This is a genomic window from Streptomyces sp. HNM0645 (assembly GCF_030056615.1).
GTDB classification, from domain to species: domain Bacteria; phylum Actinomycetota; class Actinomycetes; order Streptomycetales; family Streptomycetaceae; genus Streptomyces; species Streptomyces marianii.
Genome location: NZ_JASHLT010000013.1, coordinates 57,672 through 143,014 on the forward strand (window position 1 = coordinate 57,672; position 85,343 = coordinate 143,014).

Annotated in this window: 74 protein-coding genes, 1 tRNA gene and 2 pseudogenes (1 of these 77 only partly in view); 33 read left to right on the forward strand and 44 right to left on the reverse strand. The window is 70.1% G+C overall.

From position 1 onward, the window contains the following. Both murJ and QMZ92_RS10495 read right to left on the reverse strand, forming a co-directional pair. Positions 1-449, reverse strand: the beginning of a protein-coding gene (gene murJ, locus QMZ92_RS10490; RefSeq protein ID WP_283296974.1) for a murein biosynthesis integral membrane protein MurJ. The gene continues 1,765 nt to the left of window position 1, outside the view; the window shows 449 of its 2,214 coding nt (coding positions 1-449); its start codon is at positions 447-449; its stop codon lies beyond the left edge, outside the window. A 43-nt stretch (positions 450-492) separates the two neighbouring features. Continuing rightward, positions 493-2,817, reverse strand: coding sequence for a DUF6049 family protein (locus QMZ92_RS10495; protein ID WP_283296975.1), 2,325 nt, complete (start codon positions 2,815-2,817; stop codon positions 493-495). Positions 2,818-2,998: 181 nt separating this feature from the next. Between QMZ92_RS10495 and QMZ92_RS10500 the strand changes: the two genes are divergently transcribed. Next, the gene (locus tag QMZ92_RS10500) at positions 2,999-4,465 is read left to right on the forward strand and encodes a CCA tRNA nucleotidyltransferase (protein ID WP_283296976.1); all 1,467 of its coding nucleotides are present in this window, start codon (positions 2,999-3,001) and stop codon (positions 4,463-4,465) included. Between the two features lie 98 nt (positions 4,466-4,563). Here QMZ92_RS10500 and QMZ92_RS10505 read toward each other — a convergent pair whose 3' ends face one another. The 3 genes from QMZ92_RS10505 to QMZ92_RS10515 form a co-directional block, all read right to left on the reverse strand. Next, the gene (locus tag QMZ92_RS10505; protein ID WP_283296977.1) at positions 4,564-5,832 is read right to left on the reverse strand and encodes an MFS transporter; all 1,269 of its coding nucleotides are present in this window, start codon (positions 5,830-5,832) and stop codon (positions 4,564-4,566) included. Positions 5,833-5,929: 97 nt separating this feature from the next. Next, complete coding sequence (locus tag QMZ92_RS10510; protein WP_269729470.1) at positions 5,930-7,012, reverse strand: inositol-3-phosphate synthase; 1,083 nt, start codon at positions 7,010-7,012, stop codon at positions 5,930-5,932. Between the two features lie 52 nt (positions 7,013-7,064). After that, positions 7,065-7,784: a PadR family transcriptional regulator gene (locus tag QMZ92_RS10515; protein WP_138054213.1), complete on the reverse strand. Its 720-nt coding sequence runs from the start codon at positions 7,782-7,784 to the stop codon at positions 7,065-7,067. 361 nt (positions 7,785-8,145) lie between these two features. Between QMZ92_RS10515 and QMZ92_RS10520 the strand changes: the two genes are divergently transcribed. Next, positions 8,146-10,872 (forward strand): transglycosylase domain-containing protein, encoded by a 2,727-nt coding sequence (locus tag QMZ92_RS10520; RefSeq protein WP_283296978.1) that lies wholly within the window; start codon positions 8,146-8,148, stop codon positions 10,870-10,872. A 137-nt stretch (positions 10,873-11,009) separates the two neighbouring features. Then, entirely contained in the window at positions 11,010-12,503 is a 1,494-nt protein-coding gene (locus QMZ92_RS10525; protein ID WP_283296979.1) for a glycosyltransferase family 87 protein, read from the forward strand. 67 nt (positions 12,504-12,570) lie between these two features. Here QMZ92_RS10525 and QMZ92_RS10530 read toward each other — a convergent pair whose 3' ends face one another. The 3 genes from QMZ92_RS10530 to QMZ92_RS10540 form a co-directional block, all read right to left on the reverse strand. Next, positions 12,571-13,602 (reverse strand): alanine racemase, encoded by a 1,032-nt coding sequence (locus QMZ92_RS10530; protein WP_283296980.1) that lies wholly within the window; start codon positions 13,600-13,602, stop codon positions 12,571-12,573. A gap of 64 nt (positions 13,603-13,666) precedes the next feature. After that, on the reverse strand, positions 13,667-14,785 hold the full coding sequence (locus QMZ92_RS10535; RefSeq protein WP_283296981.1) for a lipid II:glycine glycyltransferase FemX: 1,119 nt from the start codon (positions 14,783-14,785) through the stop codon (positions 13,667-13,669). A gap of 105 nt (positions 14,786-14,890) precedes the next feature. Continuing rightward, positions 14,891-15,205, reverse strand: coding sequence for a hypothetical protein (locus tag QMZ92_RS10540; protein WP_283296982.1), 315 nt, complete (start codon positions 15,203-15,205; stop codon positions 14,891-14,893). A gap of 297 nt (positions 15,206-15,502) precedes the next feature. On the opposite strand from QMZ92_RS10540, the gene rpsF reads away from it, so the two are divergent. The 4 genes from rpsF (at position 15,503) to rplI (ending at position 17,221) form a co-directional block, all read left to right on the forward strand. Further along, positions 15,503-15,793, forward strand: a complete 291-nt coding sequence (gene rpsF, locus QMZ92_RS10545) for a 30S ribosomal protein S6 (protein ID WP_004950685.1) — start codon at positions 15,503-15,505, stop codon at positions 15,791-15,793. Between the two features lie 73 nt (positions 15,794-15,866). Beyond that, entirely contained in the window at positions 15,867-16,448 is a 582-nt protein-coding gene (locus tag QMZ92_RS10550; RefSeq protein ID WP_283296983.1) for a single-stranded DNA-binding protein, read from the forward strand. 71 nt (positions 16,449-16,519) lie between these two features. Next, complete coding sequence (gene rpsR, locus QMZ92_RS10555) at positions 16,520-16,756, forward strand: 30S ribosomal protein S18 (protein WP_003949403.1); 237 nt, start codon at positions 16,520-16,522, stop codon at positions 16,754-16,756. 18 nt (positions 16,757-16,774) lie between these two features. Then, complete coding sequence (gene rplI / locus QMZ92_RS10560; RefSeq protein WP_138054220.1) at positions 16,775-17,221, forward strand: 50S ribosomal protein L9; 447 nt, start codon at positions 16,775-16,777, stop codon at positions 17,219-17,221. Between the two features lie 169 nt (positions 17,222-17,390). Here rplI and QMZ92_RS10565 read toward each other — a convergent pair whose 3' ends face one another. Beyond that, a complete protein-coding gene (locus tag QMZ92_RS10565; RefSeq protein ID WP_283296984.1) occupies positions 17,391-18,728 on the reverse strand; it encodes an MATE family efflux transporter in 1,338 nt (445 codons plus the stop codon). Positions 18,729-19,152: 424 nt separating this feature from the next. Here QMZ92_RS10565 and dnaB point away from each other — a divergent pair, with 424 nt between their 5' ends. The 3 genes from dnaB (at position 19,153) to QMZ92_RS10580 (ending at position 22,673) form a co-directional block, all read left to right on the forward strand. Then, complete coding sequence (dnaB, locus tag QMZ92_RS10570; RefSeq protein ID WP_283296985.1) at positions 19,153-20,640, forward strand: replicative DNA helicase; 1,488 nt, start codon at positions 19,153-19,155, stop codon at positions 20,638-20,640. Positions 20,641-20,816: 176 nt separating this feature from the next. Then, on the forward strand, positions 20,817-20,966 hold the full coding sequence (locus tag QMZ92_RS10575) for a hypothetical protein (protein ID WP_283296986.1): 150 nt from the start codon (positions 20,817-20,819) through the stop codon (positions 20,964-20,966). A gap of 324 nt (positions 20,967-21,290) precedes the next feature. Then, positions 21,291-22,673, forward strand: a complete 1,383-nt coding sequence (locus QMZ92_RS10580; protein WP_283296987.1) for a serine hydrolase domain-containing protein — start codon at positions 21,291-21,293, stop codon at positions 22,671-22,673. 259 nt (positions 22,674-22,932) lie between these two features. Here the strand turns inward: QMZ92_RS10580 and QMZ92_RS10585 are convergent, their stop codons facing one another. Next, positions 22,933-23,385, reverse strand: coding sequence for a GNAT family N-acetyltransferase (locus tag QMZ92_RS10585; protein WP_283296988.1), 453 nt, complete (start codon positions 23,383-23,385; stop codon positions 22,933-22,935). 44 nt (positions 23,386-23,429) lie between these two features. Continuing rightward, positions 23,430-23,921 carry a MarR family winged helix-turn-helix transcriptional regulator gene (locus QMZ92_RS10590; RefSeq protein WP_283296989.1) on the reverse strand — a complete coding sequence of 164 codons (492 nt, stop codon included), beginning with the start codon at positions 23,919-23,921 and terminating at the stop codon, positions 23,430-23,432. 174 nt (positions 23,922-24,095) lie between these two features. Between QMZ92_RS10590 and QMZ92_RS10595 the strand changes: the two are divergent. Further along, a pseudogene (locus tag QMZ92_RS10595) lies at positions 24,096-24,851 on the forward strand (MFS transporter); the annotation flags it as partial. Between the two features lie 80 nt (positions 24,852-24,931). Here QMZ92_RS10595 and QMZ92_RS10600 read toward each other — a convergent pair. Continuing rightward, positions 24,932-25,786 (reverse strand): GNAT family N-acetyltransferase, encoded by an 855-nt coding sequence (locus tag QMZ92_RS10600; RefSeq protein WP_283297036.1) that lies wholly within the window; start codon positions 25,784-25,786, stop codon positions 24,932-24,934. Positions 25,787-26,729: 943 nt separating this feature from the next. Between QMZ92_RS10600 and QMZ92_RS10605 the strand changes: the two genes are divergently transcribed. Next, positions 26,730-28,451 carry a globin domain-containing protein gene (locus QMZ92_RS10605; RefSeq protein WP_502962030.1) on the forward strand — a complete coding sequence of 574 codons (1,722 nt, stop codon included), beginning with the start codon at positions 26,730-26,732 and terminating at the stop codon, positions 28,449-28,451. Between the two features lie 77 nt (positions 28,452-28,528). Here QMZ92_RS10605 and QMZ92_RS10610 read toward each other — a convergent pair whose 3' ends face one another. The 5 genes from QMZ92_RS10610 to QMZ92_RS10630 form a co-directional block, all read right to left on the reverse strand. Then, positions 28,529-29,008, reverse strand: a complete 480-nt coding sequence (locus tag QMZ92_RS10610; protein WP_138054229.1) for an NUDIX domain-containing protein — start codon at positions 29,006-29,008, stop codon at positions 28,529-28,531. A 62-nt stretch (positions 29,009-29,070) separates the two neighbouring features. Beyond that, positions 29,071-29,967 (reverse strand): LysR family transcriptional regulator, encoded by an 897-nt coding sequence (locus QMZ92_RS10615; RefSeq protein ID WP_283296991.1) that lies wholly within the window; start codon positions 29,965-29,967, stop codon positions 29,071-29,073. 283 nt (positions 29,968-30,250) lie between these two features. After that, positions 30,251-31,375 (reverse strand): cystathionine gamma-lyase, encoded by a 1,125-nt coding sequence (locus QMZ92_RS10620; protein WP_283296992.1) that lies wholly within the window; start codon positions 31,373-31,375, stop codon positions 30,251-30,253. Beyond that, positions 31,372-31,860 (reverse strand): low molecular weight protein-tyrosine-phosphatase, encoded by a 489-nt coding sequence (locus tag QMZ92_RS10625; RefSeq protein WP_283296993.1) that lies wholly within the window; start codon positions 31,858-31,860, stop codon positions 31,372-31,374. Before QMZ92_RS10625 ends, QMZ92_RS10620 begins: the two co-directional genes overlap by 4 nt. Before the next feature lie 7 nt (positions 31,861-31,867). Beyond that, positions 31,868-32,248: a phage holin family protein gene (locus QMZ92_RS10630; protein ID WP_138054233.1), complete on the reverse strand. Its 381-nt coding sequence runs from the start codon at positions 32,246-32,248 to the stop codon at positions 31,868-31,870. Positions 32,249-32,299: 51 nt separating this feature from the next. Between QMZ92_RS10630 and QMZ92_RS10635 the strand changes: the two genes are divergently transcribed. The 4 genes from QMZ92_RS10635 (at position 32,300) to QMZ92_RS10650 (ending at position 34,661) form a co-directional block, all read left to right on the forward strand. Then, positions 32,300-32,617, forward strand: a complete 318-nt coding sequence (locus tag QMZ92_RS10635; RefSeq protein ID WP_283296994.1) for a cupin domain-containing protein — start codon at positions 32,300-32,302, stop codon at positions 32,615-32,617. Between the two features lie 130 nt (positions 32,618-32,747). Next, on the forward strand, positions 32,748-32,960 hold the full coding sequence (locus QMZ92_RS10640) for a DUF5326 family protein (RefSeq protein ID WP_283296995.1): 213 nt from the start codon (positions 32,748-32,750) through the stop codon (positions 32,958-32,960). Between the two features lie 415 nt (positions 32,961-33,375). Next, positions 33,376-34,113, forward strand: coding sequence for an IclR family transcriptional regulator (locus QMZ92_RS10645; protein ID WP_283297037.1), 738 nt, complete (start codon positions 33,376-33,378; stop codon positions 34,111-34,113). A 113-nt stretch (positions 34,114-34,226) separates the two neighbouring features. Next, on the forward strand, positions 34,227-34,661 hold the full coding sequence (locus QMZ92_RS10650; protein WP_283296996.1) for an SsgA family sporulation/cell division regulator: 435 nt from the start codon (positions 34,227-34,229) through the stop codon (positions 34,659-34,661). Between the two features lie 65 nt (positions 34,662-34,726). On the opposite strand, the gene QMZ92_RS10655 is transcribed toward QMZ92_RS10650, so the two are convergent. Then, positions 34,727-36,082: a YibE/F family protein gene (locus tag QMZ92_RS10655; protein ID WP_283296997.1), complete on the reverse strand. Its 1,356-nt coding sequence runs from the start codon at positions 36,080-36,082 to the stop codon at positions 34,727-34,729. A gap of 198 nt (positions 36,083-36,280) precedes the next feature. Here QMZ92_RS10655 and thiC point away from each other — a divergent pair, with 198 nt between their 5' ends. Beyond that, entirely contained in the window at positions 36,281-38,068 is a 1,788-nt protein-coding gene (thiC, locus tag QMZ92_RS10660) for a phosphomethylpyrimidine synthase ThiC (protein ID WP_283296998.1), read from the forward strand. Between the two features lie 145 nt (positions 38,069-38,213). On the opposite strand, the gene QMZ92_RS10665 is transcribed toward thiC, so the two are convergent. The 3 genes from QMZ92_RS10665 to QMZ92_RS10675 all read right to left on the reverse strand — a co-directional run bounded on the left by QMZ92_RS10665 (position 38,214) and on the right by QMZ92_RS10675 (position 41,720). After that, positions 38,214-39,041, reverse strand: coding sequence for a hypothetical protein (locus QMZ92_RS10665; protein WP_283296999.1), 828 nt, complete (start codon positions 39,039-39,041; stop codon positions 38,214-38,216). Between the two features lie 148 nt (positions 39,042-39,189). Next, positions 39,190-40,449 carry a metallophosphoesterase gene (locus QMZ92_RS10670; RefSeq protein ID WP_502962031.1) on the reverse strand — a complete coding sequence of 420 codons (1,260 nt, stop codon included), beginning with the start codon at positions 40,447-40,449 and terminating at the stop codon, positions 39,190-39,192. A 158-nt stretch (positions 40,450-40,607) separates the two neighbouring features. Further along, entirely contained in the window at positions 40,608-41,720 is a 1,113-nt protein-coding gene (locus QMZ92_RS10675; RefSeq protein ID WP_283297001.1) for a LacI family DNA-binding transcriptional regulator, read from the reverse strand. Between the two features lie 386 nt (positions 41,721-42,106). Between QMZ92_RS10675 and hisC the strand changes: the two genes are divergently transcribed. The 5 genes from hisC (at position 42,107) to QMZ92_RS10700 (ending at position 51,106) form a co-directional block, all read left to right on the forward strand. Next, a complete protein-coding gene (gene hisC / locus QMZ92_RS10680) occupies positions 42,107-43,186 on the forward strand; it encodes a histidinol-phosphate transaminase (RefSeq protein WP_283297002.1) in 1,080 nt (359 codons plus the stop codon). Positions 43,187-43,496: 310 nt separating this feature from the next. Further along, positions 43,497-45,002: a cytochrome ubiquinol oxidase subunit I gene (locus QMZ92_RS10685; protein ID WP_283297003.1), complete on the forward strand. Its 1,506-nt coding sequence runs from the start codon at positions 43,497-43,499 to the stop codon at positions 45,000-45,002. A gap of 23 nt (positions 45,003-45,025) precedes the next feature. Then, complete coding sequence (gene cydB / locus QMZ92_RS10690; protein WP_283297004.1) at positions 45,026-46,027, forward strand: cytochrome d ubiquinol oxidase subunit II; 1,002 nt, start codon at positions 45,026-45,028, stop codon at positions 46,025-46,027. 51 nt (positions 46,028-46,078) lie between these two features. After that, positions 46,079-49,702: a thiol reductant ABC exporter subunit CydD gene (gene cydD / locus QMZ92_RS10695; RefSeq protein ID WP_283297005.1), complete on the forward strand. Its 3,624-nt coding sequence runs from the start codon at positions 46,079-46,081 to the stop codon at positions 49,700-49,702. A 351-nt stretch (positions 49,703-50,053) separates the two neighbouring features. Beyond that, positions 50,054-51,106 (forward strand): M23 family metallopeptidase, encoded by a 1,053-nt coding sequence (locus QMZ92_RS10700; RefSeq protein WP_283297006.1) that lies wholly within the window; start codon positions 50,054-50,056, stop codon positions 51,104-51,106. Between the two features lie 44 nt (positions 51,107-51,150). Here QMZ92_RS10700 and QMZ92_RS10705 read toward each other — a convergent pair whose 3' ends face one another. The 6 genes from QMZ92_RS10705 to QMZ92_RS10730 form a co-directional block, all read right to left on the reverse strand. Continuing rightward, the gene (locus QMZ92_RS10705) at positions 51,151-52,020 is read right to left on the reverse strand and encodes an HAD hydrolase family protein (RefSeq protein ID WP_283297007.1); all 870 of its coding nucleotides are present in this window, start codon (positions 52,018-52,020) and stop codon (positions 51,151-51,153) included. Between the two features lie 104 nt (positions 52,021-52,124). Further along, entirely contained in the window at positions 52,125-53,069 is a 945-nt protein-coding gene (locus QMZ92_RS10710) for an LLM class flavin-dependent oxidoreductase (protein ID WP_502962032.1), read from the reverse strand. Positions 53,070-53,122: 53 nt separating this feature from the next. After that, on the reverse strand, positions 53,123-53,665 hold the full coding sequence (locus QMZ92_RS10715) for an RNA 2'-phosphotransferase (RefSeq protein WP_283297009.1): 543 nt from the start codon (positions 53,663-53,665) through the stop codon (positions 53,123-53,125). A 138-nt stretch (positions 53,666-53,803) separates the two neighbouring features. Further along, positions 53,804-54,745: a MerR family transcriptional regulator gene (locus QMZ92_RS10720; RefSeq protein WP_283297010.1), complete on the reverse strand. Its 942-nt coding sequence runs from the start codon at positions 54,743-54,745 to the stop codon at positions 53,804-53,806. Positions 54,746-54,861: 116 nt separating this feature from the next. Next, on the reverse strand, positions 54,862-56,646 hold the full coding sequence (locus QMZ92_RS10725; RefSeq protein ID WP_283297011.1) for an SDR family oxidoreductase: 1,785 nt from the start codon (positions 56,644-56,646) through the stop codon (positions 54,862-54,864). Continuing rightward, on the reverse strand, positions 56,643-57,491 hold the full coding sequence (locus tag QMZ92_RS10730) for a M24 family metallopeptidase (RefSeq protein WP_283297012.1): 849 nt from the start codon (positions 57,489-57,491) through the stop codon (positions 56,643-56,645). The genes QMZ92_RS10725 and QMZ92_RS10730 overlap by 4 nt, the downstream gene beginning before the upstream one ends. 261 nt (positions 57,492-57,752) lie before the next feature. Here QMZ92_RS10730 and QMZ92_RS10735 point away from each other — a divergent pair, with 261 nt between their 5' ends. The 6 genes from QMZ92_RS10735 (at position 57,753) to QMZ92_RS10760 (ending at position 62,187) form a co-directional block, all read left to right on the forward strand. Further along, positions 57,753-58,718 carry an ABC transporter ATP-binding protein gene (locus tag QMZ92_RS10735; RefSeq protein WP_283297038.1) on the forward strand — a complete coding sequence of 322 codons (966 nt, stop codon included), beginning with the start codon at positions 57,753-57,755 and terminating at the stop codon, positions 58,716-58,718. Then, positions 58,715-59,626 (forward strand): ABC transporter permease, encoded by a 912-nt coding sequence (locus QMZ92_RS10740; RefSeq protein ID WP_283297013.1) that lies wholly within the window; start codon positions 58,715-58,717, stop codon positions 59,624-59,626. Before QMZ92_RS10735 ends, QMZ92_RS10740 begins: the two co-directional genes overlap by 4 nt. 2 nt (positions 59,627-59,628) lie before the next feature. Beyond that, positions 59,629-60,540, forward strand: coding sequence for an ABC transporter ATP-binding protein (locus tag QMZ92_RS10745; RefSeq protein WP_283297014.1), 912 nt, complete (start codon positions 59,629-59,631; stop codon positions 60,538-60,540). A gap of 14 nt (positions 60,541-60,554) precedes the next feature. Further along, entirely contained in the window at positions 60,555-61,274 is a 720-nt protein-coding gene (locus QMZ92_RS10750) for an ABC transporter permease subunit (protein ID WP_283297015.1), read from the forward strand. A gap of 352 nt (positions 61,275-61,626) precedes the next feature. Beyond that, positions 61,627-61,833 carry an SGM_3592 family protein gene (locus tag QMZ92_RS10755; protein WP_283297016.1) on the forward strand — a complete coding sequence of 69 codons (207 nt, stop codon included), beginning with the start codon at positions 61,627-61,629 and terminating at the stop codon, positions 61,831-61,833. A 265-nt stretch (positions 61,834-62,098) separates the two neighbouring features. Beyond that, a tRNA-Ser gene (locus QMZ92_RS10760) sits at positions 62,099-62,187 on the forward strand. Between the two features lie 270 nt (positions 62,188-62,457). Here the strand turns inward: QMZ92_RS10760 and QMZ92_RS10765 are convergent. The 10 genes and pseudogenes from QMZ92_RS10765 to QMZ92_RS36315 all read right to left on the reverse strand — a co-directional run. Further along, complete coding sequence (locus tag QMZ92_RS10765; protein WP_283297017.1) at positions 62,458-63,261, reverse strand: HAD family hydrolase; 804 nt, start codon at positions 63,259-63,261, stop codon at positions 62,458-62,460. Continuing rightward, positions 63,258-64,535 carry a serine--tRNA ligase gene (gene serS, locus QMZ92_RS10770; RefSeq protein WP_283297018.1) on the reverse strand — a complete coding sequence of 426 codons (1,278 nt, stop codon included), beginning with the start codon at positions 64,533-64,535 and terminating at the stop codon, positions 63,258-63,260. Before serS ends, QMZ92_RS10765 begins: the two co-directional genes overlap by 4 nt. 571 nt (positions 64,536-65,106) lie before the next feature. Beyond that, entirely contained in the window at positions 65,107-66,048 is a 942-nt protein-coding gene (gene pheA / locus QMZ92_RS10775) for a prephenate dehydratase (protein WP_283297019.1), read from the reverse strand. Between the two features lie 40 nt (positions 66,049-66,088). After that, positions 66,089-67,339: an iron uptake transporter deferrochelatase/peroxidase subunit gene (efeB, locus tag QMZ92_RS10780; protein WP_283297020.1), complete on the reverse strand. Its 1,251-nt coding sequence runs from the start codon at positions 67,337-67,339 to the stop codon at positions 66,089-66,091. 33 nt (positions 67,340-67,372) lie between these two features. Continuing rightward, positions 67,373-69,427, reverse strand: coding sequence for a copper resistance CopC/CopD family protein (locus tag QMZ92_RS10785; protein WP_283297021.1), 2,055 nt, complete (start codon positions 69,425-69,427; stop codon positions 67,373-67,375). Between the two features lie 46 nt (positions 69,428-69,473). After that, a complete protein-coding gene (locus tag QMZ92_RS10790; RefSeq protein WP_283297022.1) occupies positions 69,474-69,923 on the reverse strand; it encodes a copper chaperone PCu(A)C in 450 nt (149 codons plus the stop codon). Next, a complete protein-coding gene (locus QMZ92_RS10795) occupies positions 69,920-70,582 on the reverse strand; it encodes an SCO family protein (protein ID WP_283297023.1) in 663 nt (220 codons plus the stop codon). Before QMZ92_RS10795 ends, QMZ92_RS10790 begins: the two co-directional genes overlap by 4 nt. A 36-nt stretch (positions 70,583-70,618) precedes the next feature. Continuing rightward, entirely contained in the window at positions 70,619-71,365 is a 747-nt protein-coding gene (locus QMZ92_RS10800; RefSeq protein WP_502962033.1) for a YcnI family copper-binding membrane protein, read from the reverse strand. Between the two features lie 102 nt (positions 71,366-71,467). Continuing rightward, the gene (locus QMZ92_RS36000) at positions 71,468-71,986 is read right to left on the reverse strand and encodes a hypothetical protein (RefSeq protein WP_349307717.1); all 519 of its coding nucleotides are present in this window, start codon (positions 71,984-71,986) and stop codon (positions 71,468-71,470) included. 56 nt (positions 71,987-72,042) lie between these two features. Then, a pseudogene (locus QMZ92_RS36315) lies at positions 72,043-72,495 on the reverse strand (hypothetical protein); the annotation flags it as partial. A gap of 212 nt (positions 72,496-72,707) precedes the next feature. Here QMZ92_RS36315 and QMZ92_RS10810 point away from each other — a divergent pair. Next, the gene (locus tag QMZ92_RS10810; RefSeq protein ID WP_283297025.1) at positions 72,708-73,151 is read left to right on the forward strand and encodes an ATP-binding protein; all 444 of its coding nucleotides are present in this window, start codon (positions 72,708-72,710) and stop codon (positions 73,149-73,151) included. A 73-nt stretch (positions 73,152-73,224) separates the two neighbouring features. Here the strand turns inward: QMZ92_RS10810 and QMZ92_RS10815 are convergent, their stop codons facing one another. Both QMZ92_RS10815 and QMZ92_RS10820 read right to left on the reverse strand, forming a co-directional pair. Next, a complete protein-coding gene (locus tag QMZ92_RS10815) occupies positions 73,225-74,715 on the reverse strand; it encodes an aminopeptidase P family protein (RefSeq protein ID WP_283297026.1) in 1,491 nt (496 codons plus the stop codon). A gap of 104 nt (positions 74,716-74,819) precedes the next feature. Next, positions 74,820-76,331, reverse strand: coding sequence for a PP2C family protein-serine/threonine phosphatase (locus tag QMZ92_RS10820; protein WP_283297039.1), 1,512 nt, complete (start codon positions 76,329-76,331; stop codon positions 74,820-74,822). Positions 76,332-76,783: 452 nt separating this feature from the next. Here QMZ92_RS10820 and QMZ92_RS10825 point away from each other — a divergent pair, with 452 nt between their 5' ends. Together QMZ92_RS10825 and QMZ92_RS10830 are read left to right on the forward strand one after the other, a co-directional pair. Then, positions 76,784-77,494 carry a bifunctional DNA primase/polymerase gene (locus QMZ92_RS10825; protein ID WP_283297027.1) on the forward strand — a complete coding sequence of 237 codons (711 nt, stop codon included), beginning with the start codon at positions 76,784-76,786 and terminating at the stop codon, positions 77,492-77,494. A gap of 158 nt (positions 77,495-77,652) precedes the next feature. Then, complete coding sequence (locus QMZ92_RS10830; RefSeq protein ID WP_283297028.1) at positions 77,653-78,207, forward strand: hypothetical protein; 555 nt, start codon at positions 77,653-77,655, stop codon at positions 78,205-78,207. Between the two features lie 283 nt (positions 78,208-78,490). On the opposite strand, the gene QMZ92_RS10835 is transcribed toward QMZ92_RS10830, so the two are convergent. The 3 genes from QMZ92_RS10835 to QMZ92_RS10845 all read right to left on the reverse strand — a co-directional run bounded on the left by QMZ92_RS10835 (position 78,491) and on the right by QMZ92_RS10845 (position 81,185). Beyond that, positions 78,491-79,462 carry a DUF5926 family protein gene (locus QMZ92_RS10835; RefSeq protein WP_283297029.1) on the reverse strand — a complete coding sequence of 324 codons (972 nt, stop codon included), beginning with the start codon at positions 79,460-79,462 and terminating at the stop codon, positions 78,491-78,493. A 223-nt stretch (positions 79,463-79,685) separates the two neighbouring features. Continuing rightward, positions 79,686-80,288 (reverse strand): ATP-binding protein, encoded by a 603-nt coding sequence (locus QMZ92_RS10840; protein ID WP_283297030.1) that lies wholly within the window; start codon positions 80,286-80,288, stop codon positions 79,686-79,688. A 105-nt stretch (positions 80,289-80,393) separates the two neighbouring features. Further along, positions 80,394-81,185: a glycerophosphodiester phosphodiesterase gene (locus QMZ92_RS10845; protein ID WP_283297031.1), complete on the reverse strand. Its 792-nt coding sequence runs from the start codon at positions 81,183-81,185 to the stop codon at positions 80,394-80,396. 267 nt (positions 81,186-81,452) lie between these two features. Between QMZ92_RS10845 and QMZ92_RS10850 the strand changes: the two genes are divergently transcribed. Further along, entirely contained in the window at positions 81,453-82,862 is a 1,410-nt protein-coding gene (locus QMZ92_RS10850) for a S1C family serine protease (RefSeq protein WP_283297032.1), read from the forward strand. A 137-nt stretch (positions 82,863-82,999) separates the two neighbouring features. Here QMZ92_RS10850 and QMZ92_RS10855 read toward each other — a convergent pair whose 3' ends face one another. Continuing rightward, positions 83,000-84,322: an alcohol dehydrogenase catalytic domain-containing protein gene (locus QMZ92_RS10855; RefSeq protein ID WP_283297033.1), complete on the reverse strand. Its 1,323-nt coding sequence runs from the start codon at positions 84,320-84,322 to the stop codon at positions 83,000-83,002. A 203-nt stretch (positions 84,323-84,525) separates the two neighbouring features. Here QMZ92_RS10855 and QMZ92_RS10860 point away from each other — a divergent pair, with 203 nt between their 5' ends. Continuing rightward, the gene (locus QMZ92_RS10860) at positions 84,526-84,717 is read left to right on the forward strand and encodes a hypothetical protein (RefSeq protein ID WP_026165024.1); all 192 of its coding nucleotides are present in this window, start codon (positions 84,526-84,528) and stop codon (positions 84,715-84,717) included. 432 nt (positions 84,718-85,149) lie between these two features. Here the strand turns inward: QMZ92_RS10860 and QMZ92_RS10865 are convergent. Beyond that, on the reverse strand, positions 85,150-85,343 hold a 194-nt coding region (locus QMZ92_RS10865), incomplete at its 5' end, for a transposase (protein ID WP_502962034.1).

Sequence of the window (85,343 nt, forward strand, 5' to 3'; positions counted from 1 at the left end):
CCGGCCCTGGTCACCAGGTCGTCCACACCGGTGAACTGCACGGTCCGCGCATCGTCCCCATAGGGCAGATGACGGGACGGGCCGTCCGGCTCGGGCGGCGGGGTCTGGGCCCAGATCCGGGGGTCGGGAGCGTGCTGCTGAGCCGGAGGTTGCTGGTACAGCGGCTGAGACTGCTGAACGCTGCCCGGCGGTGGTGGGGGGTGCGCGGCACGGTCGTAGAGCGCCTCCGACACGGGATCCTGGGCTGAGAGATCACGGGACCGGTACGGATCGTGGTCGTACGCGTCCTGGATGTACGGGTCGTCGGGCGCCTCGCCGGCCTGCGGCGGCACCTGGGCCGTCGATGGCTGCTCCGCCTGCTGAGGGCCGTGCGAGGGGTACGGAGCGCCCGAGGAGGGCGCGGTGCCGTCCGCGCCCTGCCCGCGGTCACCGTCGTACGGCGCGTTCATGGTTACCCCACCTCATCGTCCGGCCCGCTGGCCACGACATCGCTCAACGGTCCACCTTCTCACCCGCACCCGACGGGTCGGCGTTTTCCGGTCCGGTGTCCGGTGTCGGGTCACTCGGCTGCGCCGGAGTGACGGGCACCGCGCTGTAGTGGGCCTCATCAGCCGCTTCGCCTGTGGTGGCAGCTTCCCGGGCCGCTGCCCGCTTGCGCTGGGTGTACATCCTGACGCCTGCGAGGACGAGCAGGAGCACACCGCCGGCAATGACAAGCATCACGGTCGGAGTGATCTCGGAAGCCTTGACCGTGAAGGTCATCGGTCCGCCGTACAGCTTGCCGTCCTCGGTGTACAGCTGGGCCGTGACCTGGACCGGACCGTTGGCGTTGGCGGCCGCCGTGAACTTCACCGACTGGCTGTGCCCGCCGTTGATCTTGATGGGCTGTTCGGCGACCACACTGCCGTCGTCGAGCTTGAGCCGGGTCGGGTTCGAGGACTTCAGCCGGAGGACGAGATTGTCGACCCCCTGGACCAGCTTGTTCTGCACCGTCACGGGAATCGTGGCGCTGCGGCCCGACAGGGTCAGAGCCGACTTCTGGATCAGCCGCACCTCGGTGGTGAGGTCCTCCAGGTAGCTCTGCACTCCGTTGCGGTACTGGGCAGCCACACCAGCCTTACCGCGCCAGGACGTGGACATCTCGCGGTTGATCGCGTTGCCGAACGGGGTCACGACCCGGTCCGGGGACGTGAGGATGACCTTGAAGTTGTCCAGTGTCTCCTGCGTGCTCTTGATGTCCTGGAAGGTCTGGACGGGCAGCTCGCGGGCCCTGAGCTTCTTCGGGTACTGGGATGCGGCCGGCACCCGGGTCGTGGCGTCGGGGTCGGGCTTGGCCTCGGCGGCCCCGATCAGATCCAGCGGTTGGGTCCAGCGCTGGCCGGCCAGTCCCTGCAGCGCCTTGGCCATCGTCTGTGCCTGGCTTGCCGTCGGCATCCGCTGAGGAGCGACCACGATGCTGCGCTGGGCGTCCGGTGCCTGCCGCGTGAGAGCCAGTGACTGGGCCAGGAACTGCTGGACCGCGAGAGTGGAGGTACCGGCCTTGCTCAGGTCCCCGTAGAAGGCCTTGGAGAGCCGTGCGTCCGCGACCACGGCCGTCGTGCCACCGCCGATGGGGCGTGCGGCGGAAGGCGTGTACGAGACCGGTCCGGTCTCCTTGAGGCTGTCGCTGCGGGCGATGATGTTGTGGGCGCCCGCAGAGGTGGCGACGTCGACGATCGACGGATCGACGGCGCCTTCCACAGGCCAGGCGAAGTCCGTCGACGGCTTCACGTGGAGGACGGTCTCCACCGTCGTCTCCGCCACCGCCGTCGCCGGCTGCAGATGGCTGAGCGAACCGGAGACGTCCTTGCCGCGGTGTGCGAGGGACGCCAGGTCGGGGTCAGCGAACGGAAGCGCGACGACCTGCCGGTCCTGGACCACCTTCTCCAGGGAGCTCAGCCACTGCTTGGCCACGGCCTGGTTCCGGCCCGGCACGGTGTCCCCCGTCTCCGTCCTGACCTCGTAGTTCCTGGTCATCGCATCGACCGTGGCGAGCAGATCCGGATCGATGACCCAGGTGATGGGGAGCTGACTTCCGAGCGAGACGAGCTGATCCAGCCGACCCCCGGGTGCGAGTTCGGCGGCGAGCGCGTCGTTCTCGAAGACCGGGGTCTGCTGTTCGTCCGATCCGGTCTCCGCCGACAGGTGGGTGGTGGAGATCAAGGGCCAGAGGAAGGTGAGCTGGGTCCTCTTGCCCACGGACTCCGGCTGCCAGGGGAGGAAGGTGCGCTCGATACCGAGCACCTGGTCGTAGGAGTCGCCGGCGGCCTGCCCGGAGAGCGACACACCCAGCTGGTAGACCCCAGCCTCGTCCAGCTTCAGCTTGCTGACCGGGACGGTGAGCGTGAAGTCCTCGCTGATCCCGGTGGCGAGCCGGTCGATCTTGACGCTGTACGGACCGCCGAGTGCTTTGGCGTCGGCCCCCGGGGTGTAGCCGGTGGCCTTCGAGACCTCGTCGATGTCAGGACGGCCCGACAGGCGAGGTCCGACGCGCAGGTCGACCTCTGCGTCGGTGATGGTCTTCTTGCCCTTGTTGGTGACGGTGCCCGAGATGGTGAGCGTGTCGTCTTTCACAGGGGCGCTGGGAGAGAGGCTGTTCAGCGCGACATCGACGGTGTCGGCGTCGCTCGCCCTGCTCGCGGCGTGCGTGGCCGGTGCCGCCGGCAGGTACAGCAGTCCGGCGAGCAACGGAGTCCCCGCGAGGAGGGCGGCTGCGCGCCGCAGCCACCGGCGGGCAGGAGAGGGAGCCATCCCCTGGAATTCTGCCGCCTCGGCCACGCGCTCGTCCGTCCCTCGTCGTCTCTTGCCGTTGGTGGGTGTCGCTAGGTGCGTCCCCGCATGGTAACGAGGTGCGCTGCGGCGAAGTGCTCGGGACTGCTCCACATGATCGGAAGGGCGGTGCGGGCGGGCGGGAAACAGGGAGGCCGCGGGGCCGTAGGTGCACGTACCCTTTTCTGTTGTGCCGAACGCCAACGAAGACAACCTCACCGAACTGAGCCAGGTGCAGCGCCGCGCCGTGAGCGAGCTGCTGCGCGTGTCCCCGGTCGCCGATGATCTCGCCCGTCGATTCCAGGATGCCGGATTCCGTCTGGCGCTGGTCGGTGGCTCCGTACGGGACGCTTTGCTCGGCCGGCTCGGCAATGATCTCGACTTCACCACCGATGCCCTTCCCGAGGATGTTCTGAAGATCGTCCGTCCCTGGGCGGACTCCGTGTGGGAAGTGGGCATCGCCTTCGGCACGGTCGGCTGCCAGAAGGACGGCCACGTCGGTGACGGCGTTCAGCGCTTTCAGATCGAGATCACGACCTACCGCTCCGAGGCTTACGACCGGACCTCACGGAAACCGGAGGTCTCCTACGGCGACTCCATCGAGGAAGACCTGGTCCGTCGCGACTTCACCGTGAACGCCATGGCCGTCGCTCTTCCGGAGAAGGAGTTCATCGACCCTCACGGAGGGTTGCAGGACCTCGCCTCGCAGGTGCTGCGTACACCGGGGACCCCGGAGGACTCCTTCTCCGACGATCCGCTGCGCATGCTGCGTGCGGCACGTTTCGCCGCCCAGCTCGACTTCGAGGTCGCGCCTGAGGTCATCGCCGCGATGCGCGAGATGTCAGACCGTATCGACATCGTCTCGGCCGAGCGGGTCCGCGATGAGTTCAACAAGCTGATCCTCGCTCCGAACCCCCGCAAGGGCCTCGCGCTGCTCGTGGACACGGGGCTCGCCGAACGTTTCATGCCGGAACTGCCGGCGCTGCGGCTGGAGAGTGACGAGCACCACCGGCACAAGGACGTGTACGAGCACTCACTGATCGTGCTGGAGCAGGCCATCGACCTGGAGGAGGAGGGGCCGGACCTCGTCCTGCGTCTCGCCGCTCTCCTCCACGACATCGGCAAGCCGAGGACCCGGCGTTTCGAGCCGGACGGGCGAGTCTCCTTCCACCACCACGAGGTGGTGGGTGCCAAGATGACGAAGAAGCGCCTCACGGCGCTGAAGTACTCCAACGACATGGTCAAGGACATCGCTCGCCTTGTGGAGCTGCATCTGCGCTTCCACGGGTACGGCACCGGCGAGTGGACCGACTCGGCCGTGCGGCGTTATGTGCGCGACGCAGGGCCGCAGCTCGAGCGCCTGCACAAGCTGACTCGCTCCGACTGCACCACGCGCAACAAGAGGAAGGCGAGCGCCCTTTCGCGCACCTACGACGGACTGGAGGAGCGCATCGCCCAGCTCCAGGAGCAGGAGGAGCTGGACGCGATCCGTCCGGACCTGGACGGCAACCAGATCATGGAGATCCTGGGGGTTGGCCCTGGACCTGTCATCGGGAAGGCCTACGCGTTCCTGCTCGAGCTGCGGCTCGAGAACGGACCGATGGTTTACGACGACGCGGTGGCGGCGCTCAAGGAGTGGTGGGCGACTCAAAGGTGACCGCGAGCGAGGGCATGTTTCACGTGAAACATGCCCTCGCGCCGAGGGGCAATGAGCGATGTTTCACGTGAAACATCGCTCATTGACCTTCACGGGTTTCACGGGTGCGCTCCGGTTCGGCGCCAGCGCAGAAGTGTCGCGGCACTCAGACCGTAGAGCGCGGCGAGCAGGGCGACCAGCGGGACGGATCGCCCGTCCGGAGGCAGCATCAGTGCCGTCACTCCGGCTGCGCCGACGAAGGCGACGTTGAAGAGCATGTCGTAGAGGGAGAAGACCCGGCCTCGGTACTCATCGTCGACGGAGGTCTGCACGACCGTGTCCGTTGTGATCTTGGAGCCTTGGGTGACCAGTCCCAGGGCGAACGCGGCGATGAGGATCGGCGCGGGAGCGAAAGTCAGTCCCAGGGCCGGTTCCAGAACGGCGGCCGCGCCTGCGAGGGTCGCGATCCATCCGTAGTGGCCGAGTCGGTCGACCCCCCAGGGAGTGATGACGGCTGCGGCGAAGAATCCGGCGCCGGAGAGTGCCACGGCCAGGCCGAGGAGCTTCAGACCCTGCGACTCCGTCGAGGACCAGGTGTACCTGCAGAGCATGAGGACCATCACGGTCAGTGCGCCGTAGCAGAAGCGCAGCATGGTCATGGCGGCAAGGGCGCGGGCGGCGGTGCGCCGTTCGGCCAGATGGCGTAGTCCGCTGGCGAGGCCGCGGACCGTCGAAGCCAGGGCTGCGCTGAGCCGTGGCTGCAGCAAATCAGGTTCGGGACCGAGGAGTTCGCGACCCATGCGAAGGGAAGCGAGAGCCGCGCAGAGATAGAGCGTCGCACCGAGGAGTACGACGACCACGTCCGAGTCGGAGCCGGCGATGCGTACGGCGAACGCGAGGCCGCCGCCGGCCGTGGCTGCGAGCGTGCCGGCCGTCGGCGAGAGGGAGTTGGCCATGACGAGCCGTTGCTCGTCGACGACGCGCGGAAGCGCCGCGGAGAGTCCCGCCAGGACGAAGCGGTTGACTGCCGTGACGCAGAGCGCGGAGGCGTAGAAGAGCCATTCCGGGACCGGGGCGAACATCAGCATGGCCGTGGAGCAGGCGAGGACCGCTCGCAGGAGATTCCCGTGGAGGAAGACCTGCCGGCGCGGCCATCGGTCCAGGAGGACGCCTGCGAACGGACCGATGAGGGAGTAGGGCAGGAGCAGTACCGCCATGGCAGCGGCGATTGCTCCTGGGGAGGCCTCTTTCTCCGGCGAGAAGACCACGTACGTGGCGAGCGCGACCTGGTACACACCGTCGGCCGACTGCGACAGCAGCCGTACGGTGAGCAGACGGCGGAAGTTCGTCAGGCGCAGGAGTACGCGCAGATCACGTACGACAGGCATGTGGGCAAGCGTCACACACGAAGAGAGCCCCCGGGCAGATGCCACGGGGACTCTCGACAGGCCGGGAGGACTGCGGAGTACGCGGTCCGGTGCCGAACTAGCGCTCGACCTCGCCCTTGATGAACTTCTCGACGTTCTCGCGGGCCACGTCGTCGAAGTACTGGACCGGCGGGGACTTCATGAAGTACGAGGACGCGGAGAGGATCGGTCCGCCGATGCCGCGGTCCTTGGCGATCTTCGCGGCTCGCAGCGCGTCGATGATGACGCCGGCGGAGTTCGGGGAGTCCCACACCTCGAGCTTGTACTCCAGGTTCAGCGGGACGTCGCCGAAGGCGCGGCCCTCCAGGCGGACGTAGGCCCACTTGCGGTCGTCCAGCCATGCGACGTAGTCGGACGGGCCGATGTGGACGTTCTTCTCGCCGAGCTCCCGGTCGGGGATCTGCGAGGTGACGGCCTGGGTCTTGGAGATCTTCTTGGACTCCAGCCGCTCGCGCTCGAGCATGTTCTTGAAGTCCATGTTTCCGCCGACGTTCAGCTGCATCGTGCGGTCCAGGACGACGCCGCGGTCCTCGAAGAGCTTCGCCATCACACGGTGCGTGATCGTGGCGCCGACCTGCGACTTGATGTCGTCACCGACGATCGGCACACCGGCGGCGGTGAACTTGTCCGCCCACTCCTTGGTGCCCGCGATGAACACCGGGAGGGCGTTGACGAAGGCGACCTTGGCGTCGATGGCGCACTGGGCGTAGAACTTGGCAGCGTCCTCGGAACCCACCGGGAGGTAGCAGACGAGAACGTCGACCTGCTTGTCCTTGAGGACCTGGACGACGTCGACCGGAGCCTCGGCGGACTCCTCGATGGTCTCGCGGTAGTACTTGCCGAGACCGTCGAGGGTGTGACCGCGCTGGACGGTCACGCCGGTGGACGGCACGTCGCAGATCTTGATGGTGTTGTTCTCGCTGGCACCGATGGCGTCCGCAAGGTCGAGGCCGACCTTCTTCGCGTCGACATCGAAGGCGGCGACGAACTCGACGTCACGGACGTGGTAGTCGCCGAACTGGACGTGCATCAGACCCGGCACCTTGCTGCCCGGGTCGGCGTCCTTGTAGTACTCGACGCCCTGCACCAGCGAGGCGGCGCAGTTGCCCACGCCGACGATGGCTACGCGAACCGAACCCATTCCGGCTGCTCCCTGTGTGTTCTCGTGCGAGACCCTGCTCAGGCGCGGGGTCTCAGTTGGTGGTGTCTTCGGACGGATCCGGCGGGGTGGGGCGCCGCGGTGCGACACCCTCGGGGGACGCTTCGTCCCCGTGCCGGGGCAGGCCGCCCGACTCTCCAGATGTGTTGTCCTGCCGAGCGGCTTCCCCGGTGGCCGTGGACCGTCGCTGGTCCCGCCCCGCCCGCTCGCTCTCGATGAGTTCGTTCAGCCAGCGCACCTCGCGCTCGACGGACTCCATGCCGTGCCGTTGAAGCTCCAGCGTGTAGTCGTCCAGGCGCTCTCGTGTACGGGCGAGGGAGGCGCGCATCTTCTCCAGACGCTCCTCCAGCCGACTGCGCCGGCCTTCCAGCACCCGCATCCGCACCTCGCGCTCCGTCTGGCCGAAGAACGCGAAGCGGGCCGCGAAGTGCTCGTCCTCCCAGGTGTCGGGGCCGGTGTGGGACAGGAGCTCTTCGAAGTGCTCCTTGCCTTCGGCCGTCAGCCTGTAGACGATCTTGGCCCGGCGCCCCGCGAGCGAGGCGGCGAGGGCGTCCTCGGGCGCGCTGCCCGGCTCCTCGATCAACCAGCCGTTGGCGACCAGCGTCTTGAGGCAGGGGTAGAGGGTCCCGTAACTGAAGGCCCGGAAGATCCCCAGCGAGGTGTTGAGCCGCTTACGCAGCTCGTACCCGTGCATGGGGGCCTCACGGAGAAGGCCGAGAACGGCGAACTCGAGGATGCCGGAACGTCGGCTCATCGGTCGCCTCCTCTGCCTTCCCGGATGGTTATGCCGTGCTGATGTATCGAATCGATACATCCAGACGATAGAGCGACGCGTCTGTTGCGACAAGAGGGGTCCTTGTGACCGGCATCACATCACCGATTCGCAGCAAGTGAGTTGCCTTATTTGGGATGAATTTTCCGCACGAGAGGTTTTTGTTCGTGCGTAGTCTGTGCGCCATGCAGACCACCGGGAACCGTGTGACACCAGGAGGCGTCCTCGTCCTGGATGCATTGCGGATGAGCCCTCCGCCGGGCTGGTCCGTATTGATGTCGGGGGGACCGGATCTCAACTGCCGCTTCCAGGCGTTCGCGCCTGCTCGAGGAGTAGTCGTTCGATGAGCGAGCACCGTCGCAAACCGCCGCAGCCCGAGGGTGGCGGACGTGCCGCGGCCCGGCGCGCCGCCCAGCAGCCTCCGACTGGCCGCCGTGCGGCCCGGGGCGCAAGCACCAGTTCTCCCTCCGCGCCGCACGGAGAAGAGCAACCGTACGGAGGCCGGGCTGCCGCCCGGCGCGCCGCCCAGCGCGGTGGGGGCGGCCGCAGAAGGGTCTCGGAGGCCGGCGGCGCCGGGATCGGTGGTCACGGTGGTGGCCGCCGCGGTGGCGGCGGTCCGGGAGGACCGGGCCGCGGCCGGGGAGGTGGTCCCGGGAAGAAGCGGCTGATCGACTATCCGCGCCACGACAAGTACGGCTGGCGCCGCTGGGTGCCGTCGTGGAAGCTCGTGACAGGCCTCTGCCTCGCGTTCCTCGGCAGCCTGATGACCGCCGGCACCATCGCCTACGCGGTGGTGGGGATTCCCGAGCAGGACAAGGCCGCCAAGGCGCAGAACAACGTCTACTACTGGGCCGACAAGTCGCAGATGGCCGCGACGGGCGGTGAGGTCAACCGTCAGATCGTCTCGATCGACAACATCCCCTCCCACATGCAGAACGCGGTGATCTCGGCCGAGAACAAGACGTTCGAGACCGACAAGGGCATCGACCCGATGGGTATCGCCCGTGCCGTGGTCAACATGGCGAAAGGCGGCCAGACCCAGGGTGGCTCGACCATCACCCAGCAGTTCGTGAAGAACGCCATGCTCGGCGACCAGTCCCAGACCTTGAGCCGCAAGGTCAAGGAGCTCTTCATCTCCATGAAGGTCGGCACCGAGGTCGAGAAGCCCAAGATCATGGAGGGCTACCTCAACACGTCGTACTACGGCCGCGGCGCCTACGGGATCCAGGCCGCCGCCCGCACCTACTACGGCAAGAACGCGAAGGACCTCACCGCGAGCCAGTGCGCCTTCCTCGCCTCCCTCCTCAAGGGCGCGACGTACTACGACCCCGCCGGCGCGACGGAGATCGACCCCAAGGCCACGCCGAAGGCCAACACCGAGCGCGCCACCAAGCGCTGGATGTGGATCCTCGGCGAGATGCGCAAGGACGGGCACCTGACGGACGCGGAGTACACGGAGGCCGTCAAGGAGTTCCCGAAGCCCGACAAGCCGAAGAAGAACGCGCAGCTCGGCGGTCAGACCGGTTACCTGGTCGACCTCGCCAAGGCCTACTTCATCAACAACAACGACCGGGGCATCACCGCCGAGGATCTCGCCAAGGGCGGCTACGAGATCCACACGACCTTCGACAAGAAGAAGGTCGACAAGCTGACCAAGGCCGTCGAGAACGTCCGCAAGAAGAACATCGACGCGAAGAAGCGCCCGGAGACGGACACCCACGTCCAGTTCGGCGGCGCCTCCGTGAACCCCAAGACCGGGGCGATCGTCGCCATCTACGGCGGTGAGGACGCGACGAAGCACTTCACCAACAACGCGGACAAGACCGGTGCCCAGGTCGGCTCGACCTTCAAGCCGTTCGTGCTCGCCGCGGCCATGCGGGACGGTGTGCGCGACCCGAACTCCGGACCCGTCCAGGGCCCGGACGAGCGCAGGATCCTCGACCCGGACAAGAGCCGGTACAACGGCGTCAACAAGCTCAAGATCAAGCAGTACGACGGCAGCGTCTGGCGGAACGAGAAGGGCGAGGAGTGGCTGCAGCGCAACGACGGTGACGAGTCCTACAAGGACATCAGCCTCCGCGAAGCGATGATCCACTCCGCCAACTCGCCCTTCGTCCAGCTGGGCATGGACGTCGGTATCGACAAGGTGCGCGAGGCGGCGATGGACGCCGGGCTGCGCGAGGACTCGCTGGTCGAGTCAGACGTCCCCTCCTTCTCGATCGGCATCTCCGACCCCAGCGCGATCCGCATGGCCGGCGCGTACGCCACCTTCGCCGCCAACGGCGAGCAGCGCGAGCCGTACTCGGTGAAGCAGGTGGAGCACAGCGGCGAGGTGATCTTCAAGCACGAGGACAAGTCGGAGCGTAAGTTCTCCTCGGCCGTCGCCAGCAACGTCACCGACGTGCTGCGGGACGTCGTCGAGGACCCCGAGGGCACGGGCCGCAACGCCCGTCTCCCGGGTCGTGACGTGGCCGGCAAGACCGGTACCACCGACGGCAACAAGTCGGCGTGGTTCGTGGGCTACACGCCGCAGCTGGCGACCGCCATCGACATGTACCGGATGGACGACAACGCGGAGAACAAGAACCGCAAGTTCCTGGAGATGTTCGGAACGGGCGGTCAGCAGAAGATCCACGGTTCGTCGTTCCCGTCCGAGATCTGGCACGACTACATGGAGGACGCGCTCAAGGGCACCGAGGTCGAGCGCTTCTCCGAGCCCGAGTCCCTCGACGGCGACGCCGTCTACGGCGGCGGTCTCACCAGCCCCGAGCCGACCCCGTCCGAGACGCCGTCGGAGACGCCCTCCGAGACGCCGTCGGAGACGCCCTCCGAGACGCCGTCCAAGTCCCCGAAGCCCTCGAAGTCCTGTGACCGGTTCGACTGGACCTGTAACCCGACCGCCGGGCAGGACGGTGATCCGAGCAACGGCGGGACCGACACGGGCACCACGGACGGCGGCGTGACGGACGGTGGTGTGAGCACCAGCCCGTCACCGTCGGACGGCGGCAACGGCAACGGCACGCAAGGAAACGGGAGCGACGGCGGCTGGCTGGGAGGACCGGAGGGCTGACGACGCGCTGGTGAACACGCCGAGAGGGCCGTGGCACCCGGAGGAGGACTCCGGGTGCCACGGCCCTCTTTCGTTGTCCACAGGCCGTTGTCCACAGGCCGTACGCGGTGGCGGCCCCGTACGGCAGGATGTGCTCCATGGCGAGCCCGGAGAAGACGATGCCGCAGCACGACGAGGCGCCGGTCAGTCCCACACGGAGGGACGAGATCGCGGCTGCCGGCAGTGAGCTGATCGGGGGCCCTCTCGGCCGCTGGGCGCGGGTCGGCGGCAGCCGGCTCACGCCCGTGAGGGTCGTCGCCCTGGTCGCGATCGGGATGTTCGCGCTCGGCATGGTGCAGAAGATCCCCTGCTACGACTGGGCGTGGTTCCGGGGCGCCAGCTCGCAGTACACGCACGCCTGCTACTCCGACATCCCGCATCTGTTCCTCGGACGCGGCTTCTCCGAGGGCCTGGTGCCGTACTTCGACCGGCTGGACGGCGACATGGAGTACCTCGAGTACCCCGTGCTGACCGGCTTGTTCATGCAGGTCGCCGCGTGGCTCACACCGTCGGGCGGCTCCATCCAGCACCGTGAGCAGATCTACTGGATGGTCAACGCGGGCATGCTGATGATCTGCGCCGCGATCATCGCCGTGTGCGTCGCGCGAACCCATCGCCGCAGGCCGTGGGACGGACTGCTGGTGGCCCTGGCACCCGCGTTCGCCCTCACCGCCACCATCAACTGGGACCTGCTGGCGGTCGCCCTCACCGCGGCGGCGATGCTCATGTGGTCGCGCGGACGGGCTCTGGCCTTCGGCGTCCTCGTCGGGCTCGCCACGGCGGCCAAGCTGTACCCGGTGCTCCTCCTCGGCCCCCTGCTGGTGCTGTGCTGGCGGGCCGGCAGGTACCGGGAGTACGGGACGGCGCTCCTCGGCGCGGCCGGGGCCTGGCTGGTGGTGAATCTGCCGGTGATGCTGGCGGCGCCCGAGGGGTGGAAGAAGTTCTACACGTTCAGCCAGGAGCGCCAGGTCGACTTCGGGTCCTTCTGGCTGATCATCACCCAGCGCACGGGCGAGTCGATCGAGGTCGACACGGTCAACACCTACGCCACGGCGCTCATGCTGCTGGTGTGCGCCGGTATCGCCGGGCTGGCCCTCACGGCTCCGCGCAGACCCCGGTTCGCGCAGCTCGCGTTCCTGGTCGTGGCGGCGTTCGTCCTGACCAACAAGGTCTACTCACCGCAGTACGTGCTGTGGCTGATCCCCCTCGCCGCGCTGGCCAGGCCGCGCTGGCGGGACTTCCTGATCTGGCAGGCCTGCGAGGTCATGTACTTCCTGGGCATCTGGATGTACCTCGCGTACACCACGAGTGGGGACAAGCACCAGGGCCTGCCCCCGGAGGGCTACCAGCTGGCGATCGCCCTGCACCTGCTGGGAACGCTCTATCTGTGCGCCGTGGTCGTGCGGGACGTCCTCATGCCCGAGCGTGACGTGGTGCGGCAGGACGGTTCGGACGACCCGTCCGGCGGTGTCCTGGACAGGGCGACGGACGTCTTCGTGCTCGGCCAGGCAGCCCATCCGCCGCGGCATGCGGCGCACGCCGTGGAGGGCCCGCGGGTGGAATGGGGCAGGACCGGCCCGGCGGCCCGCTGAGAGGGCCCGGACGCCCGCTCACGGGCCCTTGGGTGGCCCGGCCCCGAAGCCTGCCGGGACCGAACGGCTAGCGGTCGACCAGACGGTCGAACTGGGTGGTCGTATGGCGCAGGTGTGCGACCAGCTCGTCCCCGACCTTCGGCTCCGTCGAGTCGGCCGGGACGAAGAGGATCGAGACCTGCATGTGCGGGGGCTCCGCGAACCACCGCTGCTTGCCCGCCCAGACGAACGGCGACAGATTGCGGTTGACGGTGGCCAGACCGGCGCGGGCGACGCCCTTGGCGCGCGGCATGACGCCGTGGAGGGCCTTGGGAGCCTCCAGGCCCACTCCGTGTGATGTGCCGCCGGCGACGACCACCAGCCAGCCCTCCGAGGCGGCCTTCTGCTGGCGGTATCCGAAGCGGTCGCCCTTGGCGACGCGGGTCACGTCGAGGACGGCCCCCCGGTACTCGGTGGCCTCGTGGTCGCCGAGCCACAGCCGGGTGCCGATTCGCGCACGGAAGCGGGTCTGGGGGAACTGCTGCTGAAGCCGGGCGAGTTCGTCGGCCCGCAGATGGCTCACGAACATGGTGTGCAACGGCAGCCGCGCGCTCCGCAGCCGGTCCATCCAGGCGATGACTTCCTCCACCGCGTCGGAGCCGTCCGTGCGGTCCAGGGGCAGATGGAGGGCGAAGCCTTCCAGCCGCACGTCCTCGATAGCGGAGTGCAGCTGGTGCAGGTCGCTCTCGGCGACGCCGTGCCGCTTCATCGAGCTCATGCACTCGATGACGACCCGCGCGCCGACCAGGGCGTGCACCCCGTCGACGGACGAGACCGAGCGGATGACCCGGTCTGGAAGCGGCACCGGTTCCTCACCGCGGCGGAAGGGCGTGAGCACGAGGAGGTCGCCGCTGAACCAGTCCTTGATCCGGGCCGCCTCGTAGGTGGTGCCCACGGCGAGCATGTCGGCCCCGAAGCGGGTCACTTCCTCGGCGAGACGCTCGTGGCCGAACCCGTAGCCGTTGCCCTTGCAGACCGGAACGAGTCCCGGGAACTGGTCGATCACGGACTTCTGGTGCGCCCGCCAGCGCGCGGTGTCGACGTAGAGGGAGAGCGCCATGGCCGGGTCCGAAGCCTTTCTGGTGCAGCGGTGTATGAGAGGTATGAGTGAGGTTACGGAACGATCAGCGGCGCGACATGTAGATGTCGAGAGCCTTGTGCAGGAGCTTGTTGAGCGGGAAGTCCCACTCGCCGACGTACTCGACGGCCTCGCCGCCGGTGCCGACCTTGAACTGGATCAGTCCGAAGAGGTGGTCCGACTCGTCGAGCGAGTCGCTGATGCCGCGCAGGTCGTAGACGGTGGCGCCCATGGCGTAGGCGTCCCGCAGCATCCGCCACTGCATCGCGTTCGAGGGCCGGACCTCGCGGCCGATGTTGTCGGAGGCGCCGTACGAGTACCAGACGTGGCCGCCGACGACGAGCATCGTCGCCGCCGACAGGTTCACCCCGTTGTGCCGTGCGAAGTACAGCCGCATGCGGTTGGGGTCCTCGGAGTTCAGGACCGTCCACATGCGCTGGAAGTACGAGAGCGGGCGGGGGCGGAAACGGTCGCGCTCGGCCGTGATCTCGTAGAGCCGCTGCCACTCCGCCAGGTCCTCGTAGCCGCCCTGGACGACCTCGACGCCGGCCTTCTCGGCCTTCTTGATGTTCCGGCGCCACAGCTGGTTGAAGCCCTTGAGCACGTCGTCGAGGGACCGGTTGGCCAGCGGGACCTGGTAGACGTACCGCGGCTGCACGTCGCCGAAGCCCGCGCCGCCGTCCTCGCCCTGCTGCCAGCCCATCTTGCGGAGCCGGTCCGCGACCTCGAAGGCCCGGGGCTCGATGTGGGTCGCCTCCACGTCGCGCAGGCGCTTCACGTCCGGGTCCTGGATGCCCGCCTTGATCGCCGGGGCCTCCCAGCGGCGGATCACGACCGGCGGACCCATCTTCACCGAGAAGGCGCCCTGGTTCTTGAGGTGCGCCAGCATCGGCTGGAGCCAGTCGTCCAGATTGGGGGCGTACCAGTTGATCACCGGGCCCTCTGGCAGATAGGCCAGGTAGCGCTTGATCTTGGGAAGCTGGCGGTACAGCACGAGGCCGACGCCGACGAGCTGTCCGCCCTTGTCGAACCATCCGAGGCTCTCGGAGCGCCACTCGGTCTTGACATCCGCCCATGCAGGGACCTGGCAGTGACTCGCCGAAGGCAGGCTCTGGACGTACGCCAGATGCTGCTCTCGGCTGATGGTCCTCAGGGTCAGGCTCATGCGGGGCGCTCCTCGGCTGGTGTGTCCCCATGGGTCAGGGGCTCCGGCTCTCGCGCCGAAGCCTACTGGGCCCGGGAAGCGCCCCGCGTGGGCGTGGGCCGAGGGCTAGTAGCCGATCAGGCCGCCGAAGAGCCCACCCTGAGCCATACCGAGGAAGAAGCCGACGGCCGAGGCCCCCAGCCCGATGACGAGAAGGAAGCGTTCGCGGGTGGTGGCCGAGATGAACTGGCCGTACGCGCCCGTGAGGATCCCGATGAGGCCGGACCAGGAACTGAGCAGGTGGAGGTTGTGGAACTGTGCCGTCACGAAGGCCACCACACCCAGGACCAGGGTCACGACCATCAGGGTGTCCTGAAGTGGATGGGGCTTTCCGTCCGTGGCGAGGAGAGATCCGGTGGGATTCGGTTGCGACTGCGCCATGAAGCACCTCCTGGCATTCCCGGAGGGCGGCGTACTATGACGCCGCCCACACCCGATGCGTACAGGGTGCGGTGGGTGGACGCCGGATTTCAACCGGAAGCGGGTGTGCGGGTACTGTGTAGCGTCCGCACCGGTGTCTGCCCAGGTCGGCACTCGATACCTCGCCCTCCCGTACCGAAGGCGGGGGCCGTTGTCAGAGCCGCCTGATTTACTGCGTAGGCATCGATGCTCAACGCATCACGACCCTCCTGCCACGGAACGACCGTGGCCGCTGAGTCCAAAGGAGGTGGGTTCCACATGCGTCACTACGAGGTGATGGTCATCCTCGACCCCGATCTCGAGGAGCGCGCTGTCTCCCCGCTGATCGAGAACTTCCTCTCCGTCGTCCGTGAGGGCAACGGAAAGGTCGAGAAGGTCGACACCTGGGGCCGTCGTCGTCTCGCTTACGAGATCAAGAAGAAGCCCGAGGGCATCTACTCGGTCATCGACCTGCAGGCCGAGCCTGCGGTCGTCAAGGAGCTCGACCGCCAGATGAACCTGAACGAGTCGGTCCTCCGGACCAAGGTCCTCCGTCCCGAGACCCACTGAGCACCTAGCTCAGAGGTCATCGGGTTCGAGTAGCAGCAAGCAGCCAGAAGCAATCCCGCCGAGAGGTTCACCCATGGCAGGCGAGACCGTCATCACGGTCGTCGGCAATCTCGTCGACGACCCCGAGCTGCGCTTCACCCCGTCCGGTGCGGCGGTCGCGAAGTTCCGTGTCGCGTCCACTCCCCGCACCTTCGACCGCCAGACCAACGAGTGGAAGGACGGCGAGAGCCTCTTCCTCACCTGCTCGGTCTGGCGTCAGGCGGCGGAGAACGTCGCCGAGTCGCTCCAGCGAGGCATGCGCGTCGTCGTGCAGGGTCGGCTGAAGCAGCGGTCCTACGAGGACCGTGAGGGAGTCAAGCGCACGGTCTTCGAGCTGGACGTCGAGGAAGTCGGCCCCAGCCTCAAGAACGCCACGGCCAAGGTCACCAAGACCACCGGCCGCGGTGGCCAGGGCGGCTACGGCGGTGGCCAGCAGCAGGGCGGCGGCTGGGGCGGAGGCTCCGGCGGTGGCCAGCAGCAGGGCGGCGGCGGTGCTCCCGCCGACGACCCGTGGGCCAGCAGCGCGCCGGCCGGCGGTCAGCAGCAGCAGGGCGGCGGCAGTGGCGGCTGGGGCGGAGGCTCCGGCGGCGGCTACTCGGACGAGCCTCCTTTCTAGGAATCGGGCCCTCAGGGGCGATTCCAGGGAGAGCTCGTACTCCCACTTCTTGATCACACAGGAGAAACACCATGGCGAAGCCGCCTGTGCGCAAGCCGAAGAAGAAGGTCTGCGCTTTCTGCAAGGACAAGGTCACGTACGTGGACTACAAGGACACGAACATGCTGCGGAAGTTCATTTCCGACCGCGGCAAGATTCGTGCCCGCCGCGTGACCGGCAACTGCACGCAGCACCAGCGTGACGTCGCCACGGCCGTCAAGAACAGCCGTGAGATGGCGCTGCTGCCCTACACGTCCACCGCGCGCTAAGGGAAGGGTGACCGAAACATGAAGATCATCCTTACCCACGAGGTGTCCGGTCTCGGCGCTGCCGGCGACGTCGTCGACGTCAAGGACGGTTACGCTCGCAACTACCTGGTCCCGCGCGGTTTCGCGATCCGCTGGACCAAGGGTGGCGAGAAGGACGTCGAGCAGATCCGCCGTGCCCGCAAGATCCACGAGATCGCGACCATCGAGCAGGCCAACGAGATCAAGGCCCGTCTCGAGGGCGTGAAGGTGCGTCTGGCCGTTCGCTCCGGCGACGCCGGCCGCCTGTTCGGCTCCGTCACCCCGGCCGACATCGCTTCGGCGATCAAGTCCGCCGGTGGTCCGGAGGTCGACAAGCGCCGTGTTGAGCTCGGTTCGCCGATCAAGACCCTGGGCTCGCACCAGGTGTCCGTGCGTCTGCACCCCGAGGTCGCCGCGAAGCTCGGCGTCGAGGTCGTCGCCGCCTGAGCGACTGCCCGCAGAGCAGTATGAGAGGGCCGCACCCGTCTGGGTGCGGCCCTTTCTCGGTTCCGGTGCGAGGCCCCGCTGCCGTGGTGTGCCGTCGACGGGGCCCACCTGTCCTGTGCGTGCGCCCGAAGGGTGCGGCGAAGGGACGTTTCACGTGAAACGCCGTTTGTCAGCGCGTCGCGCCCGTCACGATCCAGCGCCCGGAACGGGTCCGCAGCCACAGAGTCGCCATGCGGACTGTCATCATCAGGGCCATGGCCCACCAGAGCGCGGTGAGCCCACCGCCGAGCACCGGCACCAGGAGGGCGATCGGTGCGAACACCGCGAGGGTGATCAGCATGGCCCCGGCCAGATAGGGACCGTCACCGGCGCCCATCAGCACACCGTCGAGAACGAACACCACGCCTGCAATGGGCTGGGAGACGGCCACCACGAGCAGAGCCGGCAGCAGAGTTTCCTTGACCGCGGGGTCGCTGGTGAAGAGGGGGATGAAGAGCGGACGTGCCAGCACGATCAGAAGCCCGAGCACCACGCCCGAGGCGATTCCCCACTCCACCATGCGCCGGCACGCGGCTCGCGCCCCTGCGGGGTCGCCGGCGCCCAGATAGCGGCCGATGATGGCCTGGCCGGCTATGGCGATCGCGTCCAGAGCGAAGGCCGTCAGGCTCCAGAGGGAAAGGATGATCTGGTGCCCGGCGATGCTGGTGTCGCTCAGCCGAGCAGCGACGGCGGTGGCGATCAGCAGTACGGCTCGCAGGGAGAGCGTGCGGATCAGCAGCGGCACACCTGCCTGAGCGCTCGCCCGTATGCCCTCGGTGTCCGGCCGCAGGGAGGCACCGTGGCGACGCGCCCCGCGGATGACCACCACGAGATAGGCGGCGGCCATTGCGCACTGGGCGATGACCGTGCCCCAGGCCGAGCCGGCGATGCCGAGCCCGGCGCCGTAGACGAGGCCGAGGTTGAGGGCCGCGTTGGCGGCGAAGCCGCCGATCGCCACATAGAGAGGAGTGCGGGTGTCCTGCAGGCCGCGCAGTACGCCGGTGGCGGCCATGACCACGAGCATGGCCGGGATACCGAAGCTCGAGATGCGCAGATAGGTGATGGCGTACGGTGCGGCCGTGTCCGAGGCTCCGAAGACGTCGACCAGCCATGGAGCCGAGGGCAGAACGACCGTGACGACCGCGACACCGAGCAGCAGCGCCAGCCAGATGCCGTCCATGCCCTGTCGGATCGCGGCACTCAGGTCCCCCGCGCCCACTCGGCGCGCGACTGCGGCGGTGGTGGCATAGGCGAGAAAGACGAAGACGCTGACCGCAGTCATCAGCAGTGCGGCTGCCACACCCAGTCCGGCGAGCTGGGGCGTGCCGAGGTGGCCCACGATCGCGCTGTCGACCATCACGAACAACGGCTCTGCGACGAGCGCTCCGAAGGCGGGGACGGCGAGCGCGACGATCTCGCGATCGTGTCGTCGGCGGCTGGATCTGGTCGCCGCAGGGGCCTGTGTCATGGGGGCCAATCTAATCTTCCACAGGTAAGAGATGCAAAGGGTAAGTGATCCTTACCAAATAGTGGGACGGGGCTTCTGCTGTGCGCCGTTTGTTCTGATCTTGATCCGGCTGGGGAAGTTTTTCTCCCCCACAGCCGGTGGACGGAAAAAGTGCAGGTCAGTGGCGGCGTGGAGTGAGTGCCATGACTTTGTCCACAGTCCTGTCCCCCGCTCCGTGCACAGGTTCCGCAGGGTTCTCCACAGCATCTGCTCCGTCGTCCACATGGCCTGTGGATAACCAGATTGGCTGACGGTGCCGACAGCCCTAACGTGGACCGGCGCCCGATGTGCCGCCCAGCGGAATCGGGCCTCTCGTGTTGTCAGTGCCGTGTCCTAAAAAGAGTGCCACGCAGAGGTCCGCGGAGCGGACGGGAGGAGGCGGCCGGTGAGCGTTCCCGAGCCCCTTGACGAGCCCTGGACCGACATCGGTCCGGGTGACCGTCTGCCCGTCTCCCGCCCCCGTCGAGGAGATGGCCGGGGAAGCGGCGCCCGTGAGGAGCAGCACGAGCGCGGCAGGGAGAGCGTGGCCTGGGACGACGGTTCACCGGGTTTCGAGCGGGTCCCTCCGCAGGATCTCGATGCCGAGCAGTCCGTCCTCGGCGGCATGCTGCTGTCCAAGGACGCCATCGCGGACGTCGTCGAGATCATCAAGGGCCATGACTTCTACCGGCCCGCGCACGAGACCGTCTACCAGGCGATCCTCGATCTCTACGCCAAGGGTGAGCCTGCCGACCCCATCACCGTCGCGGCCGAGCTGACCAAGCGAGGAGAGATCACTCGTGTCGGCGGGGCCTCCTATCTGCACACGCTCGTCCAGTCGGTCCCGACGGCCGCGAACGCCTCGTACTACGCGGAGATCGTGCACGAGCGTGCCGTGCTGCGGCGCCTGGTCGAGGCGGGCACACGCATCACCCAGATGGGATACGCGGCGGACGGCGACGTCGACGAGATCGTGAACTCGGCGCAGGCGGAGATCTACGCGGTCACCGAGCAGCGCACCAGCGAGGACTACCTTCCACTCGGCGAGATCATGGAGGGTGCGCTCGACGAGATCGAGGCGATCGGCTCCCGCAGTGGCGAGATGACGGGCGTCCCGACCGGGTTCACCGACTTCGACTCACTCACCAACGGTCTGCACCCCGGGCAGATGATCGTCATCGCTGCCCGTCCCGCGATGGGCAAGTCGACGCTCGCGCTGGACTTCGCACGAGCAGCGTCGATCAAGAACAATCTGCCCAGCGTGATCTTCTCCCTCGAGATGGGGCGGAACGAGATCGCGATGCGTCTGTTGTCCGCCGAGGCCCGCGTCGCCCTGCACCACATGCGCTCCGGCACGATGACCGACGAGGACTGGACCCGGCTCGCCCGTCGTATGCCCGATGTCTCCCAGGCGCCGCTCTACATCGACGACTCCCCGAATCTGTCGATGATGGAGATCCGAGCGAAGTGCCGGCGTCTCAAGCAGCGCAATGATCTGAAGCTCGTCATCATCGACTATCTGCAGCTGATGCAGTCCGGTGGCTCCAAGCGGGCCGAGAGCCGTCAGCAAGAGGTCTCGGACATGTCCCGAAACCTCAAGCTGCTGGCCAAGGAGCTGGAGATCCCGGTGATCGCGCTCTCACAGCTCAACCGTGGTCCCGAGCAGCGTACGGACAAGAAGCCGATGGTCTCGGACCTGCGTGAGTCCGGCTCCATCGAGCAGGACGCTGACATGGTCATCCTGCTCCACCGCGAGGACGCGTACGAGAAGGAGTCGCCGCGCGCGGGTGAGGCGGACCTGATCGTGGCCAAGCACCGAAACGGTCCGACGGCGACCATCACGGTCGCCTTCCAGGGCCACTACTCGCGTTTCGTGGACATGGCCCAGACCTGAGCCCGCGGTTCCAGGATCCGCGACTCACAGTAGGCGCCTTCGACGGTTTCCTGGGCCTGAACCAGGAGCCGTGGACGGATCCCAGGGAAGACGGACTGCTCATCTGGGCGGGCACGGAGCACGAGGACCTGTACTGCTGGAGGGCCGACGGTGACGACCCCGACCGTTGGCCCATCGTGGTCCGGTCCTTCGACGGCGAGGACCTCCTCTGCGACTGCCGGGCCGCCGAGTTCGTCTGCCGCATCCTCGTCGACCCGCACCACCCGTACACGATGGCCCGCCATTCCGACACCCACTGGTTCATGAGCCACCGGGAATGCGGCTGAGCCCGCCGCCAAGCGGAATCCGACGCCTGGTTGGCGGCGTCTTCGGGAAAGAGAGGAGAAACACTCGTCCGCCACAGCAGCCTCGTCAGATGAAATGACTTCCTGGGTGCGCTCCGCGGTACCACGGAAAGTAACCACCCTCGCAGCCCGTGGGTCCCGATCCTTCACAGCCGGCCGACACGGCCGCTGCTCACGAAGCCCGGACTCTGGCTTTTCCGCAGGGCCCAGTGCTGATGATCACGAGAAACGTACAGCGGTCTTGCAGGACCGCATTCTCCATGTCGGGCGGTCGACTCCGGGCGTGCGGTCGGATAGATATGGTTCATGATCTCATCTTTCGAAGGGCTGCTGCGCAGTACGGAACGCGCACTGCTGCACCGTGTTGCCGTCGCCCAGTCCGAGGGACGCGCACCCTCCCTCGTCGGGGCGGTGGCCAGGGACGGGCGTCTTGTCTGGAGCGGCGCCCGCGGCTGCCCCGAAGCAGACATGCCGGACGTGGACACCCAGTACCGCATCGGTTCCCTCACCAAGACCTTCACCGCCGCGCTCGTGCTGAGGCTGCGGGACGAAGGGGTGCTCGATCTGAACGATCCGCTGGACAAGTACCTACCGGGAACCGGTGTGGGCGAGGCGACCGTCGCCCAGTTCCTCTCTCACAGCGCGGGACTTGCGGCCGAGAGCCCCGCCCCTTGGTGGGAGCGCACGCCTGGGGCGCTGCGTCCGGAGCTGGCCGACGTGCTTGGTGAGCAGCCCGTGCTGCACCCCGCCGGGCGCCGCTTTCACTACTCCAACACCGGTTACACGCTGCTGGGTTCGCTCATCGAGGCGGTGCGGCGCAAGCCGTGGGAGGAGGTGCTGCGGACCGAGCTCCTCGAGCCGCTGGGCATGCACCGCACGAGCTGTGACCCCCAGGCCCCTCATGCGAGCGGCTGGGCGGTGCATCCGTGGGCGGATGTGATGATGCCCGAACCGGCCGAGGACCTGGGCCTGATGGCCCCGGCCGGTCAGCTCTGGTCGACCGCGGCCGACCTCTGCCGCTTTGCCGGGTTTCTTGTCGAAGGCGATGAACGGGTGCTGAGCGCGGACTCCGTGCGCGAGATGGGAACCGCGTCCGCCCCCTCCGAGCCCGGGGACTGGGACAGCGCCTATGGGCTCGGTCTGCAGATCGTCCGGAGGAACGGGCGTACGCTCATCGGCCACACCGGGTCGCTGCCGGGATTCGTCGCCTGCCTCTGGACGGACGCGGAGGAAGGTGTGGCCGCCGTGGTGCTTGCCAATGCGACGTCGGGGCCGCTGCCGGCCGCCGCGGCCGCGGACCTCGTCCACATCGTGGCGGATGCCGAGCCTCGCTTCCCGGAGCCGTGGCGTCCGATGCCGGAAGTGGACGAGGCGCTGCTTGAACTGACGGGCGCCTGGTATTGGGGCACCGCCGCTTTCGGGCTGAAGCTCGTCGCGGACAGGGGTGTCGAGCTGTACCCACTGTCGGGCAACGGCCGGGGCTCGCGGTTCCGAGCTCGCCCCGACGGGACATGGGCCGGGCTGGACGGCTACTTCGCGGGCGAAACCCTGCGCATGGTGCGCGGGTCGGACGGGCAGTCGGTCCATCTCGACCTGGGGTCCTTCGTCTTCACCCGGGAACCGTACGATCCGGCTGCCGAAGTGCCCGGTGGTGTTGACGAGGGAGGCTGGCGGGGCCTGCCGCTGTGACGAGCGGCTCGCGCGCCTCGGTCGGGCGCCGTCCTGAGTCGGCGCCCGGTGGCGGTTTCACGTGAAACGCCTCCGGCTGCTCGGACGGGCGGCTTGCTCGACGGCGCGGAAGCGCGGAACCTTCGTACCCGACGGACCCCGGCAGTCGGGGGCCTCCTTCGATCACGGCTGAGGCTTCCTGCCCGGGGCCGGACGGCAGACGCCGGACGGAAGATCAGTGTGGGACCCGTGCGCGAGCCGGGAGCGGCCGGCGGAGGCGTCAGAGCACTCGCTTGAAGCCCAGATGCGATGCCTCGAAGCCCAGGCGTTCGTAGAAGCGATGGGCGTCGGTGCGGGAGGCGTCGGACGTCAACTGGACGAGGCGGCAGCCGAGGCGGCCTGATTCCTCGACCGCCCACTCGACGAGCTGGGTGCCGAGCCCGCCGCCCCGTTCGTCTGCATGGATCCGTACCGCTTCGATGATCGAGCGGGTGGCTCCGCGGCGGGACAGCCCGGGGATGACGGTGAGCTGCAGGGTGCCGACGGCCCGGCCGTCGAGCTCGGCGACCACGAGGTGCTGGTTCGGGTCTGCTGCGAGTCGTTCGAACGCGGCCAGGTAGGGGGCCGGGTCGTCGAGCGACTCGCGCTGCGCGCCCAGCGGATCGTCGGCGAGCATCGCCACGATCGCGGGGACGTCGGAGGGGGAAGCGGGCCGTATCTGCACATCACTCATGATCCGCACCCTATGCGCCTCTCATGGTGAAGCGGTTGGCGGTCTCACCCGTAGGCGGCGGTCGGTGCGGGGGCCGTGGATGCGGGAAGCTTCAGCTCCTCGACCGCCCGGACCAGCGCAGCCAGTTCGGGGTCCTTGGCTGCCTCGTCGAGGGCCTCGCGCAGTGCGCGGTCGTTCGTCGGACGGGCTGCGGCCAGTAGTTCCAGGCCGGCTTCCGTGACATCGGTGTAGATGCCGCGCCGGTCGGTGTCGCACAGGTAGCGGCTCAGCAGCCCACGGTCCTCGAGCCGGGTGACGAGGCGGGTGGTGGCGCTCTGGCTGAGGACGACGGCGTCGGCGACCTGCTTCATCTGGAGGTGGCCGCCCGGGCCGCTGTGCTGGCGGCTGAGTACGTCCAGCAGTGAGTACTCCCGCACGCTCAGATCGTGATGCGTTTGGAGGGCCCGCTCGACATGGCCCTCGATCCTTCCGTGCAACAGGGAGAGAGCGCACCAGCTCTGAGCGAGTGCGGTGAGTGCCGGGTCCGTCGCTGTCATCGATCTCTCCTCCGTCCAGGAGCGTCCGTGCGGGCCTGGCCTCGGCCCCTGCGGAGTGACGCGACTCCAAGGGTAGACGACCAATGCAATAGCCCGCTCCTGCAATTAAATAACTCAACAATTATTGTTGACGCATGTAAAGAGCGCGCGCAAACACTTGAGAAGGTGCCCCCCATGCCTCTCGCCCTTCTCGCCCTCGCCATCGGGGCATTCGGTATCGGAACCACCGAGTTCGTGATCACGGGCTTGCTGCCCGAGGTCGCGAACGACTACCAGGTCTCGATTCCCACCGCCGGCTTCCTGGTGACCGGGTACGCCCTCGGCGTGGTGCTGGGCGCGCCCCTGATGACCGTGCTCGGCACCAAGGTGTCCCGCAAGAGGATGCTGATGCTGCTGATGGGGCTCTTCATCGCGGGCAACGTGCTCTCGGCCGTCGCTCCCGTCTTCGGCGTCATGCTCGCCGGCCGTGTGGTGGCCTCGCTCGCCCATGGAGCCTTCTTCGGTATCGGCTCGGTCGTCGCGGCCGACCTGGTGGCCCCGGAGAAGAAGGCCGGGGCGATCGCGATGATGTTCACCGGCCTGACCGTCGCCAATGTCGTCGGCGTCCCTCTGGGCACCTTCATCGGGCAGAGCATCGGCTGGCGAGCCACGTTCCTGATCGTGGCCGGGCTCGGTGTGCTGGGGCTCGCCGGCATCGCCAGGCTCGTTCCGGAGCAGCCCGGGCCCGAAGGCGTACGGCTGCGACACGAGATGGCGGCCTTCCACAATGTCCAGGTGCTGCTGGCCATGGCGATGACCGTGCTCGGTTTCGGGGGCGTGTTCGCCGCCATCACCTACATCACACCGATGATGACCGAGGTCGCCGGATTCGCCGATGCCTCCGTGACCTGGCTGCTCGTTCTCTTCGGACTGGGGATGGTCGGCGGCAATGCGCAGGAGGTTCTGGCCCGCTGGGTCCCATCCTCGGCGGAACCGATCCCGGGCGGAACCGCGGGTCGACCCGCTCGGACTCAACCCGCCGCGACGGTCAGTGGCGCGAATCGGCGGGTCCAGTCGCCCGGAAGAGCGGAAGCGCCGCGGAGCATCACGGCGTTGAAGGCGATCGGCTCGATGCCGCTCGCCTTCACCCAGGTGAGCAGTTCCTCATGTCGCACATCGATGTTCGTGCGGAGCGGACGCTCCGTCTCCGCGGCCAGCGAGGTGATCAGGGCCTTGGCGGTGTCCGTGTCCCGTGCGATCAGCGGGCCGACGACCTGGGTCTCCATGTTCGGCCATGCGGCCGCGAAGCCCGTGAGGACACCGTCGGCTTCAGCAACCCTCAACTGGTCGGCGAAGGCGGGCAGCCGGGCGAGCACATGTGTCCGGTCCACCCCGAACACCTCGGCGTCCAGACGGAGGATCGCGGGGAGATCCTCCGCCGTGGCCGCCCGGGTCACGGCCCGGGGCGCCGGACCGGAGAGACGGAAGCGGCCGCGGACCATCTCGGCGCGGCCCGCGTGGGTGAAGCCCAGTTCTTCGTAGAGCGGCTGTCCGTTCGGCGTGGCGTGCAGGGTCAGGGGGGTCTCACCGGTCTCGGCGAGTACGTGCCTCATCAGACGTCGCCCGACACCCTGCCGGGCGTACCGTTCGGCCACGAGCACCATGCCGAGGGCGGAGAGCCCCGGACCGTACGACGTCACCACACACCCCGCCACGAGCCCTCCGGTTTCGGTGTCGTCGATGCCGTACCCCGTGCCCGCCGTGAGCAGGAGACCCCATTTGTGCTCCTCGCGCGGCCATCCCCGGTCCTCCGAGAGATTCGCGCAGGAGCGCAGGTCCGCAGTGGTCAGACGCCGGACGGGGAGCTCGGTGAACGGAGTTGGCATGAGGCCAGGCTGTCCGACGCAGTGATCTTCCGTCCACCGCTTTCGGGGAAGTGGCCCGGCAGTGAGACGACAACGCGGCCAGCAGGCCGGTGGCATCGGTCACCGGCAGCCCCGTGGCGGCCGGGGCGGCTACGGCATCCACACCGGGTCGGAGCGAGAGGCGGTGGGCGCGGTCGTTGCCGGGGAGGGTCCGCCGAGTCGGGCGTTTGAGCGGTTTCACGTGAAACACCGTGTCGAGGCCGGGTCGCTCTTCACGTCCGACGAGGGGAGTGGCCGGGCGTGCCGGCCTCGCTCCTCATCGCGAGCGGGATTCCTTCGCCCGGACATTGCCCAACCGGAGTGCGCGCGTCGTCGGGGTTCATCTCCGTCGGCCATTCCGTTCACGGAGCCGGTCGTACCGTCCTGCATTCTCGTGCTACGAAGTGGTGAAGGTCGCGAAGGAGCTCTGTGCAGAGATCGGGATGATGGCTGAACGGTCCCTGTCGCCCCTGCCGATTCGCTGTCCGATGCGCAGATCTTTGCCGTGGCGACCGTTGCGGACGCGGTGAATGCGGACCATCATCTGTCCGGGCGGCTCGCCACACCGCACCGGACGGGATGAGAACTACTGGGGGCACGCGAACCGGTGGGATTCCCTTGCTGGTTTCGGGTGCGGGGACATACCCACCGAGACCCGAGTCGTGGCCGCGTAAACGGACATGGGTGCGATGCAGCCTAACGGGAAAGCGGGTGGGGATACCCGGACTTTCCGCTCTTTGTCCGCTGCCGGGCGGGAGCTGGCATGCTGCGACGACGAGCGCTGCGGGCAACGTCACCATCCGGTCCCACTCGCCCGAATCCCATAATCGCGAAGGCTAATGTGGGCGGGCACGAGTCATTGAGAGCAGAGCGGGGATATCGAGGCGCCTTCCGAACCAGCGGAGGTGCGCAGACCGACCGAGAGATGTTCGAGGCGAGGCACACAATGGACGCTCCGACCACCACGTCGGCCGACAACGGGACCTCCGGTGAGAACGGCGCGAGGGGCGGGGGAGGCTGGTTCACCCCCCGGAAGCAGCCTGCCGAAGGCAGTCCGGCTCCTGGCGGCACCGAGAGCTCTGCCCGCGGGGGAGCCGAATCGGCGGACGACGGGCGAATAGCCACCCCCAGCCGGCCGGTCGCCTCCATCCGTCCCGTCGGCACGGGAGCCGAGCGGGCCGCCGGGACCCCGCCGCGCGGAGTCGCCATTCCCCAGACACGCACCGCGCCCGAGGCCCGGCGGCCACCGGTCGCGGCGCCGCATGAGTCGCCTGCGCCGCCGGTCGTGCCCCCCTACGGCGCGGGTGCCGCGTACGACGCCTCTTCGCCCTACGGAGACAACGACCCCCACCACGGCCCTCCGGGGCATGACGCCCCGTCCCACGGCGGCGTTGCGCCTCACCAGAGCTCCGCGCCCCACCACGCGCACCAGGCAGTCCCGTCCCACGGCGGCGACGCACCGCACTCCGGCCCCACCCCCGACGCCGGAGCCGGTGGCTCCGGCTCCGTTCTGTTCCCCGGAGTCTCCGACCAGAAGGCGTCCCCCGACGCGATCCTCATCCGGCGGACCATGGAGGAGATCGCTCCGGTCGCCGACAAGGTCACTTCCTACTTCTACGCCCTGCTGTTCGTCCGCCACCCCGATCTGCGGTCCCTCTTCCCGGCCGCCATGGACACCCAGCGCGACCGGCTCCTCAAGGCGCTGCTCACCGCCGCCGAGCACATGGACAACACGCCCGTACTGGTCGACTACCTCGAGCACCTCGGCCGCGGTCACCGGAAGTACGGCACCCGGCCCGCGCACTACCCGGCCGTCGGCGAGGCGCTCATCGGGGCGCTGACCCGCTACGCGACGACGACCTGGAGCGAGGAGACCGAAGCCGCGTGGGTCAGGACCTACACGACCATCTCCCAGATCATGATCGACTCTGCCGCTGAGAACGAACGGCACGCGCCGGCCTGGTGGCACGCCGAGGTGGTGTCCCACGACCTCAGAACCCCGGACATCGCGGTCGTCACCGTGCGACCCGACCAGCCGTACCCGTTCTTGGCCGGTCAGTACACGAGCCTCGAGACGCCGTGGTGGCCGAGGATCTGGCGGCACTACTCCTTCGCGGGTGCGCCCCGTTCCGACGGACTGCTCTCGTTCCATGTGAAGGCCGTCCCGGCGGGCTGGGTCTCCAACGCCCTGGTCCATCACGCCCGGCCCGGCGATGTGCTCCGGCTGGGCCCGCCGGCGGGCTCGATGGTCGTCGACCACACCACCGACAACGGGATGCTCTGCCTGGGCGGCGGTACCGGTATCGCGCCCATCAAGGCGCTGGTCGAGGACGTCGCCGAGCACGGTGAGCGCCGTCCGGTGGAGGTGTTCTACGGGGCGCGCAGCGATCACGACCTCTACGACATCGACACGATGCTGCGGCTCCAGCAGAGCCATCCGTGGCTCCAGGTGCGGCCCATCGTTGACGGCAGGACGCAGTTGCCCGACGCCGTGCTCGAGTACGGGCCGTGGAACGAGTACGACGCGTTCCTCTCCGGCCCGGTCGGGATGATCCGCAGCGGAGTGGACACGCTCAGGGGCGTCGGTATCCCGTCGGAGCGGATCCGTCACGACTCGCTCGAAGAGCTCGTCGCCGCCGCCGACTAGGACGTGTTGCGAATGTGGCTCCGGCGCCAGGGCCGTCGGGCAAGGCGCGGGACGGCCCGGACCGAGGGGCTCCGTGCTCAGCCCAGGTCGGGTGCGTGCATCGCCCGGACCCCCTCGATGTTGCCGTCCAGGTAGTGCCGCAGGGACAGCGGGACGAGATGCACGGCGGCGATGCCGACGCGGCTGAAGGGCACCCGGACGATCTCGTACTCGCCGCAGGGGTCCTCCACCTCGGGGCCGTGCCGCCGGGACTCGTCCATGGCCACCAGACGGCAGACGAAGAAATGCTGCACCTTCACGCCCGAGACGCCGCCGTCCACGATGTGCTCGACGGTGTCCACGAAGCAGGGCACCACGTCGACGATCTTGGCGCCCAGCTCCTCGTCCACTTCACGGTGGAGGGCGTCCACGACGGTCGCGTCCTCGGGCTCGACCCCGCCGCCCGGAGTGACCCAGTACGGATCCATGCCCGGCTTGGTGCGCTTGATCAGGACGAGGTCGTCGCCGTCGAGCAGGATGGCGCGTGCGGTGCGCTTGACCACTGGCCGTTCGGTCATGGTCAGAGAGTGGCCCACGCCACCTGTTCTGAAACTCCCGCCCCCCTTGCTGTCGCCGGCCGTCACCAGGCGGCCGCGGCACGTAACAGTCCCTCGTGCGCACGTGCGATGTGCGGCAGTGCGAGCGTCCCGGTCCGGACGACGAGGAAGTACGTGCGCAGCGGTGGAACGGGAGGCTCCAGCAGCGCCACCAGCCGGCCGCTGCCGAGGTCGCCCCGGCACAGATAGCGGGGCAGCACGGCGAGCCCGGCCCCGGCGGCGGCCGACTCCCGCGCGGCCCGCAGATCGGGTGCGATGACCGCGGCCACGGCGGGCGGCCGGCTGTCGAAGACCGAGGACCAGTAGCGGGAGACGAACGGCAGGGACTCGTGGACCTCGACCACCGGCAGCTGCTCCAGCACGACGGCACCCTTGCGCAGCAGCACTCCGTCGCCCAGCCGGGCCGCCCAGCGCGGGGAGGCGACCAGGACGTGTTCCTCGTCGCAGAGCGGGGTCGACGCGAGCAGCCCGCCGCGAGGCCGGGCCGTGGTCACGGCGAGCTCGTGGTGCCCGGCCGCCAGGCCCTCGAGCGCCTCCTCGGCGTTGCCCGTGAAGGACGCCCTCAGCGCCAGTCCCTGCGATACCAGCGGGGCCAGTGCGGGCAGTACCCGCGCGGAGGTGAACTCGGGCGGTCCGGTGAGGTGGAGGGTGCGTACGCCGGACTCGTCGTCCAGACCCGCTTCCACGATCTCGACGAGCGCGTCCAGATGTGGGGCGGTCCGGTGGGCCAGTTCGTCGCCGACGGTCGTGGGCGTGACCCCGCGCGCCTGCCGGAGGAAGAGCGGCCGCCCCAGCTGTCGTTCCAGGGTCCTTATCTGGCTTGTCACCGCGGGTTGGGATAGTCCCAGCAGAGCGGCGGCGCGGGTGAACGACCCGGCCCGGTGCACCGTGACGAATGTGCGCAGCAGGGCCAGATCCATCGTCCAACTATAAATAAGTCGATACCTCTCTGTCGCTCCTGTGATTGGACACTGACGCAGAGTCAACTAGCCTTGCTGGAGCGGTTTCTGGTTCAGGGCGCTGCATGCGTCGCTACGCGCGGAGTGTGCGTGGTGCCACGTGTCACCGGCCCGGGAACCGCGTGCGGAAGAGGGACGGTCCGAGCCATGAGGGGGGAGGTTCGGACCGTCCTTCGTACCCGCCCGGAAGACGCTCGGGCCGACGGCGCCCGCGGCAGCTGACCCGCCGCCCCGCGTGCGTGCCTCAGCCCTCCGCCGCGTCCAGCGCCCGGAGCACGTCCGCGACGAGGTCGTCCGTGTCCTCCACGCCCGCCGAGAAGCGGATGAAGCCCTCCGCCACGGCGTCGCCGCCCCACCGCCCCCTGCGCTCGGCGCTGGAGCGGACACCGCCGAAGCTGGTGGCGTCGTCGACGAGCCGTGCCTCCGCGAGGAAGCGCTCTGCGTGGTCACGGCCGGGCAGCTCGAAGGAGACCACCGAGCCGAAGCGGCGCATCTGCTCCGCGGCGAGCTCGTGCGAGGGGTCCTCGGGCAGCCCGGGGTAGCGCAGTCCGGTGACCTCCGCCCGCCCGGACAGCGCCCGCGCGAGGGCCAGCGCGTTCGCGCACTGCCGGTCGGAGCGGAGCTGGAGCGTGGCCAGCGAGCGATGGGCCAGCCACGCCTCCATGGGGCCCGGGATCGCGCCCACGACCTTGCGCCAGAGCCGTACCCGAGAGGCCAGTGCGGGGTTCCGGCAGACGACGTAACCGAGCAGCAGATCGCCGTGGCCCGTCAGGCCCTTGGTGCCGCTGGCGACCGCGAAGTCGGCGCCGAGGGCCAGCGGGCGCTGGCCGAGCGGCGTCGCGAGCGTGTTGTCGACCGCGACGAGGGCGCCGCCGGCGTGCGCGGCGTCCGCGAGCCGTCGTACGTCGCACACGTCGAGCCCCGGGTTCGAGGGCGTCTCGATCCACAGCAGCTTCGCACCGTCCAGCGCGGTGAGCTGGGCGTCGCCGCCGGTGGGCGCGGTCCGCACCTCGACCCCGTAACCCTCCAACTGCTCCCGTACCAGAGGCAGCGCCTGGTAGCCGTCGTCCGGGAGCACCACCGCGTCGCCCGCGCGGACCTGGGAGAGCAGCACGGCCGAGACCGCGGCCATGCCCGAGGCGAAGGCGACGGTCTCGACCCCGGTCTCCCCGGGTGCCTCCAGCTCCCCGATCGCCTGCTCCAGCAGCGTCCAGGTGGGATTGGAGTCCCGCCCGTACGCGTACGGGCCCGTCGGTTCACCGGGCAGGTGGTAGTGGGCGGCGAAGACCGGCCCCGGCAGCGTCGGTTCGTACTTCCGAGCCTCCGGCAGACCGGCCCGTACCGCCCTCGTTCCCTCACCCGTGCTCACGCCGCCTCCTCCACCGCCTCGCGCACCGCGGCGAGCAGTCCCCCGCTCGCGGCCTCCACCATGTCCAGACATTCCTCGAAGCCGTCCGTCCCGCCGTAGTAGGGGTCGGGGACGTCGAGGTCGTCACCGGCGGCCGGGTCGTACGAGCGCAGCAGCCGGACCTTCGCGGCATCCGCCGCGGTCGGTGCCAGTCGGCGCAGCTCCCGCAGATGACCCCGGTCGAGAGCGATCACGAGATCCAGCCGGGAGAACCACGAGGGAAGGAACCGCCGGGCGACATGACCGGACGCGTATCCGTTGTCCCGCAGGACGTCGACGGTGCGGGTGTCGGCGCCGTCGCCCTCGTGCCAGCCTCCCGTGCCGGCGCTGTCCACGACGACGAGGCCGTCGAGTCCGGCGTCCTCCACGCGGGCCCGGAACACGGACTCGGCCATCGGCGACCGGCAGATGTTGCCGGTGCAGACGAAACAGACGGAGAAGGGCATCGTGCGGTCAGTCCTTGCCGTCGGGGAGCACCACGTTCAGCGCCCATGACACGATCGAGATGATCAGCCCGCCGAGCACGGCCGTCCAGAAACCCTCCACATGGAAGTTCAGGTCCAGGACGTCGGCCAGCCACGAGGTCAGCAGCAGCATCAGGGCGTTGACGACCAGCGTTATCAGGCCGAGCGTGAGGATGAACAGGGGAAGCGTCAGCAGCCTGACTATCGGCTTCACGAAGAAGTTCACCAGGCCGAAGAGCAGGGCCACGATGATCAGGGTGACGGTCTTCTTCGCGGTGCTGTCGCCGGTGAGCGTGATGTCCTGGACCAGCCAGATCGCCACGGCGAGTGCCCCGGCGTTCGCGATCGTCTTGACGAGGAAATTCTTCATGTGTCTGATCGTGGCAGACGTGATCGGACCGATGACAGGGGCGGACGGACGATGAAGGCATTCCGGCTGGACGAGCTCGAGGCGGAGCGTGCCGCCAATGACGGGGCGTATCTGCAGTTCCTGCGTGAGCGGAACATGTCGGTCGGGCTGTACGCGCTGGGCGCGGGGGAGCTGGACCCGCAGCAGCCGCACCGGCAGGACGAGGTCTACTTCGTCGTCAGCGGCCGTGCCTCGATCACGGTCGGTACGGAGACGACCCAGGTGGGGCGGGGCAGCGTCGTCTACGTCCCGGCGGGAGTGGCCCACAAGTTCCACCACATCAGCGAGGATCTCCGGGTGCTCGTCGTCTTCTCTCCGCCCGAGAGCTGACCGGCCGGCCCGGTTTTCCCTAGGGGAAGGCTCAGGGGACTTCGGGGGGCGCGGGCGCCCCGGGGACCACCGCCCCGCCTCTAGCATCGACAGCAGGAGAACTCACGGAAGCGAGGTAGGGACGATGCCGGTGCGGGAGATACTGACGGGGATGCCCTGGTGGGTGAAGTGGGTCGCCATCCCTCTGATCGCCCTTGTCGTCTTCGGCGGGATGATCGCGAGTTTCGTCGGTTTTGTGATCTGGCTGCTCTTCAAGGTCCTGCTCTTCGTGGCGATCGTGGGTGGACTGGTCTACGTCGTGCGGAAGTTCATGAGCTCGTCGTCCTCGAAGAGCGACTGGTAAGCGACCGGCGGTACGGTCACCGGCCGGGGGAGAGCGCGCCGGAGGCGCGAGGGCAGCGCGGGGCGGTGGGTGTCGCGGGGCGGAAAACGGCAGGTGCGTACGCCCGTTAGCCCGCGCGGGGGAATGCCGCAGATGATCCCGCGGCCCGTCGGAGGCTGCCATTAGAGTGGCAATCCTCCGCCGTCCCCGGGAATCCCCGGTCGATGATCACCGTGAACAGTGGTTCGTGCGACTTCCTGGACAGTTCCCGAATTCGGTCTCAGGAGCAGCCCAGGCCCTGGGGGAGCGCGGCGGGCGTGCGGGGGCGGCCCCTGCACGCGGGCGGTCCGCCCGTCACCATGCCTGGGGGTGACCTTTGGCCACGGCACTGGCTACCAGCTCTGCGCCCACCACCACTGCGCCCGCCGCTCCGACCCTGATCGGTTCGGTGCAAAGGGCTCTGAGACTCATGGAGGCCGTGGCCTCCCACGCCGACGGAGCCCCGGCCAAGCAGCTCGCACGTGAGGCGGGCCTGCCCCTTCCCACCGCCTACCACCTGCTGCGGACCCTCGCTCATGAGGGTTATCTGCGGCGCGAGAAGGGCGTGTTCGTCTTCGGTGAGGCCGCGGTGCGGCTGGCGGTGGGCGGTGCGATGCAGAATCGTCGCACCAAGATCGAGGAATCCCTGGCGCACTGGCGGGACTCGATCGGCGTACCGGTCTATTTCGCCCTCTACCGGGAGGAAGAGATCGAACTCGTGGCCGTGGCCGACACCCCGTACGCGCCCGCGGTGGAGGAATGGGCGGACTTCCGGGAGACGGGCCATGCGCACGCCCTCGGTCAGTGCCTGCTCGGCCAGCTCGACGAACGGGCCCGCAAGGATCATCTCGACCGGTATCCGGTGGACCGGATCACGCCCTATACGGTGCGAAATCGGGGAAGTCTGCTGGAACGGCTCGGGGCGATGGGGCAGATGCAACCGGTGATCGAGCGACAGGAATATGCCCTGGGAACGGTCTGTGCGGCTATTCCCGTCACCGTGGGCTCCACGGCCGGAGCGATGGCGATTTCCCTTCCGGTGCACCAGGAAGATCGTTTGGTCCCGGCGGTCGAACAACTACGCAGTGGCGTGGGCAGCCTGCTCAGTTCATTCGCCTTCTCTATCAGTATCTGAAAAACTACTCCTTGTGATCTATCGGTCACTTACAGCACGATGGCGGTACGGACCCAGGGGAAACCCTCCCGGCCGTTTTCACGAGGTGCTTCATCCACTGCGGGGTTAACACGATGCGCGAGTCGGTTCAGGCAGAGGTCCTGATGAGCTTCCTGGTCTCCGAGGAGCTCTCCTTCCGGATCCCTGTGGAGCTCACGTACGAGACGAGAGACCCCTATGCGGTGCGCATGACGTTCCACCTGCCCGGGGACGCCCCCGTGACCTGGGCGTTCGGCCGGGAGCTGCTGCTGGACGGGATCAACGGCCCCAGCGGGGACGGCGATGTGCACATCGCCCCGACCGAGCCGGAGGGGCTGTCCGACGTCCACATCCGGCTCCAGGTCGGCGTCGACCGGGCGCTGTTCCGGGCCGGAGCCGCGCCCCTGGTGGCCTTTCTCGACCGGACCGACAAACTGGTTCCGCTGGGACAGGAGCGCACACTCGGGGACTTCGAGGACAACCTGGAGGCCGCCCTGGGCCGGATCCTCACCGAGGAAGCCGCCGGCTGACGGCCTGCCGACCACGAGCGCCCGCCTGCGACCACGAGCACCCGTCGCGGCCGTGCGCGACGGAGCTACTTCGCCCGCCGGCGGCGGCCCCTGCTGCGCACCGCTCCCGCGGCCACGCCGGTCACCGTGCCGCCGGGCCGGTCGGCGGAGACCACCAGAGCGGCCAGTGCCGTGGTCACCGGCACCGACGCCACCAGACCGATCGAGCCGATGAGGGTCCGGACGATCTCCTCCGCCACCAGCTCACTGGTCGCCACCGTGCCCACCCCCGACTGGGCGATCGAGAACAGCAGGAGAAGCGGCAACGAGGCGCCGGCATAGGCCAGTACGAGCGTGTTGACCACCGAGGCGATGTGGTCGCGGCCGATCCGGATGCCCGCCTTGTAGAGGCCACGCGGCCCCATGGCCGGATCCGCCTGGTGCAGCTCCCAGACGGCCGAGGTCTGGGTCACCGTGACGTCGTCGAGCACGCCGAGCGAACCGATGATGACTCCCGCCAGCAGCAGACCGGACATGTCGATGTTCGGATACAGACCGTGGATCAGGCCGGTGTTGTCGTCGGTGTTTCCGGACAGGGACGCCCAGCCGATGAACACCGAGCCGAGCAGCCCGATCAGCAGCAGCGAGATCAGCGTCCCCAGCACCGCGACCGAGGTGCGGGCGTTCAGACCGTGGCAGAGGTACAGCGCCATCAGCATGATCGCGCTGGCCCCGACCACGGCCACGATCAGCGGATTCGAGCCCTGAAGGATCGCGGGCAGGATGAACAGGGTCAGTACGGCAAAGCTCAGCACCAGCGCGATCAGCGCCATCACCCCGCGCAGCCGGCCGACCAGCACGACCACGACCGCGAAGATCCCGGCGAGCAGCATCATCGGGAAGTCCCGGTTCACATCGCTCACCGAGTACTGGAGATCGCGTGGCGCGTCGGGGGCGTACGACACGACCACGCCCTGGCCCTGCTTCAGCTGCCGCGAGGCGTCCGGCTGGACGATCTCGATGAACGTACGCCCCTTGTCCTTACCGGACGTGATCTCGACCGTCGCCTTCTTGCACTCTCGCTGCTGGGAGTTGACCGCTTCGCGGCCCTCTGGGGTCGTGGTGTCACCCGTCGGCGGCACCTGCCCGGCGTTCACCTCGGAGCAGTCGACCTCCTGCACCCGGACCACCCGGGCCTGTTCCGTCTGCCGGTCGAAGCCGACACCCGTGCGCTCGTGCTCCGGTGCGCCGCCCGGCCAGAGGGCGACGAGGCCGACCACCACCGCGGCGGCGAACGGGATGAGGACCGCGGCGATGACACGCCGCAGATGCCGTGATACGGGGGCGGCCGGCCCATGGCCGTGGGCGTGGGCATGGGCGTGGGAGTGCGGCGAACCGCCCGCGCGGTGGTCCGGTTCCGGCGTCTGCTGTGAGGAAGTCACCGACAGATCATCGCAAGAACGGATGGGGGCCCACTGTTCAGCACGCCCGGCGGGGCGCTAGCGTGGTGGCACCTTTGCACACGCGGGAGCTCGGAGCACCGGGCTGAGAGGGCGCTGACCCGCCGTACGACCGTACGGGACAGCTGCGCCGACCGCCGAACCTGTTACCGGGTAATGCCGGCGTAGGGAGTAGGTCTCATGACCACATCGGACACGCGCACGCCTGCCTCCGGAACGTCCGGGGCGGGGAAGTCCATCGGCTGGCACAAGGGGTACGTCGAGGGCTCGCGCCCCGACATCCGGGTGCCGGTCCGCCAGGTGCACCTCACCAACGGCAAGGACGTGACCCTGTACGACACGTCCGGTCCGTACACCGATCCGCACGCCGACACGGATGTGCGCCGCGGTCTGCCGCCGTTGCGCGAGAACTGGATCGTCGGCCGCGGCGACACCGAGGAGTACGCCGGCCGTCCCGTGCGGCCCGAGGACGACGGCATCAAGCACACGTCCCCGCGCGGCGGTCTGCGCAACCTCGACGCGGTCTTCCCCGGGCGCCCGCGCCAGCCCCGCAGGGGACGCGGCGGGCAGGCGGTGACGCAGCTCGCCTACGCCCGGCGCGGCGAGATCACGCCGGAGATGGAGTTCGTGGCGATCCGGGAGAACGTCTCCCCGGAGGTCGTCCGCGAGGAGATCGCCGCGGGTCGGGCCGTCCTGCCCGCCAACGTCAACCACCCCGAGACCGAACCGATGATCATCGGCAAGCGGTTCCTCGTGAAGGTCAACGCCAACATCGGGAACTCGGCGGTGACCTCCTCCATCGAGGAGGAGGTGGAGAAGATGACCTGGGCCACCCGGTGGGGCGCGGACACGGTCATGGACCTCTCCACCGGCCGCAACATCCACACCACGCGCGAGTGGGTGCTCCGCAACTCCCCCGTGCCGATCGGCACCGTGCCGCTGTACCAGGCGCTCGAGAAGGTCGACGGCCGCGCCGAGGAGCTGACCTGGGAGATCTACAAGGACACCGTCATCGAGCAGGCGGAGCAGGGCGTCGACTACATGACGGTCCACGCCGGCGTGCTGCTGCGGTACGTGCCGCTCACGGCCCGGCGCAAGACCGGCATCGTCTCCCGGGGCGGCTCGATCATGGCCGCCTGGTGCCTCGCGCACCACAAGGAGTCGTTCCTGTACGAGAACTTCGAGGAGCTCTGCGAGATCCTCGCCGCGTACGACGTCACCTACTCGCTCGGCGACGGACTGCGGCCCGGCTCCATCGCGGACGCCAACGACGAGGCGCAGTTCGCCGAGTTGAGGACGCTCGGGGAGCTCAACTCGATCGCCAAGCGCCACAACGTGCAGACCATGATCGAGGGCCCGGGGCACGTCCCGATGCACAAGATCAAGGAGAACATCGACCTCCAGCAGGAGATCTGCGAGGAGGCCCCGTTCTACACGCTCGGCCCCCTGACGACCGATGTGGCGCCCGCCTACGACCACATCACCTCCGGTATCGGCGCCGCGATGATCGCCTGGTGGGGGACGGCGATGCTCTGCTACGTCACCCCCAAGGAGCACCTGGGGCTGCCGAACAGGGACGACGTCAAGACGGGCGTCATCACCTACAAGATCGCGGCTCATGCGGCGGACCTCGCCAAGGGGCACCCCGGCGCGCAGGAGTGGGACGACGCGCTGTCGGACGCACGCTTCGAGTTCCGCTGGGAGGACCAGTTCAACCTGGCCCTGGATCCGGACACGGCACGGGAGTTCCACGACGAGACGCTGCCGGCCGAGCCGGCGAAGACCGCGCACTTCTGCTCCATGTGCGGTCCGAAGTTCTGCTCGATGAAGATCAGCAGGAGCATCACGGAGCAGTTCGGCGGCGACGGGCCGGCGGCGTCGGACACGGAGATCGCCGAGGGCATGCTCCAGAAGTCCAGGGAGTTCGCAGCCTCGGGGAACCGGGTGTACCTGCCGCTGGCTGACTGAGCCGGGTGACGGCACCGGTCCGCGGCTTCAGCCGGGTCGCCGACCGGTGCCGGGGCAGCCGCGTGCTGCCCCGGCCTTCGCCGTGCCCGGCCGGCACGAGGGCCGGGACGAGGGCCGGGACGAGGTCGTCCCGCTGTGACCGCTGCTACTCGGGCTGGTGTTCCGGCGGCCCGAATTCGGGGCTGGTGAAGTCCGGGCTCGTGAACGTCGGGCGGGAGCCGGCCGAGGTGCCGTCGCTCGGGCTCGAGAAGTCGGGGCCGCTGTAGCCGACCTTGGGAAAGCGGCTGACCCGGTGGGGCGGGGCAGGGGAGGCCGGATCGGCGCTGGGGTCGGCCAGGGCGGCGCGCAGGAAGGGCAGAACGCCGCGTTCCAGGAGGGCGTGCCGCCAGGCATCCTTGGCGCGTGCCACCTCGTCGGGCAGTTCGCCGGTCGTCGCATCCTCGGCGGGCACCTGGGTGGCCCCGTTCCGGATCGCTGTGATCAGCAGCCCGATCGCGGCGGCGAGGAGTCCGGCCGCCGTCAGGGCGCCGAAGAACCAGCCCGCCGTCAGCAGCGTGTCCGCGAAACCGGTGTCGGGGCTGACGGCCTTCAGGATGTAGCCGACGAGGAGGAAGATGAGCGCGGCGGTGCCGGCGAGGACCGGTGCCAGAACGGTGAGCACCGCGGCGAATCCGGCGCCCGTCTCCGAGGACGCCCCGACCGCGGGCCCGAGGACCGAGTGGCCGACGGGCGCTCCCGCGGATGTGCGTGCCTCCTCGCGGACCTTCACGAAGTGGTCGTACTCGGCGGCGGCGGCGCCGGTGATGAGCGCGGTGGCGTTCAGCGCCATCGTGCGCAGCTGTTCGGCGTTGAGCCGTCTGCCCAGGCCGTCGAGGTCTGGGCGGTCGTGCGCTGTGCGCAGCGCGTCGTCGAGGATGCGCTCGTATTCGGCGCGGTCCTCGGCCAGCAGGTGCGGAGCGCTGTTCATGTGCATCCCCCGATGCTCCGTAGGGCCGGTGTGCCCATGTGGGTCGGGCAGTTGGGCGGAAACGGAGGAGAGCCTGCTACGGATATGCCGATGGTAGAGCGGTTATGGCAGGGGGTGACAGGGGGTTTCCGGAAATCGCCTGCGCAGGATTGCCTCAAGCCTGCAGCGGGAGCCGGGCCACCAGCAGCTTTCCGGCCATGGTCACGCCGCCGTCCATGGCGATGGCGAGCCCGTCCGCGTACACGTGCGGCCCTTCCACCAGCGGCTCCGAGTTCCCCTCGCCGTCCGCGTCCTCCGTGCCGACCTCGCCCAGCAGGTACGGAATGGGGCTGTGGCCGTGGACGACCCGGCCGCCGCCGTAGGTGGCGAGCAGTTCCCGGACGGCTTGCGGACCGTCGTCGTCCCGGAAGGCGAAACGCTTGGTGAACTTGCGGAAGAGGTCCCAGCACTCGTCCGCGTCATTGCGGTTGATGATCTCGTGGACGTTGTCGTTGACGTCCTCGATCGTGGAGCCGTAGTCGAGGTAGGCGGTCGTGTCGGAGTGCATGAGCAGATGCCCGTCCTCCTCCACCACCGCGTCGAGCCGGGACATCCACTGCAGATGGACGTCCTGGAGGCGGTCCATGTCGCTCTTCTGGCCGCCGTTGAGGAGCCATGCCGCCTGGAAGGTGGCGGTGCCCGCGCCGGAGTTGACGGGCGTGTCGCCGAAGCGCTTGGCGCCGATGAGCAGCAGCTCGTGATTGCCCATCAGGGCCTTGCAGTAGCCGCCGGCCGCCGCTGCCTCGGCCGAGAGCCGCATGACGAGGTCGATGACGCCGATGCCGTCCGGGCCGCGGTCGGTGAAGTCGCCCAGGAACCACAGCCTGGTGTTGCCCGCGGACCAGCGGCCTTCGGCGTCGACCAGGCCCTGGGCGGTGAGCGCGGCGACGAGTTCGTCCAGATAGCCGTGAACGTCCCCGACCACGTAGAGCGGGCCGGGGCCCTCGGCGCCGGGGGCCGGCTGCTCGGCGGGGGCGACGGTCACCTGCACGGTGTCGCCGCGGTTGATCACCGGCAGGTCGCGCTCGGTGGGGGTGTAGCCCTCGGGCGGCCCGTCGTCCGGGAACGCGTCGCCGGGGTGGACCTGCGGTGCCTGGGGGGCGGAGTCCTCGGGGCGGGCCGGGTCCGTCCGGGTGCTGCCGTGTTCCGTTCCGGGGGCCTCGGCGGCGGTCGCCGGCCGCGAGGAGGGCTCCCCGGCTTCGCGGGGAACCGCCCGTGGGACTGAGTCCTCCGGGTGCGCGAGCACGTATTCATGGGAAGCGGATTCCGACTGCACCGGAACCCGTGCGTACGGCGGGACTCGGAAGTCGCGCAACGTCGCCGTACGCACCACGGGTCCCTGACCGGCCCCCTGAGTCATCGACCCCTCCACCACCGTCGCGCCGCCCTCACCGCCGGACCGGCCTGGTCGGGGACGGTCCGCGGTGTCGTGCGCCCATCATAGGAACGCGGATCGTGCTGTGTGATGCACCAGGGGTGCTGAATCCGGGTACACCGCCGGTTCACCGGTCGTTTCGCCCCAATTGCGTTGGTCTAGTCCTGAGAAGGCGAGCGTGGGGCGCTCACCGTCGTACGGGGAGAGCGCCGCTGGGAAGAGGTCCGGACGATGAGTTCGGTCGGTATCACCTGCTCGATCGGGCGGCCGCCGTCCACTCCCTCGATCGCGTCGATCAGCAACTGCACCACGGCGGTGCCGATGCGCCGCGGCTTGAGGGAGAGCGTGGTGATCGACGGCTCCGTGTTGGCGTACACGGTGGACTCGCTGCAGCAGACCAGCAGCAGGTCGTCCGGGACGCGCAGTCCGTACCGGCGGGCGGCGGCGAGCAGGTCCGTGCCGTTGGGGTCGAAGAGTCCGTACACGGCGTCGGGCCGGTCCGGCCGGGCGAGCAGCCGGTCGGCGGCGACCGCTCCGGCGCACGGGTCGTGTGCGGGGTAGGCCTCGTACACCGGATCCTGGCCGACGCGTTCGCACCAGTTCAGATAGGCCGTGGTGGAGAGCCGGGTGTACGTGTCCGTGGTGGTCCCGGTGAGCAGGCCGATCCGGCGTGCACCGCCGGCCGCCAGATGGTCGAGCAGGTCGAGGACGGCGGCCTCGTGGTCGTTGTCGACCCAGGCGGTGACGGGAAGGGTGCCCGCGGGGCGCCCGTCGGAGACGACCGGGAGGCCCTGGCGGACGAGCTCCGCGACCACGGGGTCGTGGTCGGAGGGGTCGATCACGACGGTGCCGTCGAGCGCGACGTTGGACCAGACGTCGTGGCGTGAGGTGGCGGGGAGGATGACCAGGGCGTAGCCGCGGGCGAGTGCGGCGGAGGTGGCGGCTCTCGCCATCTCGGCGAAGTACGCGAACTCCGTGAAGGTGAACGGTTCGTCCCCGTACGTCGTCACCGTGAGGCCGATGAGTCCGGACTTGCCGGTACGGAGCGTGCGGGCCGCGGCCGACGGACGGTAGCCCAGCCGGTCGGCGACCTCGCGGACATGGCGGCGGGTGGCGTCCGGGAGCCGGCCCTTTCCGTTCAGTGCGTCCGAGACGGTCGTGATGGAGACACCGGCTGCGGCGGCTACGTCCCGGATGCCTGCTCGGCCTTGCCGGCTGCCCCGGCGTGATGTCTCCGTCCGGCTCACCTGGTGCTTCCCTGCTGCTGTCATGGCAGGCCGATAGTAGGGCGAGGCGGGGAGGTGGAGTCGGTCGCATATGCAGGCGTTGACAGGCACGTTTCTGCATGGCCATGAGCCGTCAAATGCCATGGAAAGCAAGATAGTTGAGGTCGTATGCGTGTGTCTCATGGTTGCCGACAGGCGCGAACCTGCCAAATGGCTGAGGTGTCGAAGAGGTCTCAACTCACCACTACGAGGGATGCGCGCCACGGCGCGAGCCACCGGCGCGCGGTGATCCGAAGAGCGCTCCTCTCCTCGCTGCCGCTCCCGGTCCGTACCCCGGTTGTTCCTGGCTCGCCCATTCGCAGCGGCCGGGAATCCTCATAGGGTGAGCAGTATTGGTGAGCACGATGCACGACGGTCGAGGAGGACCTGCGGTGAGCGAGACGAGCCCCAAGCTGCGCGCCGAGCTGGACGGCATCCCCACATACAAGCCCGGCAGGCCGGCCGCTGCCGGCGGCCCGGTCGCGTTCAAGCTTTCCTCCAACGAGAACCCCTACCCGCCGCTGCCGGGTGTGATGGAGACCGCCGTCGCCGCCGCGGGCGAATTCAACCGGTACCCGGACATGGCCTGCACCGGCCTGATGAACGAGCTCGCCGACCGCTTCGGGGTCCCGGTATCGCACCTGGCGACGGGCACGGGCTCGGTGGGCGTCGCGCAGCAGCTGCTCCAGGCCACCTCGGGCCCGGGCGACGAGGTCGTCTATGCCTGGCGGTCCTTCGAGGCCTACCCGATCATCACCCAGATCAGCGGCGCCACATCGGTTCCGGTGCCGCTGACCGCGGACGACGTGCACGATCTCGACGCGATGGCGGACGCCGTCACCGACCGGACCCGGCTGATCTTCGTCTGCAACCCGAACAACCCGACGGGCACGGTGGTGCACCGCGCCGAGCTGGAGCGGTTCCTCGACCGGGTCCCGTCCGACGTGCTCGTGGTCCTGGACGAGGCGTACCGGGAGTTCATCCGGGACGCCGAGGTGCCGGACGGTCTGGAGATCTACCGCTCGCGACCGAACGTGGCGGTGCTGCGCACCTTCTCCAAGGCCTACGGGCTGGCGGGGCTGCGGGTCGGCTTCGCCGTCGCCCACGAGCCGGTGGCGGCCGCGCTGCGCAAGACAGCCGTGCCGTTCGGCGTCAGCCAGCTCGCCCAGGACGCGGCGGTCGCCTCGCTTCAGGCGGAGGACGAACTCCTGGGCCGGGTCGGCGCGCTGGTGGCGGAGCGGACGCGGGTGTACGAGGGCCTGGTGAAGCAGGGCTGGACGGTGCCGCCGACGCAGGCGAACTTCGTCTGGATGCGGCTCGGTGAGCGTACGGCCGAGTTCGCCGCGGCCTGCGAGGCGGCCGGGGTCGTGGTGCGGCCGTTCCCGGGCGAGGGGGTACGGGTCACCATCGGCGAGTCCGAGGCGAACGACATCTTCCTGCACGCAGCGGACGCGTTCCGCAGCAGGACGTAGCAGTCGGCCGCCGTTCCGCGATCGCCCGCCCCCGCTCCGGGGGCGGGCGATCCTCGTTCCAGAGCTTCGGCGATCCGTTGACTTGATCAGGGGTGCTCTTCGGGCTCGTGCGTACCGACCGGCCGGGGTATCGCTCGGGGACCCCCGCTCGCTGGTTCGGATTCGGTATGGGTCATAATTGCTTGTGAATGTGAACGCGTTCACAAGCGTGTCCGGAAGCTCGCGCTATGTCATGGATGTCCTGGGCAAACTGCCGTGACGTATCCGACGAGCACGCCGATGTGACCACGCCGACGTAAGGAGAGACGACGTGGACCTCGCTTTGGCGCCAGAGACTCTGGCGCGCTGGCAGTTCGGCATCACCACCGTCTACCACTTCCTCTTCGTTCCTCTGACGATCTCGCTGGCCGCGCTGACGGCCGGCCTGCAGACGGCGTGGGTGCGTACGAACAAGGAGAAGTACCTCCGGGCGACCAAGTTCTGGGGCAAGCTCTTCCTGATCAACATCGCCATGGGTGTCGTCACCGGCATCGTGCAGGAGTTCCAGTTCGGCATGAACTGGTCCGACTACTCGCGCTTCGTCGGCGACGTCTTCGGCGCCCCGCTCGCATTCGAGGCGCTGATCGCCTTCTTCTTCGAGTCCACCTTCATCGGGCTGTGGATCTTCGGCTGGGACAAGCTCCCGAAGAAGATCCATCTCGCCTGCATCTGGATGGTCTCCATCGGCACGATCCTCTCCGCGTACTTCATCCTGGCCGCCAACTCCTGGATGCAGCACCCGGTCGGTTACCGGATCAACCAGGAGAACGGGCGCGCGGAACTCACCGACATCTGGCTCGTACTGACCCAGAACACCACCCTCACCCAGGTGTTCCACACCCTCTCCGCCGCCTTCCTCACCGGTGGTGCGTTCATGGTCGGCATCGCCGCCTTCCATCTGCTGCGCAGGAAGCACGTCCCGGTGATGAAGAGCTCGCTGCGGCTCGGCCTGGTCACCGTGGTCATCGCAGGTCTGCTGACGGCGATCAGCGGCGACTTCCTCGGCAAGGTCATGTTCAAGCAGCAGCCGATGAAGATGGCGGCCGCCGAGGCGCTGTGGGACGGCGAGGGTCCCGCTCCCTTCTCCGTCTTCGCTTACGGCGACGTGGACAAGGGCCACAACAAGGTCGCCATAGAGATTCCGGGTCTGCTCTCGTTCCTGGCGAACGACGACTTCACGTCGTACGTGCCCGGCATCAACGACACCAACAAGGCGGAGCAGGAGAAGTACGGGCCCGGCGACTACCGGCCCAACATCCCCGTCACGTACTGGGGCTTCCGTTGGATGATCGGTTTCGGCATGACGTCGCTCGCCATCGGCCTGGCCGGGCTCTGGCTGACCCGGAAGAAGTTCATGCTGCCGGCGGCGTCGAGGGTCGGTGAGGACGACGTGCCCCATGTGGTGCTGTTCCGGAAGCCGCTCGGACCGAAGCTCACGCGGCTGTACTGGCTCGCCGCGGTCTGGACGCTCGGCTTCCCGCTGATCGCCAACTCCTGGGGCTGGATCTTCACGGAGATGGGGCGGCAGCCCTGGGTCGTGTACGGCGTCCTGCGCACCCGGGACGCCGTCTCCCCCGGCGTCTCCCAGGGCGAGGTGCTCACATCGATGATCGTGTTCACGCTCATCTACGCGATCCTCGCCGTCATCGAGGTCAAGCTGCTGGTCAAGTACGTCAAGGCCGGGCCCCCCGAGCTCACCGAAGCCGACCTCAACCCGCCCACCAAGATCGGCGGCGACGACCGCGACGCCGACCGGCCGATGGCCTTCTCGTACTGAGACCGAGGACTGGGATCTGAGGCATGGAACTCCACGACGTCTGGTTCGTACTCATCGCCGTCCTGTGGACCGGCTACTTCTTCCTAGAGGGCTTCGACTTCGGGGTCGGCATCCTGACGAAGCTGCTCGCCCGCGACCGGGTCGAGAAGCGTGTCCTCATCAACACCATCGGACCGGTCTGGGACGGCAACGAGGTGTGGCTGCTCACGGCGGGCGGTGCGACATTCGCCGCCTTCCCCGAGTGGTACGCCACGCTCTTCTCCGGCTTCTATCTGCCGCTGCTGCTCATCCTGATCTGCCTGATCGTGCGCGGTGTCGCGTTCGAGTACCGGGCCAAGCGGCCGGAGGAGCACTGGCAGCGCAACTGGGAGGAGGCCATCTTCTGGACCTCGCTCATCCCTGCGTTCCTGTGGGGCGTGGCCTTCGGGAACATCGTGCGCGGTGTCAAGATCGACCAGGAGATGGAGTACGTCGGCACCTTCTGGGACCTGCTGAACCCGTACGCGATCCTGGGCGGCCTCGTGACCCTGACGCTGTTCACCTTCCACGGGTCGGTGTTCACGGCGCTGAAGACCGTCGGGGAGATCAGGGAGCGGGCCCGGAAGCTCGCCCGCAACCTCGGGCTGGTCACGGCCGTGCTGGCGCTCGGGTTCCTGGGCTGGACGCAGGCGGACAAGGGCGACGGCGCGAGCCTGGTCGCCATGGTCATCGCCGTCGCGGCGCTGGTCGCCGCGCTCGGAGCGAACCAGGTGGGGCGTGAGGGGTGGTCGTTCGCCCTGTCCGGCCTCACGATCGTGGCCGCGGTCGCGATGCTGTTCCTGACCCTCTTCCCGAACGTGATGCCCTCGTCGCTCAACGAGGCGTGGAGCCTGACGGTCACCAACGCGTCCTCGAGCCCCTACACCCTGAAGATCATGACCTGGTGCGCCGGGATCGCCACCCCCGTGGTGCTGCTGTACCAGGGCTGGACCTACTGGGTGTTCCGGAAGCGGATCGGTACGCAGCACATCGCCGATCCGCACTGAGGCCGGAGTTCCACAGGGACCGCCCGGTCCCCTGACCAAGGGATGTTTCACGTGAAACCCGTCGACCCGCGGCTGCTCCGGTACGCCCGTGCCACCCGCCTCTTCATGGCGACCGTGGTGGCGCTGGGCCTTGCCGGGGCGGCGCTGGTCGTCGCCCAGGCGATGCTCATCGCCGACGTGGTGGTCGGCGCCTTCCAGGACGGGCTGGACGCCGGTGGGCTGCGGAACCCGCTGGTGCTGCTGGCCGCCGTCGCCGCCGGCCGCGGACTGGTGGCCTGGCTGACGGAGCTGGCGGCCCACCGGGCGAGCGCGGCGGTCAAGTCCGAGCTTCGGCTGCGGTTGCTGGAGCGGGCCGCGCAGCTGGGACCGGGGTGGCTGAGCGGGCAGCGGAGCGGTTCACTGGCCGCCCTGGCCACCCGGGGGGTGGACGCGCTCGACGACTACTTCGCGCGCTATCTGCCGCAGTTGGGGCTGGCGGTGGTCGTTCCGGTCGCGGTGCTGGCCCGGATCGTCACCGAGGACTGGGTCTCAGCGGCGGTCATCGTGATCACCCTGCCGCTGATCCCGATCTTCATGGTGCTGATCGGCTGGGCGACCGAGGCCCGGATGAACCGTCAGTGGGCGCTGCTGTCAAGGCTGTCCGGGCACTTTCTCGACGTGGTCGCGGGACTGCCGACACTGAAGGTCTTCGGGCGGGCGAAGGCCCAGGCCGAAGCGATCCGGAAGATCACCTCGGAGTACCGGCGGGCGACGCTGAAGACCCTGAGGATCGCCTTCCTCTCCTCGTTCGCCCTGGAGCTGCTGTCGACGCTCTCGGTGGCGCTGGTGGCGGTCGGTATCGGCATGCGGCTCGTCCACGGAGATCTGGATCTCCACACCGGACTCGTCGTGCTGATCCTCGCCCCCGAGGCATATCTGCCACTGCGGCAGGTCGGGGCGCAGTACCACGCCGCGGCGGAGGGACTGTCGGCGGCGGAGGAGATCTTCCGGGTGCTGGAGACCCCGGTCCGGGCCGGAGGCGCGGCGCCGGTGCCCGGTGCCCGAGGAGTTCGGCTGGAGCTGGACTCCGTGACGGTACGCCACGAGGGCCGTGCCGTTCCCTCGCTGGACGGCGCGTCCCTGACGGTCGGGGAAGGCGAGACCGTCGCGCTGGTCGGTCCGAGCGGGGTCGGCAAGTCGACGCTGCTCGACGTGGTGCTCGGCTTCGTGGCTCCGGACGAGGGCACGATCCGGGTGGGTGCCCCCGGCGAGGGACCGGTGGACCTGGCCTCGCTGGACCGGGCGGCCTGGCACCGGCAGATCGCCTGGGTGCCGCAGCGGCCGTACCTCTTCGCGGGGACGATCGCGGAGAACGTACGGCTGGCGCGGCACGAAGCGGGCGACGCGGAGGTTCTGGCGGCACTCCGGGAGGCCGGTGCTGCGGACTTCGTGTCCGCGCTGCCGGAGGGCATGGAGACAGCCCTCGGTGAGGACGGCGCGGGGCTTTCCGCGGGCCAGCGCCAGCGGATCGCGCTCGCCAGGGCCTTCCTCGCGGACCGTCCTCTGCTGCTGCTCGACGAGCCCACGGCGGCGCTCGACGGGGAGACCGAGGCGGGCGTCGTGGACGCGGTGCGGCGGCTGGCAAGGGGCCGGACGGTGCTGCTCGTCGTCCACCGGCCCGCGTTGCTGTCCGTCGCCGACCGGGTGGTCGAACTGCGCCCCGCCCAGCGGGTTTCCGCCGGCGAGGAGGCTGGGGGGGAGCTCGTACCCTCCCGGGTTCCCCGCCCGTCGCCCTCGCCCGACGGCATGGCCGTGACGGCGCAGGCCACGCTGCCCGTCGAACCCACGGAACGGCCGGCCTCCTCCGTCGAGGACTCCGCGCACCGGGCCGCCCGAGGAGCGTCCGGGCCTGACAGCGGCGGGGTGCTGGCGCGGGTGCGCGGGATGGCCGGGGCGCTGCGCGGCCGGCTGGTGCTGGCGCTGGTGCTCGGAAGCCTGGCGCTGGGCTCGGCCGTGGGCCTCATGGCGGTGTCGGGATGGCTGATCTCGCGGGCATCGGAGCAGCCGCCCGTGCTCTATCTGATGGTGGCCGTGACGGCGACCAGGGCGTTCGGGATCGGGCGGGCGGTGTTCCGGTACGCCGAGCGGCTCGTCTCGCACGACGCCGTGCTGAGGATGCTGGCCGATCTCCGGGTCGGGGTGTACCGCAGGCTGGAGCGGATCGCGCCCGCCGGGCTGCGCCGCACCCGCCGGGGCGATCTGCTCTCCCGGCTCGTCGCCGATGTGGACGCCCTCCAGGACTACTGGCTTCGCTGGATGCTGCCGGCCGGTGCGGCGCTCGTCGTCGGGGCCGCGTCCGTCGGGTTCACCGCATGGCTGCTGCCCGAGGCCGGTGCCGTGCTGGCTGTGGGCCTGTTCGCTGCCGGGGTGGCCGTACCGGCGCTGAGCGGGGTGTTCGCACGCCGGGCGGAGCGGCGGCTCGCCCCGGCCCGAGGAGTGCTCGCCACCCAGGTCGTCGATCTGCTCAAGGGCACCGCCGAGCTGACCGTCACGGGGGCTCTGGCACGGCGGACGTCCGGGGTACGGGAGGCCGACCGCGTTCTGACCCGGATCGCCTCGCGCGCCGCGGCCGCCACCGCGCTGGGCGGCGGGCTGTCGGCCGTGGTCTGCGGTCTGACCGTCGCCTTCGCGGCGTACGCAGGTGTCACGGCCGTGCACTCCGGCCGGGTCGAAGGGGTCGAACTCGCCGTCGTCGTGCTCACCCCGCTCGCCGCCTTCGAGGCGGTCGTGGGGCTGCCGCTGGCGGTGCAGTACCGGCAGCGTGTGAAGCGCAGCGCCCAGCGGGTCTTCGATGTGCTCGACGCCCCGGTGCCGGTGAGCGAGCCCGCGGAGCCGGTCCCCGCGCCCGCCTCCGTGTTCCCCCTGGAGGTCCGGGGGCTCACCGTGCGCCATGCAGGCGGGCGGCAGGACGCACTGTCCGGCTTCGACATGACGCTCACCGCCGGCCGCCGCGTCGCCGTCGTCGGTTCCTCCGGTTCCGGCAAGACGACCCTCGCGCAGGCACTGCTGCGCTTCCTGGACGTACGGGCCGGGACGTACACGATCGGCGGGACGGACGCGACGGCGCTCGACGGGGACATGGTCCGTCGCCTCGTCGGCCTCTGCGCCCAGGACGCCCATCTCTTCGACAGCTCCATCCGGGAGAATCTGCGGCTCGCCCGGACCGGTGCCTCCGAGGAGGAGTTGCGCGCGGCACTCGCGGCCGCCCGGCTGCTGGACTGGGCCGAGGGGCTTCCGGACGGGCTCGACACCCTGGTGGGCGAGCACGGAGCCCAGCTCTCCGGCGGTCAGCGCCAGCGGCTGGCCCTGGCGCGCGCCCTGCTCGCCGACTTCCCCGTGCTGCTGCTCGACGAGCCGGCCGAGCATCTGGATCTCGCCACGGCGGACGCCCTGACCGCGGACCTGCTGGCCGCGACCGAGGGCCGTACGACGGTGCTGATCACCCATCGGCTCCGCGGCCTCGAGGCGGTCGACGAGGTGCTGGTACTGGACGAGGGCCGCACCCTGCAGCGCGGGCCCTATGCGGAGCTGGCGGCAACGGACGGTCCGCTCCGCCGCATGCTCGAGCGCGAGCGTGCCGGTGATCTGCTCGGAGAGCGCCTCAGGGATCCCGCTTTCTCGGCCAAACAGGAATAGGTCCGACTCGTCCGGCCGGGACCGTGCTGCTGCCGAGGAGCGACGACGGACTGGAGATGTCGAGGCGGTGGCGGTACGACAGCCGCCTGTGAGGCCCCGCTCCAGGCGCGGAACGCCCTTGCCGTGCCATCGGCCGACGCGTCGGGGCCGAGCCGCCGCGGGCGCGGTTCCCCGCCCCGACGCCCCGTCAGCAGGCGGTCCGGCCATCCGTCCGGCGGTCCCGACGCACCGTCACCAACGTGTCGAGCGGTGTCGCCCCCCCCCCGAGAGCCCCGGGACGGCTGGGCCGGATGGCCGTACGTACCAGGATAAATGTGGCAAACCCTCAGGGTCTGATGTGACGATCCGAGCATGGGACACCGACAACGCGACTGCCACCGGCGGCTGTTCAAGCCATTGCTGTGCGCGCTGCTGGTCGCCTTCCCGCTGCTGCCCGCGCCCGCCGCGTCCGCGAATGACGGCCCCAACGTCAGCGTGCAGGTCGCCCAGCTGCTCGAGGAGGTGTCCAAGGCCACCGCCACGTACGAGCGGGGACTGCAGGAGTCCGTCGCCGAGCGCGCCCGGCTCGACCAACTGCAGTGGCAGCTCGCCGACAGACGGCGCGAGATGCGGAAGATGCACGACAAGCTCGGCGCGGTGGCCAGGGCGCAGTACCGCAGCGGTGGCAACCTTGCGCCCACCCTCGAGCTGATGTTCGCCTCCGATCCCGATGAGCTGCTGCGCGGGCAGCGGATGTACGCCAAGGCCACGACGACGGTGAACCTTCTGCTGGAGGAGGCCAGGGAAGCCGAGCGCCTGACGGCCGTGGCGGAGAAGAAGGCTCGTGAGGCCTGGTACCGCCTGGACGCCCGTACGGCGGAGCTGGCGCGGATCAAACGCGGCATCGAGACCAAGCTCGACGCGGCGCGATGGTCACTGCAGGCACAGGCGGATCGGAGCGCGGCCTCCGGGCAGTGCTCCGGCTCGGTCCCGCTGCCGCAGACGGACTTTCCCGAGGGGTCGGCCTGGGTGACGCCCGTCCAGCGCTACACGCTGTCGGCCGGCTTCGACAGTGCCGGTACACGCTGGGCGAACCGTCACACCGGGCAGGACTTCGCCGTCGGGATCGGCAGCCCCGTGCGCTCGATCGGCGCCGGCCGGGTGGTGTCCGTCTCCTGCGGCGGAGGCTTCGGCATGCAGATCGTCGTCCAGCACAACGACGGCTGGTACTCGCAGTACGCGCACCTCGCCTCCGTCACGGTGGACCAGGGCGACCGGGTCCGCACCGGCCAGTGGCTCGGCCAGGCCGGGACCACGGGCAACTCGACCGGGCCCCATCTCCACTTCGAGGTGCGGCTCACCCCGGACTTCGGGTCGGCGGTGGATCCGGTGACCTGGCTGCGGAACCGCGGAGTCTGGCTGTGACCCGTCGGCGGCCGGCCGAGGCCCGTCCCGACGCCTCCCGGGCGCTACGCCCGCGGCCGGGCTCCGTGCGACGCGGCGAGGAGCCGCTCGATGACGACCGCGACACCGTCGTCGTTGTTCGCCACGGTCCGGCCGGACGCGGCGGCGACCACGTCGGGGTGGGCGTTGCCCATGGCGAACGATGTGCCCGCCCAGGTCAGCATCTCCACGTCGTTCGGCATGTCGCCGAAGGCCACTACTTCGTCCGACGATATGCCGCGCTCCGCGCAGCACAGGGCGAGCGTCGAGGCCTTGGACACCCCGAGACCGCTCACCTCCAGCAGCGAGGTCGGGCTGGAGCGGGTGATGGTGGCCAGGTCCCCGGCGGCCGTGCGGGCCAGGGTGAGGAAGCCGTCGGGGGCCAGTTCGCCGTGCTGGGCGAGCAGCTTGAGTACCGGGGCCGCGGACCCCGGCATCTCCTCGTGCAGCAGCTTCTCGGCGACGGCGACCGTGGCGCCGGGGTCGAGGTGGAAGGGCGGGTAGCCGGGTTCGTAGTGGATCCCCGTGGCGGTCTCGACCGCGAACGAGGTGCCGGGTGCCGCGTCGCGCAGCCTCCGTACGACGTCGAGCGCGTTTCCGCGCTCCAGCGGACGGACCTCCAGCAGTTTCCCGCCGGAGTGCAGATCGACCACCGCCGCGCCGTTGGCGCAGATCGCCAGCCCGTGGCCGTGCACATGGTCGCTGACGACGTCCATCCAGCGCGCCGGGCGGCCCGTGACGAAGAAGACCTCGATCCCCGCCCTTTCCGCCGCCGCGAGTGCGGCGATGGTGCGCTCCGAGACGGACTTGTCGTCACGCAGCAGGGTGCCGTCGAGATCGGTGGCGATCAGCCGGACGGTCGGGGGCAGCGGCAGAGGATCGGTAGCTGAGGTCACCCGTGCATTCTCCCGTACCCCCTGCACGGCCGTGCGGGGGGTCGCACATCTGAGTGTTCGTCCGCTGGCTCCCCGTAATCGGGACGCCGTCGGGCCCTGCGGGATCAGCCCAGCCGGGAGACGGCCTCGGTGGCGATGCGTTCGAAGACGGCCTGGTCGGCCGCGAAGACGGAGTCGTCGATTGGCCAGTGGACGACGATCTCGGTGAAACCGAGCTCCGCGTACCGCCCGGCGAAGTCCACGAACGCCTCCAGGGAGTCCAGCGGACGGCCCCGCCGGGGGGCCGGGAGGGCGGGATTGAAGTCCGGGGTGAACCCGGTGAGCAGGATCCTGTCCAGCTCGGAGGCGTCCCGGCCTGCCTCGGCACAGGCCTTGCCGAGCTTGGTCAGCTGGCCCGCCACGGCCTCGACGGACTGCTCGGGGGTGCCCGTCTCGAAGAGCTTCGGATCGCCCGTCGTCACCCATGCCTGCCCGTACCGGGCGGCGAGCCTCAGTCCGCGGGGGCCCGTGGCGGCGACGGCGAAGGGGAGGCGGGGCCGCTGTACGCAGCCGGGTACGTTCCGTGCCTCCCGGGCCGCGTAGAAGCGGCCCTCGTGGGTCGTGCCGGCGGGCTCGCGCAGCAGGCTGTCGAGCAGGGGCACGAACTCGCCGAAACGGTCGGCGCGCTCCCGGGGCGTCCACGGCTCCTCGTCGCCCTTCAGCAGCGTGGTCGCGTCGAAGCCGTTCCCCCCGGCCCCGATGCCCAGCGTCACGCGGCCGTCGGAGATGTCGTCGAGAGTGATCAGTTCCTTGGCGAGGGTGACCGGGTGCCGGAAGTTCGGCGACGTCACCAGGGTGCCCAGGCGTAGTCCGTCGGTCGCGGCCGCGGCGGCGGTCAGTGTGGGCACGGCCCCGTACCAGGGACCGTCGCGGAAGGACCGCCAGGAGAGGTGGTCGTACGTGTACGCGGCGTGGAAGCCGAGGTCTTCGGCTCGCCGCCAGATCTTCTGTCCTTCGGCCCACCGGTGGATGGGGAGGATCACCGTGCTCAGACGCATGACCTCGACCATACGCGGGCTTCTCGCTGCCCCGGCGTGTACCTTTCCGGGCGGCTGCCGGTCCCTCAGCGGGGAAAGCGCAGGAACCGCGGCGGGACACCGTCCGTGAGCCAGACGCCGTTGGCGCTGACGTGGAAGACATGGCCGGCGCGGTGCATCGATTCCGCGTCGACGGCGAGGACGACGGGGCGGCCCCTGCGGGCACCGACCCGGGTCGCCGTCTCCCGGTCCGGGGAGAGGTGCACATGGTGGCGGGCCATCGGGCGCAGCCCCTCGGCCCGGATCGCGTCCAGGCTGCGGGCGACCGTGCCGTGGTAGAGGTGTGCGGGCGGTTCGGCGACCGGCAGATCCAGGTCCACCTCCACGGTGTGGCCCTGGTTCGCCCGGATCCGCAGCCCGTCGATCATGAAGCGCTGTTTGTCGTTCGCCGCCACCACGTGGTCCAGCTCGTCCCGGGTGATGGGGAACCCGTTCCCGGCCGCGGCGCGCAGCAGCTCCTCGATCGCGATCCAGCCGTTCGCGTCCAGGGTGATCCCGATGCGCTCCGGCCGGTGCCGCAGGTGCTTCGCGAGGTACTTCGACACCTTCACGGTGCGTTGCTCGTCCATGTCCCCAGAGTGCCGCCGGAAGTCGATGCGCCGCCACGAGATTTTCTTCCGGACGACATCGGAGGAAATGTTTGGTCCACAACCAACTTGGTTTATCCACAGGAGAATTGACGATGTTGTGAACAACTGCGTGCGTCATCAGCTGTTTTGATCAACATCCATGGCTGCACGCCTGTTTGCCGTCAGTGCTTCCAATGTCCTTGTGTGTACCTCCCTTTCCGCGGCGGCGGCGATGAATTCCGCTGCGTGCTCTCGCCCAACAAGCCCTTCCACGGCCCGAATCGTCTCCGCGGGAAGATTTACCTGGCGTGGGTTGTCGCCGCTCTCCCGGGCACCCTCGGTGCCGAGGTGGTAACGCAGGTGACGTGTGGCGAACAGCCGCATGGCCCGCGCCAGTTCGGCGTCGACGGTCTGCTGGGCGAGGGGTCGCAGCCGTCGCACCATCGACGCCGCCTCCGCCGCGTCGGCGTCCGTCGGAGGTCGATGGCCGAGATAGCGGGCGAAGACGTGCTCGGTGGTGAACTCCAGGAAACGTGAGGCGATATGCTCCACTTGTCCTCGAAGTTCCCTCAGATGGCCTGAGATTGCCACCAGGGGGACGCCGGCGGCGTGCAACTCGGCGGCCACTGCGAGCTCCTGGGGGCTCGGCACCAGGAACTCGTCGTCCCTGCCCGGGATGCGCTCCAGTACGCCGAGGTCCACCGCCTCGGCGATCGCCTCCTCGTCGGGTTCTCCTCCAAAGACTGCTTCCAGCTCAACCCGGCTTATCCGGTCGGCTTTCTCGTCGGACCAGGGGCCGTGTACCTCCGCGACGAGCCCCAGCACCCCGCCCAGTCCGCGCCCCGCGTCCCAGGCATCCAGGAGCTCCTTGATCGACGCAAGGGTGTACCCGCGGTCCAGGAGGTCGGCGATCTGGCGCAGCCGTGCCAGATGGGAGTCCCCGTACACGTTCGACCGGCCGCGCCGCTCCGGTTTGGGCAGCAGTCCGCGGTCCTGGTAGGCGCGAATCGTCCGGACCGTAGCCCCGCTGTGGTGGGCGAGGTCCTCGATCCGGTACTCCACCGCATGCTCCCCGGACACGACCACTCCTCACTGCTCCATGAAGGTCGGCATGCCCCGCCGCTCACGGCCGCCTCCAGGCCGGGACGCCGCCTCCCGGCCGGGGGGCCGGTGCGGCGCGACCACATCATGACCGCTCACAGCGGAGGTTCCAACCGTGCTATCGCCCGCAGGGCCCCGGGTGTGAACCGGGACAGCAGCCGGGCACCCCGGGCTTCCGGGGTCACCGGCACCACCGCCTGGTCGTTCAGGACGGCCCGGAGGATCGCTCCGGCCACCTTCTCCGGGGGGTAGTTGCGCATCCCGTAGAGCTTGGAGCTCTTCTTCCGCCGCCGATCCTCCTCCTCCTCGGAGACTCCGGCAAAGCGCGCCGTGGCCGTGATGTTCGTGTTCACGATGCCGGGGCAGATCGCTGAGACCCCGATGCCCCGGCCGGCCAGCTCCGCCCGCAGGCACTCGCTCAGCATCAGGACCGCGGCCTTCGACGTCGCGTACGCGGGCAGGGCTCTGGAGGGCTGAAAGGCCGCTGCCGACGCCGTGTTGACGATGTGGCCGCCCTGGCCACGCTCGGCCATCTGCCCGCCGAAGACCCGGCAGCCGTGGATGACCCCCCACAGGTTGACGTCGAGCACCCTGCGCCAGTCGTCGGCCGTGGTGTCCAGGAACGAGCCGGAGAGCCCGATCCCGGCGTTGTTCACGAGCACGTCCACGACGCCGTACTCGCCGGCGACCTTCTCGGCGAGCTTCTCCATCGCCGCCTCGTCGGAGACGTCGACCGTCTCGGGCCATGCCTCCGGCGCTCCGATCAGCCGGGCCATCTCCGCCGTCCTGGCGGCCCCCTCGCCGTCCCGGTCCACTGCGACCACGCGTGCTCCGGCCTCGGCGAACGCGAACGCCGTCGCCCGTCCGATGCCGCTGGCCGCGCCCGTCACCAGTACCAACTGCCCGCCGAACCGCTCCGCGTACTTCACCCCAGCCCCCGTCGCGGGAGTGGGCCGGGAGGCGCCCGAGGCGCCTCCCTCCTCGTGGGTGGTCACGAACTCGGCTATCCAGCGGGACAGTTGATCGGGACGGGTGCGGGGCACCCAGTGCTTGGCAGGCAGCGTGCGGCGCACGAGTCGCGGGGCCCACAGCGCGAGGTCGTCGTGGAGCCGCTCGGAGAGGAACGCGTCACCGGTGGGGATGATCAGCTGTACCGGCACGTGTGCGTACGCGTCGGCGCGTGGGTGGAGCAGCCGGAAGCGGACGTTGTCGCGGTAGAGCCAGGCTCCGTGCGCCGCGTCCGACGGCAGCGAGGCGGTGGGGTAGTCACCGCCCGGCACCTTCTCCAGCCGCTCCAGGATCTTCGGCCACCGCCGGCCCAGTGGCCCGCGCCAGGCCATCTCGGGCAGTGCCGGGGTGTGCAGCATGTACACGTACCAGGACTTGGCGCCCTGGCCGAGGAGCTGTGCCACCCGGCGCGGGGTGGGCCGGGCCGTACGTTTCCTGATCCAGTGGCCGAAGTGGTCGAGCGACGGGCCGGACACGGACGTGAACGAGGCGATCCTCCCCTCGGTCCGCTTCACCGTGACGAACTCCCAGGACTGCACCGAGCCCCAGTCGTGGCCCACCAGGTGCACCGGCCGGTCCGGGCTGACCGCGTCCGCCACCGCCAGGAAGTCGTCCGTCAGCTTCTCCAGGGTGAAGCCGCCGCGCAGCGGCACCGGAGCCGTGGAGCGGCCGTGGCCCCGGACGTCGTACAGCACCACGTGGAACCGGGCCGCCAGCCGGGACGCGACCTCGGACCACACCTCCTTGCTGTCCGGATAGCCGTGCACCAGCACGACGGTCGGCTGCCGTTCGTCACCGAGTTCCGCCACGCACAGCTCGATCCCGCCCGTGCGCACCCGGCGCTCGCGCGCTCCCTCGATCCCCGTGCTCACACCGTCTCCTCCTCGGTCCAGCGCCGCACGTGCGGCAGGTCGTCATCCAGCCAGAAGGCGCTCTGCTCCGGGTCCTTCGAGTCCGTGACCACCAGGATCTCCTCGAACTTCGCACCCGTCCCGCGGAAGCCGAGGTGGGGCTCCACGGCCCACAGCCCCGGTTGCGGCGGATGGTCGGAGAAGCGGTGGGGCGACCACAGAGGCGACCAGCCCTCCCGGTGGCCGCGCAGCGCGTCGCTCGCCAGGCCCTTCAGCGAACGCGTGCCGAACCCGAACAGCGTCGGTGTCCAGCGCCGCGGCCCGACCCGGCCGACCTTGTGGGCGATGACGCCGAACGGATACGCCCGGTGCCGGCTGGCGTACCCCTGGCGCACCATGAGCCGGTCCACGTCGTCGTAGATCTCCCGGAGGGAGCGGCGCTCGCGCACCTCGCGCAGGATGAGCTCCCGGTGTGCCCGGAGGTCCCCGAGCAGCCTGTCGTGCAGGGGGTGGGGCCCGAGGCATCCCGAATAGCCGATGTCGGCCGTGAAGCCGTTGCGGACCGGGGCCATGTCGAGGATGAAGGGCATGCCCGCCTCGAGCCTCCGGTCGGTCGGGAAGAACTGCAGCGGTGTCCGGAAGCCCGCGAACGCCGTCCGGTCGCCGAACCAGGCGAAGGGGAGATGGAACCAGTCCCGCACCCCCCGCCCGTGCAGCCAGCGGCGCTGCATGCGCGCCGCCTCCCGCTCGGTCACCCCGGGCCTCAGCTGCGCCGCGACCGCCTCCGCGCACTCGTAGGCCAGGCGCTGCACCTCCCGGAACCCCCGCAGCTCCGCGGTTCGTTCGCTCAGCACTGCCGAGGTCATGCCACCGTCCCGTCCGGATCCGACGCGTAGCGTCCGTCTGCCTGTGCGGTACGTGCTCGTAACGTGACACTGTTGACTGTGACAATGTCCCACGGCTGCGTCAAGGGGCCTGCGGCGCCTGTGGACGACCGCCGGCGCACCGCGGCCGTCTCCTCCTCCGGCGTTGGCCCCTACGGGTCCGTACGCCTGGAGTCGGATGCGGAACCAGCCGCCAGGGTTGACGCCGGGTGTGGTGTGCACCACTACCGTCGAAGCGTGACTGTGATCGTGACCGAAAGCCTGAGCAAGCGGTTCCCCCGGGTGACCGCGCTTGACCGGCTCTCCCTGGACATCGGGCCCGGCGTGACCGGACTCGTGGGCGCCAACGGGGCCGGCAAGTCCACACTGATCAAGATCCTGCTGGGTCTGTCCCCCGCCACGGAGGGCCGTGCCGAGGTACTCGGCCTCGACGTCGCCACCTCCGGCGCTGCCATCCGTGAGCGCGTCGGCTACATGCCCGAGCACGACTGCCTGCCGCCGGACGTCTCGGCCACCGAGTTCGTCGTCCACATGGCGCGCATGTCCGGACTCCCTCCGACCGCGGCACGCGAGCGCACCGCGGACACCCTGCGCCACGTCGGCCTCTACGAGGAGCGCTACCGGCCCATCGGCGGCTACTCGACCGGCATGAAGCAGCGTGTGAAGCTCGCCCAGGCCCTGGTCCACGACCCGCAGCTGGTACTGCTGGACGAGCCGACCAACGGCCTCGACCCGGTCGGCCGGGACGAGATGCTCGGCCTGATCCGCCGCGTCCACACCGACTTCGGCATTTCGGTCCTGGTCACCTCGCACCTTCTCGGTGAGCTCGAGCGCACCTGCGATCACGTCGTGGTCGTCGACGGCGGCCGGCTGCTGCGCTCCAGCTCCACCAGCGACTTCACGAAGATCACGACAACCCTGGCGGTCGAGGTCACCGACTCCGACACCCACCCCGACGGGACCGCGGCACTGCGCGAGGCGCTTGCGGCCGCCGGGGTCACCCTGCACGCCGGGGTCGAGGACGGGCTGCCGGGCGCCGGCCACATCCTCCTGCTGGAGGCCACCGGCGAGGAGACCTACGACACCGTCCGGGACACCGTCGCCGCCCTCGGCCTCGGCCTCGTACGGATGGAACAGCGCCGCCACCACATCGCGGAGGTCTTCCGCCCCGAGGCGGCGGCCCAGCCCATGGAGGTGCCGGCGCGATGAGCAAGGGGACGACCCGCACGGGGACGGCGCTCACCGAGACCACCCGTATCCACAACATCGGGTACCGCAACTACGACGGCGCGCGGCTCGGCCGCGCCTACGCCCGCCGCTCGCTCTTCGCGCAGTCGCTGCGCGGGGCGTACGGGCTCGGCCGCTCCGCCAGGTCGAAGGTGCTGCCGATGATCCTCTTCGCGGTCATGTGCGTGCCCGCGGCGATTGTGGTCGCCGTGGCTGTGACCACCAAGATGAAGGAACTGCCGCTCGACTACACGCGCTACGCCATCGTCACACAGGCGGTCATCGCCCTCTTCCTCGCCGCTCAGGCCCCGCAGTCCGTGTCGCGGGACCTGCGTTTCAAGACCGTGCCGCTGTACTTCTCGCGGCCCATCGAACGCGTCGACTACGTCCTGGCCAAGTTCGGCGCGATGGCCTCGGCGCTCTTCGTCCTCACCGCCGCACCCCTCCTGATTCTCTACATCGGCTCGCTGCTGGCGAAGATGGACTTCGCCGACCAGACGAAGGGCTTCGCACAGGGACTGGTCTCCGTGGCGCTCCTCTCGCTCCTCTTCGGCGGTCTCGGCCTCGTCATGGCCGCGCTCACCCCGCGCCGCGGCTTCGGCGTCGCGGCGGTCATCGCCACGCTCACCATCACCTACGGGGCGGTGTCCACGGTCCAGGCCATCGCCTACGAGACCGGGTCCGAAGGAGCGGTGGAGTGGCTCGGGCTCTTCTCGCCCGTCACCCTCATCGACGGCGTGCAGACCGCCTTCCTCGGCGCGTCCTCCTCCTTCCCCGGCGGACAGGGGCCCGGCACGGGCACCGGAGTGGTCTATCTGCTGGCCGTCCTCGCGCTCATCGCCGGCTCGTACGGCGTCCTGATGCGCCGCTACCGAAAGGTCGGGCTCTGATCATGACCACTGTCCACATCGACCACGCCTCGCGCTGGTTCGGCAACGTGGTGGCCGTCAACGACGTGACCATGACCATCGGTCCCGGCGTCACCGGACTCCTCGGCCCCAACGGGGCCGGCAAGTCCACGCTCATCAACATGATGGGCGGCTTCCTCGCCCCCTCGACGGGCACCGTCACCCTCGACGGGGAAACGATCTGGCGCAACGAGTCCGTCTACCGGCAGATCGGCGTCGTGCCCGAGCGGGAGGCGATGTACGACTTCCTCACGGGACGGGAGTTCGTCCTCGCCAACGCCGAACTGCACGGCCTCGGTGCCAAGGAGGCCCAGCGCGCCCTGGCCACGGTGGAGATGGAGCCCGCGCAGGACCGCAAGATCGCCACGTACAGCAAGGGCATGCGCCAGCGGGTCAAGATGGCGTCCGCCCTGGTGCACGAGCCGAGCATGCTGCTCCTCGACGAGCCGTTCAACGGGATGGACCCGCGCCAGCGCATGCAGCTCATGGACCTGCTCCGGCGTATGGGGGGCGAGGGACGCACGGTCCTGTTCTCCTCCCACATCCTGGAGGAGGTCGAGCAACTCGCCTCGCACATCGAGGTGATCGTCGCGGGACGGCACGCGGCGAGCGGCGACTTCCGCAGGATCCGCCGACTGATGACGGACCGGCCGCACCGCTATCTGGTGCGGTCCAGCGACGACCGGGCGCTCGCCGCCGCGCTGATCGCGGACCCGTCGACCGCCGGAATCGAAGTGGACGTCCAGGAAGGCGCGTTGCGCGTCCAGGCGGTCGACTTCGGACGTTTCACCGAGCTCCTGCCGAGGGTGGCCCGTGAGCACTCCATCCGGCTGCTCACGGTCTCGCCCTCCGACGAGTCCCTCGAATCGGTCTTCTCCTACCTCGTAGCGGCCTGAAAGGAGCCAACGACATGTACAACCCGACAGTCGCCCGGCTCACCTACCGGGCCCTCCTCGGTCGGCGCCGCGCGGCGATCCTCTTCGTCCTCCCCGCGCTGCTGCTGCTCATCGCCGCAGCCGTAAGGGCGTTCAACGGCGTGGACGACCAGGTCGCCTCCGACGTGCTGGGCGGATTCGCCCTCGCCACGATGGTGCCGTTGATCGGCGTGATCGCCGGAACGGGGGCGATCGGGCCCGAGATCGACGACGGCTCGATCGTCTACCTGCTGGCCAAGCCGGTCAAGCGGCCGACGATCATCGTCACCAAGCTGATCGTGGCGATCGCCGTGACCATGGTGTTCTCCGCGGTCCCCACGTTCGTCGCGGGATACATCCTCAACGGCAACGGACAGCAGATCGCCGTGGCCTACACGGTCGCCGCGCTGGTCGCGTCGATCGCGTACGCCGCGCTGTTCCTGCTGCTCGGCACGGTCAGCCGGCACGCGGTCGTGATCGGTCTGGTCTACGCGCTGGTGTGGGAGACGCTCTTCGGCAGCCTGGTGCCCGGGGCACGGACGCTCAGCGTGCAGCAGTGGTCGCTGGCCCTGGCCGAACGGATCGGCGGGGAAGGGATGATCACCTCCGACGTGGGCCTGCCGCTCGCGACGGTGCTGCTCGTCGGGGTCACGCTGCTGGCGACGGGATACGCCGGGCAGAAGCTGAGGACGCTGACGCTGGCCGGTGAGGAGTAGCGAGGCATGGCGCGAGACGCCCCGGGGGGTCCTCCTCCCGGGGCGTTCCCGTCCTCACACGGGCCCGACGGGGCGGCGGGGACACTGTGGGTGAGAGGAGACCGTCATGCCGGATGAGCCGACCCCACGACCGGAACCCGGACCGGACCCGGGTGAGTGCGGACCGGGACCGGACCAGGAGGAGCGAGGGCCGGGACCGGACCCGGTGTCCCGCGAGCCCCACAGCGGCCCCGGCGGCGGACCGCCGGGCCCGGCCGCCGTGGGCGGAGGCGCGGGCGGTCGTCCGCGGGGTGGTGCCGGCGACGGAGGTCCCGGCGCCGGCGGGGGTGATCGGAGGGACGCCTGGGACGAGGTGGTTCTCGACGAGGACTTCGTGCGTGCCGCCGGCACCTCCGAGCCGTCGGCCCGTGCGCGGATGCTCAGCGCCCGGTGGCGCGGCTCCGCGCCCGAACCGCAGCCCTGGCGTTCGGACGAGCCGCCTGCGGGCTGGTTCTGGAGCCGGGCCCGAGCACGGCGCCGCAGCGGCCGGCGCTGGTGGCGCCGGTGGCGCAGGTCCTGAGACGGTCCGCACGGATATTCGGTGGCACCGGAGGGTTCGTACCGGGCACAGTGGGCGATGCCGCCGCCGGATGTGCGGCGGGCACGACAGGGCCACGATGTCCGAGACCGGGGAGGGGCGCGGCGATGACCGAGAGTACGAGTCCGTCGAGCTCCCTGCAGGGCAGCGCACGGCAGGCTGCGGAGTAATCATCGGACTCCGTGGAGCCGCCGGAAGACTGCCCGGGCGGCCGCTTCGAGCGCGCATCCGCGCGGGCCGCCCTCCCGGAGGATTGGCCGAGTGGTAAGGCACCGGCTTGCTAAGCCGTGGTCGGGGTCGCCCCCCGCGCGCGTTCGATCCGCGCATCCTCCGCCACGCGTACGCGTCTGCGGACGCGTTCGCCGAGTCCCGTGATGGGCCACGGTCCGGCGGCCCGACGCCGCACACGACCGACCCGCCGGCGACGTCCCGGAACGAAGGGCGGCCACGCACCGAACGGAAGGTCCGCACGCCGGTCCTGGGGCATGAGCGCAGCGGGCTGCGCCGACGACCGACAACGCTGTGTGGGGGACTCCCCCGCGCCCGGAGGGCTGTGGGGGAGTGCATGCCGGACGTTCCCGGCCCGACGGGACTTTCGAACGCGCCCTAACGCCCCAGCAGTTCCTCCAGCACCAGTGCGATGCCGTCGTGCTCGTTCGACGCCGTGATCTCGTGTGCCACGGCCTTCAGTTCGTCGTGGGCGTTGGCCATCGCGACACCGTGCGCGGCCCAGCCGAACATGGGGATGTCGTTGGGCATGTCGCCGAAGGCGATCGTCTGGGTGGACTTCACGCCCAGCCGCCGGGCGGCCAGCGACAGGCCGGTGGCCTTGCTCAGGCCGAGGGGGAGGATCTCGACGATGCCCTCGCCGGCCATCACCACGTCCACCAGACTGCCGACCGTCGAGCGCGCGACGCGGGTCAGCTCGTCGTCGTCGAGGGCAGGATGCTGGATGTAGAGCTTGTTCAGCGGAGCCGCCCACAGCTCGGCCGGGTCGTCGAAGACCACGACCGGGAGCGGACCCTCCTGGACCCGGTAGCCGGGGCTGACGACCACTCTCCCGTCCAGGCCGTCGCGGCTCGCCGCCAGGGCGAGCGGACCGACCTCCGCCTCCAGCTTGGAGAGGGCGAGGCCGGCCAGCTGGCGGTCCAGCGTCACCGAGGTGAGCAGCTTGTTCTCACCCGCGTGGTACACCTGTGCGCCCTGTCCACAGACCGCGAGGCCCTGGTAGTCGAGGTCCTCGAGGATGTGCCGGGTCCAGGGGACGGCTCGTCCGGTGACGACGATGTGGGCGGCGCCCGCCGCCGTGGCGGCGGCGAGCGCGTCACGCGTGCGCTGCGAGACGGTCTCGTCGGAACGCAGCAGGGTCCCGTCGAGATCCGTGGCGATCAGGCGGTACCGAAAACTCACTTGGCGACCGGTTCCAGGACCTCACGGCCGCCGAGGTAGGGCCGCAGGACCTCCGGCACCCGCACCGAGCCGTCGGCCAGCTGGTGGTTCTCCAGGATCGCGACGATCGTGCGCGGCACGGCGCACAGGGTGCCGTTCAGCGTCGCGAGCGGCTTGACCTGCTTTCCGTCGCGCATGCGGACCGACAGCCGGCGGGCCTGGAAACCGTCGCAGTTCGACGCCGAGGTGAGCTCGCGGTACTTCCCCTGGGTCGGGATCCACGCCTCGCAGTCGTACTTGCGGGAAGCCGAGGCCCCCAGGTCGCCGGTGGCCACGTCGATCACCTGGAACGGCAGCTCCAGGCCGGTCAGCCACTGCTTCTCCCACTCCAGGAGCCGCTTGTGCTCGTTCTCGGCGTCGTCCGGGTGGACGTAGGAGAACATCTCGACCTTGTCGAACTGGTGGACGCGGAAGATGCCGCGGGTGTCTTTGCCGTAGGTGCCGGCCTCGCGTCGGAAGCAGGGCGAGAAGCCCGCGTACCGCAGGGGCAGCTTGTCGGCGTCGATGATCTCGTCCATGTGGTACGCCGCGAGCGGGACCTCGGACGTGCCGACGAGATAGAAGTCGTCCTTCTCGAGGTGGTAGACGTTCTCCGCGGCCTGGCCGAGGAAGCCCGTGCCCTCCATGGCGCGCGGGCGGACCAGCGCCGGGGTCAGCATCGGCGTGAAGCCCGCCTCGGTGGCCTGCGCCATGGCGGCGTTGACGAGGGCGAGCTCCAGCAGGGCACCGACGCCCGTGAGGTAGTAGAAGCGGGAGCCGGACACCTTCGCGCCGCGCTCGACGTCGATGGCTCCGAGCGCCTCGCCGAGCTCCAGGTGGTCCTTGGGCTCGAAGCCCTCGGCGCCGAAGTCGCGGACGGTGCCGTGCGTCTCCAGGACGACGAAGTCCTCCTCGCCGCCGACCGGGACGTCCGGGTGGACCAGGTTGCCCAGCCCGAGCAGCAGTCGGCGGGCCTCTTCCTCGGCCTCGTTCTGCTCGGCCTCAGCGGCCTTGACGTCGGACTTGAGCTGCTCGGCCTTCTTCAGCAGCTCGGCGCGCTCGTCCGGGGACGCCTTGGGGATGAGCTTGCCGAGCGACTTCTGCTCGGAGCGGAGTTCGTCGAAGCGGACGCCGGACGACCTGCGCCGCTCGTCGGCGGAGAGCAGGGCGTCGACGAGTTCGACGTCCTCTCCACGGGCGCGCTGGGAGGCGCGAACACGGTCGGGGTCCTCACGGAGCAGGCGAAGGTCAATCACCCCACCAGGCTACCGGTGTGTGCTCCCGGCACCCCAGTTGATATTGGTTGCGTGTCAGTTTGACCGAATTGCCGGAATTAAGGAAAGGGTCGATGAATCCCGCGCATGGCCCGCGGGCGCCTCGGTGCCGGCTGCCGAAAAGGGGTGAACGCCGCTTCGTCCCGGCGCCGGTCCGCCGTGGGCCGTGGAACTCCGGGCCGTTGTCCACAGGGAGGGAAGGGGTGCGTGAGTTATCCACAGGCTGTGGGAGGGGGCTGTGGATTTCGGAATTGATCATTCCGAAAGTCGGCGGAAGTTCCGGAGGTCGCGTCTCCAAACGTGACTCACGCACTCGTTCGAGTGGGAATTCCCCGCACTTCTTCGCCTCAAAGGGTTGATCAAAGGAATTGGGCTGACATGGGCATTCGATGTGCGCTGTGGGTGCAGCTAGGGTGAGTGAGGTGATTTGTCGACTGTGTCGGATTGTGTTGTCGACTTGTCCCCAGATCGAGAAGCCGCCCTGTGGATAACTCTGTGGGCAACAGGGAGGACGAGGAGGACCGGGTGACGCCGGGGCGCGGTGAACCCCGGGTTACGCGCGGCCGTCCTGACAGCGCGCCAGCCACTCCGCCGCGTCCACGAACTCCGCGTCCGAGGTCCCGGGACGCAGCGTGCGCCCGCCATGCGCCGGAGCTGCCACTCCCGCCTGCGGATAGGACCCGAGGAACCGCACCTTCGGGCAGATGCGCTTCAGACCCATCAGCGCCTCCCCCACCCGCCGGTCCGAGATGTGGCCCTCCGCGTCGATCGCGAAGCAGTAGTTCCCGATGCCCGCGCCCGTGGGCCGCGACTGGAGCAGCATCAGGTTGACGCCCCGCACCGCGAATTCCTGAAGTAGCTCCAGCAGGGCGCCCGGGTGGTCGTCCCGCTGCCAGATGACCACCGACGTCTTGTCCGCGCCGGTCGGGGCCGCGGGCCTTGCCGGACGGCCCACCAGGACGAAGCGCGTCTCCGCGTTCTGAGCGTCGTGGATCTCGGTGACCAGCGCCTCGAGCCCGTACGTCGCCGCCGCGAACTCACCCGCGAAGGCCGCGTCGAAGCGGCCCTCCTGCACCAGCCGCGCACCGTCCGCGTTCGACGCCGCCGACTCCCACACCGCGTCCGGGAGGTGGGACCGCAGCCAGTTCCGCACCTGCGGCTGGGCGACCGGGTGGCCGGTCACCGTCTTCACGTCCGACAGCTTCGTCCCCGGCCGCACCAGCAGCGCGAAGGAGATCGGCAGCAGCACCTCGCGGTAGATCATCAGCGGCTCGCCGGAGGCCAGCTCGTCGACGGTCGCGGTGACGCCGCCCTCCACCGAGTTCTCGATCGGCACCAGCGCGGCAGCGGCCTCACCGCTGCGCACGGCGTCCAGGGCGGCCGGCACGGACACCATCGGGACGAGTTCGCGGGTGGCGGCCTCCGGGAGGGTGCGCAGGGCGGCCTCGGTGAAGGTGCCCTCGGGGCCGAGGTACGTGTAGCGCGTGGCGGACATACCCGCCACCCTAGTGCGCCCCGGACCCCAGCGGCGCGCCTCACGACTCCAGCAGCCGGCTGCCGACGTACCCGCCCTCGTCCGCGCCGCCCGGGACGGCGAAGAGGCCGCTCGCCTCGTGCCGGACGAAGGGGGACAGCGCGTCGCCGCGGTCCAGCTTCCGCTGGACCGGTACGAAGCCCCGCAGGGGGTCGGCCTGCCAGCAGACGAAGAGCAGACCCGCGTCGGGAGTGCCGTCCGCCGCCATGCCGTCGTGGTACGAGAACGGCCGGCGCAGCATCGCCGCGCCCGCGTTCTGCTCCGGGGCGGAGATCCGGGCATGGGCGTCGGCCGGGATGACCGGGGAACCGTCCGGCCCGGTCCGGTCGAGATCGAGCTCGGTCGTCTCGCCGCCGCCGGTCAGGGGGGCGCCGTCGGACTTGCGGCGGCCGATCACCAGCTCCTGGTCCTTCAGGCTCAGCTTCTCCCAGTCGTCGAGCAGCATCCGGATGCGGCGGACGACGGCGTACGAGCCGCCCGCCATCCAGGCCGGCTGGTCCGGCGAGCCCGACCCGGACCCGGGGGCCGGGACGAACACCTGGCGGTCGAAGTCGGGATCGGACGGCTTCGGGTTGCGGGTGCCGTCGATCTGGCCCATGAGGTTGCGGCTGGTCATCGGCCGGGACGTGATGCCCGGCGAACGGTTGAAGCCGTTCATCTGCCAGCGCGTCCGCGCCGTGCCGCCCGCCGACTTCTGGACGGCGCGCAGCGCGTGGAAGGCGACCAGTGCGTCGTTGGCGCCGATCTGCACCCAGAGGTCGCCCTCCGAACGGCGCGGATCCAGCCGGTCGCCGGAGAACGCCGGCAGCGGGTCGAGCTGGACGGGGCGCTGCGCGGCCAGACCCGTGCGGTCGAAGAAGGTCCGGCCGAAGCCGAAGGTGACCGTGAGGGAGGATGGGCCCGCGTCCAGGGCGACGCCGGTGTCGGCGTCGGCGGGCTCGCCCGCCGCCAGCCGGGCGGCGGTGGCCGACCAGCGGCGCATCAGCGCGGTCGCCTCCTTCCGGCCCGCCCCCGGCGCCAGGTCGAAGGCGACGAGATGGCCGTGGGACTGCATCGGCGTGGTGATGCCCGCCTGGTGCTCGCCGTGGAACGACTCGCCGGTGGAGCCGACGGTCGCCAGGGCGGGCTCGGGGTCCGCGGCGACCGCCGCGTACCCGGCGGCGCCGCCCGCCGCGCCGAGGACCAGTCCGGTCGCTCCGGCGGCGCCGACCGTGCCGAGCAGCCTGCGCCGCGAGATCTCGTTGTCGCTCATGCCTTTTCCACTGTGCCTCGTCGGCCGACCACGTCAGCCGATCCTCACGTTCTTCTCGACGGTCGTCTGGTCGATGTCGGACGTCCGTACGGTGATCCGGACCTGCCATTCGCCCGGCAGCGGGATCTGGATGTTGCTCGCACTCCAGCGGCCGGCCGCGACGCGTTCCGGGACCAGCGGGAGCGGACCGATCTTCTCCGCGGTCAGGGTGAAGGAGACCTTGACCTCGGGCGCGTCCAGGGGCTGTCCGTCCGGGCCCTTGGTCCACAGACGCAGTTCGTTGGCGCCCGAGCGGCCGGGGCTGACGGTCAGCCGAGTCGTGCCCTTGCCGTTCGCGCCGCCGGTGTCGAAGGGCAGGGTGACGTCGACGGGCTTGGATGCCGCGGCCTCGGAGTTCCCGCCGCCCGCCCGCGCCGCCTGCTCCTCCGTACGGCCGGGCTCGGTGGACGTCAGGACCGTCGTCACAGCGAGCAGGACGACGGCGACGCCGGCCTCCGCGAGGACGGAGCGGCGCAGTCCGGAGCGCCCCGGGTCGGCGTCCCTGAGGCGCTTGCGGGCGGCCGCGGCCACGGCGGCGTCCTGCCGGGCGAGTTGGGCGGCGCGCACCGGGTCGTCGGGCGCCGTCGGCGCCGCGTCGGCGGCACGGGCCGCACCGTCCTCCTCGGCGGAGGCGCCCGTGCCCCCGCCCGTGCCCGTGTCCGTCTCTCCGTCCGTGTCCGCCTCCCCGTCCGTCGGCGTACGGTCCGACAGCCGCGCCGTCCAGCGCCGCGAGATCCAGGCGATCCCGACCAGCACCGCGACCAGCCCGATCTTGACCAGCAGCAGCCGTCCGTACGAAGTGCCGGTCAGGGCCGACCACGAGCCGACCTGCCGCCAGGACTGGTAGAGCCCGGTCGCGGCGAGCACGAGGACGGACCAGAACGCCACCCGGGAGAAGCGGAGGACGGCCGGCCGCTCGATGGAGGGCGTCCGATGGAGTGCCACGAGCAGGGTGGCCAGGCCGCCGAGCCATGCGGCGACGGCCAGCAGGTGCAGCACGTCGACGGGCATCGCGAGACCGGCCTGGACACCGGCCGAGGCGTGTTCGGACAGCGCCCACGTGGCGGCGATCCCGGCCGCGACGACGGTGCCGCCGACGGCCAGACCGAAAGTGAGGTCCCGGTTCTCCTTGGCCCGCTCCCGGGCCGCTTCCGGGTGGCCCCCGGCGACGTCACGGTTCGCGTCCGCGGTGCCCTCCGAATCGGCCGGGCTGGGCACGGCGGGGTCCGCGGTGCCCTCCGGTCCGGTGGCTCGCTTCGCGTACGCCCCGAACAGCACCGCGATGAACAGCGCCGCCGCGCCGAGCAGCAGCAGCCGTGAGACGAGCGCCGCCCCGGTCTTGGTCGCGAGGACGGCCTGCAGCCCGGCGAGGTCGAAGGCGTCGCCGAGTTCGCCGGAGCCGGTGTAGGGATTGCGCAGCATCAGCATCGCGAGCGTGGCGGCGGTGAGCGTCACCCAGCCGCCCACCACGAGCCGCTGCACCGGCCGGACGACCGCCCCACGCGGCCAGCACGCCAGCACGAACGCGGCACCGCCGACCAGGACGGTGAAACCGGTGTACGCCGCGTACCGCGCGATGCCGTAGAGCGTGCCGACGAGCCCGCCGCCCGCCTCCTGCTTCGGCAGTTCGACGGCGGTCTTCGAGGGCGCCCCGATCGAGAAGGTGAACGCGCCGGCGATCGGGTGGCTGTCGGCGGAGACGGCCTGCCAGGCGACCGTGTACGTGCCGTCCGGCAGGCCGGAGTGCAGGGCCACCCCGTACCTGACGACGTCCGCTGTGCCGAGGTTCTTCACCTCGCCGGTGTCGATGCGTTTGCTCTTGGGGTCGAGGACGCGGATCGAGTCGTTCCCCAGGGCGACCTGCTCGGAGAAGGTGAGCGTGATGTCCTCGGGGGCGACGGCCAGCACCGCCCCGTCCTTCGGGTCGCTCCCGGTCAGGGCGGCGTGCGCGTTCGCCGTGCCGGTGAGCACGGTGCCGAGCAGCGCCGCGGTGATCAGCAGCAGCCGCAGGAGAGTCGCCGTGCCGAGGCGCGGGGCGGTGGTGGTCATCGTGTGTCGTCAGTCCCTCGAATGGCCGAGAGCCTCTGCACGGGGCTCAGTGCTGCTTCGGGTTGTGGGTCCGCTCCTCGACGGGGAGTTCGACCCTGATCGGTTCCGACTTCTCGAAGTGCAGCTCGATGTCGATCGTGTCGCCCTGCTGCGGCTGCTTCTTGATGTCCATGAACATGAGGTGGTCACCACCGCGTTCCAGCCGCAGCTCCCCGTTGGGGGGTACGTCGAGCGACGTCACCTGCCGCATCCTGCGGTCCTTCGTCTCGTGTATCTGGACGTCGTCCGAGAGGCTGCTGGTGACGGACGTCAGCCTGTCCGCGGTGCCACCGCTGTTGGTGACGGTGAGGAAGCCGCCCGCCATGTCGCCGACGGGCTGCGGCATGAACGCCCCGTCGACCGTCAGCTCGGGTGCGGACGAGGAACAGCCCGCCAGCACCGGACCGGCGGAGAGGGCCAGTGCCGCGGCGAGGGCGGTCACCGTGCGGCGGGTCACGGGTTCTCCCCCTCGACGAGCTTGGGGAGGTCCTTGGCGAAGTCGTCGGGGGTGGTGTCCTCGCCGTACAGGACGTAGCCCCGGTCGGTCTTCGGGGAGAACGCCACGACCTGCGTCCCGTGCATGGACACGACCTTGCCGTTCTTGTCCTTCGTGGAGGGCTCGACGCCGATGCCCAACTGGCGCGCCCCGGCCTGGATGGTCGGGAAGTCGCCGGTGAGTCCGACGAAGGAGGGGTCGCCCGCGGCGGGGAGCCACTTGGCCAGTTCGGCCGCGGTGTCCCGCTCGGGGTCGGTGGTGACGAAGACGACCTGGAGCCGATCCCGGTCGGCCTTGGGCAGTTGCTTCATGGCGACGGCGATGTTGCTCATCGTCAGCGGGCAGACGTCGGGGCAGTGGGTGTAGCCGAAGTAGACAAGGGTCGGCTTGCCCTTGGTCCGCTCGCGGAGGTCGTACGGCTTGCCCGTGGTGTCCGTGAGCACGAGATCCGGCTTCTCGAAGGGCCGGTCGAGGACGGTCGCGGCCTTGTCCCCGGGCTGGGCGGAGACCTCGGCGACGGAGCCGTCCGCGTTGTCCGACCCCCCGTCGGGGCCGCAGGCGGAGAGGGCGAGCGCGGCCGCCACCGTCAGGGCGGCGGCCGTCATGGTCTTGTTGCGCATGGAGAGATGTCCCGGAAGTGGAGGATGTGAGGTAGGTCAGGCGGTGCGACGGCGGCCGGCCAGCACGCCGAAGGCCACGCCACCGGCACCCACGAGGATGCCGACGACGGCGAGGACCCGCGCCGTGGTGTCCGTGGAGCTCGCCGTGGCCCCGTCCTCGCCGTCCGCGTGATCCGCGGCGTGGGCGGCGTTCTTGCCGTCCGCGCCGCCGCCGTGGTGGTCACCGGTCGCCGCGGACAGGGCGAGCACGGGCGCGGGGCGCTCCGGCTCGGCCGCGCCTTCCTGCGGCTCCTCGATCCAGCGCACGACCTCCTTGTTGTCGTACGTCTGGAGCGCCTTGAAGACGAGCTCGTCGGCGTCCTCCGGCAACCGGCCGAGGGACACCGGGAACTGCTGGAACTCGCCGGGGCCGATCTTGCCGCCGGCCGTGGTCCAGGTGATCTTCGAGACGGCCTCGGTGATCTGCTTGCCGTGCACGCTCAGCGGCTTGGCCAGCTTGGTCTTCGTGACCTCGGCCTTCCAGCCAGGAACGGGCTGCGGCATCACGGACGAGAGCGGGTGGTCGGCGGGGACAGTGACCTCGAGCTTCACCGTCGAGGCGTTGTCGCGCTCGTTCGGGACCTTGAAGTTGACCGTGGCGTAACCGCCCTTCGCGGCCTCGCCCTGCGGCTGCACGCTGACGTGCGCGAGGGCGGGGCCGCAGAGCAGCAGTACGGAGGAGGCGGCGACGCCGCCGGCGACGGCGAGACGAGAGATCTTGTTCATGGCAGGGACACTCCACATGAGCAGGGAAGGTGATCGGTCCGCGCGCGGGTGCGCGGGAGCGCCGCGGCACCGATCACCCGGGACACCCGTTTCGGGGTACGTCGTCGGGTGGCGCCGCGTTCAGGCTGCGAGAACGCAGACTGCGGGGACGCGGTGCGCGGGCGGACCGCGCCTGATCACGATGTGCTGTAGAGCGGCCGCCACGGGCGGAGCGGAGCCGCCGGGATCCGCCCCGACGGGTCCGGGACGGGCGTCCGGTGCCGCCGGCAGACCGGCGAGCAACTCGCCCACGAGGACGACCGCGGCCCGCAGGGCGCGGACGAGCGCGCCTTCGGCCATCACCTCGCCGGCGCCCTGGGCACCCTGCGCGGAGAGCTCGGCCAGCCGGAACAGCGCGAGGTCGCCGCGGCGCAGCAGCCAGCCGGTGACGAGCGCCGCCAGCAGATGGCCGAGGACCATGGGCAGGCTCGGCAGCAGCCCGCTGGACTCGAGCGCGGCGTTCGGCCCGGCGGCGGGGTGCCCGGCGTGGGCGGCCCGCGCCGCGGCTGCCGGGTCGATGCCCGCGCCGGCGACGATCCGGTGGGCGTCGGCCGGGCTGAGCGCGTTGCCGCCGGCCCCGCACACGAGTTTCGCCGCCATCCGGATCAGGGCGTNAGCAGCCCGCTGGACTCGAGCGCGGCGTTCGGCCCGGCGGCGGGGTGCCCGGCGTGGGCGGCCCGCGCCGCGGCTGCCGGGTCGATGCCCGCGCCGGCGACGATCCGGTGGGCGTCGGCCGGGCTGAGCGCGTTGCCGCCGGCCCCGCACACGAGTTTCGCCGCCATCCGGATCAGGGCGTCGTCGGCGCTCGGTGACACGGTGAGCGGGCGCTGGCCCAGTCCGAAGAGGGTGTGCAGGCAGAGCTGCCCGAGCGCCAGGGCGCCGACCACCGAGGGGAGCGAGCGTGCGCGGCCGGCGAACGGCACCACCACCGCGAACACCGCCAGGAAACCGGCGAGGAGCGTCCACCAGGGGACGGTCGCGCAGGCTGCCAGGACGTGCCCCAGCGCGGACAGCACGAGGCAGACCGCGGCGAACACCGCGGCCCTCAGCAGCCGCGGTCCGGCCGCGACCGGCGCGTCGCCGGATGCGACCGGCGGGTGGGCAGACATGGCCGGGACATCATCGCACTGCGCCTTCCGGAGCCGTACGGCAGGTCCGGAAGATCACGTTTGAGACCCACTCGTCCGCCTGGCGTGGCATACACCGGCTGGCCGATCGACGCATCCGCCGAATGAGGGCAATCGCGTCAACTCCACGCTTACGAGCGTGACGACGCGGCAATACGTAACCGTATGTCGAGCCGCAGCCAGGAGGCTGGAGCATGAGCATCTGGTGGTCTCTCCATTTGCGGCGCGAGGCTGCGAGCGTGCCGCTCGCTCGACGTCTTCTGCTCGGTGCCATGGAGACCGCGGGCGTCGATCCCGACATCTCCTTCGATCTCTCCGTCGCGCTGAGCGAGGCGTGCGCGAACGCCGTCGAGCACGGTGGCTCCGGCGCTCCCGGATCGTCGGCGGACGGGTACCGCGTGACGGCGTATCTGGACGGCGAGAAGTGCCGTATCGAAGTGGTGGACGGAGGGCCGGGGTTCCCGGACTGCGCCCATGCCACCGGCGCGGGGCCCGCCGCCGAGAGCGGCCGCGGCCTCTGCCTCATCGAGCAGCTCGCCGACCACGTCCATCTGCGGAACCGGCCCGGCCGGGGCGCGGTGGTGAGCTTCGACAAGGTGCTGAAATGGCGGGACGGCGCCCTGCTCGGAGCGGTCTGAGCGAAGGCGCCGTCCCGGTGCGGCGGCCGGTCCCTCCGTACGGGCCGGGCGGCCCGTACGGAGGGTGCGGGGATCAGCCCCTGAGCCGGGCCATCCACGCCTCGACCTCGTCCGCCTGTCGCGGCAGCGCCGCCGAGAGGTTCCGGTGGCCGTCCTCGGTGACGAGGATGTCGTCCTCGATCCGGACGCCGATGCCGCGGTACTCCTCGGGCACGGTCAGGTCGTCGGCCTGGAAGTACAGACCGGGCTCGACGGTCAGGCACATGCCGGGCTCCAGCGTGCCCGCGACGTAGGCCTCGCGGCGCGCGGCCGCGCAGTCGTGGACGTCCATGCCGAGCATGTGGCCGGTGCCGTGCAGCGTCCAGCGGCGCTGGAGGCCGAGCTCGAGCACCTTCTCGACATCGAGGTCGCCGAGCAGGCCCCACTCCACGAGCCGGGTGGCCAGGACCCGCTGGGCCGCGTCGTGGAAGTCGCGGTAGGGGGCACCGGGCCGCACCGCGGCGATGCCGGCCTCCTGCGCCTCGTACACGGCGTCGTAGATCCTGCGCTGCAGCTCGGTGAAGCGGCCGTTGATCGGCAGGGTGCGGGTGACGTCGGCGGTGTAGAGCTCGGTGGTCTCCACGCCGGCGTCCAGGAGCAGCAGCTCGCCGGAGCGGACCGCACCGTCGTTGCGGACCCAGTGCAGGGTGGTGGCGTGCGGGCCGGCCGCGCAGATCGAGCCGTAGCCGACGTCGTTGCCGTCGACCCGGGCGCGCAGGAAGAACGTTCCCTCGATGTAGCGCTCGCTGGTGGCCTCGGCCCGGTCCAGGACCCTGACGACGTCCTCGAAGCCGCGGGCCGTGGCGTCGCAGGCCCGCTGCAGCTCGGCGATCTCGAACTCGTCCTTGACCAGGCGGGCCTCGGAGAGGAAGACGCGCAGTTCCTCGTCGCGCTCGGCGGTGACCTTGTCGGTCAGGGCGGACTCGACGCCGGCGTCGTGGCCGCGGACGACGCGGACCGGGCCGGTCGCCTCGCGCAGCTTCTGCGGCAGCTCGCGCACGTCCTCGGCCGTGATGCCCAGCAGCTGTCCCGCCTCGGTCAGGGAGTGGCGGCGGCCGACCCACAGCTCGCCCTGGCCGTCGAGCCAGAACTCGCCGTTCTCCCGGTTGGAGCGCGGCAGCAGGTGGACGGTCGCCTCGTGGCCGCCGGCGGTGGGCTCCAGCACCAGGACGCCGTCGTGGCTCTGGTCGCCGGTGAGGTAGGCGTACTCGGTGGAGGCGCGGAAGGAGTACTCGGTGTCGTTGGAGCGGGTCCTCAGGTTGCCCGCCGGGATCACGAGCCGCTCGCCCGGGAAGCGGGCGGAGAGGGCGGCGCGGCGGCGCTCGGTGTACGCGGCCTGCGCGACGGGCTCCAGATCGTGCAGATCGGTGTCGGCCCAGCCCGACTTCATGTTCTCCGCGAGCTCGTCGGAGACCTCCGGGTACAGGCCGTTCTTGCGCTGCTTGATCGGCTCCTCGGTCCCTTCCGCCTCGGCGGTGCGGTCGGACTCGTTCTCCGGGGTCTCCGGGGTGAGCTCCTCTGCCACGGGTCTGCCTCCTAGTCGGTACGACGCTGAACCCCCACCCATCGTACGGTCGTACCGCGACCGTGCCGGAAGCCTTGCGGCCCCCGGCCCGCGTCACCGGAGCGTCACTCGAACCGGGCGGCCAGCATCACCACGTCCTCGCCGTCCGCGCCGGCGTCGGGTCCGCCGGGCAGCACCGTGCGCAGCACGTGGTCGGCGACCGCGCCCGGGTCGTGGCGCACGGCCTTGGGCACGCCCGCCGCCGCGGTGTGCAGCCGGGTGAAGGCCCGGTCCATCGGGTCGCCGGTGCGTCGGAGCAGACCGTCGGTGTAGAGCAGCACCGTTTCTCCGGGGGCGGGGGAGAACTCCACGCTGGGCGCCTCCCAGCAGGCGAGCATCCCCAGCGGCGCCGACAGCGACGTCTCGACGAACTCGGTGCGGTGCTGCCCGACGACCAGCGGCGGGGTGTGCCCGGCGCCGGCCAGCACGATCTTGCTGCCCGAGTCCTCGGCATGGGGCGCCGTCGAGGGTTCGCAGTACGCGAAGAGCGCGGTCGCCGAGCGGGCCGGTTCGGTGAGCCTCAGCAGCAGCTCCAGGTCCGAGAGCACGGCGACGGGGTCCTCCCCCTCCATCACCGCGTACGCCCGCAGACTGGCCCGGAGCCTGCCCATGGCGGCCAGCGCGCTCGGTCCCGAACCGGAGACCGAACCGACGGCGAGGCCCAGGGCGCCCTCGGGCAGTGGCAGGGCGTCGTACCACTCGCCGCCACCGCGCGGCCCGGTGAGATGGCGGGCCGCGAGCCGCACCCCCGGGATCCGGGGCAGCCTGCTGGGCAGCAGCTCCTCGGCGATGGTGGCCATCTGCCGGCGGGCCCGCTCCAGCTCCAGCAGCCGGGCGAGGTGCTCGGTGGCGTACCGCCCGTAGAGGCCGACGAGATGGCGCTGGCGGTCCACGGGTTCGGCGGGCTCGTCGTAGAACCAGACGGCGACGCCCAGCCTCCCGGCCTCCTCCGTGGCGAGCGGCAGGGCGTAGCTGGCGGCGTAGCCGAGGCGGGCGGCGACCTCGCGGTGGAGCGGGTCGAGCGCCTCCTCGTGGAAGAGGTCCGCCTGGGCGACGGGGGAGGGGACGCCGGCCGTCCCGCTGTCGAGGATCCGGCCGTACCCGGTGGCGCTGCGGGGGACGGTCTCGATGTGGCCCAGGTCGGCGCGGGCGAGGCCGAGTCCGACGGTGCCGGCGGGGCCGCGGCCGTCGGCCGGCTCGAGGACGGCCATGCCGCGGCGGGCACCGACCAGGGCGGCGCCCGCGCGCAGGAGTTCGTCGAGTGCCTCGTCCAGCGTGCCGGTCCTGGCGAGCCGTTCGGTGAGTTCGTGGAGCGTGGTCAGGTCGGAGACCCAGCCGGCCAGCCGGTCCTGGATCACCGCGCCGGGCGCGGGATCGGGGGCGAGTGGTCCGGCAGTATGCGTGGAGGGCGGAACCGCTGAGTCGATTCCAGCCACTTTCGGCAGGTGAGGGGCGCTCATGGCAGCCAGCCGTCCGGCTGGTGCGTTCTGCTCAATAGCATCGCAAACCCCCATGTCAATCTGCGCCGCTATCACTGCATCCACATCTACACGCAGACAAAGGGGGATGTCCAGCATTGTCCTGGTGGTATCGCTGGTGTCCATGAGGTTGGTAACTTGGCCAAAAAATGCCCCCCATGAACGCGATTTGCGGTCGACTGATGGCGTTCGACATGGGGATCCCACCCAGGGTGAAGTCCGAGGCGAAGCCCGAGGCGGGAGTCATCCCGGGCGTGATGGGTACGTAAACGGTGATGGCCAGGGGCAGTTGGGACCGCCCCGGAACCTGGCGGGGAGCCCGGGCGTCTTAGCCGCCGTGGGCCGCCGCCCCGTCCCGAGTGGCGGTACGAGTACAGCGGGAGAGCAAGCGCCATGCGCGCGCCACCCCTCGCCACGCGTTTAATGGACAGAGCCCATGGGGCCGCCCGTGCCTACGGCAGGGGCGGCGAGACGCCGCTTTGCACGCACAGTCAAGTGATGCACACATGGTGTGATGGACCTCGGCGTTCAACGGAAAGGAACGAGCGCTCATGCGCGAGATCCTCGGAAGGCGACGCAGGCTCCGGTTCTGGCGCAAGGAGAGGCCTGCTCCTCAACTCGACGCGGCGCTGACCTGCGCCACCGCATGGAAGTGGCCCGTGCTGCCCGGCGTGGGACTCTCGACCGCCGGCGGGCGGGCCGATCGCGTCCGCGGCTGTGCCTGCCCGGACCACGAGTGCGTCGTACCCGGCGCGCACCCCTTCGACCCCGGGCTCCTGGCGGCGACCACCGACGAGCGGATGGTGCGCTGGTGGTGGACCCAGCGGCCCACCGCCCCGATCGTGCTCGCCACGGGAGGCCGCGCGCCGTGCGCGGTGAGCCTGCCGGCGGTCGCCGGGGTCCGGGCGCTCGCCGCGCTCGACCGGATGGGGATGAGACTCGGCCCGGTCGTCGCCACGCCGACCCGGTGGTCGCTGCTCGTCGCCCCGTACTCGATGGAGCAACTGGGGGAGCTGCTGCACGCCAAGGACCGGGTGCCGAGTTCGCTGCGCTTCCACGGCTCGGGCGGCTATCTGATGCTGCCGCCCTCGGAGACGGGCACGGGGCAGGTCCGCTGGGAGCGGGCCCCGCTTCCCGGCTCGGCCGCGCCCTGGCTGCCCGATGTGGAAGCCGTGGTGGACGCCCTCGTCGAGGCGAGCGTCAGCACCCCCTCGGGCGTGAGGCCTCCGGAGGCCGGGGAAGGGTCCCGCCTCGCGTACTGACGGCCCTCCTCTCCCGCACCGGCGGTCGCCGCCGTCGCGCGGACGACCGGGCGGGGGCCCGGAGACTCACTCGTTCGGGTGGGAGCCGGGCCCCGTCACAAGGGAATTGGGGCGGACGCGGATCCGGACGCCGCCGTCCGCCGATATCTTCGGCCCACATGAATCAGCGCCTGACCGGGCTCGCGCTCGCCGTCGTCTGTGCCGCACTGCTGCCGCTCGCCGCCTCCGCCGCGCCGGGAGGTGCCGACGCGACGGCGAATGGCAAGAGGGTGGGGCGGTCGGCAAGTGTGGCCGGAATGTATGCCCCGCGTGGGCCGCGGCAGGCGTCCGAGGTGGTTCACGGCGCCGCCGGTGCCCGACGCACAAGCGAACACTGCGGCCCCGAAGTGATCTCTCCGCACGGCATCGAGGCACAGACATGCGTCCTGGCCGACGGCCCGGACGCCTGGGCGCGAACGTACTACCGCAACGTGACGGGCGGAGGGATCATGCCCGTGCTGACTCTGATGGGGCCGGGTGGAAGGACCGTACGGGCGCATTGCGCGGCCGAACCGGGAGATGAGCCCGCAGTCTGCGAAACACCGCGTGAGAAGGCCCGGGGCGAAGCCGACGGCTATTACGCGATCGCGGAGTTCGCACGTTCCGGAGAAGCCGGAGATGGTCCGCTGCTGCTGCGCGCGGGGAGCAACTCACCCGTCTCCGGGAGCAGTTGAACCCGGGTGGGCCCCGGGGTCATTGCGGGAAATAGAGACGCCCGGTCGCTGGCGACGGGGGATGCACCAGCGACCGGGCTTCCAGAACGGTAACAAGAGATCTGCTGTTCGCAAATTCGATCTCGGGTATTCGGACAGCGAATTACCGCCCCATAGGGGCGGTTGTGACGGGGATCACTCGCCATGGGGGCGGAGGGCGTCGTACCGCGCGGGCGGCAGCCGGAGCCGCCGCCCCGTCACCGCTGTCGTCGGCAGGGCGCGAGGACGGCCCGTGACGCCACGGTCAGCTGAGCGTGACCTGGCGGTTCGTGAGACCGCTGCGGGCCCGGCGCTCCTCGCCCGTGAGCGGGGAGTCCGTCGCGAGCGCCTTGGCGAGCCGCTCGGCGAACTCCGCCGCCGGCTTCTCGCACTCCTCGGCGCCCATGCCGCCGGGCAGGTCCCAGACGGGGACCACCAGACCGTGCGCACGGAACGACCCGACGAGGCGGGTGCCTTCACCGAGGGTCGACGCGCCGGCCGCGTGCAGTCGGGCGAGTGCGTCCAGCAGACGCTCCTCGGAGTGCGGCATGACCCAGCGCAGATGGTTCTTCTCCGGGGTCTCGCACCAGTACGCGGCGTCCACGCCGGACAGCTTCGCGGTCGGGATCGCGGCCGCGTTGGCGCGCTCCAGCGAAGCGGTCACCTCGGCGCTCGTGGTCTCCACCGACTCAGGGATCCAGAACTCGAAACCACTGTGGACGACCGGCTCGAACGGGGCGTCCGCGTCGATCAGGTCCTGCAGCCGCGGACCGTCACCGGGGGCGCGCCGCGGGGGCACCGCGTTGCCGGGCTTCGTGGTCAGCGCGCGCTGCAGGGTGTCGGCGAGGTCGCGGCTGAGGTCGCCGGACGGCGTGTCGTTCTGCAGCGCGAGCATGACGGACCCGTCCTCGCGGCGCAGCGCGGGCCACGCCATGGGCAGGACCGTCGCGAGCGTCAGCGACGGGACGTCCTCGGGCAGCCCGTCCTTGAGGGTCAGGGCGACGGTGGCGGCGGGCACCAGCTCGCGGAGGGCGACCCAGTCGCCCTCGCAGGGAAGCCCCTCGAAGGGGCGCTGGACCAGCTCGGTCACGGCGTGTGCGGCGGCCCGCCCGTGGCAGGCCTTGTAGCGACGGCCCGAACCGCAGGGGCAGGGCTCGCGGGCGCCGACCACCGGGATCTCACCGTCGGTGACCTGTGGCTTGGCGGCGGCCTTCGTCTGGGGGCGCTTCTTGGCCATGATGTGGCTCTCTCCCGATGACGGCGTGCTTGTCTCGGGCGCGAGCCTAGCCGTTGCGGCCGTGGCAGCGGTCACAGCGGCGCTTCACGTCGCGTGCCCGCCCTCGCCGAAGTCGCCGGAACGGCGTTTCCCGGGATGGCAGCGGACGGGCCGGGGTGAGCGGCCTCCGGTCCGTGACCTCGGGAGAGTGCCCGGTCCGGCCTCGGCGGACAGCGTCCGGGCCTCAGTCCATTTCGTCGTAGGCGTCCGCGAACTCGAAGCCGGGACCGGTGACGCGCGTAGCGAAATCGTCGCGGCGATGCCCTTCGGTGACGAGGACCCAGACGGTGACCTCGCCGGCCGCGCTGTCCCGTACGCCCCAGTCGCGGGCGAGCGTGCTGATGATGTTGAGCCCGCGGCCGCCGTGCGCCGTGACCGAGGGGGTCGACGGAACCGGGCGGGTGGGACCGCCCCCGTCCGTGACCTCGACGGTCAGCCCGCCCGACGGGTCGAGACGCCAAGCTGCGCGGATGTCGCCGTCGCCGATCTCCGCGTGCTGCCCGAGCGGTCTGCCGTGTCGGCAGGCATTGCTCAGCAGTTCGGAAAGGATCAGAACGGCATCGTCGACGACCGATTCGGGCACCGCGCTGCGCCGCAGTTGCTCACGCATCCGATGCCTCGCCTCACCCACGCCCGCAGGGCCATGGGGTACGGCCATGCTCGACGACGTGGGCACCTCCTGTGCCACCACCAACGCCACCCCCGAGACCTCCTTCGCCCCACGCCACGGTGTGGATGCCCCAATGGCCTGGACCGGAAACCGGCCAATCCGCGTCTGGTGACGCACTCGTCACGTTCGCACACGGATCGAACGCGCCGGAGCACTCCCCGTAGTGGTCCGGTTCCGGTGCGGTTGCGGTGCGGGAGCCTCCGGTACGGCCCGTGGGACTCCTCAGAGACGGCCCAGCTGGGAGATGACCTGCTTCGGGCGGTTGGTGATGATCGCCTCGACCCCGAGCCCGGCGCAGAGCTCGACGTCGGCCGGCTCGTTCACGGTCCAGACGTGCACCTGGTGACCGGCCGCGTGCAGCCGGTCCACATAGGCGGGGTGGTTGCGCACGAGCCGGATCCCCGGGCCCGCGATCCGGGCGCCGGCCGGCAGCCGTGCCTCGCGCGCACGCAGCGGGAGGAACTGCATCAGGTACACGGTCGGGAGGCCCGGCGCCGCGTCCGCGATCCGGTGCAGCGAGCGGGCGGAGAAGCTCATGACGCGCACGGGGGACTCGTCGGGTGCCGCCGGGGCGTCCAGACCGAAGCGCTTCAGCAGGCGGACCAGCCGCTCCTCCACCTGTCCGGCCCAGCGGGTCGGGTGCTTGGTCTCGATGGCGAGCTCGATCCGCCGCCCGGAGTCCGTCACCAGTTCGAGCAGCCGTTCCAGGGTCAGCACGGAGGTGAAACCGGGATCCTTCCAGTCCGGGCTCTCCTCGCTGTCCTTCCAGGAGCCGAAGTCGAGCGCGGCGAGGTCCGCGAGTTCCAGCGCGGAGACCGCGCCCCGGCCGTTGGAGGTTCGGTTCACCCGGCGGTCGTGGACGCAGACCAGATGTCCGTCCGCCGTGAGGCGCACATCGCACTCGAGAGCGTCGGCCCCGTCCTCTATGGCTCTCACATAGGCGGCCAGGGTGTGTTCGGGGGCGTCCTCCGAGGCGCCTCGGTGGGCGACGACCTGGATCCGGTGTTGAGTCACCGCGTCATGGTGTCATCCGTCGGAAGGCGGACGCCCCGCCCCTGTCCGCGATGTTCGCGATGTCCGGGACGAGGAGAAGCTGAGAGGGGAGGGGCGGAGGGGCGGAGAGGTTGAGAGGCGGAGGGGCGGAGAGACGCACAGACGCACAGGTCCTGCTTACAGTGGCCTGACAGGCTGTGGGAAAAGCTGTCTGCAGCGCATCGGTGCGGTGCCGCGCCACCGCGGACCGCCGAACCGCCGAATCGTGGAATCGAGGAAGAGGAAGCTGTGAGCACTGAGAACGAGGGCACCCCGGCACACGCGGGCCCGTCCGTACCTCCTGTGCCGGCGGCTGCTCCCGAAAGCGCTGCCGCGCACGCGCCCGCCGGTGCGGACGCCCCGACGCAGCCCGGCCGGGTGGTGCCCCCCGAGCCCCCGGTCCCGCCCAGCGCCCATGGATCCGCACCCGGCGACCACTCCCCCGCCGCCACGGCCCCGTACCCGCAGGGTGGCTGGCCGCCGCCCCCGCCGCCCGTCTCGTCCTGGGGCGAGCCCGTTCCGCACGGGCCGCGCAGGCGGTCCGGCGGGATCATCGCGTCCGTCCTCGTCGCCGCGCTCGTCGCCGGTGGTGTGGGCGGCGGGATCGGCTACTGGGCCGCCGAGCGCAACGACAGCGGGGTCTCGACGACCGTGGCCGCCGGCGACGCCCCGGCGGGCTTCAAGCGCGACCCGGGCACGGTCGCCGCCGTGGCGGCCAAGGCGCTGCCCAGTGTCGTCACGATCGAGGCGAAGTCCGGTAGCAGTGAGGGCGAGGCCGGCACGGGCACGGGCTTCGTGTACGACAAGGAAGGCCACATCCTCACGAACAACCACGTGGTGGCCTCCGCCGCCGACGGCGGCACGCTCTCCGCGACCTTCTCCGACGGCAAGAAGTACGACGCCGAGGTCGTCGGCCGGGCCCAGGGCTATGACGTGGCCGTGCTGAAGCTGCGGAACGCGCCCGCCGGGCTCGACCCGCTGCCGCTGGGCAACTCCGACCAGGTCGCGGTCGGTGACTCGACCATCGCGATCGGCGCGCCCTTCGGCCTGTCCAACACGGTCACGACGGGCATCATCAGCGCCAAGAACCGGCCGGTGGCCTCGGGCGACGGTTCCGGCGGCAAGAACTCGTACATGAGCGCGCTGCAGACCGACGCCTCGATCAATCCCGGGAACTCCGGCGGCCCGCTCCTCGACGCGCGCGGCGCGGTGATCGGCATCAACTCGGCGATCCAGTCCGCGGGCGGCGGCAACGGCTTCGGCCAGCAGTCCCAGGCCGGCTCCATCGGCCTCGGTTTCGCCATCCCCGTCAATCAGGCGAAGAACGTGGCCGACCAGCTCATCAAGACGGGCAAGCCCGTCTACCCCGTCATCGGGGCGACGGTGAACATGACGGACAGGGGCGGCGGCGCGACGATCGCCCAGGAGGGCGCGGGCGGCACGGCGGCCGTCACCCCGAACGGCCCGGCGGCCAAGGCGGGGCTCAGGCCCGGCGACGTCATCACCAAGTTCGACGGCAAGCCGGTGGACAGCGGTCCGACGCTCATCAGCGAGATCTGGACCCACAAGCCCGGCGACCAGGTCCGGATCACCTACGAGCGGGACGGACGGGAGGTCACGGCCACGGTCACGCTGGGCCAGCGCGAGGGAGACGGCTGACCCGGGTGGCTCCCGGCCGGTGAACGGGACGATGGGGCTGCCGAGTGGATCGGCAGCCCCATCGTCGTGCGGGTTCTCCCCCGTGGTCTCCCCGTGGCCGTACTTCGCCGCCGGGGAGCTGTGGCCGGCCGGCGGTACTACGGGTGCAGCACCACCTTGGTGTAGCCCTCGACCCTCTTGTCGAACTTCTCGTACGCCGACGGCGCCTGGTCCAACGGCAGCTCGTGGGAGACGACGAAGCTCGGCGTCGCCCTGCCCTCGATGATCATGTCGCGCAGGTACCGGTTGTAGCGCTTCACGTTGCACTGTCCGGTGCCCATCTTCAGGCCCTTCTCGAAGAGCCTGCCGATCGCGACGCTGAGCATGCCGTGCTTGGACTGCTCGTCCGGACCGCCGGGGTCGGAGGGCACGTACAACCCGGGTACGCCCAGCATGCCGGTGGCCCTGACGGTACCGATGAGCGAGTTCAGCACGGTCGCGGGCTCCTCACGTCCGGTGTCGCGCACCGTCGCCTGGTAGCCGACCGCGTCCACGCCCTTGTCGGTGCCGATGCCCTCGGTCTGCTCCTTGATCTGCTCCACCGGGTCGCCCTCGGCGAAGTTGATCGGCGTCGCGCCGATCTCCCGTGCCTTCTCGAGGCGCTCGGGGACACGGTCCACGACGAAGACCTTCTTGGCGCCCCGCAGCAGGGCCGAGTACGCGGCCATGAGGCCGACCGGTCCGCCGCCGTACACGGCGACGCTCTCGCCGGGGCGCACCTGGGCGAGTTCGCAGCCGTGGTACCCGGTGGGGAAGATGTCCGCGAGCNTCTCCCGTGCCTTCTCGAGGCGCTCGGGGACACGGTCCACGACGAAGACCTTCTTGGCGCCCCGCAGCAGGGCCGAGTACGCGGCCATGAGGCCGACCGGTCCGCCGCCGTACACGGCGACGCTCTCGCCGGGGCGCACCTGGGCGAGTTCGCAGCCGTGGTACCCGGTGGGGAAGATGTCCGCGAGCAGGATGAAGTCGGTCTCGTGCTCGTTCCCCGCGGGCAGCTTCAGGCAGTTGAAGTCCGCGTAGGGGACACGCAGGTACTCGGCCTGGCCGCCGGGCCAGGGGCCCATGGCGACATAGCCGTAAGCGCCGCCGGCGAACCCGGGATTGACGGTCAGGCAGAACCCGGTGTACCCCTCCGCGCAGTTCATGCAGAATCCGCATGCGACGTTGAAGGGCATGACCACCCGGTCGCCCTGCTTCAGCGAGGTGACGCCGTCACCCGTCTCCTCGATGATTCCCATGTTCTCGTGGCCGAAGACGATGCCCGGCTCCGCCGCCGTACGGCCCTCGTACATGTGCAGGTCGGAGCCGCATATCGCGGTGGAGGTGACCCGTACGATCACGTCGTTCGGGTGGTGGATCCGCGGCATCTCGACGTCCTCGACGGCCACCTCGAACGGTTCCTTGTACACAACGGCTTTCATGGCTGTGACCTCCGCTGGCGATACGTGCGTGACTTCGGCCCCCCGCCCCCCACCCCTCCTTTCACTTGTGACTCACTTGTGGCGCATGTCTCATGATTCTCCGGCCCGGAGGATCGGACAAGCCGGTAATCTCAGGAGGAATACCCACCCCGGGTGGTGCCTCCAGGTACCGCACCGAGTCAACCGAACGGGAGGGCGAGAAAGTGGCAGCACAAAGGCTAGGGACCTTGCTCGTCCCCGTACCGGGCCTCTCCGGAGCCACGTACCCGGCCGGTACGACGGTGACGGTCCGCGGTCGTGGCGCCACGGTGGATGCCTTTGTCGACGGCGACTGGCTTCCCCTGTCGTGGTGGGAGTTCTCCGACGGTCTCCGCGAGGACATCGCCGACCGCTGAGCCACCGCCGGGCCGGCGCTCGGCCACGGCCGAGCCACGACCGGCCCCACCGGACGACTCTTCCCGGGCCGCCTCACGGGAGATCCGCGAGCCGGNGTCGTGGTGGGAGTTCTCCGACGGTCTCCGCGAGGACATCGCCGACCGCTGAGCCACCGCCGGGCCGGCGCTCGGCCACGGCCGAGCCACGACCGGCCCCACCGGACGACTCTTCCCGGGCCGCCTCACGGGAGATCCGCGAGCCGGTAGGCTGTAGCCCGCTCCGCAGCAGGTGAAGCGGGGCGGAGGTGGGTTGCCCGAGCGGCCTACTGAACGGTCTTGAGAAGCGTGAGGACGTGAAAGCGTCCCCGTGGGCTCGAATCCCGCAGGTCACAGACGTGCTGGTCAGAAGGGGTGCCTCTCGCTGAGGGGGCGCCCCTTCTGTATAGACCGGATTCAACCGGTCGTTGCAACACCAGCTTGTTGAAGCAACTGTAGCTGCTCGTTGAACGCCTCGGCGGGTGTCTTCCAACCGAGCGTCTTACGGGGTCTGCTGTTGAGAGTGTGAGCGACGGCCTCGATTTCCTCGGCGGACCATCTCGAGAGATCGGTGCCTTTCGGGAAGTACTGGCGCAAGAGCCCGTTGGTGT

Excerpts from the sequence above, each read along its gene's own strand:
- QMZ92_RS10505 (WP_283296977.1), bottom strand. The coding sequence starts at position 5,832 with ATGCCTGTCGTACGTGATCTGCGCGTACTCCTGCGCCTGACGAACTTC.
- QMZ92_RS10510 (WP_269729470.1), bottom strand. The coding sequence starts at position 7,012 with ATGGGTTCGGTTCGCGTAGCCATCGTCGGCGTGGGCAACTGCGCCGCC.
- QMZ92_RS10515 (WP_138054213.1), bottom strand. The coding sequence starts at position 7,784 with ATGAGCCGACGTTCCGGCATCCTCGAGTTCGCCGTTCTCGGCCTTCTC.
- QMZ92_RS10520 (WP_283296978.1), top strand. The coding sequence starts at position 8,146 with ATGAGCGAGCACCGTCGCAAACCGCCGCAGCCCGAGGGTGGCGGACGT.
- QMZ92_RS10525 (WP_283296979.1), top strand. The coding sequence starts at position 11,010 with ATGGCGAGCCCGGAGAAGACGATGCCGCAGCACGACGAGGCGCCGGTC.
- QMZ92_RS10530 (WP_283296980.1), bottom strand. The coding sequence starts at position 13,602 with ATGGCGCTCTCCCTCTACGTCGACACCGCGCGCTGGCGGGCGCACCAG.
- QMZ92_RS10535 (WP_283296981.1), bottom strand. The coding sequence starts at position 14,785 with ATGAGCCTGACCCTGAGGACCATCAGCCGAGAGCAGCATCTGGCGTAC.
- QMZ92_RS10540 (WP_283296982.1), bottom strand. The coding sequence starts at position 15,205 with ATGGCGCAGTCGCAACCGAATCCCACCGGATCTCTCCTCGCCACGGAC.
- rpsF (WP_004950685.1), top strand. The coding sequence starts at position 15,503 with ATGCGTCACTACGAGGTGATGGTCATCCTCGACCCCGATCTCGAGGAG.
- QMZ92_RS10550 (WP_283296983.1), top strand. The coding sequence starts at position 15,867 with ATGGCAGGCGAGACCGTCATCACGGTCGTCGGCAATCTCGTCGACGAC.
- rpsR (WP_003949403.1), top strand. The coding sequence starts at position 16,520 with ATGGCGAAGCCGCCTGTGCGCAAGCCGAAGAAGAAGGTCTGCGCTTTC.
- rplI (WP_138054220.1), top strand. The coding sequence starts at position 16,775 with ATGAAGATCATCCTTACCCACGAGGTGTCCGGTCTCGGCGCTGCCGGC.
- QMZ92_RS10565 (WP_283296984.1), bottom strand. The coding sequence starts at position 18,728 with ATGACACAGGCCCCTGCGGCGACCAGATCCAGCCGCCGACGACACGAT.
- QMZ92_RS10580 (WP_283296987.1), top strand. The coding sequence starts at position 21,291 with ATGATCTCATCTTTCGAAGGGCTGCTGCGCAGTACGGAACGCGCACTG.
- QMZ92_RS10585 (WP_283296988.1), bottom strand. The coding sequence starts at position 23,385 with ATGAGTGATGTGCAGATACGGCCCGCTTCCCCCTCCGACGTCCCCGCG.
- QMZ92_RS10590 (WP_283296989.1), bottom strand. The coding sequence starts at position 23,921 with ATGACAGCGACGGACCCGGCACTCACCGCACTCGCTCAGAGCTGGTGC.
- QMZ92_RS10600 (WP_283297036.1), bottom strand. The coding sequence starts at position 25,786 with ATGCCAACTCCGTTCACCGAGCTCCCCGTCCGGCGTCTGACCACTGCG.
- QMZ92_RS10605 (WP_502962030.1), top strand. The coding sequence starts at position 26,730 with ATGTTCGAGGCGAGGCACACAATGGACGCTCCGACCACCACGTCGGCC.
- QMZ92_RS10610 (WP_138054229.1), bottom strand. The coding sequence starts at position 29,008 with ATGACCGAACGGCCAGTGGTCAAGCGCACCGCACGCGCCATCCTGCTC.
- QMZ92_RS10615 (WP_283296991.1), bottom strand. The coding sequence starts at position 29,967 with ATGGATCTGGCCCTGCTGCGCACATTCGTCACGGTGCACCGGGCCGGG.
- QMZ92_RS10625 (WP_283296993.1), bottom strand. The coding sequence starts at position 31,860 with ATGCCCTTCTCCGTCTGTTTCGTCTGCACCGGCAACATCTGCCGGTCG.
- QMZ92_RS10630 (WP_138054233.1), bottom strand. The coding sequence starts at position 32,248 with ATGAAGAATTTCCTCGTCAAGACGATCGCGAACGCCGGGGCACTCGCC.
- QMZ92_RS10635 (WP_283296994.1), top strand. The coding sequence starts at position 32,300 with ATGAAGGCATTCCGGCTGGACGAGCTCGAGGCGGAGCGTGCCGCCAAT.
- QMZ92_RS10650 (WP_283296996.1), top strand. The coding sequence starts at position 34,227 with ATGCGCGAGTCGGTTCAGGCAGAGGTCCTGATGAGCTTCCTGGTCTCC.
- thiC (WP_283296998.1), top strand. The coding sequence starts at position 36,281 with ATGACCACATCGGACACGCGCACGCCTGCCTCCGGAACGTCCGGGGCG.
- QMZ92_RS10665 (WP_283296999.1), bottom strand. The coding sequence starts at position 39,041 with ATGCACATGAACAGCGCTCCGCACCTGCTGGCCGAGGACCGCGCCGAA.
- QMZ92_RS10675 (WP_283297001.1), bottom strand. The coding sequence starts at position 41,720 with ATGACAGCAGCAGGGAAGCACCAGGTGAGCCGGACGGAGACATCACGC.
- cydB (WP_283297004.1), top strand. The coding sequence starts at position 45,026 with ATGGAACTCCACGACGTCTGGTTCGTACTCATCGCCGTCCTGTGGACC.
- QMZ92_RS10700 (WP_283297006.1), top strand. The coding sequence starts at position 50,054 with ATGGGACACCGACAACGCGACTGCCACCGGCGGCTGTTCAAGCCATTG.
- QMZ92_RS10710 (WP_502962032.1), bottom strand. The coding sequence starts at position 53,069 with ATGGTCGAGGTCATGCGTCTGAGCACGGTGATCCTCCCCATCCACCGG.
- QMZ92_RS10715 (WP_283297009.1), bottom strand. The coding sequence starts at position 53,665 with ATGGACGAGCAACGCACCGTGAAGGTGTCGAAGTACCTCGCGAAGCAC.
- QMZ92_RS10730 (WP_283297012.1), bottom strand. The coding sequence starts at position 57,491 with ATGACCTCGGCAGTGCTGAGCGAACGAACCGCGGAGCTGCGGGGGTTC.
- QMZ92_RS10740 (WP_283297013.1), top strand. The coding sequence starts at position 58,715 with ATGAGCAAGGGGACGACCCGCACGGGGACGGCGCTCACCGAGACCACC.
- QMZ92_RS10745 (WP_283297014.1), top strand. The coding sequence starts at position 59,629 with ATGACCACTGTCCACATCGACCACGCCTCGCGCTGGTTCGGCAACGTG.
- QMZ92_RS10750 (WP_283297015.1), top strand. The coding sequence starts at position 60,555 with ATGTACAACCCGACAGTCGCCCGGCTCACCTACCGGGCCCTCCTCGGT.
- pheA (WP_283297019.1), bottom strand. The coding sequence starts at position 66,048 with ATGTCCGCCACGCGCTACACGTACCTCGGCCCCGAGGGCACCTTCACC.
- efeB (WP_283297020.1), bottom strand. The coding sequence starts at position 67,339 with ATGAGCGACAACGAGATCTCGCGGCGCAGGCTGCTCGGCACGGTCGGC.
- QMZ92_RS10785 (WP_283297021.1), bottom strand. The coding sequence starts at position 69,427 with ATGACCACCACCGCCCCGCGCCTCGGCACGGCGACTCTCCTGCGGCTG.
- QMZ92_RS10795 (WP_283297023.1), bottom strand. The coding sequence starts at position 70,582 with ATGCGCAACAAGACCATGACGGCCGCCGCCCTGACGGTGGCGGCCGCG.
- QMZ92_RS10800 (WP_502962033.1), bottom strand. The coding sequence starts at position 71,365 with ATGTGGAGTGTCCCTGCCATGAACAAGATCTCTCGTCTCGCCGTCGCC.
- QMZ92_RS36000 (WP_349307717.1), bottom strand. The coding sequence starts at position 71,986 with ATGGCGGCGAAACTCGTGTGCGGGGCCGGCGGCAACGCGCTCAGCCCG.
- QMZ92_RS10810 (WP_283297025.1), top strand. The coding sequence starts at position 72,708 with ATGAGCATCTGGTGGTCTCTCCATTTGCGGCGCGAGGCTGCGAGCGTG.
- QMZ92_RS10820 (WP_283297039.1), bottom strand. The coding sequence starts at position 76,331 with ATGCTGGACATCCCCCTTTGTCTGCGTGTAGATGTGGATGCAGTGATA.
- QMZ92_RS10825 (WP_283297027.1), top strand. The coding sequence starts at position 76,784 with ATGCGCGAGATCCTCGGAAGGCGACGCAGGCTCCGGTTCTGGCGCAAG.
- QMZ92_RS10830 (WP_283297028.1), top strand. The coding sequence starts at position 77,653 with ATGAATCAGCGCCTGACCGGGCTCGCGCTCGCCGTCGTCTGTGCCGCA.
- QMZ92_RS10835 (WP_283297029.1), bottom strand. The coding sequence starts at position 79,462 with ATGGCCAAGAAGCGCCCCCAGACGAAGGCCGCCGCCAAGCCACAGGTC.